This window comes from Dyadobacter alkalitolerans DSM 23607 (genome assembly GCF_000428845.1).
GTDB lineage: Bacteria > Bacteroidota > Bacteroidia > Cytophagales > Spirosomataceae > Dyadobacter > Dyadobacter alkalitolerans.
The window spans coordinates 115344-230686 of the sequence record NZ_AUAS01000003.1 but is presented as its reverse complement, the minus strand read 5'-3'; the positions used below and the strand labels follow the sequence as shown (position 1 = coordinate 230686).

The 115343-nt window shown below is 45.7% G+C and carries 93 protein-coding genes and 1 riboswitch (2 of these 94 cut by a window edge); of the genes, 49 read left to right on the top strand and 44 right to left on the bottom strand.

What is annotated here, in order from left to right; all coding sequences use genetic code 11:
* The 3 genes from G395_RS0106780 to G395_RS0106770 all read left to right on the top strand — a co-directional run.
* Window positions 1–2460, top strand: the 3' portion of a protein-coding gene (locus G395_RS0106780) for a valine--tRNA ligase (RefSeq protein WP_026629361.1). Its footprint begins 183 nt before the window's first position; the window shows 2460 of its 2643 coding nt (coding positions 184–2643); its start codon lies beyond the left edge, outside the window; the stop codon is at window positions 2458–2460.
* Between the two features lie 24 nt (window positions 2461–2484).
* Window positions 2485–3822 carry a DEAD/DEAH box helicase gene (locus tag G395_RS0106775; protein WP_026629360.1) on the top strand — a complete coding sequence of 446 codons (1338 nt, stop codon included), beginning with the start codon at window positions 2485–2487 and terminating at the stop codon, window positions 3820–3822.
* A gap of 69 nt (window positions 3823–3891) precedes the next feature.
* A complete protein-coding gene (locus G395_RS0106770; protein WP_051350046.1) occupies window positions 3892–4632 on the top strand; it encodes a tetratricopeptide repeat protein in 741 nt (246 codons plus the stop codon).
* 74 nt (window positions 4633–4706) lie between these two features.
* Here G395_RS0106770 and G395_RS0106765 read toward each other — a convergent pair whose 3' ends face one another.
* Together G395_RS0106765 and G395_RS0106760 are read right to left on the bottom strand one after the other, a co-directional pair.
* Window positions 4707–5789: a YncE family protein gene (locus G395_RS0106765; RefSeq protein WP_026629358.1), complete on the bottom strand. Its 1083-nt coding sequence runs from the start codon at window positions 5787–5789 to the stop codon at window positions 4707–4709.
* A gap of 50 nt (window positions 5790–5839) precedes the next feature.
* Complete coding sequence (locus tag G395_RS0106760) at window positions 5840–7732, bottom strand: TonB-dependent receptor plug domain-containing protein (protein ID WP_229204055.1); 1893 nt, start codon at window positions 7730–7732, stop codon at window positions 5840–5842.
* A gap of 77 nt (window positions 7733–7809) precedes the next feature.
* Window positions 7810–8010, bottom strand: a riboswitch (cobalamin riboswitch).
* A gap of 83 nt (window positions 8011–8093) precedes the next feature.
* Between G395_RS0106760 and G395_RS0106750 the strand changes: the two genes are divergently transcribed.
* Together G395_RS0106750 and G395_RS28820 are read left to right on the top strand one after the other, a co-directional pair.
* The gene (locus G395_RS0106750; RefSeq protein WP_229204054.1) at window positions 8094–9032 is read left to right on the top strand and encodes a DMT family transporter; all 939 of its coding nucleotides are present in this window, start codon (window positions 8094–8096) and stop codon (window positions 9030–9032) included.
* Window positions 9033–9097: 65 nt separating this feature from the next.
* Complete coding sequence (locus G395_RS28820) at window positions 9098–9655, top strand: thioredoxin family protein (RefSeq protein WP_035360705.1); 558 nt, start codon at window positions 9098–9100, stop codon at window positions 9653–9655.
* A gap of 205 nt (window positions 9656–9860) precedes the next feature.
* On the opposite strand, the gene prfA is transcribed toward G395_RS28820, so the two are convergent.
* Window positions 9861–10934, bottom strand: coding sequence for a peptide chain release factor 1 (gene prfA / locus G395_RS0106740; RefSeq protein ID WP_026629355.1), 1074 nt, complete (start codon window positions 10932–10934; stop codon window positions 9861–9863).
* Between the two features lie 138 nt (window positions 10935–11072).
* On the opposite strand from prfA, the gene G395_RS0106735 reads away from it, so the two are divergent.
* Both G395_RS0106735 and G395_RS28815 read left to right on the top strand, forming a co-directional pair.
* The gene (locus G395_RS0106735) at window positions 11073–11654 is read left to right on the top strand and encodes a hypothetical protein (RefSeq protein ID WP_026629354.1); all 582 of its coding nucleotides are present in this window, start codon (window positions 11073–11075) and stop codon (window positions 11652–11654) included.
* A gap of 57 nt (window positions 11655–11711) precedes the next feature.
* A complete protein-coding gene (locus G395_RS28815) occupies window positions 11712–12296 on the top strand; it encodes a hypothetical protein (RefSeq protein WP_035360588.1) in 585 nt (194 codons plus the stop codon).
* On the opposite strand, the gene G395_RS0106725 is transcribed toward G395_RS28815, so the two are convergent.
* The 3 genes from G395_RS0106725 to G395_RS0106715 are packed head-to-tail and all read right to left on the bottom strand — an operon-like array spanning window position 12287 to window position 15104.
* Window positions 12287–13807, bottom strand: a complete 1521-nt coding sequence (locus G395_RS0106725; RefSeq protein WP_026629353.1) for a GH3 family acyl-acid amido synthetase — start codon at window positions 13805–13807, stop codon at window positions 12287–12289. The two genes, G395_RS28815 and G395_RS0106725, sit on opposite strands and share 10 nt — an antisense overlap.
* A 31-nt stretch (window positions 13808–13838) precedes the next feature.
* On the bottom strand, window positions 13839–14714 hold the full coding sequence (locus tag G395_RS0106720; RefSeq protein WP_026629352.1) for an aldo/keto reductase: 876 nt from the start codon (window positions 14712–14714) through the stop codon (window positions 13839–13841).
* Between the two features lie 33 nt (window positions 14715–14747).
* Entirely contained in the window at window positions 14748–15104 is a 357-nt protein-coding gene (locus G395_RS0106715) for a DNA gyrase inhibitor YacG (RefSeq protein WP_026629351.1), read from the bottom strand.
* A 256-nt stretch (window positions 15105–15360) separates the two neighbouring features.
* Between G395_RS0106715 and G395_RS0106710 the strand changes: the two genes are divergently transcribed.
* A complete protein-coding gene (locus G395_RS0106710; protein ID WP_026629350.1) occupies window positions 15361–15702 on the top strand; it encodes a single-stranded DNA-binding protein in 342 nt (113 codons plus the stop codon).
* A gap of 90 nt (window positions 15703–15792) precedes the next feature.
* Here G395_RS0106710 and G395_RS0106705 read toward each other — a convergent pair whose 3' ends face one another.
* Window positions 15793–17277 carry a xylulokinase gene (locus G395_RS0106705; RefSeq protein WP_026629349.1) on the bottom strand — a complete coding sequence of 495 codons (1485 nt, stop codon included), beginning with the start codon at window positions 17275–17277 and terminating at the stop codon, window positions 15793–15795.
* A 318-nt stretch (window positions 17278–17595) separates the two neighbouring features.
* Here G395_RS0106705 and G395_RS0106700 point away from each other — a divergent pair, with 318 nt between their 5' ends.
* From G395_RS0106700 to G395_RS0106690, 3 genes are all read left to right on the top strand, one after another.
* On the top strand, window positions 17596–19059 hold the full coding sequence (locus tag G395_RS0106700; protein WP_026629348.1) for a M28 family peptidase: 1464 nt from the start codon (window positions 17596–17598) through the stop codon (window positions 19057–19059).
* Window positions 19060–19068: 9 nt separating this feature from the next.
* Entirely contained in the window at window positions 19069–19878 is an 810-nt protein-coding gene (ispE, locus tag G395_RS0106695) for a 4-(cytidine 5'-diphospho)-2-C-methyl-D-erythritol kinase (RefSeq protein ID WP_026629347.1), read from the top strand.
* Window positions 19879–19960: 82 nt separating this feature from the next.
* Window positions 19961–20572 carry a cytochrome c oxidase subunit 3 gene (locus G395_RS0106690; RefSeq protein WP_026629346.1) on the top strand — a complete coding sequence of 204 codons (612 nt, stop codon included), beginning with the start codon at window positions 19961–19963 and terminating at the stop codon, window positions 20570–20572.
* A gap of 68 nt (window positions 20573–20640) precedes the next feature.
* On the opposite strand, the gene G395_RS0106685 is transcribed toward G395_RS0106690, so the two are convergent.
* Genes G395_RS0106685 through ettA form a run of 4 tightly spaced genes read right to left on the bottom strand, consistent with a single transcriptional unit; the run spans window position 20641 to window position 25935 of the window.
* On the bottom strand, window positions 20641–22212 hold the full coding sequence (locus tag G395_RS0106685; RefSeq protein ID WP_026629345.1) for an OmpA family protein: 1572 nt from the start codon (window positions 22210–22212) through the stop codon (window positions 20641–20643).
* Window positions 22213–22231: 19 nt separating this feature from the next.
* Window positions 22232–22828 carry an LOG family protein gene (locus tag G395_RS0106680; RefSeq protein ID WP_026629344.1) on the bottom strand — a complete coding sequence of 199 codons (597 nt, stop codon included), beginning with the start codon at window positions 22826–22828 and terminating at the stop codon, window positions 22232–22234.
* A 33-nt stretch (window positions 22829–22861) separates the two neighbouring features.
* Window positions 22862–24244: a UDP-N-acetylmuramate--L-alanine ligase gene (locus G395_RS0106675; RefSeq protein WP_035360585.1), complete on the bottom strand. Its 1383-nt coding sequence runs from the start codon at window positions 24242–24244 to the stop codon at window positions 22862–22864.
* Window positions 24245–24267: 23 nt separating this feature from the next.
* The gene (ettA, locus tag G395_RS0106670; RefSeq protein WP_026629342.1) at window positions 24268–25935 is read right to left on the bottom strand and encodes an energy-dependent translational throttle protein EttA; all 1668 of its coding nucleotides are present in this window, start codon (window positions 25933–25935) and stop codon (window positions 24268–24270) included.
* A 70-nt stretch (window positions 25936–26005) separates the two neighbouring features.
* Between ettA and G395_RS0106665 the strand changes: the two genes are divergently transcribed.
* A complete protein-coding gene (locus G395_RS0106665) occupies window positions 26006–27286 on the top strand; it encodes a DUF349 domain-containing protein (RefSeq protein ID WP_026629341.1) in 1281 nt (426 codons plus the stop codon).
* A 3-nt stretch (window positions 27287–27289) separates the two neighbouring features.
* On the opposite strand, the gene G395_RS0106660 is transcribed toward G395_RS0106665, so the two are convergent.
* On the bottom strand, window positions 27290–28318 hold the full coding sequence (locus tag G395_RS0106660) for a LacI family DNA-binding transcriptional regulator (protein ID WP_026629340.1): 1029 nt from the start codon (window positions 28316–28318) through the stop codon (window positions 27290–27292).
* A gap of 276 nt (window positions 28319–28594) precedes the next feature.
* Here G395_RS0106660 and G395_RS0106655 point away from each other — a divergent pair, with 276 nt between their 5' ends.
* The 5 genes from G395_RS0106655 to G395_RS0106635 all read left to right on the top strand — a co-directional run bounded on the left by G395_RS0106655 (window position 28595) and on the right by G395_RS0106635 (window position 33659).
* A complete protein-coding gene (locus G395_RS0106655) occupies window positions 28595–29206 on the top strand; it encodes an RNA polymerase sigma-70 factor (RefSeq protein ID WP_026629339.1) in 612 nt (203 codons plus the stop codon).
* Between the two features lie 8 nt (window positions 29207–29214).
* Entirely contained in the window at window positions 29215–30405 is a 1191-nt protein-coding gene (uxuA, locus tag G395_RS0106650) for a mannonate dehydratase (RefSeq protein WP_026629338.1), read from the top strand.
* A 129-nt stretch (window positions 30406–30534) separates the two neighbouring features.
* On the top strand, window positions 30535–31959 hold the full coding sequence (gene uxaC, locus G395_RS0106645) for a glucuronate isomerase (RefSeq protein WP_026629337.1): 1425 nt from the start codon (window positions 30535–30537) through the stop codon (window positions 31957–31959).
* Between the two features lie 14 nt (window positions 31960–31973).
* A complete protein-coding gene (locus tag G395_RS0106640; protein ID WP_026629336.1) occupies window positions 31974–32969 on the top strand; it encodes a sugar kinase in 996 nt (331 codons plus the stop codon).
* 24 nt (window positions 32970–32993) lie between these two features.
* A complete protein-coding gene (locus G395_RS0106635) occupies window positions 32994–33659 on the top strand; it encodes a bifunctional 4-hydroxy-2-oxoglutarate aldolase/2-dehydro-3-deoxy-phosphogluconate aldolase (protein ID WP_051350044.1) in 666 nt (221 codons plus the stop codon).
* A gap of 33 nt (window positions 33660–33692) precedes the next feature.
* On the opposite strand, the gene G395_RS0106630 is transcribed toward G395_RS0106635, so the two are convergent.
* The 8 genes from G395_RS0106630 to G395_RS0106595 all read right to left on the bottom strand — a co-directional run bounded on the left by G395_RS0106630 (window position 33693) and on the right by G395_RS0106595 (window position 46141).
* Complete coding sequence (locus G395_RS0106630; RefSeq protein WP_026629334.1) at window positions 33693–34844, bottom strand: DUF748 domain-containing protein; 1152 nt, start codon at window positions 34842–34844, stop codon at window positions 33693–33695.
* 227 nt (window positions 34845–35071) lie between these two features.
* Window positions 35072–36598 (bottom strand): tagaturonate reductase, encoded by a 1527-nt coding sequence (locus G395_RS28810; RefSeq protein ID WP_084439470.1) that lies wholly within the window; start codon window positions 36596–36598, stop codon window positions 35072–35074.
* Window positions 36599–36718: 120 nt separating this feature from the next.
* Window positions 36719–39235, bottom strand: coding sequence for an endopeptidase La (gene lon, locus G395_RS0106620; RefSeq protein ID WP_035360583.1), 2517 nt, complete (start codon window positions 39233–39235; stop codon window positions 36719–36721).
* 132 nt (window positions 39236–39367) lie between these two features.
* On the bottom strand, window positions 39368–39901 hold the full coding sequence (locus tag G395_RS28805; protein WP_084439490.1) for a DUF6702 family protein: 534 nt from the start codon (window positions 39899–39901) through the stop codon (window positions 39368–39370).
* Window position 39902: 1 nt separating this feature from the next.
* Entirely contained in the window at window positions 39903–41219 is a 1317-nt protein-coding gene (gene rseP, locus G395_RS0106610) for an RIP metalloprotease RseP (protein ID WP_026629331.1), read from the bottom strand.
* 126 nt (window positions 41220–41345) lie between these two features.
* Complete coding sequence (locus G395_RS0106605; protein WP_026629330.1) at window positions 41346–43154, bottom strand: MutS-related protein; 1809 nt, start codon at window positions 43152–43154, stop codon at window positions 41346–41348.
* The gene (locus tag G395_RS0106600; protein ID WP_026629329.1) at window positions 43154–44965 is read right to left on the bottom strand and encodes an ABC transporter ATP-binding protein; all 1812 of its coding nucleotides are present in this window, start codon (window positions 44963–44965) and stop codon (window positions 43154–43156) included. The genes G395_RS0106605 and G395_RS0106600 overlap by 1 nt, the downstream gene beginning before the upstream one ends.
* Before the next feature lie 96 nt (window positions 44966–45061).
* Window positions 45062–46141 (bottom strand): acyltransferase family protein, encoded by a 1080-nt coding sequence (locus G395_RS0106595; protein ID WP_026629328.1) that lies wholly within the window; start codon window positions 46139–46141, stop codon window positions 45062–45064.
* Window positions 46142–46368: 227 nt separating this feature from the next.
* Here G395_RS0106595 and G395_RS0106590 point away from each other — a divergent pair, with 227 nt between their 5' ends.
* The 5 genes from G395_RS0106590 to G395_RS0106570 are packed head-to-tail and all read left to right on the top strand — an operon-like array spanning window position 46369 to window position 50339.
* The gene (locus tag G395_RS0106590) at window positions 46369–46938 is read left to right on the top strand and encodes an RNA polymerase sigma factor (RefSeq protein ID WP_026629327.1); all 570 of its coding nucleotides are present in this window, start codon (window positions 46369–46371) and stop codon (window positions 46936–46938) included.
* Window positions 46919–48319 carry a porin family protein gene (locus tag G395_RS32525; protein WP_026629326.1) on the top strand — a complete coding sequence of 467 codons (1401 nt, stop codon included), beginning with the start codon at window positions 46919–46921 and terminating at the stop codon, window positions 48317–48319. Before G395_RS0106590 ends, G395_RS32525 begins: the two co-directional genes overlap by 20 nt.
* A gap of 41 nt (window positions 48320–48360) precedes the next feature.
* Window positions 48361–48864 (top strand): QcrA and Rieske domain-containing protein, encoded by a 504-nt coding sequence (locus G395_RS0106580; protein ID WP_026629325.1) that lies wholly within the window; start codon window positions 48361–48363, stop codon window positions 48862–48864.
* Between the two features lie 13 nt (window positions 48865–48877).
* The gene (locus tag G395_RS0106575) at window positions 48878–49765 is read left to right on the top strand and encodes a DUF5777 family beta-barrel protein (RefSeq protein ID WP_026629324.1); all 888 of its coding nucleotides are present in this window, start codon (window positions 48878–48880) and stop codon (window positions 49763–49765) included.
* Between the two features lie 19 nt (window positions 49766–49784).
* On the top strand, window positions 49785–50339 hold the full coding sequence (locus tag G395_RS0106570) for a YceI family protein (RefSeq protein ID WP_229204051.1): 555 nt from the start codon (window positions 49785–49787) through the stop codon (window positions 50337–50339).
* Window positions 50340–50343: 4 nt separating this feature from the next.
* Here G395_RS0106570 and G395_RS28800 read toward each other — a convergent pair whose 3' ends face one another.
* A complete protein-coding gene (locus tag G395_RS28800; protein ID WP_084439468.1) occupies window positions 50344–53520 on the bottom strand; it encodes a glycoside hydrolase family 2 TIM barrel-domain containing protein in 3177 nt (1058 codons plus the stop codon).
* Window positions 53521–53606: 86 nt separating this feature from the next.
* Here G395_RS28800 and G395_RS0106560 point away from each other — a divergent pair, with 86 nt between their 5' ends.
* Entirely contained in the window at window positions 53607–54380 is a 774-nt protein-coding gene (locus G395_RS0106560) for a type III pantothenate kinase (protein WP_026629322.1), read from the top strand.
* Here G395_RS0106560 and G395_RS0106555 read toward each other — a convergent pair.
* Complete coding sequence (locus tag G395_RS0106555) at window positions 54364–54768, bottom strand: gamma-glutamylcyclotransferase family protein (protein ID WP_026629321.1); 405 nt, start codon at window positions 54766–54768, stop codon at window positions 54364–54366. The genes G395_RS0106560 and G395_RS0106555 overlap by 17 nt on opposite strands.
* A gap of 149 nt (window positions 54769–54917) precedes the next feature.
* On the opposite strand from G395_RS0106555, the gene G395_RS0106550 reads away from it, so the two are divergent.
* From G395_RS0106550 to G395_RS28795, 5 genes are all read left to right on the top strand, one after another.
* Entirely contained in the window at window positions 54918–56378 is a 1461-nt protein-coding gene (locus G395_RS0106550; protein WP_026629320.1) for a BCNT domain-containing protein, read from the top strand.
* 75 nt (window positions 56379–56453) lie between these two features.
* Window positions 56454–57776: an Nramp family divalent metal transporter gene (locus G395_RS0106545; RefSeq protein WP_026629319.1), complete on the top strand. Its 1323-nt coding sequence runs from the start codon at window positions 56454–56456 to the stop codon at window positions 57774–57776.
* 120 nt (window positions 57777–57896) lie between these two features.
* On the top strand, window positions 57897–59204 hold the full coding sequence (locus tag G395_RS0106540; protein ID WP_026629318.1) for a Gfo/Idh/MocA family protein: 1308 nt from the start codon (window positions 57897–57899) through the stop codon (window positions 59202–59204).
* A 97-nt stretch (window positions 59205–59301) separates the two neighbouring features.
* A complete protein-coding gene (locus G395_RS0106535; protein WP_026629317.1) occupies window positions 59302–59634 on the top strand; it encodes a type II toxin-antitoxin system HigB family toxin in 333 nt (110 codons plus the stop codon).
* A 1-nt stretch (window position 59635) separates the two neighbouring features.
* Window positions 59636–60085 (top strand): helix-turn-helix domain-containing protein, encoded by a 450-nt coding sequence (locus tag G395_RS28795; protein ID WP_211237753.1) that lies wholly within the window; start codon window positions 59636–59638, stop codon window positions 60083–60085.
* Between the two features lie 34 nt (window positions 60086–60119).
* Here the strand turns inward: G395_RS28795 and G395_RS0106525 are convergent, their stop codons facing one another.
* From G395_RS0106525 to G395_RS0106485, 10 genes are all read right to left on the bottom strand, one after another.
* Complete coding sequence (locus G395_RS0106525; protein ID WP_026629316.1) at window positions 60120–60719, bottom strand: Uma2 family endonuclease; 600 nt, start codon at window positions 60717–60719, stop codon at window positions 60120–60122.
* 124 nt (window positions 60720–60843) lie between these two features.
* Window positions 60844–62187 carry an acetyl-CoA carboxylase biotin carboxylase subunit gene (gene accC, locus G395_RS0106520; RefSeq protein WP_026629315.1) on the bottom strand — a complete coding sequence of 448 codons (1344 nt, stop codon included), beginning with the start codon at window positions 62185–62187 and terminating at the stop codon, window positions 60844–60846.
* A 35-nt stretch (window positions 62188–62222) separates the two neighbouring features.
* On the bottom strand, window positions 62223–62705 hold the full coding sequence (gene accB / locus G395_RS0106515) for an acetyl-CoA carboxylase biotin carboxyl carrier protein (RefSeq protein WP_026629314.1): 483 nt from the start codon (window positions 62703–62705) through the stop codon (window positions 62223–62225).
* Between the two features lie 37 nt (window positions 62706–62742).
* Window positions 62743–63309 carry an elongation factor P gene (gene efp, locus G395_RS0106510; protein WP_026629313.1) on the bottom strand — a complete coding sequence of 189 codons (567 nt, stop codon included), beginning with the start codon at window positions 63307–63309 and terminating at the stop codon, window positions 62743–62745.
* A gap of 27 nt (window positions 63310–63336) precedes the next feature.
* The gene (locus G395_RS0106505) at window positions 63337–64332 is read right to left on the bottom strand and encodes a beta-ketoacyl-ACP synthase III (RefSeq protein ID WP_026629312.1); all 996 of its coding nucleotides are present in this window, start codon (window positions 64330–64332) and stop codon (window positions 63337–63339) included.
* An 88-nt stretch (window positions 64333–64420) separates the two neighbouring features.
* The gene (plsX, locus tag G395_RS0106500) at window positions 64421–65359 is read right to left on the bottom strand and encodes a phosphate acyltransferase PlsX (RefSeq protein WP_026629311.1); all 939 of its coding nucleotides are present in this window, start codon (window positions 65357–65359) and stop codon (window positions 64421–64423) included.
* A 132-nt stretch (window positions 65360–65491) separates the two neighbouring features.
* Window positions 65492–65686 carry a 50S ribosomal protein L32 gene (gene rpmF, locus G395_RS31600; RefSeq protein ID WP_084439466.1) on the bottom strand — a complete coding sequence of 65 codons (195 nt, stop codon included), beginning with the start codon at window positions 65684–65686 and terminating at the stop codon, window positions 65492–65494.
* A 115-nt stretch (window positions 65687–65801) separates the two neighbouring features.
* Window positions 65802–66353 carry a YceD family protein gene (locus G395_RS0106495; protein WP_035360694.1) on the bottom strand — a complete coding sequence of 184 codons (552 nt, stop codon included), beginning with the start codon at window positions 66351–66353 and terminating at the stop codon, window positions 65802–65804.
* Window positions 66354–66426: 73 nt separating this feature from the next.
* Window positions 66427–67059, bottom strand: coding sequence for an acetyltransferase (locus tag G395_RS0106490; RefSeq protein ID WP_026629309.1), 633 nt, complete (start codon window positions 67057–67059; stop codon window positions 66427–66429).
* Window positions 67060–67171: 112 nt separating this feature from the next.
* The gene (locus G395_RS0106485) at window positions 67172–67819 is read right to left on the bottom strand and encodes a hypothetical protein (RefSeq protein ID WP_026629308.1); all 648 of its coding nucleotides are present in this window, start codon (window positions 67817–67819) and stop codon (window positions 67172–67174) included.
* 108 nt (window positions 67820–67927) lie between these two features.
* Here G395_RS0106485 and G395_RS0106480 point away from each other — a divergent pair, with 108 nt between their 5' ends.
* Window positions 67928–69409: a M61 family metallopeptidase gene (locus G395_RS0106480; RefSeq protein WP_026629307.1), complete on the top strand. Its 1482-nt coding sequence runs from the start codon at window positions 67928–67930 to the stop codon at window positions 69407–69409.
* Window positions 69410–69423: 14 nt separating this feature from the next.
* Here the strand turns inward: G395_RS0106480 and G395_RS0106475 are convergent, their stop codons facing one another.
* Both G395_RS0106475 and G395_RS0106470 read right to left on the bottom strand, forming a co-directional pair.
* A complete protein-coding gene (locus tag G395_RS0106475; protein ID WP_035360581.1) occupies window positions 69424–70338 on the bottom strand; it encodes a TIGR01777 family oxidoreductase in 915 nt (304 codons plus the stop codon).
* 54 nt (window positions 70339–70392) lie between these two features.
* The gene (locus tag G395_RS0106470; RefSeq protein ID WP_026629305.1) at window positions 70393–71211 is read right to left on the bottom strand and encodes a lysophospholipid acyltransferase family protein; all 819 of its coding nucleotides are present in this window, start codon (window positions 71209–71211) and stop codon (window positions 70393–70395) included.
* A 225-nt stretch (window positions 71212–71436) separates the two neighbouring features.
* Between G395_RS0106470 and G395_RS0106465 the strand changes: the two genes are divergently transcribed.
* Window positions 71437–72906: a M48 family metalloprotease gene (locus G395_RS0106465; RefSeq protein ID WP_026629304.1), complete on the top strand. Its 1470-nt coding sequence runs from the start codon at window positions 71437–71439 to the stop codon at window positions 72904–72906.
* Here G395_RS0106465 and G395_RS0106460 read toward each other — a convergent pair whose 3' ends face one another.
* Both G395_RS0106460 and G395_RS0106455 read right to left on the bottom strand, forming a co-directional pair.
* Entirely contained in the window at window positions 72907–74223 is a 1317-nt protein-coding gene (locus G395_RS0106460; RefSeq protein WP_035360579.1) for a hypothetical protein, read from the bottom strand.
* A 44-nt stretch (window positions 74224–74267) separates the two neighbouring features.
* On the bottom strand, window positions 74268–74486 hold the full coding sequence (locus G395_RS0106455) for a hypothetical protein (RefSeq protein WP_157486597.1): 219 nt from the start codon (window positions 74484–74486) through the stop codon (window positions 74268–74270).
* Between the two features lie 346 nt (window positions 74487–74832).
* On the opposite strand from G395_RS0106455, the gene G395_RS0106450 reads away from it, so the two are divergent.
* The 4 genes from G395_RS0106450 to G395_RS0106435 all read left to right on the top strand — a co-directional run bounded on the left by G395_RS0106450 (window position 74833) and on the right by G395_RS0106435 (window position 80888).
* Entirely contained in the window at window positions 74833–75258 is a 426-nt protein-coding gene (locus G395_RS0106450) for a MarR family winged helix-turn-helix transcriptional regulator (RefSeq protein WP_229204049.1), read from the top strand.
* An 87-nt stretch (window positions 75259–75345) separates the two neighbouring features.
* Window positions 75346–76677, top strand: coding sequence for a TolC family protein (locus tag G395_RS0106445; protein WP_026629300.1), 1332 nt, complete (start codon window positions 75346–75348; stop codon window positions 76675–76677).
* 7 nt (window positions 76678–76684) lie between these two features.
* Complete coding sequence (locus G395_RS0106440) at window positions 76685–77737, top strand: efflux RND transporter periplasmic adaptor subunit (RefSeq protein ID WP_026629299.1); 1053 nt, start codon at window positions 76685–76687, stop codon at window positions 77735–77737.
* A gap of 25 nt (window positions 77738–77762) precedes the next feature.
* Complete coding sequence (locus G395_RS0106435) at window positions 77763–80888, top strand: efflux RND transporter permease subunit (protein ID WP_026629298.1); 3126 nt, start codon at window positions 77763–77765, stop codon at window positions 80886–80888.
* Window positions 80889–81086: 198 nt separating this feature from the next.
* Here G395_RS0106435 and G395_RS0106430 read toward each other — a convergent pair whose 3' ends face one another.
* On the bottom strand, window positions 81087–81410 hold the full coding sequence (locus G395_RS0106430) for a GIY-YIG nuclease family protein (protein WP_026629297.1): 324 nt from the start codon (window positions 81408–81410) through the stop codon (window positions 81087–81089).
* Between the two features lie 110 nt (window positions 81411–81520).
* Window positions 81521–81763 (bottom strand): hypothetical protein, encoded by a 243-nt coding sequence (locus G395_RS0106425; protein ID WP_035360692.1) that lies wholly within the window; start codon window positions 81761–81763, stop codon window positions 81521–81523.
* A 680-nt stretch (window positions 81764–82443) separates the two neighbouring features.
* Here G395_RS0106425 and G395_RS0106420 point away from each other — a divergent pair.
* Together G395_RS0106420 and G395_RS0106415 are read left to right on the top strand one after the other, a co-directional pair.
* Window positions 82444–82920: a hypothetical protein gene (locus G395_RS0106420; protein WP_157486595.1), complete on the top strand. Its 477-nt coding sequence runs from the start codon at window positions 82444–82446 to the stop codon at window positions 82918–82920.
* Window positions 82921–83242: 322 nt separating this feature from the next.
* Complete coding sequence (locus G395_RS0106415; RefSeq protein ID WP_026629294.1) at window positions 83243–83992, top strand: hypothetical protein; 750 nt, start codon at window positions 83243–83245, stop codon at window positions 83990–83992.
* Between the two features lie 56 nt (window positions 83993–84048).
* Here the strand turns inward: G395_RS0106415 and G395_RS0106410 are convergent, their stop codons facing one another.
* Together G395_RS0106410 and G395_RS0106405 are read right to left on the bottom strand one after the other, a co-directional pair.
* On the bottom strand, window positions 84049–86532 hold the full coding sequence (locus tag G395_RS0106410; protein WP_374754376.1) for a glutaminase family protein: 2484 nt from the start codon (window positions 86530–86532) through the stop codon (window positions 84049–84051).
* A 179-nt stretch (window positions 86533–86711) separates the two neighbouring features.
* The gene (locus tag G395_RS0106405; RefSeq protein WP_026629292.1) at window positions 86712–88817 is read right to left on the bottom strand and encodes a protein-disulfide reductase DsbD family protein; all 2106 of its coding nucleotides are present in this window, start codon (window positions 88815–88817) and stop codon (window positions 86712–86714) included.
* Window positions 88818–88946: 129 nt separating this feature from the next.
* On the opposite strand from G395_RS0106405, the gene argB reads away from it, so the two are divergent.
* From argB to G395_RS0106375, 6 genes are all read left to right on the top strand, one after another.
* Complete coding sequence (gene argB, locus G395_RS0106400; RefSeq protein WP_026629291.1) at window positions 88947–89732, top strand: acetylglutamate kinase; 786 nt, start codon at window positions 88947–88949, stop codon at window positions 89730–89732.
* Between the two features lie 126 nt (window positions 89733–89858).
* On the top strand, window positions 89859–91187 hold the full coding sequence (locus tag G395_RS0106395) for a cytochrome c (RefSeq protein ID WP_026629290.1): 1329 nt from the start codon (window positions 89859–89861) through the stop codon (window positions 91185–91187).
* Window positions 91188–91229: 42 nt separating this feature from the next.
* Window positions 91230–94595 carry a VCBS repeat-containing protein gene (locus G395_RS0106390; protein WP_026629289.1) on the top strand — a complete coding sequence of 1122 codons (3366 nt, stop codon included), beginning with the start codon at window positions 91230–91232 and terminating at the stop codon, window positions 94593–94595.
* Window positions 94592–95902: a vanadium-dependent haloperoxidase gene (locus tag G395_RS0106385; RefSeq protein ID WP_026629288.1), complete on the top strand. Its 1311-nt coding sequence runs from the start codon at window positions 94592–94594 to the stop codon at window positions 95900–95902. Before G395_RS0106390 ends, G395_RS0106385 begins: the two co-directional genes overlap by 4 nt.
* A gap of 205 nt (window positions 95903–96107) precedes the next feature.
* Window positions 96108–99452 (top strand): SusC/RagA family TonB-linked outer membrane protein, encoded by a 3345-nt coding sequence (locus tag G395_RS0106380; protein ID WP_229204046.1) that lies wholly within the window; start codon window positions 96108–96110, stop codon window positions 99450–99452.
* A gap of 38 nt (window positions 99453–99490) precedes the next feature.
* Window positions 99491–101185 carry a SusD/RagB family nutrient-binding outer membrane lipoprotein gene (locus tag G395_RS0106375; RefSeq protein WP_026629286.1) on the top strand — a complete coding sequence of 565 codons (1695 nt, stop codon included), beginning with the start codon at window positions 99491–99493 and terminating at the stop codon, window positions 101183–101185.
* A 179-nt stretch (window positions 101186–101364) separates the two neighbouring features.
* On the opposite strand, the gene G395_RS31005 is transcribed toward G395_RS0106375, so the two are convergent.
* Window positions 101365–101904 (bottom strand): thioredoxin domain-containing protein, encoded by a 540-nt coding sequence (locus G395_RS31005; RefSeq protein WP_051350043.1) that lies wholly within the window; start codon window positions 101902–101904, stop codon window positions 101365–101367.
* 12 nt (window positions 101905–101916) lie between these two features.
* On the bottom strand, window positions 101917–103257 hold the full coding sequence (argH, locus tag G395_RS0106365) for an argininosuccinate lyase (RefSeq protein WP_026629284.1): 1341 nt from the start codon (window positions 103255–103257) through the stop codon (window positions 101917–101919).
* Between the two features lie 160 nt (window positions 103258–103417).
* On the opposite strand from argH, the gene tnpA reads away from it, so the two are divergent.
* The 4 genes from tnpA to G395_RS28780 all read left to right on the top strand — a co-directional run bounded on the left by tnpA (window position 103418) and on the right by G395_RS28780 (window position 111596).
* A complete protein-coding gene (gene tnpA / locus G395_RS28785; RefSeq protein ID WP_051350042.1) occupies window positions 103418–103879 on the top strand; it encodes an IS200/IS605 family transposase in 462 nt (153 codons plus the stop codon).
* Window positions 103880–104095: 216 nt separating this feature from the next.
* Complete coding sequence (locus tag G395_RS0106355; RefSeq protein ID WP_026629283.1) at window positions 104096–105268, top strand: AIR synthase related protein; 1173 nt, start codon at window positions 104096–104098, stop codon at window positions 105266–105268.
* Window positions 105269–105418: 150 nt separating this feature from the next.
* Window positions 105419–107131, top strand: coding sequence for a PQQ-dependent sugar dehydrogenase (locus tag G395_RS0106350; RefSeq protein ID WP_026629282.1), 1713 nt, complete (start codon window positions 105419–105421; stop codon window positions 107129–107131).
* A 151-nt stretch (window positions 107132–107282) separates the two neighbouring features.
* Window positions 107283–111596, top strand: coding sequence for an FG-GAP-like repeat-containing protein (locus G395_RS28780; RefSeq protein ID WP_169720014.1), 4314 nt, complete (start codon window positions 107283–107285; stop codon window positions 111594–111596).
* A 58-nt stretch (window positions 111597–111654) separates the two neighbouring features.
* Here G395_RS28780 and G395_RS0106340 read toward each other — a convergent pair whose 3' ends face one another.
* The gene (locus tag G395_RS0106340) at window positions 111655–112233 is read right to left on the bottom strand and encodes an O-methyltransferase (protein WP_026629281.1); all 579 of its coding nucleotides are present in this window, start codon (window positions 112231–112233) and stop codon (window positions 111655–111657) included.
* A gap of 104 nt (window positions 112234–112337) precedes the next feature.
* Here G395_RS0106340 and ypfJ point away from each other — a divergent pair, with 104 nt between their 5' ends.
* The 3 genes from ypfJ to G395_RS0106320 all read left to right on the top strand — a co-directional run bounded on the left by ypfJ (window position 112338) and on the right by G395_RS0106320 (window position 114835).
* Complete coding sequence (ypfJ, locus tag G395_RS0106335; RefSeq protein WP_026629280.1) at window positions 112338–113186, top strand: KPN_02809 family neutral zinc metallopeptidase; 849 nt, start codon at window positions 112338–112340, stop codon at window positions 113184–113186.
* A gap of 74 nt (window positions 113187–113260) precedes the next feature.
* Entirely contained in the window at window positions 113261–114184 is a 924-nt protein-coding gene (locus G395_RS0106330) for a DUF6268 family outer membrane beta-barrel protein (RefSeq protein ID WP_229204043.1), read from the top strand.
* 180 nt (window positions 114185–114364) lie between these two features.
* Window positions 114365–114835, top strand: a complete 471-nt coding sequence (locus G395_RS0106320) for a hypothetical protein (protein ID WP_026629278.1) — start codon at window positions 114365–114367, stop codon at window positions 114833–114835.
* A 115-nt stretch (window positions 114836–114950) separates the two neighbouring features.
* Here the strand turns inward: G395_RS0106320 and G395_RS0106315 are convergent, their stop codons facing one another.
* On the bottom strand, window positions 114951–115343 hold the 3' portion of the coding sequence (locus G395_RS0106315; protein ID WP_026629277.1) for a Crp/Fnr family transcriptional regulator. Its footprint extends 210 nt past the window's final position; the window shows 393 of its 603 coding nt (coding positions 211–603); its start codon lies off the right edge, out of view; it ends in the stop codon at window positions 114951–114953.

Below are 115343 nucleotides of genomic sequence, written 5' to 3'. Positions count from 1 at the left end.
ATCCTGATCCGGAAGGCCCGCATGGAAGGCAAGGAAGCTTGCTGGGTGCCGGGAACGGATCACGCATCCATTGCAACGGAGGCCAAAGTGGTTGCGATGCTCAAGGAACGCGGCATCAACAAACGTGACCTTACCCGCGACGAGTTTTTAGAATATTGCTGGGAATGGACGCACAAATATGGCGGCATCATCCTCCAACAATTGCGCAAGCTGGGCGCTTCCTGCGACTGGGACCGCACGCGCTTCACGATGGAGCCTGATTTGTACGATTCGGTTATCGACGTTTTTATCGACCTCTATAATAAAGGAGACATTTACCGCGGCCACCGCATGGTGAACTGGGACCCGCAGGCACGGACGACGGTCTCGGATGAAGAAGTGATCATGAAGGAGGTGAATCAAAAATTGGTTTACCTGAAATATCCCCTTGTAGATGAAATTGGCGAGGCACTTACGGACGAAGCGATGATCGTAGCGACAACGCGTCCCGAGACGATCATGGCCGACGTGGCGATTTGTGTGAACCCGCACGACGAGCGTTACAAACATTTAATAGGGAAACAAGTTGCTATCCCGCTGATCAATCGCTCCATCCCGATCATTGCCGACGAATATGTGGAAATGGAATTCGGAACTGGCTGTCTGAAAGTAACACCTGCGCACGATGCGAATGATTATGTGTTAGGCAAAAGACATGATCTGCCAGTTATCGATCTCCTGAATGAAGATGGCACATTGAATGAGAAAGCGGAGATTTTGGTGGGTGAAGACCGGTTTGCAGCGCGTAAAAAGATCATTAAGCTGCTGGAAGAATCGGGTAACCTGGTGAAGACAGAAGAATATAAATCCAATGTAGGCCATTCCGAGCGGACCAATTCGGTGATTGAGCCGCGGCTTTCGGAGCAGTGGTTTTTGAAAATGGATAAAATCAGCAAGCCGGCATTGGAAAATGTCATGAATGACACGGTGCAGTTGATTCCTGCCAAGTTCAAGAACACGTATCGGCACTGGATGGAGAATGTTCATGATTGGAATATCAGTCGTCAGCTGTGGTGGGGCCACCGCATTCCGGCTTATTATTTGAAAGACGGAACGATGATCATTGCCAAAAACAAAAGGGAAGCATTGCGGAAAGCACAAATGGATTACCAGCTTTTTGCATTGACCGAAGAGGACATTGAGCAGGACCCGGACGTTCTCGACACCTGGTTTTCAGCCTGGTTGTGGCCGATCACGGTTTTCAACGGTATTAAGGAGCCGGATAATGCGGACATTAACTATTATTATCCTACTAATGACCTCGTTACTGCACCCGAAATTCTTTTTTTCTGGGTGGCGCGGATGATTATTGCAGGTTATGAATACAAAGGACAGTATCCGTTTAAGAATGTTTATCTCACCGGAATTGTACGGGATAAGCAAGGACGGAAAATGTCCAAATCACTTGGTAACTCGCCCGATCCGATCGATCTGATCAACCAATATGGCGCTGATAGCATTCGTACAGGCATGCTTTTCAGCTCACAGGCTGGTAACGACCTTCCTTATGATGACAAATTGGTTGAGCAAGGAAGGAATTTCGGTAATAAAATATGGAATGCGTTCCGTTTGGTTGAAGGTTTCCAGGTTTCCGACAGCTTACCAGCGCCCGCGGGTTCGCAACTGGCGATCCAATGGTTTGAAAGCAAACTGAACCAGACGATTCTGGAAGTGCAGGATCATTTCTCCAAATTCCGCATTTCGGATGCCCTTAACTCGGTTTATAAACTAATCTGGGACGATTTCTGCGCGCAATATCTGGAAATGATCAAGCCTGGCTTCGAGCAGCCGATCGATAAGCAGACTTACGACGCAACATTGGAATTCTTCGACCGTTTAATGCGCCTTTTGCATCCGTTCATGCCATTTATTTCAGAAGAAATCTGGCAAAATATTATTGAAAGAAAAGAAAAGGATTCGATCTGCATTGCCCCATTCCCGCAAGCCGGCAACATTGATCAGTCGCTTTTGAATGATTTTGAAGTGCTTTTTGAAGTGATATCTTCAATCCGGAATTTGAGAAATGCAAAGAATATCAGTCCAAAAATCGCGCTTCCTCTTTCTATACGCACGGATAACCAGGCGCGTTACTCGGGATTAGAGCCATTAATACTAAAACTGGCGAATGTTGAGAACATTGGCTATGTGACCGACGAAGGTGAAGGAACTGCATTCCGGGTGAAATCGGATGAGTTTTTTGTAAACCTGGCGGATGAGCTTGATGTGGAAACAGAGCGTGAAAACCTGCAACGTGAATTGGAATACACGCAAGGTTTTCTGGATTCGGTGATCAAGAAGTTATCCAATGAGCGCTTTGTCCAAAATGCAAAAGGCGACATTGTGGAGAAGGAGCGCCAAAAGCAGGCGGATGCCGAAGCCAAGCTGGAAACATTGAAAGAAGCGCTTGTAAGGTTGGGTTAGTGGTAGTTTTCGTACCTTTGCGCGATGCAGACTACGCAAAACAAATTTGAGCAATTCAAGCTTAACCGTCAATTACTCAATGCCATTGAAGAAGCGGGATACACTGAGCCAACGCCCATTCAGGAACAGGCCATCCCGCTCGCTTTATCCGGACAGGACATTCTGGGCATAGCCCAAACAGGCACAGGCAAAACCGCCGCCTATACATTGCCGCTCTTAATGCGGATCAAATATGCCCAGGGCGAGCACGCCCGGGCATTAATTATGGCTCCTACGCGCGAGCTGGCCATGCAGATTTCAGAAGCCATCGCGCAGCTGAGCAAATACACCGACATCCGTACAGTTGTGCTTTTCGGTGGAGTAGGAGCCAAGGCACAGATCGAAGCGATCCGCAAAGGCGTTGACATCATTGTGGCTACGCCGGGCCGTTTTATGGATCTTTATTTTCAGGAAGAGGTCATTGTCAAGCATTTGAATGTGATGATCCTGGACGAAGCCGACAAGATGATGGACATGGGCTTCATGCCGCAGATCCGGAAATTGCTCGAAATCATTCCCACAAAAAGGCAGAACATGCTTTTTTCAGCCACATTCTCGGAGAAGGTGGAAAGGCTGTCTTTCGAATTTCTCGAATTCCCAACTCGCATTGAAGTAACACCTCAGGCCACGACGGCCGAAATGGTTTCCCAGTCCATTTACGAGTTGCCCAACTTCCGCACGAAAATTAATCTTCTGACCCATTTACTGCAAGACCGGGAAGCATTCAACCGCGTCCTGATTTTTACCAGAAGTCGGGAAGTTGCCGGATTGGTCCATCAAAATCTGCTCGATAGGGTGGTGCGTGAGGACGAATTGAAAGTAATCCATGCCAACAAAGGACAGAACACACGGACTAATGCTATGGAAGCATTCAAGGAAGGCTCCGTGCGCGTAATGGTGGCAACGGACGTGGTAGCGCGGGGCATCGACATCACGGAAGTAAGCCACGTCATCAATTTCGACGTTCCGCTGATTTACGAAGATTACGTGCACCGGATCGGCAGAACGGGCCGTGCAAACCGCATTGGACAGGCCATCACATTCATGACCTTGGCCGACGAATATCACATCCGGAAAATCGAAAAAATGATCCGCATGGAAATCCCACGGATGGAGTTGCCTGAGGATCTGGAAATCGCTTCAACGCCCGTTACAGAACGCCAGGACATGCTGAGGGAGATAGATAACCAAAAAAGAAAGGAAGATCCGACGTTTTTGGGAGCCTTTCACGAGAAGAAAAAAACGTATCGCCCGGCGCAAAAACAACCCAATAAAGGAGGGGCAAACCGTCGTAATTCATCCGGAAGAAGTAAACGGAAATAATGCAATACTATTTAGATAAAACCGTTTAACTTGGACAATAGAAAACCTGTTTCTCTATTAAAGTCACCTATGAAAGAGTCCGTTGTTATTTGGCTTGCTATTCTTATCCCAGTATTTGGCCTTGCACAAAACACCCATCTCGCGAGTGCCGGACCGAATACAGATACGAACCTTGCCCAAAAAAAGCCCTTAGATTTAAAAGAAAGACGCGTGCTTCCGCTTTTTGGGGAAGTCAGCAAAACCTCTGATCAAATTGACGAGGAAATCCGTTTTTTGAGTGAATGCGACAAGTCATTTACAAGTCGCGCTGAGGCGAGCAGCTTTTTCACCGCGCGTGCCTGGGAATATTTGCAGGAAGGAGCATTGGATACGGCTTGCTATCGCTTCAATCTCGCGCATTTACTCAATGATAAAAATGTAGAAGCATATTGGGGTCTGGGCGTTATTTCCTACCAGCGCGAGAACTGGGTGGAGGCCAAGAGAATGCTAAGCCGGGGAATTGGTTTGCAGGGTGAAAACGTGCCGCTGCTTGTCGATTTGTCAACCGTTGATCTGAAATTATACGCGATAACAAGCCGAAAGGAAGAACTGGATGAAGCAGCCGAACTGCTTAACAGGGCCACTGCAATAGATTCTACTTATGCATTAGGCCAATACAACCTGGCTTTGTTACATTATAATCTCAATGATCTTGATAAATCGTGGGAGCATTTGCATAAAGGAAGATCGCTCGATTTTAACCAGATGAACCTTGATTTTGTGGAGCTTCTAAAAGCCAGGAAGCCAGATCCGCAAGGTTTCTTTAAATAGGATTCCAACTTCATATACATAAAAAAGTCTCCCGCGAAGGAGACTTTTTTCGTTTGTGATGAATATGCCTTCTGTTATTTGAAGAAGAAGCCTGTGGGCGCAACATTCACTTTTACTGAATCAACAAGTGATCCGTCTGCGCGGTAACGGAGCGCATAACCTGCCTGCGCGAACGAAGGCGTTACACCTGCATACAAAAGCCCTTGCGTAGGATCAACTGCCAAACCTGTGAAAATTCTCTTGATTAATGGCGTCGTAACATTCACCTGTGCGTCGCTAATGCCGAATTTATAAGTGCCTCCATGTTCGCCGGCAGCATCAAAGTATGACAGGACAAAGAAAACCGTTCTCTTATCCGGGCTGAAAGCAAAGTTGGATGCAGATTTGGTTGCATCGCTTCCCAATGATAATGTAGCGTCTACATTGTAAGAATCGGGGTTCATTTTAATGACCTTAATGCCATCATTTACCCAAAGTTTTCCATCCGCATCAATCCCGATCGGATTTGGCGCATTTTCAAACGCAATTGATTTATCAATTGCGTTTGTGGTCGTATTGATCACTGTCAATGTTGTACCACCGCCATAAGAAACCGTTCCCACAAACAACTTGCCGTTATTCAAAACCAGATTTTCCGGTCCGCCCGATGTGATCTCGATTTGGTCAACCACTTTATTGGTAACTAAATCAACAACAGCTACATAACCGGTCGTAAATTTAAAATCGGCATTGGTTCCCCAGCAAGACACATATGCTTTGTTGTTGGACCCAAAAACCACTTCCCGCGGATTCTCAATTTCCGGGGCGCCGATGGTCGCAATTCTCTGGAAAGTGTTGCTGTTGACAATCTCAACCTTATCCTGGCCGGCAGACATATTGTCCACAAGAATGATCCCGGTTGCGTCCAGGGCCACATAATCCTGCACGCCGCCTTTCAATGTAGTTCCGTTTGCCGTGTTGAAAATGTCAATCTCCGCAGTGGTTTGTTCTCTGGTAAAGAACGAGATCGCTCCGTTATTTTGAGAGAAATTCCCTTCATTCACCACGAATACGCCCTGGATATAATCTCCCTTCGGAGCTGGGTCGCTTTGGTTACACGACCATGCGAAAAGAGACAAAGAGGTAAGAGATGCTAATCTGAATAACTGTTTTTTCATTTTTTGCTTTATTAGTTGTAAAGTTTTTGCCACATACCTATTGTAAGAGATTACTTTACAGAATGTGGCGGGTCATAAATTAAAGTTAAACTTAATGCAAAGCTTCTGCCAGGCATTGCATTGTTTCTTACATTTAGATAAAACGTGTTTGCAAGATTATTGATCTGTCCCTGCAACCGCATTTTTATTTTATCCCAGACAAAAGTATGTTCCGCCAGCAAATTTGAGAGCGTATATCCTTCTAAAAATTGTGTATTGTCAAACGTGCTGAAACGCTTGCTGATCATCTGCGCCTGACCTGTGAGCCTCGTATTTTTATATTGGATAAATGCATTCAAATTCCCTGAATGCATCGGCACAAATACAAGCTGCTTGCTGATAATATCCGAGGAATAGGCATCATAAGCCTTTTCCTGAGCGCTTTTATTCAGCGCATATCCAAGGTTAATTCCTGATTTCCAATCGTTTATCTGATATCGCCACCCGGCCAGCGCTTCAATTCCACGCGCCAGCACTTGCTGCAAGTTTTCTACACGGTAACTTTGCGTAGGATTCCAATAAGTCCAGTCCTTAATGCGGTTGTGATATGCCGTCAGGGAAGCTGAAAATGTTTGGTTAGCATCTATAACAATGTTTTGTTCGAGGCCAACTTCTTTGTTCCACCCGTTTTCCGGCCTGATATCCGGGTTTCCGAGTTCTTTCCAGAAGCGTTCATTCAATGTAGGCACGCGGTAACTTCTTCCTATTGAGCCTTTTAATTTCAGATTATAGGTTTCTTTTTGGACTAAAAAATATTCTGCTCCTAATGAAGGCGTGAATGGCGGATCAAATTTCGTTACAAATGCCTGCCTTAAATTCGCAGAAACTACGAGTCGGGCGGTTGCCTGCCAGCGCGTTAACAAAAAAATGTCACCTCTGTTTTCTGTCACCAATGCTTTGTCATAGCCAGCCACCTGCGCGCGGTAATGTGCCCATTCGCCTCCTGCTTTAATTTGAAATGCATTGAATTGAAAATCGCGTTCAACACGGTTGGAAAACTTGTCTGTTACTGCATGGTCCAGCTGACTATAATCGCCTTTAGCATAATCGATAATGTCTCTCACCCACGCAGTGCGGATTGTGAAGTCTTTAAATTGATAGCTTAACATGGTCCTGTAAGCCTCCGTTAAAGTCAGTTCGCGGCCAGCTTTGTCTTCCGGTGTTAACGTCAGCCGGTTGCGGGTTAGCCACACATGCGCCGAAATCTGATGATCGTTTTTTGAATTGAAAAACAAATCCTGCACCAGACCGCGCTGGAAAGAAGTGGACGGCAAAACAGTATATTGATTTCGCTCGGTGTATGGAAAATCGTTGTTCATACGACCGTCATACAAATTTGTCTTGCCTGAAAAGCTCCACTGAGCACTGATCACCGCCGCATAGCGGGCTGTAACCTGGGTCTGATGGTTATTAAAACTTTCCTGCTGCCGGCCGATTGAAAGCTGCAAAGGCTGGGTCGATGGAGCGCTTCCCAGCAAAATACTCCCACCCACGGCATCACTGCCGACAATACTGGCAGCAGAGCCATATTGGACAGAAAGCTGATCAAAACCGGTAACAGGGATGGTTGAATAATCTGTCTGGCCAAGGATAGGAGAATTAATGTTCAAGCCATTCCATAACACAGCGGTATGGTTAGCCGACGTTCCGCGGAAAGAAGCCGTATTAAGCTGACCGGGGCCGTAATTTTTGAATGCAATCGGCGTGTAAAGCGAAAGCAGCTCGCTGATATTCTGGAAGCGAAAAAGATTCAAAGACGCTGAATCGAACTTTTGGATTTTAAGCCCGCTCATGAATTTTTCAGGAACAAAACCCTTTACGATAACAGGTTCCAGGCGAATGCTATCCGACTGCGCAACGAGCATTTCCGGACGGAAAAGCCATGTGGCAATGGTCAAAGCCAAAAAAAACTTCCGGTCAATAATCACCTGGTGTCAAATATGTAGCGTTATCAGCTTTGTTTTTCCTCCGAAAACAAAATGTGATGGATCAATTTCTGGCAGGTCTCCTGGCTCGTCCTTTTGATCCGTGGCCTTCCCGTTCGAGGAACAGTGGCATAGGGGATTGGATCAATATAAACAGACTCACAGTTGCGGGGACAGCTTCCGGTTTAACGGAATTCCCTATTAAGCCTTCATGCCGCATTGAAGCGGTTTTCGGCGCCAAAGGTGCAAAGGTAGCGAATTGACCGGATTTCCGACGCGGTAACATATCCTTTATCTTCTGTACGATATGCTTTATCTTTGGCCAAAATCCTGATCATTGTTGGCTGCTCCTGCTCAAAATCTGACTCCAATTTCTTCGCAAAAAGGCATTTATCTGATGCTCGGCGCGGCATTTTTCTTTTCGCTCACGTCTGCAATTTCCAAGTGGCTCGGCCGTGATTTCCACATTGTACAGCTTGTATTTTTCCGGAACATTGTAGGTGTTGTGTTTGTGGTCACCAGCATTTGGCGACGTCCCGTGCGGCAGCAGGGAGGTAAACTGGGGCTGCTTATTTTTCGCGGCGTTGTTGGCACATTGTCGTTGTATATGCTTTTTTATGCGATACAAACATTGGGGCTGGGCCGCGCCTCCACATACCAATACACTTATCCCATTTTCCTCGCATTGCTATCCTGGCTGCTGATCGGCGAAACGCTCAATTCCCGTGAGTGGGCCGCTATTTTTGTTGGCTTTACCGGCATCCTGTTCGTTTTCCGACCAGACCTTTCCATTTCGCTGCGGGACAATGCCTTAGGACTCGGCAATGCATTGTTAACAGCAATTTCTTATTTGTCAATCAGGCAGTTAGGTGTTGTTTATGACTCACGCGCTATCATCCTTTCTTTTATGTTGAGCGGCATTGTGATGCCCATTATTTCCATGCTCGTCGGGACTTACTATCCTATGGAAAATCTGGATTTCCTCATTGGCACCTTCACCTGGCCAACTCACATTTCGCAATGGCTTGGCTTTCTGGCGCTCGGATTGACGGCGCTCATAGGTCAGAGAATGTTGACGCAATCTTTCACATTTGACAAAGCCGGTCGCGTTGCTGCCATTGGTTATTCCAATATTCTGTTCTCCGTTCTGATCGGTTTTTTCATGGGAGAGGCCATTCCTTCATTCTCTATGTTCGCAGGCATGTTGCTGATCGTGGCGGGAGGGATTATGGTTTCACTGGCAAAACGAAAGCCGGCTATGGCAGCTGATCCGGAATAAAGTCAGCCATTAAGCACAATTATTCCACGGTGAAATTTGTTAATTCATTGAAATCAAATGAAGTTATGAAAAGATCAGCTGCATCACTTTTTCTGTTTTTGGCCATCCTGACAGTGGCCTCGGGTTTCAGATCCGACAAGAACAGGCCTGCGGAAGGCATTCAATGGTTATCAATTGAAGAAGCCTACGCTAAAATTCAGCAAGAGCCCCGCAAGGTTTTGATCGATGTATATACTGATTGGTGCGGATGGTGCAAAGTGATGGACCGCGAAACATTCAAAAATAAAGCAGTTGTCGAATACGTCAACCGCAAATATTACGCCGTCAAGCTCGATGCAGAACAGAAAAAGGCCATCATACTAGGAGACAAAAAATTCGAATTCCTCTCCGAAGGCGGGCGCGGTGTACATCAACTTGCATTAGCTCTTACCAACAACCAACCGAGTTACCCCACCACCGTTTTCCTGGACGATAAATTCAACATGATCCAGCCCTTACCCGGCTACATGAAACCCAAAGAATTCCACCAGGTCATCACATTCATAGGAGAAGATTACCACAAAAAAGAAGCCTTCGATACTTATAAATCGAAGACTTACAATGAGTTGTTCGCGGGTAAGTAGGTTTCTATTTCCGCAGGACCAAAATCGCGGAGCGATGCCATATTGGTAGAAATTCATTATAACCGCAATTTAAAATCCCGGAGGGATGTAACTACATGTAAGTTGTTGCATCCCTCCGGGATTTTAAATGGGTGGCGATCCTATTTTCTACCCATATGTTATCCCTCTGGGATTTTAAATGGTGACTCTTGGGGGCCGCATTAAGCTAAACTGTCTCTCCCTCCTGCATGCGCTCTGCGTTTTCTGCGATGCGTAGTCTTTCGATGAATTCTCCGATGTCACCTTCCATAACTGCGGGAAGATTGTAAACTGTGTAGCCAATGCGGTGATCGGTAATGCGGCTTTGCGGGTAATTGTAAGTGCGGATCTTATCAGAGCGGTCGCCGCTTCCTACCATTGATTTTCTTTGCGAGCTGATGGCGTCGTTATGCTCTTTTAGTTTGATCTCGTAAAGCCTCGAACGCAAAACACTCAATGCGCGGTCCTTATTTTTCAACTGTGAACGCTCATCCTGGCAGCTTACCACCAATCCGGAAGGAATGTGTGTCAGACGAACCGCGGAATAAGTGGTGTTAACCGACTGTCCACCAGCACCTGAAGATTGAAATGTATCCACACGGACATCATTCATATTAATCTGAACATCCACTTCCTCAGCTTCTGGCAATACAGCCACAGAGGCGGCCGAAGTATGAATCCGTCCCTGCGATTCCGTTTGCGGAACGCGCTGAACACGGTGTACGCCAGATTCAAATTTCATTTTCCCGTAAACGTCCTCACCTTCAACTTTACAGATAATCTCTTTATATCCGCCGTTGGTGCCTTCGGTAAAATCCATGATTGAAGAACGCCAGCCCATTTTTTCAAAAAACCGCTGATACATTCTGAACATATCGCCAGCAAAAATCGCAGCTTCATCACCACCGGTTCCGCCACGGACTTCGAGGATAATGTTGCGGCTATCATTGGGGTCTTTGGGGATAAGGAGCTCTTTGATCGCTTGTTCGAGCTGTTCGAGTTTGGGTGCCAGGTCGTCTAACTCTTCTTTTGCCATTTCCCGCAGCTCCTCATCCTTTTCAGTTGCGATGAGTTCTTTGGTTCCGGCTATATCTTTTTGCAATTTCAAATAAAGTGCGTACTGCTCCACGATCTTTCCCAGATCCTTATATTCTTTGCTTATTTTGGAATAACGGGCAGAGTCCGAAACGATTTCCGGTTGTATAATTTGTTGCGAAACTTCTTCGAAACGTTCTTTTATGGCTTCTAATTTATCGATCATCTTTATTGAATATCTTTGGCACCACGCATTCGGGGCACAAAGATACGCATTTTAGATAAATGAAGGTTTTCTGAGATATCGGCGGGCTTGTGAATTAGATGCTTTGGAATACTGTTACCCATTTATAATGTGCATGAAATGAAAAAAATACTGGTTGTTGTGGCGCTGATGGTGTTTATGACGGGCTGCGATACGGGAAACCGCGTTGAGAATACGAAGGAGCTGTCTAACGAAATAAATGCGTCAAAAATAAAACGCGTAACCAACACGCAACTTATTTACTCGGCTGATGCCTGGGGTAAAAAAATCGCCAAAATCGCCGAAAAAGCACTGGCCAACGAATTGGAAAAACATCCGGAAAAAGCCGGAGAAATCTGCCAGAAGTTGACCGATATTCCGGTGGTTGCCGCATTGCAGAAGGAATATGGTGTTAAAGTTGAACTTCTGGATATGACGGATCTGAAAAATCCGGACCTCGCACCGAAAGAGCGAAAATTGCTGGACGCATATCTTTACAGCGCCAAAAGCAAATCCGTCGCCAGCGACAATCTGCAGCAACTCAGCGACACCTTGCTGGTCTACAATGTGCCCGTTCCCGTAGAAAGCATCATCTGCAAATCATGCCTCCCAAAAGACGAAACACCATTCGCAGTATGGCGACTGTTGTTCAACAAAAAAGACATTATCAGAAAGCTGGACGCGAAACAGTTGAAGGATTGATTCCGCGTTAGGAATGCTTTTTTAAAGAATTGAAGTAAAAATTGCTATTCCTTCCTCATGCAAGCTCCTATTAATAAGACAATTCCGAAAGTTATTGAGAATGAGGTTCTAAAGGCTTTGTCTTTTTACCCGGAGTTACGGGAAACGCGGATTGATTTTGTGTTCAAGCGCAACATTAAGCGATCCGTCATGCAGGCACAACCCAAAATTGGGACGATGTTCGGGACAAAACGGGGCTATAACATCAACATTAGCGCGCTTTTCCGGTTAACAACTTCCGCGATTCCGATTCACCAGATTCCGCCGGACATTATGGTTGGCTGGATAGGCCATGAACTAGGTCATGTGATGGATTATGAAAACAGGGATGTTATAGGAATGATGCGATTCGGGATTGGTTATTTATTTTCAACCAAATATATCCAGCAAGCGGAAAGAGTTGCCGACACTTATGCAGTGAATCATGGACTAGGAAGCTATATCGTTAAGACAAAGCATTTTATACTCAATCATGCGAGTTTGTCGGAGAAATATAAAAGCAAAATCGCCCGGCTATATCTTTCACCGGACGACATTATGGAGCAAGTCAGAAAGCTGGAAGCTGTTCAGCTCAATGCTCACAAAAAGGAAGATCACGAGTAATTCCTGACAAAGGATTCAAATTCAAGAAAATCTTCTTCCTTCATCACGCGTGGGATTTTTACCTGCCCACCGAGTTTTTTAGTCTCTTCGCTCCATTTATAGAAAATCTCTTCCGGGATCAGTTCCGTCTCGATCCCCTTCAAAGCTCGTCCACGCGCTACATTATAGTTCTTATTATTTTCCCGAAGCGTTTTATCCAGTGATTCAGCAACTTTAATCGGATCCGGCGATTTATCACAACTTAAAAACCATTTGTGAATATAATCCTCGCCCCTGTGTACAGCTGCAACGATAAATTCTTTGATCACCACATCATATTCCTTTTCAAGAACCCTCAATGCATCATTCATTTGATTTACTGAAAGTTGCGAACCTACTACATTCAGAAAATGCTTGGTGCGGCCGGTAATTTTGATTTCGGCTTTCGCCTTGTCTGTAATTTGTACCGTATCGCCGATCATATAGCGCCATGCGCCAGATACTGTGGATAATAACAATACATATTCAACATTTTCCTCCGCCTTTGCCAGAGACAAAACAGGCGCTCCGGGTTTCACCAAACCGTTTTCATCCACATGATCTCCATTGAAGGGCACAAATTCATAAAAGATGCCATTGTCTGGAAAAAGTGCCATAGAACTTGTATCCGGGCGTTTTTGAATAGCGATAAACCCTTCGGAAGCCAGATAGGTGTCAATGTAAACAAGCGGATGAGCAAATAGTTGTTCAAGGCTCTTTCGATAAGGCTCAAATGCCACTCCACCGGTTGTATAAACCATCAGATTCGGCCATATTTCGTGAATGTTGTTCAACTTATTATGGCTGATAATTTCTTTCAACATTAATTCAACCCAGGCCGGAATTCCAGAAATGCATCCGATATCCCATTTTGGGGCTTCTTCTGCAATTCTTTTCACGCGCTCGTCCCAATCGGTAATATCTGCAATTTCTCTCCCCGGCTTGTAAAATCCGCCAAACCAGGTCGGCAGGTTACTGGCACTGATCCCGCTGATCTCACCTTCCTGGTGGTCGTCTTTCTGGATTAGGGAAGTGCTGCTGCCCAGCATTAAAATTTGTTTGGTAAAAAAATCACCGGGCAAATTGAATGCATGAATGTTCGTAATTTCTGAAATGCCTGCTTTCCTGATCGCGGTTAACATATCGTCAGTAACAGGAATGTATTTGCTGGCACTTGTGGTCCCGCTGCTGAGCGCAAAATACTGCTGTCCGCCGGGCCAGGTCACATTCTGGTGGCCTTCAAGCAAATAGTGCCACCATTCACCGAACATTTTGTCATAATCGTGAACGGGCACTTTGTCCTGAAACGCAGCAACAATATCGTCAGCTTGCAGAAGCTCCGAAAAGTCATAAGCTTTACCAAAAGCGGTCAATCTCGCAGTTTCAAGCAAGTTTCGTAAAACTTTTTCCTGAGCTTTGACAGGATCAGGATCACTGGTAATCATTCCTGTAAAATCAATTGCCTTTTTTATCAGTTCTCCGATTACCGCCATGCTTCGTTGTGCTTTTAATTGACCAAAATCATTATTTGCTTACAACATGGTAAATTTCGTACCAGTCTTCGTGGCTCAGTTTTATATCCGATGCGCTTGCGCCGTTTCTGATCCGTGTTTCAGAAAGTGAGCCGATAATCGGCAGAGTTCCCAGTCTCATCAGCCAGGCAACGGCAGTTTGCTCGATATTTGCATCGTATTTTTTACCGATTTCATCAAGTTTGGCTCTAAGGCGCACAGCTTTTTCTTCTGTTCCGTTCAGAATTTTCCCACCCGCGAGCGGTGCCCATGCGAGCGGCTTACTGAAATTTTGTTTGATAAAATCGATACGACCATCTTCAATAGCCGTCGTGTTCATCAAATTCAACTCGATGTGATTGGTAACGATCGGGATTCTAAGATAGGAAGCCAGTAATTGGTGCTGGAAAACAGTAAAGTTGGCAACGCCGATATGTTTCGTTTTTCCTGACTTTACAATTTCTGCAAGCGCAGTTGCTGTTTCTTCCGGATCGGCCAGAAAATCACTTTGATGCAGTAAAAAAATGTCGAGATAATCCGTTTTGAGGCGTTTCAGTGATCCGTTAATGCTGTTGACTATGTGGTCGCAGGATGTGTCGTAATAAGTCAGGTTTTTATCAGCGGATTTTCTGATCCCGCATTTACCAAACAAGACGATATCGTCTCTTTTAAAGGATTTATTCTGAACAACTTTCCCGAAATGCTCTTCAATTGCAGTATCTCCATAAACATCGGCATGATCAAAAGTATTGATACCCAGTTCCAGACAGAGATTGACAGTTTTTTCAATTTGAGACGTGGTTTGGGCACCTTCGTCTGTCCACCTCCAGAAGCCGTAAATTGCTTCGGAAACTTTGGGGCCAGAGTCGCTTAAACTAACTTTTTTCATAAGGCGGATGTTTGAATGCTGGTGCAAAAATATCTATTTATCCAAACGTTTATCTTTTACGATCAGATAAATATCGTTTTCCAGTTCGAGATAACCATAATCATACACGAAATGGTAAATGTTCCCTTTGAGCGTAGGGCGAATGCTGGTGATGAGATTAAAGTCAAATCCTTTACCTATCAGCAAGCTTTTTGTTGTTTTGATTTTGTCTTCAGGGCAGATTTCTTCCAGTATCCGGCGATTTTTCCGGAGCTGGTTATTCATGGTTCTGACGATGTTATAAGAATCTGAATTTAACCGGTTATTGTAGCTGTTCCGGCACATATCCGAGCAGAATTTTTTATCTACCCTCCCCATCAGTGGTTTCCCGCATTCCAGGCAATTCTTCATTTTGTCAACGTTTATTCAGATCCGCTTTACGGAATCCGGTAAGTGTGCATATGTGATCTCTTAGTGCAATATAGCAAAATTACTTTTTCAGCGATAAACTAACGGATTTACCCGTTTGCAAACGGCTGCAAATGCTTGTATCTGACTGTAAATAGTTAATAACCGAATCGTATCCCACCGATCCAGCACATTTGCATGGTCGATTGATCACGATCGATTTGTAAGGTTAAGTATTCATTTTAAACAAACAGAAATCATGAATTCGGTAAAGCTAATCGGAAATGTAGGGCGGGAAATTAATGTGAAGGAATTTGAAGGCGGAAGAGCGGTAATTTTTTCGCTGGCAACAGATGAGAATTATATCAATAAGAACAAAGAGGAGGTCAAATCGACTTCGTGGCATTCGGTTATTGCCTGGGGACCGCTGGCGCAACGTTGCGAAGCTATGCTTGAAAAAGGGAAAATGGTGTCTGTGGAAGGGAAACTAAGTTATCGCCAATACGTTAATAAGGATAATCAACCGGTGCGGGCAGTGGAAATTGTGGCTTTTAAAGTGGAGGAGATCGTCAGGAAAGAGCCGCAAGAAGCAAATGCTTAAAATGAATGCTGGCTGCGAATGGTTATGCAGGAGCCGGGGCGAAAAAGCCTGGTCTTAACAACGATTAAGTTATTAAGACCAGGAATAATGTTACAGGCTGTTTTCCAAAGCTGCTTTCCAGTTGCCGTAAGCTTCTTTGGTGGCTTCTGTCAGCGCTTGGTCAGGTTCGATGGTGCTTAATGCAGACAGGCCTACAAATGCCTCAGACCGGTTTTTGTAATAACCGAGTCCGAATCCTGCTGCACGGGCAGCGCCCTGCGCGCCATCTGTGTTGTAGAGTTCCACCGTTGCCCCGGATACATTGGCAAATGTTTCGCGAAAAACAGGGCTTAGGAACATGTTTGCCTCACCTGCACGGATATTTTTCAGGGAAACGCCAACGGTTTCCATGATTTCCATGCCGTAATACAAGGCGAAAACAATGCCTTCCTGCGCAGCGCGGGTGTAATGGTTCAGACCGTGTCGACTGAATTGTAAGCCCTTGAATGTACTTCCGGGATCCTGGTTTTCGAGCATCCGTTCTGCACCATTTCCGAAAGGAAGACAGAACAGTCCATCAGCGCCGACAGGGGCCTGTGAAGCAAGTGCATTCATTTCGGGATAGGAAACATTGCCTTGAAACAACGAATTGCGCAGCCAGCCGTTCAGACTTCCGGTGCCGTTCACGCAAAGCAATACGCCATAACGGGATGCTTTTGATATTGGGTTTACATGCAAGAATGTGTTAACTCGTGATTTCGCGTCAAATTTCACCTGATCGCTCACGCCGTAAACCACGCCGGAAGTGCCTGCAGTTGCCGCAACTTCGCCCGGTTCGAGGACATTCAGCGAGAATGCATTGTTAGGCTGGTCGCCAGCGCGATAGGTGACAGGAATGCCAGCGCGAAGTCCCAATGCCTCGGCTGCGGATGCTGTAACTTTTCCTTGTTCCGAGAATGTGGGTAAAACCTCCGGCATAATCTCGTGATTGAAACCGAAGTAATCGAAAAGGAAGTCTGCCGGCCGGTCATTAACAAAATCCCAGAAAATGCCTTCGGATAAGCCCGATGGCGTGGTAACAATGTCGCCGGTCATACGCGCCGCCAGGTAATCGCCAGGAAGCATGAATTTATAAACCTTTGCATAAACATCAGGTTCGTTTTCCTTAACCCAACCCAATTTAGATGCCGTGAAATTACCAGGAGAATTAAGCAGGTGCGGAAGCACATATTCCTCGCCTAATGCTTCCATTGCCTTGTTTCCAACTTCAACGGCGCGGCTGTCGCACCAGATGATGGATGGACGCAACACATTCATGTCCTTATCTACAACCACCAAACCATGCATTTGATATGAGATCCCGATCGCGCCAACCTCGTCCGGCGAAATGCCGGCTTTCTGGATTACTGCCTTTGAGGCGAGACAGGCATTCTGCCACCACATTTCGGGCTGCTGCTCCGCAAAGCCCGGCTTGGGTGCGGCGATCGTCATTTCCCGTTCAGGATAAAATGCAGCGGCAGCCACTGCTCCCGAGTCTGCGTGGATCAAACATGCTTTTACGGACGAACTGCCTAAATCGAATCCCAGGAAATACATTGTGCTGTTATGATTAAAATTGCTGTAATATTGAAATATAAGCCGAAAAAAATACAAAAATGTTCCCTCGGTTTTGAAAAAACAAACTGTTAAGTGTAAATATTACACTTATTTATTTTCTTCTTGTTTAACCGCTTTTACCACCAAAAACGAAAAAGATATCCAGTGCCGGAAAAATTCACTATTTTAATGAAGATATTGAAACAATTTGAATCTATTTGTAGTCTTATTTGTGTTATCGAAGCAAAGCACCAAATAGCTGATTGTTAATTTCAAGGTGTAAATTTTAAGAAAACGGAGCATCCGTCAATGGGTATTATGAAAAAAATTGTACAAGTGGTTTTGATTGGTGGCTTTATTGTGATGTTCGCCGGATTCCGTCCCATCGAAAAAAAGTGGGAAAAACCCTTTTCCCGGCTGGATAGTGAGGTAAGAAAGAACAGCAAAGCGTACCAGACGCTTGGTGAAGCAACAAAGACGATCGGACATAGGCTTACCGGCAGTGTGAATGGAGAAAAAGCCGAAGAATATGCATTTCAGCTCCTGAAAAGTTATGGATTTACAGATGTTACCTTTCAGTCGTTTGAGGTTGAAGCCTGGATGCGCGACACGGTAACATTGTCTGTTGCACCCAGCAGCAGCGATAATTTTAGAGAAGTTCCGGTTGTTTCACTGGCCCACTCACCTGTAGAATCCAAACTTCAGGGTGAAATCGTGGATGTTGGCAATGGTCTTGAAGAAGACTTTGAGGCGATCAAGGAGCGTATAAAAGGCAAAGTAGCCCTTGCAAATATTAACTTAGTAGGATCTCCTGGTAAGAAAAACCTGCACCGTTCGGAGAAAACGGCTTTGGCTATCAAATATGGTGCAACTGGTGTGATCATGGTCAATGGAGCGCCGGGGAAGATCTTGCTAACCGGAACAGCATCTGTTACGGGTGCTATCATCTCAATTCCCGCGGTTTGCATTTCAAACGAGAGCGGCGGTGAGTTGCGGAAGTGGCTGAAAGAGGAAGGGCCGCTGGAAGCGCACATTGATATGCACAACATTTCGAAACCGATTAAGGCAAGAAATGTGATTGCAACATTAAGGGGAAAAACGGATGAGAAAGTGATCATCGGCGGGCACCTGGATTCCTGGGACCTGGCCACCGGCGCAATCGACAATGGCATAGGATCATTTGCAGTAATGGATATTGCGAGAACCTTCAAAGCGTTGAAAGTGAAACCCGAGCGCACGATTCAGTTTGTATTATTCATGGGCGAGGAGCAGGGGCTTTTGGGATCGAAGCACTTCGTGGGCGAATTGAAGAAATCGGGAGAGATCAATAAGGTGAGTTATATGATGAACCTGGATATGACAAACGATCCGAAAGGCGTTAATGCTTTTGGAAGGGACGAAATGAATGAGTTTTTTGCAGGTGTAGGCAGTGCCATTCAGCATGTAGACCAAAGCTTTAAGAACGAATCGTCGAACCGCGCTGGCTTACACAGCGATCACCAGCCATTTATGCTTGAAGGCGTTCCCATAGCAGGATTATCCGGTCATTTGGATCCGAATGTTTTGCAATGTTACCATGCGGATTGTGATGATTTTAGTCTTGTAAACAAAGATCAGTTTGAAAATACCGTGCGCATTGCGTCCATGTATTTATATGCGCTGGCAAACACCGAGACAATAGCCGTTTCTAAGCTTTCTGACACTAAAACGCGGGATTTTCTGATCTCACAGGGATTGAAGGAAGAATTGGTAATTGGGCAGGAGTGGCGGTGGGAACAATAAAACCTAGTAATGCTTGTATTTCCAAACGCAAAAATTAACATAGGCCTCAATATCGTTGAAAAACGTGCTGACGGTTACCATAATATCGAATCTTGTTTCTATCCCGTTGGCTGGTCCGACGCGCTGGAAATAACATTGGAAGACGAATTTTCCTTTCGGAGTGATGGAATAGCGATCCCGGGAAATTTATCTGACAACCTTTGTACAAAGGCTTATCAAATGATCGCAGCAGATTACGCTTTGCCGGCCGTGAAAATGCATTTATTAAAAAGCATTCCGATCGGAGCAGGGCTTGGTGGTGGTTCGGCGGATGCAGCATTTGCGATCAAGGCATTGAATGAGCAGTTTAACCTTAAAATATCTTTTGAAAAACAGCTTGATTACGCACGTAGATTAGGAAGTGATTGCGCTTTTTTCATTCCGAACAAGCCTGCTTATTGTTTTCACAAAGGGGATGAATTTGAGGATATCGACTTGAATTTGAAGGGAAAGTGGATTGTTCTGGTAAATCCGGGTCTGCATATTTCAACCGTTGAAGCATATTCAGGCATTGTCCCGAAACGGAGTGAGCATGATCTGCGTAATGTATTGAAAGAGCCGATTGAAAGTTGGAAGTTTAAAGTAAAAAATGATTTTGAAGCAACGCTTTTCCCTAAATATCCTCTCTTAGGAGAAATAAAAGAAGCATTGTATCAGCAAGGAGCGCTCTATGCTGCTATGAGCGGTTCGGGGTCAACCTTGTTTGGAATATTCGAGCTGGAAAAGGATTTGCGGAAGCATTTTGCCGATTACAAAGTCTGGCAGGGGCCATTGGATTAAAAAATATTAGCAGGCTAAAAAACGCGGGAAATAGTAGTTATATTCACCTCCCGCTTGCAAACCATTAGAGAAAGAGCTGTAAATGAGCGCCAAACCAACGACCAAATTAAAGGAAAACCCTTTTACCAAACGGCGGGAACCTCTCGGGTTTATGCTTTGGCTGGGTGTGGTCGGAAGCTCGCTGCTGTTTACTTCCATCTTCATTATTTTCCTGGTGAGGGTTCAAAGGGAAACCGGGCATATGATGGTTCTGCCAGATATGTTCTGGCTAAGCACATTGGTGATCTTGTTTAGCAGCATTACATTACACGAAGCAAACCTGGCTTTTGCGAGTGAGCGTTTTTTGCATTACCGTGTATTCCTCGGCGCGACGCTCGTTCTTGGCATCACTTTTATCTTACTACAAGCTGGCGGATGGGCTGAAATGCTCAATGCGGGCGTATTTGAAGGGGTGACAACTTCCAGCGGACTGGTTTATCTGCTCACCGGATTACACCTGGTGCATATCGTTGCCGGTGTGATTTATCTAAGCATTCTTTTCCAGAAAGCAATCAAAAACCGGACTTATATAGATTCGTTCATTTACAGTGTGAATGCACCTAATAAGCTAAAAATTAAGTTGTTGACCAGATACTGGCACTTTACCGGTGCACTCTGGCTCGTTGTATTTCTCTTCCTTATCGTTCTCTACTAGTTCGATCCTTCTTTATCAACGCTTCCTAATTATTTCGAGGAGAACGTTTGTCATTCATGTGAGAGATGTTATTTCTTCAAGATCTTGAATTCAACACGGCGGTTTTGCTGCTGGCCTTCGGGCGTATCATTTTTAGCAACCGGAACCGTTTCACCATAACCTTTGCTGCCTACCCGGTCCGGCTCGATTCCTTTTCCAATCAGATATTCCCGGACAGAATCGGCCCGGTCCTGGGATAGCTTAATGTTGAATTCCGCGCTGCCGGTGTTGTCTGTATGCCCACCCAATTCAATGGCCAGCGTCTTATTTTCAGTCATTGAAATGGCGATCCTGTTCAGTTCTGGAAAGGACTCGGGGCTTAATGTTGACTTGCCTGTGGCGAAGAAAATGTTGTTAAGCCGCACAATCTGACCTTCTTCGATCGGGATCAGCTTCAAAGATTTGTTGGTAATCTCTTTAAAACCTTTGGTAGCGGTTGAATCACTAAGGTCAATGTTCTCGCCTTCGGCAATAAAGTCCGGTGCTACGGCACGCATGCTGTATTTCTGACCATACGGAAGGACGATTTTGTATTCACCGGTGGTCGGATTAGTCGTCGCGGTTCCTACTTCTTCACCGTCGGCCAGGCTTTCATAAATGATCGTCGCCTCCACAGGTTTCCCTGTTTTTGAGTCAATTACCTTACCACTGATCATGACTACAGGGTCAGAGACAGGAACGCTGGCAATCGGGGCTTCGGCCGTGTCGCCGGGAACCTCTTTTGGTTTAAGGTTATAACGAACCACATCCCCTTTACCCTCCGTGTCTTTGAACGAGACCATATAGGAGTAATCGCCCACAGCCGAAATGGTGTAGTATGCGTCATAACCATCGGAATTAATGGCCGGGCCAAGGTTTACGGGCCTGCTCCACCGTTTCCAGGTTTTGTCAATGCGTTTGCTGTAATAAATGTCGTTGCTTCCCTGGCCGCCTTTGCGGTCGCTCGAAAAATACAATGTTACCCCGTCGGGAGCGAGAAAAGGTGTTGTTTCGGTAAATTCTTCTGAATTGATCTCATTGCCCAGGTTCATAGGTTTGGACCAGGAACCATCTTTGGCCTTGAAACTCACATAAATGTCATCCACCTTGCTGTTCTTTTTCTCGCTGAATGACATCACCAGTGTTTTACCATCAGTTGAAAGATAGCCGCAGTCAAACTGCCCTTTACTGATTTTGGCATAACCCGGAATATCAATCTTATTGGGAGCAGCCCACCCGCGTGCCGTTTTTTTGCTGGTCGAAAATCCCCGCGTTTCGTAAACGCCGTTTTTGTATGAGCCCTTGATCAGTAATGTGTTACCGTCGGGTGTAATGCTGTAAAGGCTGTTGTAATCTTCTTTGTTCAGCGGCTGGGGAAGGCGGCGGGCTTGCGTCCACTTGTCGTTTTTCAATTCCGAAAACCAGATATCCTGACTGCCCTTGGCGCCATGCGTATTTTGCGGATGGCTTACCCTTGAAAAGTAGATGGTCTTGCCATCAGGCGAAATAATGGGGTTAATTTCATTGTATTCGGTATTTACCGTTTTTCCGAGATTTTCCAGCTGCGCATGGGCGCAAAAGGAAATGGTGAGAAACAGCACGGCCAGTGTCGAAATGCGCATCGTTTTTTGGAAGGGTGACTTAGTTATTATCTACATATAACGACTTATCCAGAGGCTTATTTTCTATGTTTTGTACACGAAATGCCTCCATTTTTTCCAAAAGGTCAGCAGCATTGTCAGCTACCACCAAAAGCTTTTGATTATCAGGGTGTAAAAATCCTTCCTCCACCATTTTATCAAGTTGCAAAAGCAACAGATCGTAAAATCCGCTAACATTCAAGAGCCCGACTGGCCCTTTGAAAATTTTCAGCTGCGACCAGGTTAGTATCTCAAAAAGCTCATCAAATGTGCCATAACCGCCCGGAAGCGCAATAACACCGTCCGTAAGGGAAACCATTTTAGCCTTACGCTCATGCATGGTTTCGGTAAAGTGGATTTCAGTCAGCGTTTTGTGCGCTACTTCAAGTTTGGCAAGAAAGTTGGGAATGATGCCGGTCACAGAACCATTGTTTTCCATGGCTCCGTCCGCCACGCGACCCATTAAGCCCATGTTGCCGCCGCCGTAAATGAGTCTGATGTTTCGTTTTGCCAACTCCGCGCCTAACGTGTACGCAGTTTCCGCATAGATCGTTTTTTTACCGGGATTGGAACCGCAATAGACTACGATTGATTGCATAATTTTAAAATATAGTGTTAATGTATGGTTCTGTTAATCAAGCAATTCTGTTGCCAACGCTTTCAGGTCGAGTTCGCCGTAAGTGCCTGAGCTCATCAAAAGGAGATTGGCATTTTCCCACGTTAATGTTTTTAAAAACGCAACCATTTCCGCAGAATCAGTAAAAACTTTCAGATCGTCGCGTTTGAAAGCCGTGCGAATGTCTTCTTCCGAGATCGGTTCAAGACGCTTATGTTCAACTGTTTGCGGATTGTAGTAAACCACTGCAATGTCCGCCGCCTTCAATTTCCTGCGATACTGGCTCAAAAATGCCTTATTAAGGCTGCTGAAAGTGTGCAGCTCTGCGCAGGCAACCAATATACGCTCCGGATATTGCTCTTTCAATGCAGCTGTTGTAGCCTCTACTTTCGAAGGCGCGTGTGCGAAATCGCGGTAAATGTTAACGGTTTCACTTTTACCCAACAGTTCGAGACGTTTGGATGCACCTTTAAAACTCTGAATGGCGTCATAAAACTCATCGTCGGTAATGCCCAGACGTCCGCAGACTACATAAGCTCCGCTGATATTTTTCATGTTGTGGTTACCAAAAACCAGCACAGAAACTTCCTTATTATCAGGCGTGATCAGGATTGTTTTGCCATCTTCAATCTTATAAGGATGGGCATGATATGGTGTGCTCACAACATCTGCACGCTCTTTTTGACCGATAACATTCAGCATATCGTCGGTTTCATCGAAGATAATCCCGCCTGCTTTTGGCAACGAATCGGCCAGCAGTTCAAATTGCTTCACGTAGGATTCCCAGGTTGGGAACACATTGAAATGATCCCATGCAATGCCACTGATCAAGGCAATGTGCGGCTGGTAATGCATGAATTTCGGGGTAGGATCGAGGGGCGAAGTGAAATATTCGTCGCCTTCGATCACGATCAGCGGTGCTTCTTCCGAAAGCTTCACCATGTTATCAAACCCTTCGATCTGGGCACCTACCAAATAGTTGAAAACACGCTTATTATGATTCAAAACGTGTAAAATCATGGAAGTAATGGTCGTTTTACCATGACTTCCTGCGATCACCACGCGTTGTTTGTTTACGCTTTGTTCAAAAATATATTCAGGATAAGAATAGACCTTAATGCCCAGTTCCTTTGCTTTTGCCAGCTCCGGATTGTCCTGCCGTGCATGCATACCCAAAATAACAGCCGAAAGGTCGGCTGTTATTTTTTCAGGAAACCAGCCAGTAACCGCCGGAAGCAATTCATGTTTGGAAAGGCGGCTCGCCGAGGGTTCATATATTTCGTCATCGGACCCCGTTACTACAAATCCTTTTAAATGCAGGGCAATCGCAAGATTATGCATTACGCTGCCGCCAATCGATATAAAATGTATTTTATCTAGAGATGAAATCTGACTCATTGATAATGATTAACTGTTTCTAACTAAGCTAGTTTTTTATATTTAATCCGCTTCGGCGTCAGGTCGGAGCCCAATCGCTTCTTACGGTTTTCCTCATATTCAGAGAAATTACCTTCAAACCAATAAACCTGCGAATCACCTTCAAAAGCAAGAATATGCGTTGCTACGCGATCCAGGAACCACCGGTCGTGGGAAATGATCACGGCACAACCCGCAAAGTTTTCGAGACCTTCTTCCAGTGCTCTTAATGTATTGATATCCAAATCGTTGGTAGGCTCATCGAGTAAAAGTAAATTGCCGCCTTCCTTCAATGTCATGGCTAAGTGCACGCGGTTCCTTTCTCCACCGGACAGGTTTCCAACCTTCTTTTCCTGGTCACCACCACCAAAGTTAAAGCGGCTTACGTAGGCCCGGGCATTCGATTGCTTGCCTGCGATCATGATCCAGTCGTTGCCGTCTGCAATGCTTTGGTAAACCGTTTTGGCAGGATCCAGGTTGTCATGTTCCTGGTCCACATAGGCCAGTTCCACCGTGTCGCCCACATCAAAATGTCCGCTCAATGGTTTCAATTGCCCTGTTATGAGTTTGAAAAGTGTGGTTTTACCCGCACCATTCGGCCCGATAATGCCGACGATCCCGTTGGGAGGCAATGCGAAACTAAGGTTCTCATACAAAAGCCTGTCTCCAAAACCCATAGAGACATTATGCGCTTCAATAACCTTGTTCCCCAGACGGGGTCCAGCCGGAATAAAGATCTCTAATTTTTCTTCTTTTTCGCGCCCTTCCTCACCCAATAAGCGCTCGTAAGCACCCAAACGGGCTTTGGATTTGGCCTGACGTCCTTTCGCACCCATGCGCACCCATTCCAGCTCGCGTTGAAGTGTTTTCTGACGTTTCGACTCTGTTTTCTCTTCTTTTTTCAAACGTTCCTGCTTTTGTTCGAGCCAGGAAGTATAATTTCCTTTCCACGGAATGCCTTCGCCGCGGTCCAGTTCCAGGATCCAACCAGCCACATTATCCAGGAAGTAACGATCGTGGGTTACGGCGATTACTGTTCCTTTATATTGTCTCAAATGCTCTTCCAGCCACAAAACCGACTCCGCATCCAAGTGGTTGGTAGGCTCATCCAGCAGCAAGACATCGGGCTGGCGTAGCAGCAGGCGGCACAATGCAACCCGGCGTTTTTCACCACCCGAGAGCGTTGCAACCAATGTATCTGACGGCGGGCAGCGCAGGGCGTCCATCGCTATTTCCAGTCGGTTATCCAGGTTCCAGGCGTCTGTTGAATCCAGCTTTTCCTGGACTTCACCCTGGCGTTCCAGCAGCTTATCGAAGTCCGCATCTTCTTCTCCGAATGCCTCATTGATCTGCTCAAATTCCTTTAACAGGTCAACTATTTCCTGAACTCCTTCTTCTACAACTTCTCTTACAGTCTTTGTGGGGTCAAGTTTGGGTTCTTGTTCAAGCATTCCAACGGAGTAACCGGGAGAGAAAACCACGTCTCCCTGTATGTCCTTATCAATTCCTGCTATAACGCGCAAAAGCGTTGATTTACCTGATCCGTTTAAACCTAAAACCCCGATTTTAGCACCATAAAAAAAGGATAAATAGATGTTTTTAATGATATGCCGGTTTGGAGGAATGATTTTGTTAACCCCCGACATTGAGAAAATAATGGTTTCGTTACTCATTTTTTGTTTAATTTGTGCGATAACAAATATCGTTATTATCCCTACACTTAGCAGATAAAAAATTGAAAGAATGGAAAATGCCACATTGAATGATGAATACGGCTATGTTAAAGACAGCAAAGTATTTTTAAAGGGGTATTTGGAATTCCCCGACCGGCAAATTGGAGAAGTAAAGAGAACTGAGCAGGAAGCGATTGACTATTTTAAAAATCGTTTTAACATCGTTCTGAACAAAGTGGAGCAGTTGGAACAAGAAATAGATGAGGCACTTAACAAGGGTTCTTATCTTACCAAGCTGATCCAGCTTCAACGTAAGCTTAAAGGTTTTGATGCACTCGGGGACTTTGTTCCATTGTTGCAGAGACTGGAAGAGAAAGAGGAATATCTGAAAGGTTTGATCGAGGTTAACCAGCTTAAAAACCTGGAAATCAAACGTGCTTTGATCGAAGATGTGAAGGTTGCGGCGGCTATCGAAGATTATACGGCGGCTACGGATCAAATTCAGGAAATTAAAGCCAAGTGGATTCGCACCGGACCTGTGGAGAAGGAATATCAGGAAGAAGTGGAAACAACTTTCCAGCAAATCCTGGACGATTTTTTCCAACGCCGGAGGGATTATTTCGACGAACAGAATAAAATTAACCAGTTCCGTATAGAGGAATATGAAAAGCTGATCAAGATCACAAAAACGCTGAGTTACTCACGCGATCTGGACGACGCTTATCAGAAGGCCAGGGAAGTGCGGAATGCCTGGAACAACATTGGGGAAGTGCCGCCAAAGCGCTTTTTCAAAGTGAATAAGGCTTACAGGCACTTTTTGAAATTGTTCTATGATAAATATAATCTCGCCAAAGGCATTGAGCCCAAAGTCCGCGTTGACCCACGGATTGTAGAACAACAGAAATTGTTGCAACAAGCGGAAACATTGCTTCGTGCACCAGACATTATTGAGGCTTCGCAGGAAGCAAAAGTCCTTTTGAGCAAATGGAAGGAAATTAAAATCCCTTTCAAAATGGCAGATAAGGAACTTGCAGAGCGTTTCAGAATGGTTTGCGATAAGATATTTGAGCTAAGTTATCTGGCCCGTGTGATCAGCCGCAAATATCCTGCATTTGAACTGAAAAGCCCCGAAGAGCAGCTCAGAACAAAATACAGAGAACTTGAATGGCTTGCCAAACGCGAGAAAAGTGACCTGGAATTTGCCATGCTTGAATTTGACAGGACTGCCACCGGCGACCCAGAGCAAGACAAGCAGGCAGCCGGCCGCATCAACATTCAGAAGCGGAAGGTTCAGATGAAAGAAAAGATCCTTTCAGAGTTCGAAAGAAAATTGAAAACGATTACCGGGTAACACTCATTTAGTGATCCGCATCGACGACTGATTTATCACAAGATTGGAAGGCAATACCCTGGTCTCATATTCGGCCGGGGTATTTTTGCTTTCTATCAGGTCCAGGAGCAATGAGGTGGCTTGCTGGCCCATTTCAAATGATGGCTGCGTCACCGAGCTCACCGGCGGATCGAGCAATGACGACATCGCCAGATCACAAAAACCAACCACCGCCACGTCGTCCGGCATGCGGTAACCAAGCTGCCGCAGTGCCCAATGGATGCCCATGGTGATCCGGTCACTCGCTCCGAAAATCGCATCAGGACGTTCCCGAAGCGCCATCAACTGATACGTGCGCTCCGTCCCGCCTGCCTGGGTGATTTCACTATGCAACACCCATTCTTCCTTAAAATCAATGTTGTGTTTCCTTAATGCATCCTTATAACCTTCCAAACGGAAACGCGTAATGGAGACTGGTTTTGGCCCGGCAATGTGTGCAATGCGCTTGCAACCGCGTTTAATCAAATGTTCTGTTGCTTCAAATGCGCCTTTATAGTCGTCCACACGCACCTTATGTGTTTGCATGGCATCACTCACACGATCAAAAAATACCACCGGGATGCCTTGTTCCTGCAAAGAAACAAAATGATCAATGTTCTCCGACTGGCTTGAAATAGCCACAACAAGCCCATCGACACGCCGTGAAGCAATGTGCCGTGATGCGGAACGCTCGCGCTCGAGCTGTTCATGGCTTTGGTAAATCATGGTGTGATAGCCCCGGCTATATGCAATGTCCTCCACGCCGCCGATGGCCGACGAGTAAAATCGATTGGCAATGTCCGGAACAATGACACCGATGGTTTGCGTGCGGTTTTTGAGCAAACTGATGGCAATTGGATTGGGATAGTAATTGAGTTTCTCAGCCAGCTCAATGACCTTATTTTTTGTCTCCTCACTGATTTCACTGCTGTCCCGCAACGCCCGCGAAACGGTTGATTTGGAAATGTTAAGCTGCCTGGCAATTTCCTTAATGGTGATAGAGACCTTCTTCATGGAATGTATGGGAATAATACAATTGCAACAATTTGTATAAAAAATGCGCTAACCGGCATTTGTTGCACAACTTACAAAGAGTGCACCAAGTTCCGGGAAAAATTACGAAAACGGGAACGGTTCCGGGAACGGTTGCGTAGATTTATTGATTTTTTTCAAGATTAAATTTTGTGTATCAACGAACCAATCGTTAAACTAGGTTCACTGTTGACGGGGCAAGTATGCCTTTTACCACTACGAATCCAGGAAATTTTCTATAATTAACCTAGCTCATTAATGGAAGCAAAATCATTTACCAACACCCTATCACCCGCCCATTCCCAGAAAAGCGCGCTGGAAAGTTTATTTGGCAAGGTGGTGGCAACCGGAGATTATCATGCTTTCCGTGAATTGTTCACGCATCATTACCGGTCGCTTTGTAATTATGCAATGCGTGTGGTGGTTACGCGGGAAATCGCGGAGGAAGTGGTTTCAGATGTGTTTGTGAAACTTTGGAAAAATCGCGAGCAGATTGAAGTGCATACTTCGTTTCAGGCTTACATTTACAGAGCAGTAAGAAATCAGGCGCTGGATTATCTTAAACTGAGGATCCACCGACAGAATGAGCGTGAATCACTGGATTCCGTACAATGGAACCTGACACATGCGGATCATTTCTCGCCTGCCGAAGAACTGACATTCAATGAGTTTTTTGATCATGTAGAAGGTTGCATCAAGGCTTTGCCAAGGCAATGTCAGCTGATTTTCCGGCTCAGCCGCGAAGAGGGCCTTCGTTACCGTGACATTGCTGAAAAGCTTGAAATTTCGGTTAAAACAGTGGAAACGCAGATGAGCCGGGCGTTGAAAGTCTTACGCGAACGCGTTCCCGAACATAGGTTAGTAGCATAAATTCAGATATGGCATTAGAACAAACATGGCGTTGGTTTGGACCCAATGATCCTGTCACATTGCAGGACGTTCGTCAAGCCGGGGCAACAGGCATCGTAACCGCATTGCACCACATCCGTAACGGGGAAGTGTGGGAAGTCGCTGAAATACAAGCACGCAAAGAAATGATCGAGCAAGCCGGCCTTACCTGGTCGGTGGTGGAAAGTGTCCCGGTCCACGAAGCGATCAAGACCCGGACCGGAGATTTTGAACGATACATTATAAATTACCAGCAGACATTAGTGAACCTCGGCGCATGCGGCATAGACACCGTTTGCTACAACTTCATGCCTATTCTGGACTGGACAAGAACCGACCTGGATGCACCTATGAAGGATGGTTCAACGGGTTTACGGTTTGACGCAGCCCAGTTCGCCGCTTTTGATCTGTATCTTTTGAAAAGACCGGAGGCGGAAGACGACTATACCGACGAGCAAAAGCAAAAAGCAAAAAGCTGGCTCGATCATGCCGGGGAAGCAGACGTTAACAAGCTGGTAAGGAACATTATAGCAGGCTTACCGGGCTCCGAAGAAAGCTTTACCATTGAAGAATTCCGGACTGCATTGAGTGCATATGCGCATGTGGGTGACCTGGAATTGCGGACCCATTTGTACCAGTTTATCCAGGCCATTGCGCCGGTTGCAGCTGAGGCAGGTATAAGGCTTGCGATCCATCCAGATGATCCTCCGTATCCTATCTTAGGACTGCCACGCGTGGTAAGCACAGAAAACGATGCATTGTTATTATTGGAAGCATATGATAATGAGGCAAATGGCATTTGCTTTTGCACAGGTTCTTATGGCGTGAGACCAGATAATGATCTTAGCGGAATGGTCGACAGGCTGGGCAACCGGATCCATTTTATCCATTTGCGGGCCACAAAAAGAGAGCACGACGGCAGTTTCTACGAAGCAGACCACCTCGATGGCGATGTAGATATGTACAGCGTTATGAAAGCATTGCTATCAGAGCAAAAACGCCGGATCGAAGCCGGAAGGACAGATTTAAGAATGCCGTTCCGCCCGGACCACGGTCACAGAATGCTCGACGACCTTTCGGGGACTAAGCGGACAAATCCGGGTTACACTGCCATCGGAAGGTTGCGTGGTTTGGCAGAGTTACGGGGGTTGGAGTATGCTATTGAGCGGTTTAGCCCCTAAATCCCCTGAAGGGGACTTTGCGTTTCTGCTCGGGGTTAGCGCCTAAATCCCCTAAAGGGGACTTTGCGTTTTGCTTTGTATTGATCTTAAACAACTAAAAAAATAGCCCCCTTTTAGGGGGTTGGGGGTATGACAACATTCGCTACTGCACAAAAGACATTCATATCCGACGATTTTCTGCTTCGGTCGGAGACTGCTCGCATTCTCTATCATGATTATGCCAAAGAGATGCCCATCATTGATTACCACTGCCACCTTCCTCCCGATCAGATCTCGGCGGATAAGCAGTTTGAGAATATCACGCAGATTTGGTTATATGGAGACCATTATAAATGGCGGGCGATGCGTGCAAATGGGATTAATGAGCGCTATTGTACAGGTGATGCCAGCGACTGGGAAAAGTTTGAACAATGGGCTATCACGGTGCCTTATACCATGCGTAACCCGTTGTATCACTGGACACATTTGGAATTGCTCCGCTATTTTGACATTGACATTTTGTTAAATAAAGATTCTGCAAGAGAGATTTATGACGAATGTTCGGCTAAATTAAAGCAGCCGGATTTTTCGGTCAGGAATCTTTTGAAACGCATGAATGTGAAGGTCGTTTGTACAACAGATGATCCTACGGATTCCCTTTCTGACCATCAGGCGATCAAAGACAGTGGTTTTGACCTTAAAGTGCTGCCTACTTTCCGTCCTGATAAAGCAATGTTGCTGATCGATTCGCCGGAAGAATTCAATCAATATCTTACCAAGCTGGCAGCGGCTTCGGGTATGGGAGAAATTAACTCTTACGAAGAACTCCTGGCAGCGTTGCAGAACCGCCACGACTTTTTCGAGTCCATGGGCGGCAAGCTTTCGGATCATGGTTTGGAGCACATTTATGCCTCATTTGATGAAGAAGCTGCGAAAGCGGCGTTCGCGGCGGCGCGCAGCGGAGAACTTCCAGGCGATGCACAACGCGAAGCATTCAAATCCATGGTGCTTTTTGAAACTGCAAAAATGGATCATGCAAAATCCTGGACGCAACAATTCCACTTGGGTGCATTGCGTAACAACAATGCGCGTATGCTGCGGGAGCTCGGCCCGGATACAGGCTGGGATTCCATTGGCGATTACAGCCAGGCGTCTGCAATGTCCAAGTTTTTCAATAAGCTGGATTCCACAAATCAGCTGACCAAAACAATCCTTTATAACCTTAATCCTGCCGATAATGAAGTGTTGGCGACAATGACGGGTAATTATAATGATGGCACCATTGCGGGCAAAATGCAGTTTGGCTCAGGCTGGTGGTATCTGGATCAGAAGGACGGCATGGAACGCCAGATGAATGCACTTTCTAACATGGGGCTATTGAGCCGTTTCGTGGGAATGCTTACCGATTCCAGAAGTTTTCTCTCATATCCCCGCCACGAATATTTCCGCAGGATCCTTTGCAACATGATTGGCAGTGATGTAGAAAATGGCGAGCTTCCTAATGATATGCAATGGCTCGGAAAAGTGGTTCAGGACATTTCTTATCGCAATGCGAGTAATTATTTCGGATTTTAGGTAGGTTTGCAACTATGGCTCAAATAGTTTCTTTTGGAGAAGTCCTCATGCGACTTTCTACACCAGGTTTTTCCCGTTTCGAACAAGCACGTCAACTGAATGTCACCTATGCCGGCGGAGAAGCGAATGTTTCTACGGCATTGGCATATTGGGGGCATCATACGGCGCATGTAACGCGTTTTCCGGATTCGCCAATAGGCAGGGCAGCAGCGCAATATCTTCAATTTCACGGAGTTGATATCTCCCACATCATTTACGGAGGCCCCAGGATGGCCGTTTATTTTCTGGAAATGGGTGCGGCCCTGCGCGGCAGCCAGATCGTTTATGATCGTGCTAACTCATCATTGGCCGAGATAGACCCAAAGGAAATTGATTGGGACAGCATTTTGAAAGATGCTAAGTGGTTTCACTGGGCAGGCATTACGCCGGCACTTTCTCAGGGAGCAGCAGACGCGCTCCTGGATGGAATCAAAACAGCACGAAAATACGGACTAACGGTCTCAGGTGATATTTTTTACAGGGCAAATCTGTGGAAATATGGTAAAAAGCCATCCGACATTCTCCCCGAACTGACTGCCGGGACGGACATTGTGATCGCAAACAGCGAAAATATAAAGGAGATTTTTGGCATCGACGGAAACGATTTTGTAGAGTCCTGTGTCAATTTACAGAAGGCTTATCCGCAAGTGAAGACGGTTGTTGATACAAAACGGACTTCCATCAGCGCGTCACACAACCTTTTACGGGCTTATCTATGGAACGGAAAAGAATTGTTGGAAACGGCTGATATTGAAATTAATCCGATTATCGACAGAGTGGGCGGCGGTGATGCATTCATTGCCGGCTTGATACACGGATTGATTACATCTAATGATCAGCAAAAAGCACTTGAATTTGGCGTTGCGGCCTCGGCGTTAAAACATACGATCGAAGGAGACGCATTGATTTCCACAATTCAGGAAGTTGAAGCGATCCGGCAGGGCGAAACGTCAGGTAGGATCAAACGCTGATTACCGTTCCAAAAAACGAATGATATGGACAAAGAAACAACATTGACACTATTGAATCAGGTCGGCGTGCTGCCGCTGTTCTATCATGGTGATATAGAAATTGCAAAAGAGGTTATCAATGCCAGTTACAGGGGCGGTGCCCGTGCGTTTGAGTTTACAAACCGCGGCGAAAACGCATTTACTGTATTTACTGAGCTGGTTTCCTATACAAAAGAGAGCTTGCCAGGCTTATCCATGGGCATAGGGACGATTTATGATGCCGAAACTGCACAGAAGTTCATCGATGCAGGAGCCGATTTCATTGTAACACCTTGCCTTAACCCTGCCGTTGGATATGCTTGCGCGAAAGCCAACATTCCCTGGATTCCGGGCGTTTCTACATTAACGGAAATTTACAACGCACAGCAAGCAGGAGCCGAAGTGGTTAAACTTTTTCCGGGGGATGTTGTAGGATCCAAATTCATTAGAGCGATCCGCGGACCTATGCCGAATGTTAAAATCATGGTAACCGGCGGCGTACAGCCAACTGCTGAAAGTATTAACGAATGGTTTGGAGCAGGCGCCTATGCGGTTGGCCTGGGATCCAATTTATTCCCAAAAGACATTATCGAAGCCGGTAACTATTCCTGGATCGAGCAGAAAGTTGCGGAAAGCATAGCACTGGTTGCTCAATTCCGGGAAGCTAACTGATCATTCAATTTTCAATATTCCTGAAAGCGGAACCTAATCTTCTTTACGTTCCGCTTTTTTGCGTTCACGCTTCGCCTTTCTTTCCTCACGTCGCTCTTTACGCTTCTCTTTTCTCTCTTTCCGCACTTCCTTAATGGTATCTTTTACGCTCATAGAAGAGTCGTACTCAGCCTTAAAGGCTTCCACATAAGCATTCCGGAGCACATTGATAATGATGGGCCAGAAGTCAGTTGAAATTTCGCCCACAGTCCCTTTTAATGGAATGCGTGTGGCCACCTGATCCTTCTTTTTATTTTCCAAAACGAAAGCACCGCCTTCTGCCAGGAGTTCGCGAAAGAACTGGCTGACATTTCGGTTTTCTTCCTTCATCTTAAATATTTTCATGTCTTTTGTAAGCGGCTTCAAATATCCTTCAAGCTTCCCGTCGACCATTTTCATCTCGCTCAAAAGACTCATCGTGCCTTGTTCAAAGTCCAGGTTGCCATACTGCCGCGCCAGACTGTTGAGCTTCACCAATTGAAGGTCTTTCAAACTAAGATTGTAATCAAAGTCCGGAATTTTCTTTAACAGCATCATATTGGCCGTGAAGAGCATGGTCCCGCCAAAACCAGGCATATCACCAGTCGCTTTTACGGGGGAAGGAAAACTCTTACCTTTTTCTTCAACGTTCCGGATGTTCTCGATCTCGAGGTTAAAGTTTTTCAGCGTCAGGTCGGTTTTGGGCTGGCTCACAATGCTGGTAAGGTCCACTTTGCCATTAATGATCTGGAAACGGTTTATTTCAATCGGCAAAAGGTCTTTTATCACTTTGGTCCAATCGTTTTCCGCACCTGTCTGGCTTGCTTCCTCGCTGCTGCTGAACGCGAAGTTGATCTCCGGATTATGACATTCGACCTCGCTCACGAGCTTTCCTTTCAGCAAGGATTCCCATTGCACCGAGAGATCCATTTCAGGAATCAGAATAAACGGCTCCTTTATTTTGCCATTCACCTTGCGGATATTCATGCCATCTATCTGGTAAGCGCCGCGGATAAGATGAATGTCCACGTCGTCAATGTGCCCGGTATAGCCATCCATATCGGCCAGCACCCTGTTCACATATTTTACCACGAAATAAGGAAGGAGTAAGCGTGCGATTATAACAATAACCACTATTCCTATCAGTATTTTTATAGATCTTTTCACAGTTATATATCGAAAATTGTAATAATCATTTTTTGAGTTTCAGGGTGTCATAAAGTCAAAAATGATGCCAAAGGGATTTTTAGTATCCAAATAGGCAATGGTGGATCAAACTGATTGTAAATAAAAAGTCCGCTTCTGTCTGTTTCAACAAAAGCGGACTGTATGTGTGAAGGCTTCCAGCAAAGTCGCCTTACCTTATTTTTATTACAAATTTGCGCTATACAGCATTAATCAACATCAATTTTGGGCGCATCCGCGCCCGGAACAATGCGCAATGTATCCATCGCTGCTGCCTCAGCCATATGCGACTTCACAGCGTCCAGAAATCCGGGAAGCTGCGTCAGATCCGTATCCCAGAGCGATACATCGGCTAAAACTTTCTCTGCAAGATCAAGCGGTGAAGCGGCCGTTTTCCACATTTCATCAAAATACGGGGCGGCATCGCAGCGGATCGAATAAGGCTGGCCATCGCGATCGCCGTAGTAAGCGCCGTCTTTGTGGACAACCGGCTTCATAAATTTAAGGAATGCAGCGAATCCCTCGGCAAAAAGCGCTGGTGCCTCATCGGACTTTTTGTAATGGCTCAGCAGTGTGGGAACATTCCGCATTCTCATTTTGGCCGTGTATTGCACAGTAATGTCTATCAGCTGGTGGCGGATGAACGGGTTGCGGAAACGGTCCAGAACCTGGTTGCCAAACTCCTGCGCACGCGCCGCATCCACATCATAAGGAATGGCCGGAGCGAGCTCTGTCAACATTACATCTACAATAAAAGACGCAGTCTCAGGGTTTTCCATACTTTCCCGCACTGTATCCAGGCCATTCAGGAAACAAAGACCGCAAGCAAGCGTATGCGTGCCGTTAAGAAGGCGTAATTTCAGCTCTCTGTACAGATCAATGTTGGGTTCTATAACAACGCCTTTGTCCGCCTCAGCAAAGCTTAAAAGGGATTTTACATGTTCGCTCCCTTCAATAGCCCACAATCTGTAAACCTCTGAAACGATCAGCAAGTCATCCTTATAACCTTGTTGACTCGAAATAAGCGCCACGGTTTCAGCGTCCGGCTTGCCGGGAACAATACGGTCCACAAGCGAACTGCAAAAATGATTATGTTCTTCCAGCCATTGAGTAAATGTTTCGTCCAGATTGTGGCGTTTTGCTTGTTCGAGAACAATGTCGCGTAATTTTTGTCCGCTATTGACGATCAGCTCAGTAGGAACGATTACCATTCCGGACTCTGCGCTTCCGTTGAATGCTTTAAAGCGCTCATACAAGTAAGCCGTCAGTTTCCCCGGATAGGAAGCCGGGGGGCTGGCAAAAATATCATCGTCAGTCAGTTGTATCCCAACTTCTGTCGTATTTGAAATAACAATTTTTAATTCTGGGTTACGGGCACATTCCAGGATCTCAGCCCAGTTATTGTTTGCTGAAATGGTCCGGCTAATGGCGCTATTAATTACCAGCTTATCAACCTGATTCCCATCCTCAATGCCGCGGATGCTGTGTGAGAACACGTTTTTCTGCGTAGCAAATGCATCCGTTCCGCCGCTGTTAGTGGACTTCACAACCACGATCCTGCCATTGAAAATCCCTTGCTGATTGGCCTTGTTTACAAAATAATCTGGCAAGCCGCGCAACAGCACGCCTGTGCCAAACTGAATGATCTTTTCAGGCAGTGCAAGCAGGTTTTGATGGTTTGGCAACAAGTCTGGACGCTGGTCCAGCAATTCGGGGGAAAGCTGCGGTAAGGACATTTTAGTAATGAATAGTTGTTGATATCAGGACGTGTTTTCGAATTACAAACCCCTAAGCAAAAAAGACGCCCGAAAGCGTCTTTTTGAACCCAAAATATATTATTTTTTTGAAAACAGCTTTTAAACGTCCAGAGTCGCGTATCCGCTTTCTTCTTTTTCTTTCTTCTCTTCCGGGAAAATAAAATTGGTGGCATTTTTTACCTTCTCAGGCAGCAATGCATATTCCAGCACCTCATCAATCTGATCCACATAATGGAACGACAGATCTTTAATATAATTCGCTGGCACCTCCTCCACATCCTTCCGGTTTTTTACACAAAGAATAATTTCCTTTACACCGGCACGGCGCGCAGCAAGGATTTTCTCCTTCACACCGCCCACAGGCAACACTTTTCCCCTTAATGTGATCTCGCCCGTCATCGCGATGAACGGTTTCACCCGGCGTTGCGTAAAGATCGAAGCCATAGAAGTTACCATGGTCACGCCCGCAGAAGGCCCATCCTTGGGCACAGCGCCCGCAGGCACGTGTACGTGAAGGTCATAATGGTTAAAGATCCTGTAATCGATGCCTAACCGGTCTGCATTTGCTTTCAGATACGATAGAGCGGCCACTGCCGATTCTTTCATCACATCACCCAGCTGGCCAGACAATGTAAGGTTTCCTTTTCCGCGGCTCAGACTCGTTTCTATAAAAAGAATTTCACCACCTACCGAAGTCCAGGCCAGGCCTGTTACTACGCCTGCAAAATCATTGTCCTGATACAGATCTTTGTCAAAAATCTCTGCGCCAAGATATTTTTCAATCTGTTCAGCTTTAATGGTTTTAGGATATTCCTGCTCCATCGCAACCGATTTCGCGATTTTACGGACAACTGATCCTATTTTCTGTTCCAGGTTCCGGACACCGGATTCCCTTGTATAACCTTCTATAATTTTAGTCAATGCGACATCGTCGATCTTGATATCTGTCGATTTCAAGCCGTGATCTTTGCGTTGTTTGGGAACCAGATAACGTTTCGCAATCTGTAATTTCTCTTCGATCGTGTAACCCGTCATTTCGATGATCTCCATCCGGTCGCGCAGGGCAGGGTGAATGGTGTCCAGTGCATTGGCGGTTGCTACGAACAAAACCTTGGAAAGATCATACTCAACTTCCAGGTAATTGTCTGTAAATGAAGAGTTTTGCTCAGGGTCAAGCACTTCCAATAAAGCGGAAGAAGGATCGCCCCGGTAATCGGAGCTTACTTTATCAATCTCATCCAGGATGAACACAGGATTGGCATAACCTGCTTTTTTAATGTTCTGAATGATTTTTCCTGGCATAGCGCCGATATATGTCTTTCTGTGACCACGGATTTCAGCCTCATCGTGCACGCCGCCGAGCGCCATTCTGATGTATTCGCGGTTTAATGCTTTGGCAATGGATCTTCCCAGTGAAGTTTTACCAACTCCCGGAGGCCCGTATAAACAAAGAATAGGCGCTTTCAGATTGCCTTTCAGCTTCAAAACAGCCAGATATTCAATGATCCGCTCTTTTACTTTCTCCAAACCAAAATGGTCTGCGTCCAGCACTTTCTGCGCACGGACCAGGTCGAAATTGTCTTTGGTATATTGTCGCCACGGCAGGTCAACAAGCATTTCCAGGTAATTCATGGTCACCGGATATTCGGGCGCCATGGGGTTAATGCGTTGCAGCTTCGCCAGTTCTTTTTCAAAGTGCAGGCGCACCGCGTCCGACCATTTTTTCTGGCTTGCTTTCAAACGAATTTCGTCGAGATCACGCTCCGGGCTGTCCATGCCGAGCTCGTCGTGCAGGACTTTTATTTGTTGTCTGAGGAAATAATCGCGTTGCTGCTGGTCAATGTCTGAGCTGGCTTTGGTTTGGATTTCCCGCTTCAATTCCAGCATTTCAATTTCCCGCATCATATATTGAAGCAGCAATGTTGCCTGCTTATGTCCATTCCTTTCTTCGAGCAGCTTTTGCTTGTCTGCAACCTCTACATTAATGTTGGAGGAAAGAAAATGGATCAGGAAAATAGGGCTTTCAATGTTATCCAGCGCGATCCGCGCTTCCTGAGGAATTTCAGGGTTCAGGCGCATGATCTTATGCGCGCCATCACGAAGGGATTGCAAAAGTGCTTTGGATTCCTTCTTGGTCGGGCCAACAAACGAATCGTCAATCGCCTTAACCTGTGCAGTCAAATACGGTTCTTCGTGCAGAATGGTTTTAATCTCAAAACGTTGTCTTCCTTGCACAATAATGGTCACATTCCCATCTGGTAACGTGATCATTTTCAGGATCTGTGCAACTGTTCCGACATTGTAAAGGTCCTCAGCAGTAGGGTCTTCCTTATTAGGGATGGCTTGCGTTACTGCTCCGAGTATGCGTTGATTTATATCCGAATTCCTGTATATTTTTTTGACTAAACGAATGGCCTTCTGGCGCACTACGGTCACGGGAATAACCATTCCTGGGAAAAGTACTGTTTGCCTGATCGGCAGTATCGCAAGTTCTTCGGGGAGTTCAAAAGGCTCGTCGGAGCCATCAGGGCCACCAAGAGGAACAATTTCAAGGCTATCCATATCCGAATCGGACATTAGCAGCCGACTATATAAGTCAGAAGGTTCAAATTTCATAGGCATTCTGTCAAAATGACAGATAATCTTTTCCCAATATATAAATAATGACTTTCAAAAGAAAGGGAATAATAAAACAAAATAGCCATGCCACCAACGACTGTGTCAGGCTTTTTAGTAACCGGAATGCGGTTAAAGAATGTGTACAGATTGTCCCTTTTTAAACAAGAATGTGCGTTTTTCAGAAGCGCTTTTAATGTTCGTCATATTGACCTGATCATCAAAAACCTCCATCAGCGTGCTGTTTTGTAGCTTAAAGCCATTCAAAGGACCATGGAATGGAATTTCCAGATAAACCCATGTTGCATCCTCCTCCTGTTCCTTCCCTACGTACTTAATAGCAACCGGTTTCTTCTCACTGTCCGTCAGCATAAACGATTTTAAAATATATCGCTCGACCAACGGATCATTTTTGTCGTTATTCTTTATAACAACGCGCTGCTTATCATTTCCTTGGGCCAGCCCTCCTTGTGATAGCGCACGTTCAAGATCGTCCGTGAACATACGTATACTCACTTCGAATGTTTTGAGCGCAGGGTTATACTGCATCTGTGTGACGCTAACATGATAATCATGCACTGACGACGACAGGGTCAGAACGAAAAAAATAAGGAAAGGAAAGCGGATTAAGCGCTTTGTCCTTTCCTTATTTTCACGCAAAAACATTTTAAAATACTGCTTTCCAGACATCATTGAATATTGCAAAAGCCATCAGGCCAAGTAAAAGCACCATGCCGACTTTCTGTGCATTTTCCAAAAAGCGATCGGATGGCTTACGTCCCGAAATGATCTCGTAAGAAAGGATCACCGCGTGGCCGCCATCTAATGCCGGAATAGGTAATGCATTCATGAACGCAAGCACCATTGAAAGCAAACCGGTTAAATACCAGAAACGGCTCCAATCCCAAATGCCACCGAACATACGGGCAATCCCGATTGGTCCGCTTAGCGCTTTGGAGGCTGAAACTTCACCTCTGAATATTTTACCAAAACCTTTAATATTGTTATAAACAACGGCAAAAGCATCATTTGTGCCGACCGAAATGGCTTGTGCCAATGTATATTTTACAGCCGTGTAGTTCAACAGACTTTCGGGATAGAAACCCAGTGTTCCGTCTTCATCCACAGTAGCATTAAGCTTTTTGCTCTCCGCACCGCGTTGAACGAGTAATTCAGCTTTTTTACCTTTCAGATTTTGCAGCTGGCCTTGCAGCTCGTGAAAGAACTGGATAGGCTGGCCGTTGATAGAAATGACCTTATCACCCGTTAGGAGACCCGCTTTTTGTGCAGGAGACGCCGGTACAACTTCACCGATCTTGAAGGGTTCTAGAGGACGGATAAAGCTTCTCTTTTCTTCCGGATCAGATAACTTTTCAATGAAATCATTCGGAATATCAATCTCAACATCCTTACCGCCGCGGTTCACCGTATAAGAGCTGTTGCTTCCCAGCAGCACTTCGGAGCTTCCCAATTCATCGAAACTAGTGAACGGCTTGCCATTTACCTTCACAATTTTGTCGCCCGTTTGCAGGCCGATTTCTTTGGCCAGGTCGCCGGCTACAATGCCGTATTTATTGACCTCGGTGCTGGAAAGGTATTTATCTCCATTATTATACGCAATGACGATGAATATGAAAATCCCGACGATCACATTGACAATAATTCCGCCAAGCATTACGATCAAACGCTGCCAGGCTGGTTTCGAACGGAATTCATAGGGCTGCGGCTCCTTGTTCATCGTCTCAGTATCCATGGACTCGTCGATCATTCCCGATATTTTGACGAAACCTCCCAACGGGATTGCGCCAATTCCATATTCTGTTTCTCCTTTTTTAAAGCTGAATATCTTCGGAGGAAAACCAATGAAGTATTTTTCAACTCGCATTCCAAACATTTTCGCAGCAAACATATGCCCCCATTCATGCAGCCCTACCAAAATTGATAAGCCCAGAATGAGCTGCCCTGCCATTATTAATACTTCCATTCAGGTTTCGGTAATCGTTATTTGTTATTTTAATGTACTAAATCTAATGCTCAAAATCCTCAATCCACGCTCAGAATTAAGAAACGTAATTGTGCACTGTAAAGTTACGCAAATCCCGGCACAACACTATTTTTCTATCTGAATACCCATCATTCGCATCAATTCCGAAGCATTGAAGCTCTTACAAATTCCATTATGCAGCTTGTAATCAAACAGTAATTCACCGTTTTCGACATCGGACCTGAAATGGAAATTGTGAACGTAACTTTCCGTGGCGCCCCATTCTCCAAGTTCAAGATCGTGGGTCGAAACCAGCCCGGAAGCTTTTTTCATATGCAACTGTCTGATCAATGCTTCGGCTCCGCGGTGGCGGTCGGAAGAGTTGGTGCCTTTCAGGATTTCATCCAATAAATAAAATACCGGGGCAACATTGTTGTGGTCGGACAGTTCCAGCAGCTTTTTCAGTCTTTTTAATTCAGCATAAAAAGATGAAGTGCTTTCTTCGAGTGAATCCTGCGTGCGCATGCTGCTGAAAACGCGCACAGGTGCACATCTGAATGTTTTGGCACTTACTACTGCGCCCATTTGAGCCAATACGAAATTGAGCCCAATTGTCCGTAGAAATGTACTTTTTCCCGACATATTCGAGCCGGTTACCAAGATCGTATGCCCTGTCCCGGACACACTGAAATCATTGCTGATCCTTCGCTCCAGTGGAATCAGCGGATGGCCCATTTCCTTGGTATTAATCTGAAATTCAGGAGAATTGACGACTTCGGGGGTAATGTATGTGGGATTGGCAAATGCGTGACCAGCCAAGCTGTTCATTGCTTCGGCGTCGGCCAGGACTTCCAGCCAGTCGGCTAGCTTATCGTGATACTGGTGCTTCCATTTTTCGAGTCCGGCTACGCAAAATATGTCCCAAAGCGTCGGTATGCCCACAAAAAGCGAGAAAAAGATATTGTTACGGTAATCCAGTCTTTCAAAAAGCACCCCGACCTGTTTCAGTGCGTCCCCGGAACCCGCAATGCGCGCCTTGCGATCGAGCCACCACGGTGCCTGATAAGGAAACGACTGCGCCACTTCCAGGATTTCTCCGTAAGAGACCAATGTTTTTCCCAACTCGGCCGTACGATTTGTAACGGATTCAATGTATCCCTTAAATCGCGCCATCAACACCGAATTGACGGCAATGCATAACAACAAAGGCCATGCAGGCAGTATAGAGAACAGGAACAGGATGGCAACAATGACCGTAATGACACTGAACCAACGAAAATTAAGCAGGCGAGCCAGGTCTTTGTCCATAAATTCCGTAGACCAATCTCTGAAATCGCCCAATTGCTCTGCGGCGTGTTCGTGTAGTAAAGCGGTTGCTTCGAGCGCCTGGATCATTTCCGGATGCTTGCTGATTTCCGCCGCGGCTTCCTGCCGGAGCTTAATTTCTCTGACATCCGCATGATTTTTAAGCCAGCTTGCAAAACGCTGGCTGCCTTCCGCGGTGCGGGTCCGGTTAAGGAGCTTGTACAGGGAATATTCACCAAATATGTCCAGATCGCTGCCATATGCATGGTCTTTTTCCTGGAACTGCACGCCGGAATCTGCTCTGTTGAAGCGGAATAACAGCCTGCTTAGCTCATCGGTGTTAATATGGACGAGGTTATGCTGAAAATCGCGGAGTTTTCGCGCAGCTTGCTGGCGGCGCATGGAAATCAGAAAAATTACAAGCAAGCCGAATGCTACCAAACCCCAAATGGGCTGATTTTGATTACTCCACAGCCATAAGCAGAAGATCATGGCAAAAAATACGAGTAACCTGGCAATGGCCAGCTGATTGAATTTTTGCAATGCGGCTGCCTCGGCAATGGCTGCTTTGTTTTTTTCTGTTTCAAAAAATGCTTTGGAGGATTTCTGGGTTGGGCTGCTTGTTTCCATCAATTGCTATCTGCGGTTTCAAACTGCAATTTGATCAGATTTGCGTACAAACCATTGTCCATAAGTGTTAATTGCTGATGCGTTCCGGATTCCGCAATGCGGCCTTCCCGGATAACGTAAATCATATCCACCTTCCGGATAGTCGCCAAACGGTGCGCTATAACGATTGTAGTGCGGTTTTTCATCAATTCATCCAACGCAATCTGCACCAGCTTTTCCGATTCCGCATCAAGTGAACTTGTTGCTTCGTCGAGGATCAGAATTTTAGGATCTTTCAAAATCGCGCGTGCAATGGCGATGCGCTGACGTTGACCGCCGGAAAGCTTGATGCCGCGTTCGCCAACCACCGTGTCAAATTTTTCAGGGAATGTATCAATGAACTCCCTTGCATGCGCGCGACGGGCGGCATCATAAATTTCTTCCCGGGTAGCATTGGGTTTTCCGTAGGCAATGTTTTCATAAATAGTCCCGCCAAACAACATTACTTCCTGCGGCACAATAGCAATGTTTTTCCTTAGCTCGGTGAGTCCGTAAGATTCAACAGGTTGGCCGTCAATAAGAATGTTGCCCGTCTGGTGATCGTAAAAACGCATGAGCAGCTGAACGATCGTTGACTTTCCAGCGCCGCTGTATCCTACCAGCGCGATTTTTTCCCCAGCTTTTATATCAAAAGAAATCCCTTTTAAAACCGGCAGATCAGCCCGTGAAGGATAAGAGAAATGCACATCCTGATACGCAATGTGCCCTTCGATCGGGCTTGCAGGTGTATTTCTTGCGTTTTCCAGGTCCAGCTCAGGTTTTTCTTCCAGTATTTCAAATATCCTTTCCGAAGCACCGATAACTCGGTTGATCTGTGCGTATAAATCGCCCATTCCGCTGATCGAAGCGCCTATGAATGTGGTGTAAAGAATGAATGTAAACAAATCAGAAAGTCCGAACTCACCCGCCTGCACCAGTCCAGCACCATACCAGACCACCCCGACTATGCCGCCGAAAAGCGCAAAAATGATAAACGAAACAAACCCGCCCCGGAATGCTGCCGCATAAAGCGATAAGTCTACTACACGCTTCAAAATCAGCTGGTAACGGTTTACTTCAAGCGGTTCATTGGTAAATGCTTTGACCACATTTACAGACTGCAATGTTTCCTCCACAACCACATTGGCCGCAGCGAGCTCGTCCTGCACCTTCCTGGCCAACCGACGCTGATGCCGGCCAAAAAATACGGAAGCGACAACGAGGACAGGAAATGTGGCCAGCATGAAAAGCGTAAGTTTCCAGGAAGTGTAAAAGAGAATGGAAACACCCACGATTAATGTCGCAACCTGTCTGAAAATCTCGGCTAATGTGAAGGAAAGCAATCCTTGCAGCTGGGAAACATCGGAGGTGATGCGGCTCGTGAGTTCGCCAACGCGGCGCTGTTCCAGGAAAGAGATGGGTAATGTGATGATTTTGGTAAAAACATCTGACCGGATATTGGTCATCGCCATCTCACTGACTTTAGTAAACAAATACACCCGGAAAAAAGAGAATACCGCCTGGCATATCAGTATAAAAAACAGGAAAAGCGTGATCTGATTGATGGTATAAGGCGACTTGCCTTCAATAACCTCTATAATGCTTCCTACCAGCTTTGGGAAGGCCAACGACGTGGCGGTGGAGAGTACCAGAAAAACGAGTCCGATAGCAAATGTAACCCGGTAGGGTCTTAAATAGCGAAGCAGGTCAAGCGTCGTTTTGAGCCCTTGCCAGCTTATTTTTCGCACCGCGAATGGCGATGGTTGTTCAGGAGTGGTTTCACTTTTGGCCATTAAAAGTCAGTATAGTGCATATGATAACACATGATTTGAAAATAATATTCAAATATGCGTGGTTAGGCTGCAAAAGTAAGTAAGATCAGGAAACTATTATATGGCAATTTCCCGGGAGCGGGTATGTGAGCCTTTCTGATTCCGGTTTTTGTACCAGTTGCGTATTAAATGATTGGCCGGAATTTCAACAAATTTGTTAATCAGATAGGCGGCTAAGGTAACCACGGCCATGGTAATGATCAGGGCAGGGTAAATGTTCACCTGCCAGACATCGGTTAGCATTGCCAGCAAACGCAAACCCACATACTGATGGATCAGATACAGGCAATAGGATATTTTACCTAAGAAGAGCAGTGGCGCTTTGTTTAAAAATTTCAGCTTGCCAAATATCGCCAGTGCAAAAACAACGTGAAAAAAAGTCAGGATCGCATAATGTTCATAAGGAGTCACATGATACTGTGACCGGCCGCCCTGGTTGTGCAGATAACACGCTGCGAAGAGGCAAAACCCAATTAATAGCGAGTTTTTCCTTACATGATTCCCATTTCTGATGAGGTAGAAAAGAATGCCGGAAAAGAACAACGGGAAGTGATTCAGCAGTTCGATCTTCCGGGTCGCAAACTCATGAACACCCGCATACAGCGGCGAAAAAGCATGAAAAAGGATAATGAAAACGGTAAAAATAAAACCCGCACTCACAATGTTTTTAATATTTCCGGTAACCAGTAACATCAGGATCCAGAAATAGAATATAAGCTCAACCAATAATGTCCAGTAAGACTGGTCCATATTCTCCTGATTGAAAAAGATCGACATCATCGTCATATTTGCCAGGATCTTTTGCAGGGTGACTGCTTCGGGTTCAAAAAGCATCATGGCGATTGTCGTTATCAACAGGCAGCACCAGAATGCCGGATACAACCTGGCAAACCTGGAAACGACGAAATCAGGCCATTTTTTTACTCTTGAAATGGTAAGAAAGATCACAAATCCGCTGATGATGAAAAATATATCAACGCCTGTGACGCCATATCGGAATTCCCATCCCAGTAATAAGCTGTTGGAATTGATCGTGAAATGAAAAAGGACAACCAGCACCGCCGCCAGACCGCGTAATGCGTCCAGTTCAAGAAAGCGGGAATCGATAATGTTAAGATGAGGACGTTTTTCAGTCATTCAATGGCCCTGACCGGTCAGGAAAAATTAACGTTGAGTAATTGTACTATGCTGCCAAATTTGGAGAAAAATCCACAGTTTTCACATTTGACAAGGCAAAAATTCTGGTCAAACGGTGACTTAATGGCAACATTCTCAAATGGTTGTAAAAATTCACCAAAAAATTGCAAACTTGTACGCAACCCTGGCTTTCGGTTTGCCGTACTAGTGTTAAAAGAGCAAATAGCATGCCCGAGTATACCTCCGCCGTTCTTCTTGAACTACTCGACGGCTGTTTAAAGAAAAACCGCCGCAGTCAGGAGCTGTTGTATAAACAGTTTTACGGCTATGCTATGAGCATTTGTTTGCGCTATACACGCAGCAGGGAAGAAGCGAAGGAAATACTCAACGATGGATTTTTTAAGGTTTTTACCAAGCTGGATACATTCGATTCCAGCCGTTCATTTAAAACCTGGTTGAGCAGAATTATGATTAATACAGCCCTCGATCATTACAGACAAGAAATACGCCGGGATGTTTTCGATGATGTGGAAGTTGCGGACAATGTGGCCATTGATGAAACGGTCATCAGCAAACTTGCGCACGAAGAATTGATGGAGCTGATCCAGAAACTGACCCCTTCTTACAGACTTGTATTTAGTTTATCAGTTATAGACGGCTATACACACGAAGAGATTGCAGACCAGCTGAATATTTCAGTAGGGGCGTCGAAGTCAAATCTGTCGCGTGCAAGAGAAAAATTGAGAGAAATGTTATCTAAAATAAATATTGGCGATTATGACAGAGTTACCAGATGACGAACTGGATAAGCTCTTCAGAAAGTCATCAGAAGAGCTTGATCCACAATTTGATCCGGAGGATTGGAATAGTTTAAGAAAACGGCTGGACGCCAACGATGGCAAAGTTGCGGGCGGCTGGTTGAGGAAATGGTGGTCTTTGGGCTTACTTGCGCTGCTGATCCCGATTGGCTTCGCCTTGTATTTCACAAACAACACGCACGAATCAGTGACCCTGCCCAGTACTGACGGCCAGTCGAAAAGGGGAATTGTAGTTGATAATAAGGCAAGTGACGATGTAGCAACAAGCAATTTTGATAAAACTGATTTAACTAAAAACCAAATCCAGACTAGTAAAAAAAATCCGGAATCGCCTGAAAAGCAGCCGGAAAGTGACATTCAGCCGACCAAACCATTACGTAATAAGGAAGCAGACATTGCGAAATCTTCCTCTGTCGCAAATTTGAACATTACCGACTACCAACGCAGGAAAAAATTGCCCCGGAGCCAGTCTAAGACAGGCGGAGTGTACTTAGAGCCTAACCGCTCAAAGCAGGAGGGAGGCGACGGGGCTTTTTCTACTAAAAACATTGCCGAAAGCGAATCAGCAGAGCCGGTTTTGGCAAACAATGCTGTAAATGAGGATAGTATAAATCAAAAAATCAGCGAAGAGCAAGCCCGGTTACTTATTTCCGCCGCAATGTTGTCCAGCAGAACATTGAATTGGGAAAATCAGCCAGAAATCCCGACTATAACATTCACTGCTCCGGCAGTTACGGAAGTTCCTGAGCCGGAAAAAACAAAAATGGATGATAGCAAATGGGCCGTAAGGCTGGGTTATTCACCCGATTTATCCACAGTTGGTTTTAAAAATTATACAAAGCCTGGTGTTGCATTTTCACTGTTGCTGGAATACGCGCTTATGCCCAGGCTTTACCTGCAAAGCGGCCTCATTTGGAGCCGAAAAGACTATTATGCCAATGCCGAAGAATATGAATTGATGGAGTACGTCACAAAATATAATACACCGTATGGAGTCGATGGGGAATGTACAATGTTTGAAATTCCGCTTGGCCTGCGATACAATGTAATGCAGAAAGAGCAATCCAGATTGTTCGTGGGCGCCGGTGTTTCCTCTTACTATGCTCAGAAAGAGAAATACAAATATCATTATGCCAAATACGTTTACGATCAGAAGCCAGGTTGGACTGGTAAGACAGGGTTGTTTTTATTAAGCCATATCAATGCTTCCGTAGGCTATGAGCGCACAATTACAAAAAAGCTGTCATTAGTAGCAGAACCTTATATCCGCATTCCGGTCAAAGGGGTTGGCTACGGAAAGGTCAATCTGATGACCATAGGAACATGGATATCACTGCGCTATACACCCGCTTTCAAATAACCCGCATACCCAAATTGTATCTACTAATTTAATTCTTCACTATGGAAAATGTTAAAGCAGACAAAATGAAAAGGGGTGAATTCCTGAGAAGTCTCGGACTAAGCACTTCCACACTCATGGCTTTTTATTGCATTGGGACCACCATGACGGCCTGCGGATCCAGCGACGATGAGCCGGAACCAAATCCAGGCGGCGGCTCGGTAAATGGCGTAACCGGAACAACAACCGGCAATGCGATCAACTTTACACTGGATCTTACCCATAGCAATGCAAAAGACCTGAAAACGGCAGGAACAGGAAAGGTTTTTGGTGATGTCCTGGTTGCCTTTACCACTGCGAATCAGTATGTAGCCTTATCCAGGATCTGCACGCATGAGGGAAGCACAGTAGGCTACCGAAAAGAGCAGAACGACATCAGATGTCCTACGCACCAATCAGAATTCTCGCTTACAGGCGCAGTGGAACAAGGCCCGGCCACTACTCCGTTACAAGCTTACAAAACTTCTCTTTCCACCGACGGAAATACATTAACAGTTACAGCCTAACTGCCCCAAAACAATGAAATTACTCCGCCTAATGATGATGTTGACTTGTTCAACAACGGTTCTCTATGCCCAGGATGACCTGCTCAGTGAACTTTCGAAGCAGGATAGCATGGTTACCGTGCCTGTTTCTGCCACATTCAAATCCACGCGCGTCGTCAATGGACATTCCATTGAAACGATGAAAAAGAAGCATTTGGACTTTCGTATTTCGCACCGTTTCGGACGGCTCAATTCGGGTGCTTACCAGTTTTTCGGACTGGACCAGGCAACGATGCGGATGGGCTTTGAATACGGCGTGACGGACGATTTCATGATCGGGGTAGGGAGGAGCACTTCGCAGAAAGTCTATGATTTTTTTGGTAAACTAAAAGTGCTGAAACAAAGCGATGGTGCCCGCAATATTCCGGTTTCGTTAACGCTTTTTGGTGGAACCGGAGTTGTTACGGTTAACAAGGAACTCGAATTTCAGGACAAACTATATTATTCAGCCCAGGTGCTTATAGCGCGTAAATTTGGAGAAAGGCTTTCCCTGCAGCTTTCGCCCACATTCCTGCATCGAAACAGGCCAGAGGTTTTTGGCGATGAAAAAGTGCTGCTGGCGCTTGGCATCGGGGGAAGGTTCAAACTGTCCAAACGTGTTTCATTGAACGGGGAGTATTTTTATACAGCACGTGAAAAAAACACCGTTACTGCTCCTTACTACGATTCGATGTCGTTCGGGGTTGACATTGAGACCGGCGGGCACGTTTTTCAATTGCATTTTACCAATTCGCTGGGTATGATCGAGAAGCAGTTTATCGGGGAGACGACCGGCACCTGGGGCAAGGGTGACATTCACTACGGGTTTAACATTTCCCGCACATTCAGTTTTGACAAGAAGAACAAGAAGGTAGCCAACTGACCGGAAACAACTTATGAAAATGCATCTATTAGCCATGGTTTTCGTAACCATGCTCGCTTCCGCTTTGCCTTCCCGGCCGCTTCTGGCACAAGGGAAGTTTGGAACCTCGACCGGAAATACGAAATTCTCTTCGGTAACTCCGCTCGAAAATGTGAATGCGGAGAACAAGAAAAGCCAGGTTATCCTCAACACGGCTAACAGTGAAATTGCAATCCGGATGAACATGCGGGAATTTGTTTTTCCCAATAAACTCATGCAGGAGCATTTCAACGAGAACTACATCGAATCGGAAAAATATCCGACGGCAACATTCAGCGGAAAAGTGGATAATGCGCCTGACTACACCAAAGATGGCCAATATGACGTTTCAGCGACAGGCAAATTCACCGTGCATGGCGTCACCAAAGAACGCACGATCAAAGGAAAAATGAAGATCGAAAGCGGCAAGATTACGATCAATTCTGATTTTGAAGTGCCGCTAACCGATCACAAAATTGAAGTTCCACAGGTCGTTTTTGTAAAAATAGCCCAGGTAATCAGTGTGAAAGCGCAATATGTGCTGACTGCGAAATGAGGATTTACCTACGGCGCCTTCGCGAAGATTTACGTTTATAAGCAGCCTTTTTCCTGACCGGAGCTTTTCGTACAACGGGCTTGGCAACAGGCTCAATGGCTTCCTCCTCTGCAACTTCTTCTTCCACATCAGGGTCACTTACGGTGTTAGTGGCGAGATTTGAACCGGATTCCTGGCCTGTATAAGGCAATGTGTAAGAAGCGATCTGCTCAATGTTGGACGTGTTGTCAATGGGCTTTAACCGAAAAGCATAACTGTAACTTTTCGCAGGAAGTAGATACGGGGATTGCACTTGTGAGGAAATGTCGTCCCCGCCAAGGCCCATTTGTACAAGGTCAATGTTTACGACCGTTTCTGAACCCCGCGTAAGTGTGGCGCCCCGCTTTTTCGCCGCCAGCAACTGCTGGTCCGTATAGTCATGTACGTTAAAATTAAAAACAGAATCACTAACCGCCAGCAAACCAATTCCCTCCGCATTGGTAACCGCAGCCCAGCGAACATTGGTTTTGTTTCCATTCTCCTGAGGGGTTAAATGCGCGAAATGCTGATCCGCAACGCTTCCTGCATAAATCCCGATTTTGCCGCTCGTTTTCTGGTCTGAATATGTTGCGTGCGGACCATTGCCATACCATTGCGTTTTGTTGAATGAAACCGGCATCCGGAACTGCGTTCCTACTTTCGCCAGCGATGGCCACTGGCCGGTTGGGCTGAATATATTTTTGACATAAATATCACCCGTTGCATAAACGATAAACTCGTTGGTCACATCCACGTCGCCCGTTTTGCTTTTGAATGTTCTTGTTATGGTCACCCTGTAAACTGTTGAAGTCAGGCGCTGTGTTTTGATTTCAGAATCGGAAACTTCCAGCGTATCGAGCCCGGCTTCCCGCCATTGTGCAGCATAACTTTTTGCGCCACCCATTTCGTCTTGATGCGTAGGGACACGCCAGAAACTGGCATATGGGCCAGCTTGCAGCATCTCTTCCCTTTTATTTTTGAAAGAAGTAATTCCTTCTTTTTTATCAAAAGTCACAGCAAAATCCTGTCCCGTAATGGCAACGCGCGCCGAGCTGATCTGCGCTACGCGCAAAGGTTTTTCATTGTAAAGACTTAGGACAGGTGCAGCCTCCTGAGATTTGACGAGCGCGATCTGATGCCACGCAACTTCGTGTCCTTTTGGCGCCCAGGAAGTGCCATCTTTGAGGCGTATGCTAATGTTGAGGAAATACTCGGCGCCAGGTTTTTGCACTGTCGGCAACTCGTAAGGGATTGAAACCTGCTGGCGTTGTTTTGAAGCTGCATTAAGATTGCTGATCACGCCGGGCTTGCCGATAATCTTACCATTTTCCTGAACAGACCAGGCCAGTTCCAAGACATTTAATGGCAGAAAATCATAGTTATTAAGAATACTGACCGTTTTTTCACCCGCGCGCATGGTGTCGGGTGATTCGAATTTTACGTATTGATAAACCTTTTTGATCTCATTGAGCTCAGGCTGCGGCACACGGTCCGGGTTGACGAGGCCGTCACCTGCTTGGGTGCTGTCGATCGCATTGGGAAATTCCCAATAGGATGTTCCGTCAGGTTTTTTGAGGGCTAATGCCTTGCTGACCCAATTGGAAGCAAAGTGGATCTGCTTCACCGGATGCCTGTCGATGGGCCGGGTAGGGTCGGCAAGATGAATGTAATCTGCCATATCCTTGAAATTCTTGCCCTTTTCAGATTCATTTCCCAGCGACCATATGATTACCGAAGGATGGTTTTTATCCCGCTCGATCATTGCTTTTCCCCGCGCCAGAAATGCCGAATGCCATTGCGGCATATCGGCCAGGATCATGTTGGCACCCGAAATGCCGTGGCTATCCAAGTTGGCTTCGTCAATGACATACAGCCCATATTGGTCGCAGAGTTCGTACCATTGAGAAGCATTGGGACAATGTGAAGTCCTTACTGCATTGATGTTGTGTTGTTTCATCAATGTAATGTCCTTGATCATCGTTTCGCGCGTGATCGCCTGGCCGCTTTCTGCATCAAATTCCTTCCTGTTGACGCCCTTCAACGTAATAGCTTTCCCATTCACCACCAACTGCCCATTCTTAATCTTAACTTCTCTGAAACCCACAGGCTGGCTTGTGGCTTCAATCACTTTTCCGTCGGAATTCATCAGCTGAACCGACAATGTGTACAAATAAGGCGTTTCTGCAGTCCATTTTACAGGATTTGGAATAGGAATATCAACCCGCACCGCACCTTCCTTTGCCGGATCGAGTGTGCCCACCATTTGGCTGACGGGCGTTACGACTACTGATTTGTTCGCATCGTATAAAGTGAATAAAACCTGGTGCGCATGAACGGCCTGTTCCGTATAATTTTTTACAAAAGCGCTGAGTTTCAATGTCGCATGTTCCTGATTCGCATCCAATAGCGTTCTAACGGAGAAATCGGTCAGGATCACTTTCGGGCGCACGAGCAAATTCACGCCCCTGAAAATGCCCGCTAACCGCCATTGATCCTGTTTTTCGAGATAACTCCCGTCCGACCAATTGATTACCTGGACCGCCAAATGATTGAGTCCTGATTTCACATCTTCGGTGATATCGAATTCAAAAGGCGTCATGCCGTCCTCGTGGTAACCAATGGCAACACCATTCAGCCATACGTAGCATGCCGACTGCACGCCGGCGAATTGTAAAAATATTTCCTTGCTTTTAATGTCGTCCGAAACCGTAAATGTGGTCCTGTACATGCCTACAGCGTTCGTATCTGCATTGATCCGCGGCGGCGTGGATTTAAAAGTTTGTTTGTTATTCGAGACCGGGGCGTCGTATTTGCGGCCTTCACGCGCTCCCGTCACCTGCCAGTTGGACGGGACGGGAATGTTTTCCCAGCCCGCATCCTGCATATTGGGATCAAAAAAATTCGGAGTGGCTTTGGAAGGATGCGACGCCCATCTGAATTTCCAGGTGCCGTTCAGCGAGCGTGCCAATGACGCTTTTTTATCCATCAGCAGCGCACTCTTTTCGTCCGGGTAAGGAATGAAATCAGCGCGCGGTTTTTCCGTATTTACGCCGAAAACCTGCGGGTCCTGCCATTCTGGAACAGCTTGTGCGTGGGATTGGAATGTATTGAAAAGCAGAAAAGCAGTCAGTAAGCCAAGCCAGTAACGATAGAAGCGGTGCATATAATTTTGGTAGGGTGTGGTATATATTTTTTGCTAAAATTATAGATTAATGCCTTTAATTTGTCTGCAATTGTAAATTCTTTGCTATGCTTCTAGCCGTTGACGTTGGTAACACCGACACTGTTTTTGGGCTTTACCAATCGGATGACTGGGAATATATCTGGCGAATGCGTTCGCTGGTGAATGAAAATGAATCCCATTATGAATCCAGGCTAAGGCTGCATTTTCTCGAAGCGGGGCTATGGTTTGGTGATGTGGACACGGTGGTGCTCAGCAGCGTTGTGCCTGCTATGACGCCCATTATCCAGAAAATGCTGCGTTCCATGTTTGGTGATGACGTCATCGTTGTCGGCCCGGACATTTATCCAGACCTGTCCATTGCCATCAATCACCCGCACGAAATTGGTGCTGACCTGATCGCCAATTCAGTGGCTGTCATGACGCGTTATCAGGAAAATTGCGTGGTTGTGGACTTTGGAACCGCATTAACATTCACCACGGTTTCGAAGGACCGGAAAATACTGGGCGTGGCGATCCTGCCAGGGCTTATGACAGCGGTGAAAGCGCTTTTTGCCAACACCGCACAATTACCGGAAGTACCGCTGGTTTTGCCTAAAACGGCCATTGGAAAAAATACAACGGAAGCCATTCAGGCAGGCATATTATTGGGTTATGAAGGACTTGTAAAATCGCTTCTGCAAAGGATCAGGCAGGAAATGGGTGGTGAATGCATTGCCGTTGCCACAGGAGGACTTTCGTCCATCATCGAGACTTTGCGAGAGGAGTTCGTAGAAATTGACAGTAACTTAACATTGGACGGGCTCCGGATCATTGGCGAGCGCCTCAGATCAAATGCTTGAAGCGACCGTCTTCAATTAAAGGCAATCCGGCTACAGACTGGTTGTAAAGATATACCCAGCAATCGACGCTCGTTTCGTTTTCTGTGGTGATTGAAATGGTTTTTCGCAGATACAGGCTGCTTTTTTCGTCTTCAAAAACATCCTCATAATCGTCCAGTTCTACAAACAGTGCTTCCGGCTCAGTAACTCTGTATATTTCTCCGTGCACTTTTGAGGAAGCATTTTTATCAAAAACAGCTCCCGGATACCAGGAAATGAGATAGAGTAATCCTGAAAAATATCCCCTGCCTTCATACACCGCATTTTCACGAAGCCGACCGGCAACCGGATTGTCAAAACCCTGCATCAGGGTGCCATATGTGAACAGGTAAGTAGCGTACGGATCCATAGCGATGCATTAACATTAGCCACCGGCAAGTGCAATAAATTATAGAACTTTTCCTTTTTAGTAAGGCAAGTCAGTTAGCCATAATCGACTGTTAACTGTATTTTTCTTATATTTACACATATTGCTTTTCAACTTACTAATATACGGTTATGTACGAAAAGAACCTTGGTACAAAACAAAAAGCGTTAAGGATCAACCTGGATCGCAGGATTTACGGATCTTTTGCAGAAATAGGGGCAGGTCAGGAAACAGCTGCTTACTTTTTTAAGGCAGGCGGGGCGTCGGGAACAGTGGCGAAGACCATGTCTGCTTATGATATGACTTTCAGTGATGCAATATATGGAACAGAGGAAGGCGGCCGGTATGTGGTGGAATCCCGCCTGATGAAGATGCTGAACCGTGAATACAATCTTGTTGAGAAACGTCTTTCAGAAAAACGCGGCGAGGAAAGCCAGTTTTTTGCATTTGCCAACACCGTTGTTGCCCTTAATTTTCAGAAAACCAATGAGTCACACGGCTGGATCGGGTTGCAGTTCCAGCTTTCACCCATGGGCCCGACAAATTATGTCGTGATCCACGTGCGGATGCGCGATGACGAGAATGTCTTGCAGCAACAGGCATTAGGGATTATCGGCGTTAACCTCATGTATGGCTGTTTTTTCTATTATAAATCCCCAGAAACACTGTTGTTATCCTTGATGGACGATCTGACAACGGATCGCATTGAGATCGATATGGTGCGTTTCAGCGGGCCGGATTTTTCGAAAGTGGACAACCGGTTAATGAGTCTCAGGCTTGTTAAAAACGGTTTTACAGATGCAGCATTGTTTGGCAGCGACGGCGGTGTTTTGCAGCCTTCCGAAGCATTGTATAAAAAACACATTCTGATGATGCGCGGCCGGTTAAGGCCCATTACCAATGTGCACGTTGACCTGATCAGCAATGGTCAGAAGCAGTTTCTGGATGAGGAGGATGTGGATGAATCGAAAGTTGTCCTCATTTCTGAGCTAACATTGCATAACCTCAAAAGCGGCGACCGCGACATTGACGAAAAGGATTTTCTGGACCGTGTGGACATTCTTTGTTCGCTCGGGCACATGGTAATGATCTCCAATCACCACGAATATTATCGGTTGGTCGCCTATCTTTCCCGCCTTACCAAGCTCAAAGCCGGCCTGTTGCTGGGAAGCCCGAGCTTGCAGGATATTTTTGAAGAAAAACATTATCAATCGCTTCCCGGCGGCATTCTGGAATCCTTCGCGACGCTGTTCAGCAGGAAGGTGAAGCTTTTTATTTACCCCACATTACAGCCCGACGGCTCGGTTTACAGCTGCGCCAACTTTGTTGTTCCGGATCATTTAAGGCCATTATTTCAATATCTGGTCATTAATGACAAGATCGAGGACATTGTGAACTACAACAAGGAACATATGCACATTACGACCGATAGTGTGCTTGAAAAGATCAAAAGAGGCGAGCCAGGCTGGGAAAAGCTTGTGCCTGAGAATGTTGCCAAGATTATTAAAGAGAAATCCTTATTCGGACTGCCTAATGAAGATAATTATGAGGATACTGTCAAACAGATCCACCAGGCCGTCGGTAATCTTTGATTTGTCGTATTATTCATTAAAAACAAAATAAAGTAGTCCTGCGCATCGCGTTGCTTTTCAGAAGAAAGCTTCAAGATGAGCAGGATTCTTTCTCCTCCTTCCACATTTGCGGGAAGACTCAAATATCTCGGCCCCGGTTTCATCCTTTCCGCTGCGATAGTAGGCTCGGGCGAGCTCATTGCCACCACTGCGCTAGGTGCTAAGGCGGGTTTTATCACTTTCTGGGTCATTATTGTAAGCTGTTTGGTGAAAGTTGCGTTGCAGCTGGAATTTGGCAAAAATGCCATTTATACAGGCACGTTCATGATGCATAATTTCAATCAGCTGCCTGGGCGCAAATGGGGGAGAGCACATTGGACCATCTGGTTATGGCTTTCTTTGCAGGGATTGAAATTGTTGCAGGTTGGCGGGATCGTCGGCGGTGTTGCTATTGTTTTGAACATGGCGTGGCCGGGTATTCCTGTCAATGTATGGGCAATAGTTTCTGTATTAATCACTTCTTTTCTGGTTTATCGCGGCCAATACGGACTTGTTGAAAAGGGCTCATTGGTGATGATCATTCTTTTTACGGCCGTCATTCTGGTGTCGTTGATCCTGTTGCAGGGCACTAAGTATGCCATTCACTGGGAGCAGGTCAAATCCGGACTTCAATTTTCCTTACCAACCAGTTTGGTAGCGATCGCATTCGGTGCATTCGGCATCACGGGCGTAGGTGGCGATGAGATCATGTATTACAATTATTGGTGTATTGAAAAAGGTTACGCAGCTTACACCGGCCCCAATGACGGAACCCCGGAGTGGACCGAACGTGCAAAAGGCTGGTTCAATGTCATGTATCTGGATGCGGTTTTGTCTATGGTTGTTTTTACGGTCGTAACAGCAGCATTTTACTTACTCGGTGCAGCGGTTTTGCATCATGGCGGCGCCGTTCCGGAAGGTTATGAAATGATACAAGTTCTTTCGCGCATCTTTACTGAAACATTGGGCCCCTGGGCCAAGAATCTATTCCTGGTAGGCGCATTTTTCGTGCTATACTCGACACTTTTCACGGCTACCGCGAGCTGGGCGCGTGTTTGGGGCGATGCATTTGGGGAATTAGGTTGGATGAAATTCGATACGGCGGAGAATCAGCGCAAAAGCATTGGTATCCTGTCGTGGATCTTGCCGGCTGCATGGTGCATTCTCTTTTTGTTTTTCCAATCGCCGGTCGCCATGGTGATTTTGGGAGGCATTGCCACTTCCATTCTGCTGCTTCTGATCGTTTATGTCTCTCTTGTTTTTCGTTTTAAAGAGCTGCCCGATTCCCTGAGGCCGTCGCGCACCTATGATATTTTCTTCTGGATCAGTATCGCTTCAATTCTGACGGTCAGCGCTTACGGTGTAATTAAGTTGGTTTGAAATAGTACTAAACGTGAATCCAATAGTATTATTTAACACTGGTTACTAAGGGCATTAAATTGAAATAATCGTCTCATTCATAAGGCTTAGGCCACCATTCTTCATCCTAATCTTCCCGTTATGAAAAATCCGAACGAAGTTTCCCGCAGGGATTTTATCAAAAATTCAACCGGAGCCGCCGTTGTGCTTTCGATTCCGTCCATCATTCCGGCCAGTGCTTTTGGCGCCAACGACCGCGTGCGGGTAGCCGTCCTGGGTGTGAACGGGCGTGGGCAAAGCCATATCAGCGGTTTTAATAACCTCAGCAATGTAGAAGTAGCCACATTATGCGATCCGGATAACAACATTCTTCAGAAAAGGGCAAAGGAATTTGAGGAGAAGACAGGGAAGAAGGTGAAGATGGAAAATGATCTCCGGAAGGTTTTTGAGGACAAAACCATTGACGCCGTCAGCATTGCAACACCAAATCATTGGCATGCACTGGCAGCCATATGGGCTTGTCAGGCAGGCAAGGATGTGTATGTCGAAAAGCCCGGTTCTCACAACCTTGCCGAAGGGCGGAAGCTGGTTGAGGCTGCGCATAAATATAAAAGGGTCGTGCAGCACGGCGTTCAGTTACGCAGTTCCGAAGCATTGCAGGAAGCTGTGAAACATTTGCGCGACGGGCTGATCGGTAACGTTTATATGGCAAGAGGTTTGGTATACAAATGGCGTCCCGACATCGGTGACAAAGGCACCGAACCTATTCCTGCGGGATTGAATTACGACCTCTGGACCGGGCCAGCGGAAATGAAGCCATTCTCCAAAAATTACGTGCATTATGACTGGCACTGGCATTGGAACTATGGCAACGGGGACATTGGAAATCAAGGCATTCACGAAACGGACATGTGTATGTGGGGCCTGGGCGTGGACAGTTTCCCAGAGAAAATCACGTCATCGGGCGGCAAATTTCTTTGGAACGATGCCAAGGAAACGCCCGAAGTGCTGACCTCATCATTTGTATATCCCAAAGAGAAAAAGATCATTGAATTCGAAGTCCGCCCCTGGATGACCAACGACGAAGGCGGCACAGGGATTGGCAACATTTTTTATGGTTCCGAAGGTTATATGGTCGTAAAAGGTTACGATTTTTACGAAACATTCCTGGGCAAAGAAAAGAAACCCGGGCCAACGCGGAAAGCCGGCGGCGACCACTACAAAAACTTCATCGACGCCGTCGTAGCCAAAGACCCAAAACTCCTGAACGGCCCCGTAGAAACCGCCCACCTCTCCTCCGGCCTGGCCCACCTGGGCAACATCGCCTACCGAACCGGAAGAGCATTAACCTTTGATCCTAAGACGGAAAAGTTTGTAAATGACGACGATGCAAATAAGTATTTGACCAGGAAGTATCGGGCGCCTTATTCGCTGCCTGCGGGGGTTTGATGGGGTCTAAATATTTGAAGACCCGGGAAACTGGGTTTTTTATTCCGTAAAAAGTTCTCTTTTGCAGAACTTTATTTATCTTTATACACACTATATAGTGAAAGTACATTTGATCAAAAGGAGGAGTATAGAAGATTTTGTGAATATAAATGCGCCTGCCAGGCAGTCATTTGGCGATTGGCTTAACAAAATTAAGTATGCGGATTGGCAGCAGCCGGAAGATATGAAGTCTACTTTCAATTCGGTTGATCTGCTTGGTAAAGGTTCAAACAGGGTCGTGTTTAATGTCGGCGGAAATAACTATCGCATGATCTGCAAATATGTTTTTGGAGAGAAGCAAATCCATTTGTTCGTTTGCTGGATTGGAACGCATGCGGCTTACACGACTTTGTGTAAAGCGCAAAAACAGTATCATGTAAATGTCTATTAAGATGATAGAGACACTTAAATATAAAGTCATCAAAGACAAAAAGCAGTATGACGATTATTGTCAGGAGCTGGACAACCTGCTTAGCAATAATCCAAATGCCATTAATGAGGATGAAATTGAATTGCTGACTGTCTTAATACAGCAGTACGATTCGGAAACAAATACTTTTGAAGAATCGGACCCGGTTATGCTTTTGCAGTCATTAATGCAGGAACACCAAGTAAAAGCCAAAGATCTGGTCGTACTGCTAAACGTCAGCAAAGGCTATGTCTCTGACATTTTGCATTATAGAAAAGGCATGTCAAAGGAAATAATCAGAAAGCTCGCAGACCGATTTAAAGTAAATCAAAAAGCATTCAACCGGCCCTACGATCTGGTTTTGCCAACATCAAAATCAAACAATAACCAATTAAGCAATCAAATACACGCACATGGATTATCCAGAAATTGACAGGTATCTAAACAATGCAAAAGAGATCAAGTAATTATTTCCCAAACGCCTTATCCAAATCAATCACAAGATCCGGGAAGATGCTGGATTGCAGGAATTTTGTTGCTGGTTTTAGGCCGATAAATTCTTTGTTTTCGTTGCGTACGTATACAAAAACAGCGTATTCTGCGGGTTCGACGAGCCAGTATTCTCTGACGCCGGATTCTTGATATAACTCAAATTTCTCATCCATCTCTCTTCTTGAATTTCCTGGTGACAGAATTTCAATTACGAGGTCGGGAGCGCCCAGGCAGCCACGTTCATCCAATTTGTTTTTATCGCAGACAATGCAAAGGTCAGGTTGGACGACGGTGTAAATGTCGTTATTCGCAACCGTTGATTTACTTGAATTATATAACCTTACATCAAAAGGCGCGCTGAAAAGATCACAGGATTGGTCGGCCAGGAAATTAAAAATGGCACCTTGCAGCTGGGTCGATATGCGCTGGTGTGTCAGGTTCGGCGCGGGCGACATTTTAAAAATCTTGCCCTTAATCAGCTCGATTCGCTCTTCAATCCTCCATCGGATGTAATCCGCGTAGGTGAACGTTCCGTTAGGATCAAGCTGACTAATGTCTGTGATTAAAGCTGACATAGCATCTGGTTTTAGGTAAAACTACAAATTTTCACCATTACTGCGCGTAAAAACGGTGTGTGTAAAAGCATAAAAAAGGCTGACAAAATCCTTTGCCAGCCTTTCTCTAGAATTTATGTTCTCCCTACAAAGTCGAAAAATCAAACGTTTCCAAATATTTCGTTGTGAAATTGCCGGATTTGAAGCCTGGATCGTCCATGAGTTTGATATGGAAGGGGATCGTAGTTTTGATTCCTTCGATGACGAACTCTTGCAATGCGCGTTTCATACGGGTGATTACTTCTTCGCGTGACTGGCCGCTGACGATCAGCTTTGCGATCATGGAATCGTAATTTGGGGGAATGGTGTAGCCGCTGTAAACGTGGCTGTCGATCCGAACGCCGTGACCGCCCGGGAAATGCAGATTCGTGATTTTGCCTGGTGCAGGGCGGAAATTGTTCGCGGGATCTTCTGCATTAATGCGGCATTCCATAGCGAAAAGCTTTGGCGTGTAGTTGACGCCTGAAATCGGCTCACCTGCCGCAACTTTTATTTGCTCCTTAATAAGGTCAAAATCAGTAACTTCCTCAGTGATAGGGTGCTCAACCTGGATACGGGTGTTCATTTCCATAAAGAAGAACTCGCCGTGCTTGTCTACCAGGAATTCTATCGTTCCGGCTCCTTCGTAACCGATTGCTTGCGCGCCTTTGATAGCGGCTGCGCCCATTCTTTCACGAAGTTCATCCGTAATGATCGGAGACGGCGTTTCTTCAACAAGTTTCTGGTGACGACGCTGGATAGAGCAATCGCGTTCCGACAAGTGGCACACTTTACCAAACTGATCTCCGATGATCTGGATTTCAATGTGGCGCGGCTCTTCTACGAATTTTTCTAGATATAGTCCGTCATTACCAAAAGCTGCTGCGGACTCTGTACGCGCATCATTCCATGCTTTTTCGAATTCATCAGGCTTGTTAATGATCCGCATGCCGCGGCCACCGCCACCGGCAGTTGCCTTCACGATTACCGGATAACCAATGCCTTCTGCCAGCATTTTACCTTGTTCCACCGATTCCAAAAGTCCTTCCGAACCTGGAACAACCGGAACACCGGCAGCGATCATGGTCGCTTTCGCAGTGGCTTTATCGCCCATCCCGTTAATCTGGGCGGCAGTTGCACCAATGAATTTAATACCGTAATCGGCACATATTTGAGAGAATTCAGCATTTTCAGACAAAAATCCATAACCAGGATGGATGGCATCTGCGCCCGTAACTTCGGCGGCTGAAATAATATTTTGAATGCTCAGATAAGACTGACGGCTTGGCGGCGGACCGATACAAACGGCTTCATCTGCAAAGCGAACGTGAAGACTATCGCGGTCGGCTGTGGAATACACGGCAACCGTTTTGATGCCCATTTCACGACAGGTCCTGATAACACGCAAGGCGATCTCGCCCCGGTTGGCAATGAGTATCTTTTTAAACATGAAAATCAATTAAGTTTTACAGATCGTCCATTGCCTTATATAGGCTCAACAAGGAATAAAGGCTGGTCAAATTCAACCGGAGTGGCGTTTTCAACCAATACTTTTACAATTTTTCCTGAAATTTCCGATTCTATTTCGTTGAAAAGCTTCATGGCTTCGATCACACAAACCACTTTACCCGGCTTAATTTCATCGCCGATGTTAGCGAAAGCAGGTGTTTCAGGGCTTGAAGCACGATAGAATGTGCCAATCATTGGCGATTTTATAGTAATCAGATTGGAAGATGCTGATTCTGAGGAAACCGTTGGCTCAGCAGGAGCGGAATGCGTAACGGCCGTAGTAGGCGTAACCGGCGCATAAGAAGGCGCTGGTGCCGCTTGTGACGAAGATAATGATGCCGTTGGTGCAGAACCGTAGCGCTTCACCTTTATTTTCAAATCGGTCGTTTCAATGTTCACTTCATCAAGTCCCGACTGGGCAATGAAGTCAATCAATTTTTGGATTTCTTTGGTTTCCATTTAGTCAAAATTAAAACTGTGGGTGATGATCGTTGAGCTATGCTTTTACTCTTTCTACGTAATCGTACGTGCGGGTGTCAACTTTAATTTTCTGGCCTTCTTCAATGAATAAAGGAACCATGATCCTTGCACCGGTTTCCACCTCGATCGCTTTTTTGGGAGAGTTCGCCGTATCACCTTTTAAGCCTGGCTCAGAATAAGTTACCAAAAGCTCAACAAACGGAGGCAATTCGCAAAGCAGCGCAGCGTCAGTTTCTGTATTGATCAGGATCTCAACTTCCTGACCTTCTTTCATTAAATCAGCATTGGTGATCAGTTTTTCATCGATCGAAACCTGATCGAATGTTTCTGCATTCATGAAATTGAAACCCATCTCATCCTTGTACAAAAACTGAAATTTATGTCTCTCCACACGAACCGGAATAATGCCTGCGCCGGAGGAAAATGTATTGTCCAAAACTTTGCCCGAAGTAAGGCTTTTCAGCTTGGTGCGAACAAATGCATTGCCCTTTCCAGGTTTTACATGCTGAAATTCAATTACTTGAAAAAGATCGTGATTGAAGTTGATCACTAATCCGTTACGCAAATCTGCGGTAGTTGCCATTTTAATTCAAAAATTAGTATTAATATTTTATTCGCCGTAGGCCCACTTCAAATAAATGGAACCCCATGTAAATCCGCCTCCAAAGGCAGCCAGAACGAGATTATCACCCTTTTTCAATTGCGATTCATAATCCCAAAGACATAGTGGAATGGTTGCGGAGGTGGTATTTCCATATTTCTGGATGTTGACCATTACTTTATCCATTCCCACACCCATGCGGTGCGCCGTTGCTTCAATGATGCGCCTGTTTGCCTGATGCGGAACCAGCCAGGCTACATCATCCCCGCTAAGGCCATTTTTCTCCATGATCTCGGCCGAAATATCAGCCATATTTGTCACAGCAAATTTAAATACCTGAGCACCATCCTGATATACGTGATGCAAACGTGCATCTACGGTTTCATGCGTGGGCGGATAGCGGCTTCCTCCTGCTTTTTGGTTCAGGTAAGGATAACCTGCGCCGTCGGATTTGATAATAGAATCAATGATGCCGTTTCCTTTTGTATCCGGTTCAAGCAAAACAGCGCCTGCGCCGTCTCCGAAAAGAATGCAAGTTTTCCGGTCGGTATAATCTACGATCGCAGACATTTTATCTGCGCCTACGATAATGATCTTTTTATATTTTCCTGTCTCAATAAACTGTGAGCCAAGGGTAAGTGCATAAACAAAGCCTGAACAAGCCGCCTGAATGTCAAAGCTTCCGACATTTTTGATCCCAACCATATCACAAATAAGATTGGCCGTGCAGGGAAAAATAAAGTCGGGGGTTGTTGTGGCGCAGATCAGGAGGTCAATTTCGCTGGGAAGGGTGTTGGTTTTGGCAAGCAATCCTTTTACAGCTTCGGCACCCATATGAGAACTTCCTAAACCTTCGCCTTTGAGGATATGCCTTTCTTTGATGCCGGTGCGGCTGACGATCCACTCGTCATTTGTCGCCACCATGGTTTCAAGTTCGGCATTTGTCAAAATATAATCAGGCACATACCCTTGTATTCCTGTTATAGAGGCTTTTATATGGGTCATGATAAATTTAACTATTCAAAATCCGAATAGGTTTTTGTAAAAAAGAACAGAATCAATTTATTCATTTCGTGGTTGTCAGCAATGGAAATTAATTCAATGCCTGCGCAATATGCAAATATGCTTTTGACTTGACCTGTTTATAGGCCCAGCCGATCATATTTTTTATTGCTATCGGCGATGATATGCCATGGGCGATCATGACATTGCCATTCACACCAATGATCGAGCTTCCGCCAATGGATTCGTAATTTGTTTGATCTACGAATTCATCGCTGAAACCTCGTTGCTTGGAAATTTCGTAGAATGATTCGCCCAATTTAAATAAGACATTGCCTGTAAAGCCATCCGTTACGATTACATCGGCTTTATTGGTAAAGAGATCTTTACCCTCAATATTTCCTATAAAATTGATTCGCTTGTTTTGTTTGAGCAGGGGGTAAGTGGCCTGAGTTGTAAGAGAACCTTTTTGTTCTTCCTCCCCAATGTTCATCAGGGCTACTCTTGGCTTGTCTATCTGAAAAGTATATTGGGCAAAAATAGAGCCTATCTCTCCAAATTGCGCAAGCACTTCTGGCTTGCAGTCGGCATTAGCGCCAATATCCAGCATAATCGAATAGCTGCCGTCAACTTGTGGCACAAATCCTGCAATGGCTGGTCTTATTATTCCTTCGATCGCCTTAATGCTAAAAAGCGCTCCTACGTGCATAGCCCCCGTGTTACCGGCACTACAGAATATGTCGACTTCTTTTTCTTTCAGAAGCTTGAAACCGATCCCGATGCTTGAATTCGGTTTTTGAGAAAGGGCTTTTGTTGGATGTTCCCCCATCTCAATAACATCTTCTGCGTGAACGACGTCAACATTATCAGGAGTGAAATTGTGCTGGTTAAATATGTCCCAAATTACACTTTCACGGCCAATTAAAACGATTCTCGCCTCGGATGGTAGTTCAGAAGCGGCCTGAATAACCCCTTCAACAATTGCCTGTGGAGCTAAATCTCCCCCCATGGCATCTACCGCAATTTTCATTTACACGCTGTTATTTTAGACTAATAAGTTAGAAATCGAAGGTGTAAATTTAGCAGATGTGCCGTAGTAAAAAAGAATTTCGCAACAACTTTTATACGGCTGCTGCGAAATTGATATACTCATCGACTGAAACTAGACTGTTTTAGAATAGTTCTCAACTACAACTTTACCTCTATAAACCAAGTTGCCTTCGTGAACGTGTGCACGGTGGAATTGGTGAATTTCTCCTGTCGAAGAATCAGTGCCTAATTGTTTTCCTGTAAGGAAATCATGTGCTCTGCGCGAATCGCGACGGCTTGTGGAATGTCTCCGCTTAGGATGTGCCATGATGCTTTATTTTCTGTATGTTTTGTTTTTGGTTTATTATCCGTCGGTTGAAACCGTCGGTCATTTTAATTTTTCCGTTGGCTTAAGCCAACGGGTATTGGGTATTCGGATATCGTTATTCGCCTTTTAGCTTTTTTAATGCTTCCCAGCGGGGGTCTATTTTTTCTTCTTCTTCTGTTTCTTCACTTTCCGCATCTCCCGATGAATAGACCAGAATACCTTCGGCTTCATCTAACGGATCAATTTCCTCTTCCTCGCCGCGCAGGTCCGGATGGATCTTTTTGACCGGAAGCGCTAATGCGATGAAGTCAAAAATGTAGCGTGCTACATTGATCCTGGTCGTATTGCGGTTGATGATCTCGATCTCGTCCGTCAGTTCCTCGTTATGATCGCCAAACTTTAAAATAATGCGATCATCCTGGTCAATGGGCTCTTCAAACGGTTCCAGGCTTCTGTCACAAGTAAGCGTTACGCTTCCTACTGTATGAAAATTAAGTTGGATCATAGTGGCCGATTTGTTAAGCACAACATGCGTTTTGAAATGGCCAAACTCGATCAGATCCTGTTCTAGTTCCTGGAAAAATGCATCTCCCGACTCCATTTCATAGGCATACTGTTTGTCTTCCAAACCGTAAATGTCTATGTTGTATTTACTTAGCTCTTTCACTTTTTCTGTCAAAAGGACTGCAAAGGTAATGTATTCGATTTAATAAAAAAACTATGGCCGCATTTTATTGGCCTCAGATCTTGCGTGCAGGATTGCCGAAATAAGTGGCCTTAGCAGGGACATTTTCAACCACAACCGAGCCTGCACCGATCCGCGCATTCTTGCCTATCTCTATCCCCGCCACGATAATTGCTCCCGAACCGATAAAAACGCCGTCCCCGATTTTCACACGGTCATTAATGATAGCGCCTGCACCAATGGTTACGTAATCACCAACCTGCACCCAGGTGTCCACCACTGCAGCCGTCTGGATCAGGCAATGTTGCCCGATTTTTGACTTCGCACCAACCGTTACGCGGGCGCCTATGAGGTTGCCATGTCCGATTGTTGCCATTTCGGAGATCAACGCGCTGTCGTGGATTGCATTGATGGGCATTGTTTTGTATTCTTCTGTTAGCGTTTCCACGAGCCGTTCGCGCACGGAGCGCTCACCAATGGCTACAAATGCTTCGCATTTACTGCCGAGAATGCTCAGAAACCCGGAGTCGTCCGTATTCCCCAGCACACTCACATCGCCAAATTCCTTGCCGTGCAGCTCCTTATGATCGTCCAGTAGTCCGTAAACGAGCACATTATTCCTTTTAAATATATCCAAAGCCTGAACGCCCAAGTCGCCGGCACCAAAAATCAAAACGGGATTTTCCATCGTATAGGTTATTAAATGTGGCATGCTTAATAGCAAGCTGTCATATTAGTGGTAAAAAATCAAACCACTGCGGTCATACAGTGGTTCATATTATATAGTATTAAAATGATCCTTACAGGAAAGTTACTCTGAAAACGAACGGGCTTCCATAAGGTGAAAGGTTTTGCCCGCTATATTTATCTATCTGATTATTGTAGTTTAAATTAAATAAGGCTGTGAAATGGACAGCTTTAATAAATCTGCCGCCCGTTGGCTGAGAGTAAGCAGCCCCAACAAGCGGTGAGGTCAGCCATTGACGCTTTTGATAAGATCCTTCAACATTCAGCACTTCTGCTTCCGCAACGATATTGACAACAGGAACGACAGAATACATTAAGAAAGCCCTTCCGCCATAATAGAGTGTGTTTATATCATAATATTTGTATCTGAAATACATCCCCGTAATCCCGACGCCGCCAACCAGCTTTTCTGTAAGTTCATAACCGGCCATAGGAGAGAGGTTAATGTTGGTTACCGTTCCCAGGCTTAGGCCGAAACTTCCGCCTACTCTTAGCCTGTCTACAAACGGGCGGTCTTTGAATTCAACCAGCGGCTTTTTCTCAACCAGTTCCCTTCGTTCAACGGGAGGCTTTTCTGCTTCTTCAACATTGTCTTTCCGCAGCGAGTCTGGTCGGTAATATTCGTCATCTTGAGCCATTAATGCGGGACTGATTAAAATACCAATCAGGACCGCGCATAGGAGGAGGATTTTACTTTTCATCTTAAAATCGTTTATTTTATAACATTGTAACTGGTAACGTAGAAATCCTGGATTTTGGTTTACGCCTAAACTAGTGCTACCCACTCCTCAAATTACCTTTCTGTATCCATGCATTATAATATTTACGTATCTGACCCGCAGTCTCATTTAATCAACATTATTTACACAATTCCTGAAATAGATGCCGATACCATCGAAATTCAGTTGCCTTCGTGGAGACCCGGACGGTACGAAATACAGAATTTCGCCAAAAATATTCAATTTATTGAAGCGATCTCAGCCACCGATCAGAAACTCCCTATCCATAAAGTAACGAAAGACCGCTGGCAGGTTGCAACGACTGGTGAAAAAGAGGTCAGGATCCGCTATACATTCTTTGCAGCCATTCAAAATGCGGGCAGCAGTTATGTGGACGAGGAATTGTGGTATCTTAATTTCATCAATTTCTGCATGTATACCGAAGGCCGCATTGGTGAAGCTTACACAGTTCATCTGGATTTGCCGGAAGGTTACCAGATCGCGTGCGGATTACCGGCGGAGGGAAATGTTTTAAAGGCAAAGGATTTTTATCAATTGGTTGACAGCCCGTTGCTGGCTTCCGAAAGTTTGCAAAAACGGCATTACCAGGCCCGCGGCGTGGAATTCAATATCTGGATGCATGGGAATTTGCAGCCAAACTGGCGGAGAATTGTCCGCGACTTTCGTCGCTTCTCCCGAGAGCAGATCATTACAATGGGTGAGTTTCCCGAAAATGACTATCATTTCCTGAACCTAATCCTGCCTACGGCATTTTACCACGGCGTGGAGCATCATAACTCAACCATGATCGTGCTCGGGCCGGACGATGAGGGTGAAGGCCTTTATTCGGATCTGTTGGGCGTGAGCTCGCATGAGTTGTTTCACGCATGGAACATTATACGCATCCGACCCGCAGAGCTGTTACCATACGATTTTACCAAAGAAAACTATTTCAGGACTTGTTTTGTAGCAGAAGGCTGCACGACTTACTATGGCGATCTTTTTCTGAAACGCGCAGACGTGTTTACGGAAGAAACTTACATTAAGGAGTTGCAGGTTTACATGAAAAGGCATTTCGAAAGCAGCTCGCATGCCACGCAGTCACTGGCAGACTCGTCTTTTGACCTTTGGCTGGACGGCTATGAAAAAGGAATCCCGAACCGGAAAGTATCCGTTTACCACAAAGGGGCCCTGGCGGCGCTTATCCTGGATCTTTATTTAAGAAAAAAAACCAATCACGAACAGTCGCTGGATACCGTTATGCAGCTGCTATGGTCGCGTTTTGGTAAACCTTTTATCGGATATACCCTGCGAGATTATATTGATATAGTGGAAAAGGTTGCGGGCGAATCGCTTGAATGGTATTGGAATGACTGCATTTTCACCAGCACGCCGCTCGAAGCGAGGTTAAACGAAGCGCTTGCTTTTGTAGGTTTACAAATGTCCACATTCAGTAATGGCAACATTCAGTTAAATGTTATGGACAACTTTAAAGCCAAATTGCAGCGTGACAAATGGCTCGAAACCGTGGAGCCGCTAACGCAGGATGAGCTCGAAGAGGAGGAAGAATAATCGTCTGCCGAATGTTATTTTAAAATCTCCCTGAGCGCCTTACCGAGGTCGTCGAATTGATATTGGAAATCTGTTTCCTTTGTAATTCGTTCATTGACCAGGTAACTGCTCCCCAGCACAACACTTGCCATTTCGCCGAAAGCGAGCTTTAAACCAAATGCGGGCACATTAGGCAGCCACTGGGGTTTGCCTAAGGCCATGCAGATCTGTTTGGTAAGCTCCTCATTGGTGACTGGATGACTGGCTATCGCATTGTAAGCGCCTTCCCAGGATTCTTTTTCCATGGCGTCGATATACATTTGGCAAATGTCGTCGATATGGATCCACGAAACCCATTGTTTTCCGGAACCTAATGGGGCACCGAAGCCTAATTTTGCCGGAGCGGCCATTCTGGGGATCGCGCCGCCTTCGTTGCTTAGCACAATTCCCGTCCGGAGTTTTACGGTCCGGATGCCTAACGCCGCAATGTCGTCGGCTGCTTTTTCCCAAACAATGGTCACATGTGAGAGAAAATCATTGTTAGGTGGCGTGTTTTCGGTGTTTCGGACGTCGCCCGTATCTTCGCCATAATAGCTGCTTCCCGAAGCTGAAATGAATGCAGTAGGGCGAATGTTTTTTTCTTTTAATTTCTTATGGATCAATGCAATCGTTTCCGTACGGCTGGTAATGATCACTTTTTTTCGCTCTTCTGTCCAGCGCTCGTCCGCTACGCCTGCACCTGCGAGGTGGATGAGGTAATCCGTGTTTTCAAGCGCGTTTTCTTCGATATAACCTTTGTCGACATCCCATTCATAAACCTGCACCGAAGGAATATTAGTCTTCTTCCGGCTCAAATATGCTACTTCGTAACCCTTTGCAAGCAGAAGCTGGGTTAGCCTTTTGCCAATCAGGCCCGTTCCTCCGGTAATCAGTACTTTTTTGCCTTTCATTAAGCTAATATGAATGTGGAAACTTTACTTACGTGGTGAATTCGTTTTCGGATGTCAGGCTGCGGGAATTGCTGCCGGTCCCTCATTTGGCGCTTCCTGCTCGATGGCTTTCGTGACACGCTCAATCATGCTTTCAAGCGATTCGTCGGGCAAAAAGTGCATCGGTGCTTTGAAATGTACGGTTAGCTTCGTGTTTCTTTTCTTAAACCGTAAACCTTTTTTATCAAAAGCCCTTCTGAAACCATTGATAACCACGGGGATTACAATGGGTTGATGGTCTTTGATCAAATGTGCCGTTCCTTTTCGAACAGGTGCATAAGGCTTCGTGGTTCCCTGCGGAAAACTCACGACCCAGCCGTGCTTCAGTCCCATTCCAATCTTATCCTGAGCATCATTGTCCAGCTGCCGTTTTACATTCTCACCATTGGCACGCCAGGAACGTTCAATGGTGATTGCGCCGCCTATGCTGAATAATTTGGGTAAAATCCCTTCTTTCATGGTCTCTGATGCGGCTACATAATAGCATCTTGCACGAGGAGAAAACAAGTAGAACGGAGGTGAAATGGTGTCTTTGTAGCCCCACTTGGTTGCACAAAAAATATGGTAAAAAGCAATAACGTCTGCAAAGTAAGTTTGGTGGTTGGATAGGAAAAGCACCCCGTTATCCGGAAGTTCGATAAGCTGGTCGCTGCCGGTTATTTCTATTTTATTGACAGCCGTATATCTGTAATAGGTAAACCATCCGATGATGAAGATAATGATGCGTTTGAAAATCAGATAGTTGCCAAAAGGATCCTGCTCAAAAATACCCATAAAGTCAAATCGCACCAACCACGCAGGCAACAGGCTGAAAGTACTTTTTTTCGGATGCATAGTGTAAATGTAATTTCAGTTGTCCTTGCTGAACCGGCGTCTGCCTCAATGAAAATCTTGTACCAATTTGGCGTAATTTAGATAATTAGCACAGTTAATATAAAATATATTTAGTTTGCACTGCATCCGGTTTTTTTGCCGTAAAACATTGGCATGATTCTTTCGAATATTCCACAGACGTTAATTTTTGAATAACTCTCTCGTAAAGCTTTCTTTTTTAATTGTATGAAAATGAAATTTCAATTTCACATTCTTGTGTGCCTCATAGGTGCAGGTTTCCTGTCGGGCTGTTCCAAAAATCCGGTTACCGGCAAAAAGGAAATTATCTTTATGTCGAAGGAAAAGGAAATAGCGCTTGGCGCCGAATCCCACCCGTCGATCGTGGCTACAATGGGCATTTATGACGATAAGAACCTGCAATCCTTTATCAATGAGAAGGGAAAAGCAATGGCTAATATCTCGCACCGCCCCGATTTGCCGTACCAATTCTTCATCGTAGACTCGCCGGTTGTGAATGCATTTGCTGTGCCTGGCGGTTACGTATACTTTACTAGGGGTATCATGGCACATTTCAATAATGAGGCTGAGTTTGCAGGTGTTTTGGGTCACGAAATCGGGCACATTACCGCACGACATTCCGCTCGCCAGCAAACGTCACAGATCTTTGGTCAGGTAGGATTAATGGCTGGAATGGTGCTTTCAGAAACCGTTCGCGGGCTTGCAGATCAGACGCAGCAGGCTTTAGGCTTATTGCTCCTGAGTTACAGCCGGGAGCACGAGTCCGAATCGGACAAAATTGGCGTTGAATATTCCAGCAAGATTGGTTACGATGCACACCAGATGGCCGATTTTTTTGGCACATTGAAAAAAATCAGCGAGAAGAGCGGACAAACGATCCCAACCTTCCAATCGACCCACCCGGATCCGGGCGGCAGACAAACAAAAGTGGAAAAGCTGGCGACAGAATACCAGAAAGTACATCCGGCCAAGTATAATGTGAACCGCGACGCGTATCTGCGCAAAATCGAGGGCATCATTTACGGAACTGATCCAAAGCAGGGATTTGTAGAAAACAATATGTTTTACCATCCTGAATTGAAGTTCCAGTTACCGGTCCCAAGTGGCTGGCAATATGAAAATTCACCTGCACAGTTCCAGATGGCTGCCAAAGGTGGCAAATCAATGATGCTCTTTACGCTCGCTCCAGGAAAATCGCTGGAAGAAGCCAGTGCAGCGGTGATCAAAAATTATGGGTTGCAGGTCACTGAAAATGAAAAAACGACCATTAACGGCAATCCTGCGCTTGTCATGATCGCAACACAAGCTGCTCAAACGCAATCTGGCCAGCAGGCTGCGCCGACGGCAAATTCCATCCAGGTAGCAACATGGTTGATCCAGTATGGCGGTAACATTTATGCCATTCACGGCGTATCGCAGGCTGCGAACTTTGCGGGAAGCATGGGTCAGTTCAAGTCTGTTGCGGGTGGCTTTAAGTCTGTTACGGACGGAAGCATCCTCAACCGTCAGCCAGACCGGATCAGGATCAAAACCGTGCAACGTGATGGTTCTTTGAAGGATGCACTAAGAGATTTCAATCAGCAAGACAAGCAAATGGACGAGCTCGCGATCATTAACGGCATGTCGCTTTCGGATAAAGTGACGAAAGGAATGCTGATCAAAACGCTGAGTAAGTAATCATTTATTTGTTGTCAACTCGATTTGAATGTTGGTGGAATAATGCGTTATATCTTCATCTCTTTTTTCGAGGAGACTGATCGTGTAGGGCTTTTTTAAACCTCCAACATTCAAAAAGAAAGAATATAGCTGCGCTGTATTGCCGACGTCAAACAATTTTCCTTTCAGCCAAAAGGATCGAAGACCTTTATTCGCATTTCTCAATAAAGGAAATAGCAACTGATAGCGGGCATTTTTTAAAACTACAAAATTGAAGTCGCCAGGATGCAGGGAGTTAGCGCAGCTCATACAATGTATATAATCGAGATCTGAAATCTTTATCGCATTGCTGGTCCGTTGATCAACTGTTGCTTTTTTTAGCGCTTGGCCTATTTTCAAAAGCGTCTGATTGGTTTCAGAATCAGGCTGAAAAATTGTCCTATGCGGTGCCGGCGCAGTTTGAGAGAGTTGTTGTGTATTAAAATAGTAGGCCAGCGTCTGGTCGCTGAACAGATACATGCTGGACAGATTTTTCTGAAATATCAGCAGCCAGGCAAGAATGCTTGCAGCCAACATGATTGTGGAAAAGCGCTGAAATACTTTGGGAAACATGAGTTGAAATAAGCAGACGTTAGCTAAAATCAACATTGTTGGATACAGTTGGTAACGACTTGAAATCATTGCTGAATAGTGACCGGCATCCATTCGGTTACAGGCTAGCGCTAAGCCTGAGAGCATAATAAAAATGTTCACCTCAACCAACACTATCATCAGACAATCTTTTGCAGTTAGCAACTCGTTATAGCAAAAAACTGGCAGCAAATGGCGCAAGGCAAGTAGCGATAATAAGGCGGTTGCCACAACAGCAGCGAAACCAAGCATCATTACTATGCTTACATCTGAAAGTGACTCGTGAATCACAAGTCCTTGTCCCATGAAAGTCATCAGGCCAAGTGATATTTCAAGTAATCTACCAGTGCTGGCATTCGTGGCATGAGGCCCAGCAACAGACTGATATTGATAGAAATATGTTAAAATGGTGACGAGAAATAGCAGCATCCAGATTGAAAGGTCCTGCCATCTTCTTTGAAGCAACAACGAAATTCCTCCAATGCCAAGGGCGATAAAACCATTTCCTGAAGTATAGCACATCAGCCAGCCTACCGCAAGGGCAGCCCACCAAACCTTCCTGGACTTGCTGACAAGCATCGAAAATAGCAGCAGATACAAAAAGTGGATAGTTATATTCTGAAGCGCCGCCATCGCCCACAGCGAATTTTCATGATACTGAAATTGAAACAGGATCCAGCTCGCAAAGACGCTGATCCATATAGACATAGAAGCCTTGCGCTGCCAAGCCGCGACAATGAACCAAATCCCGATCAGAGGCAAATTCCCAGAAAAATCAAAAGGGTGTAAGAGAGCTTATCTTGAATCAGATAGTTGAGCAGGAATATAATCCTGGTATAAAACTGCCTGTGTTCATTAAGCTGGCTAAAAAGAATGTCGAGAAAGGCTGACAAGGAAGTTTTATCCAGCATTTGCTCGATTTCAAACTGGATAATGTAGTCATCATGAACCGGCAGATTCCAGTGTAGCATGCTTATTGCGATGGTATAGCATGTGACTGGAGCTAGTATCAGGAATAGCCAGACCATCCGTGTTATACTTCCGTGATTGGTTTTAAATAAAATCATGACACGATCACCCGTTTGTTTATGCCGCAATCGGAGAAAGGAATTTCATTTAAAAGGCTAGTAATATAAAATCCAGTGAGCGTCTGGGCAGTATCAATTATTTGCAGGTAAGTCGGGCTTACTTTAATCCATAAACTATTCGCACATCAGAAAACTTTTCTGTTGTTCATTTGGTTGATATGTCAACGTAATATACATTTGCACCATGAACACAACACATCCTAAGTTTTTTGCAAACATAAGAGAGGACATGAAGAACTCCCTGCAATTCAAGCTGGGCGTTGTGACGAAGATTGTTTTTAAGAAAATGAATGCACAACTGGTGCAGGAAGGCATCCCGGTCCTGGCCGAACAGTTGCCTATATTAATGGTTGTATATTTCCAGGAGCACGCTATGACGCAGCAGGAAATTGCGAATCTGCTGCAAAAGGATAAAGCAGGAATCCAGCGTTCTGTTCAAACATTGCATAAGGATGGTTTTTTGAAGATCGAAAGCGACATGGAGGACAAAAGAAAGAATCTGGTCACATTAACGCCCAGCGGAAAATTTGTTTGCGAGCGCATTCAGGCCATGGTTATCGCTTTTGATAATCGCGTGATGGAACATTTCACGGACGAGGAACGGAAAACATTCATGAGTTACCTGGATAGGGTAGCGGCCGTGGCAGGAGAATAAAATTTTTTAAATAAATAGTTGATATATCACCAGTAGACATGTCAACCAAATACAATATTAGCCACAAATAATCAATAACCAGAAAAGATGAAAAGTAAATGGATCATAGCAATGCTGGCATTCGTTGCCACGGCCGGGCCCACCTGGGCGCAAACACGCCTGAGCCTGAAAGACTGCATTGCTTACGGGATCAAGAACAACGGCAATGTGAAAATTGCGCAGTATAGAGAGAGCATTGCCGTGCAACAAGGGCGCGAGGCATTGGCTGGTCACCTGCCGCAAGTGGCGGGAAACGGCGCGCTGGACGACAACATTAAGCTGCAATCCACTGTGTTGCCGGGAGCGCTTTTTGGAGGCGAAGACCGCCGCGTTGCACTGGGAACGAAATACTCGACCAATGTTTCCGCACAGGCTGATCAGGTAATTTTTGACCAGGCATTACTGGTGGGAATCAAGGCGAACAAGCCTAACCTCGAAAATGCTGCCCTGAATGCGCAGAAGACCAAAGAGACCATCATTTTTAATGTTACCGATGCTTATTATCAGGTTTTTGTAACGCAGGCGCAGATCGACCTTTTGAAAGATAACCTCGAAAAAACGCAGCAGATCCTGGGCACATTGCAGTTGCAACTGGATAACGGCGTCATCAAAAAAGTGGATTTCGATCGCACGCAGGTGAGTTTGAATAACATTAAATCGCAGCTGACATTAGCAGAAAGCAATTTGATCCTTTCCCAAAACCAGCTGAAGTTTCAAATGGGCATGCCGCTGGCCGAGCAGCTGGAATTGACCGACAACCCGTTGAGCCAGCCTTTCAAATTGGTAGAGCCTGAAAAATTTGACGTGGCGAGTCTGACGGATTTCAAAATCCAGAATGTGAACATGCAGCTGCAATCTTTGGAAAAAGAACGGATTAAGGCAGGTTATCTTCCTAAACTGTCTGTTTACGGCCGTTATGGAATGCAATCGCTGGGCCAGAATCTGGGCGAATCCTGGGGTAACTGGTTCAGTTTCGGTGCCATAGGCGTAAAATTGTCCATTCCGATTTTTGATAGTTTCAGAAGGGATGCGCAATACAAGCAGGCTGATTTGAATCTTTTGACACAAAATGAACAGCTAAAATTGAATGTTCAGAACTACGAACTTCAAAACCATAATGCTACCACACAACTTCAAAAAGCCAAATTAAACCTCGGCAACGACGAAAGTAATGTGACGCTGGCCAAAGAAGTTTACGACGTTACCACATTGCAATACAGGGAAGGAACGGTGCCGTTGTCGGATCTGCTGAACGCGGAAACATCTTACAAAGAGGCCCAAAGCAATTATATCAATTCCATGCTGAGCTATTATCAAGCCAAATTAGGCATCGAACAGTCGCAAGGCACGCTTAACAACTTTTATTCAACACTGCCATAAGCTTACCATGAAAAGAAAACTCATCATCATCGGCTCCATTGCAATCATCGGGATCCTGATCGGCTTCCGCCTGGTAGCCAATAAATCCAAGATGGACGCCAAGAAAGTAATGCCGGACAACAAGAATGTAACCATTCCGGTAACCGCCGTTTCTGTAAAAGAAGGCAGCACAGATCAGCAATTGGTGCGCACGGGCAGTCTGATCCCTTTCAAGCAGGCAGAAATTATGGCCACTTCGGCGGGTAAGGTCCTGGCGGTGAAATACGATCTTGGAACATTCGTGTCACAAGGTGCAACGCTCGTAAAGGTGGATAGCAAACTGAAAGAGCTGTCATTGCAAGCCACTGAGCTCAATATCAACAAATTGAAAAAGGATACGGATCGCTATAACAAGCTTCTGGCAGGAAATGCAGCAACGGAAGTGCAGGTGAATGACACCAAATACAACTACGAAAATGCCTTGAACCAGGCCGAGCAAATCAAACAGCAGATCAATGACGCATCCATCGCAGCGCCGATCAGCGGCAGGGTGATCAAGAAGAACATTGAGCCGGGTGAATTTGTGAATGTTGGAACTTCATTGGGAACGATCCTGGACGTTTCGCGCCTCAAAGTACAGGTCATGATCTCCGAAAATGATGTTTATAAATTGAAAGAAGGTCAGCATGTTAAAGTTGGATCCAGCATTTTTCCCGATAAAAAAATCGATGGGGTGATCTCTTACATTGCGCCTCAGGGCGACGAATCGCACAATTATCCGGTGGAGATTGTGATCAAGAATTCAAGTCAGTTGCGTGCAGGAACATTTGTAAGTGTTGAATTTAGTCAAAAAAGCAGCCAGCAGGCATTGCTTATCCCGAGAAGTGCATTGGTAGAAAGCGTTCGCAATCCGTATGTGTACACGGTTGAAAATGGGGTTGCCAAACAACGTAAAATCCAGGTAGGACGCGAATTGGGCAATAATATTGAAGTTTTGTCGGGCTTGAAATCGGGCGAAACGGTGATCACAACCGGCCAGATCAACCTCAGCGAAGGTGCGGCGGTTAATGTTACCAAATAGTTTTCATCAGTAAACGAATCAAGAAATGTCAATCACCGAAGTAGCAGTAAAAAGACCGCTCTTCATCATAGTAGTATTCACGGTGTTGATACTATTTGGTGTGATCAGCTATAAACAATTATCTTACAACTTGTTGCCCAAATTCGAGGCAAATGTTGTAAGCGTTATGACGACTTACCGCGGAGCCGCTGCGGACGAAGTCGAAACCAATGTTACCAAACACATTGAAGATGCCGTTTCGGCAATCGAAGGTCTGGACCAGATCAATTCCACTTCTCAGGAAGGCGTTTCCTCTGTAATTATCCAATTGAAACAAGGCATCAGCGTCGATCTGGCACAACAGGAAGCGCAGCGCAAAGTAGAGCAGGTTATTTCCTTGCTTCCCGACGATGCCGACCGCCCAGTGATCAACAAATTTTCAACCGACGAAATCCCGGTTTTGAGAATGGGTGTAACGGCCAATATGTCGCCATCAGCACTTTACGATTTGATCGACGACAAACTGAAACCGCAGCTTTCAAACGTAAGCGGCGTAGGCCAGGTGACGATTATTGGTGGAACGGAGCGTCAGATTCAGGTCAATATCAGTCAGGATAAACTGAAAGCATATCGCTTGTCGATCGCGCAGGTTTCGGCTGCGATTAACAATGCAAACACTTCATACCCAGCTGGTCAGGTAAAAACGCAGGAAGATCAGCTTTCGATCCGTTTTGATGCGAAACTGACCACTGTTGAAAACCTCAGAAATGTGATCGTTGGCCGGAACAGCACTGGCGGGCAGGTCTTTTTGAAAGACATAGCCGAAGTGTACGACGGCACAGCCGATGCAACTGCGGTAAACCACATTAATGGAGCGCCCTCAGTTGCCTTGCAAATCCAAAAACAATCTGATGCCAATGCGGTGGATGTAAGTAAGCTGACCCGCGAGCGTTTGACGACTTTGGAAAAACAATATGCTTCGTCCGGTTTGAAATTCAACATTGCATCCGACCAATCTATCTACACATTGGCCTCTGCGGATGCCGTGGTTTTTGACCTTGGTCTGGCCGTTTTGATCGTGTCGATTGTGATGTTAATGTTCCTGCACAGCTTCCGGAGCTCCATGTTTATCTTGGTAGCATTGCCTTCGTCGATGATCCCGACCTTTATTTTGATGAGCCTATTAGGCTTTTCACTTAATTTGATGACATTAATGGCCCTTTCGCTGGTCGTTGGTATCCTGGTCGACGACTCGATTGTGGTTTTGGAAAACATCAACCGCCACATGGAAATGGGCAAAAGCAAATGGCAGGCAGCCTTGGACGGACGTGCAGAAATCGGTTTCACAGCCCTCGCGATCACATTAGTCGACGTTGTGGTATTCGTGCCGCTCGCATTGACCTCCGGTTTGATCGGTAACATTCTGAGAGAATTCTCGCTTGTGGTCGTATTCTCGACATTAATGAGCTTGTTCGTTTCCTTTACATTGACGCCGCTTTTGGCTTCGCGTTTTGGTAAAATAGAAATATTGGATAAAAATACGCTTTGGGGCCGCCTTAACCTTGGTTTTGAAAGGTTTTTGGATCGGATCAAGGACGAATATGGCCGCATGCTGACCTGGGCTCTGGGTCATAAAAGATATGTTTTCATTCTTGCCATGGTGTTGATCGTTGGCTCCATTGCTTTGGTTCCGGGCGGTTTCATCGGAGCAGCATTCATGCAGCAAAGTGATCGCGGCGAATTGAATGTCTCCATTGAGCTTGCGCCAACAGCATCGGTTTACCAAACCAATCAGGTTGCTCAGAAAGTCGAGAAGTTATTATTAGGCAGAAAAGAAGTGACCAAAGTGTTTACCAATGTTGGTTACAGCAGCACAGGTTTGGGAACGACTTCCAATAGCAACATTGCTGACTTAACCGTTCAATTGGTTGATAAAAAGGATCGTACATTATCCTCAGAAGATTTTGGTACACAAATTCAAAAAGAGATCCTGCGAATCCCGGGCGTGAAAGTTACGGTTGCACCTACTTCCATCACGGGTAACGCCAACCAGGCGCCGATCCAGGTGGCGGTAAAAGGAACCGATATGCCTACGATCCGTAAAGTTGCCGCGCAGGTAAAAGAAGTGGTCGCATCGATACCGGGGACCGCAAACGTGGATTACTCCGTCGATGACCCGAAACCGGAAGTCGGCGTGTCGTTGGACCGTGAGAGAATGTCGCAACTAGGCATCAACGCAGCCGAAGTAGGCGCAGCATTGCAAACCGCATTCCGCGGTGACGACCGTTCGAAATTCAAGGAAAATGGCAAGGAATACGACATTATGGTCACATTAGACCAGTTCAACCGTTCCAGCGCCGACGATATCCGTCACCTGAGTTTTGTAAACAGCGCAGGACAAGCATTTGAACTATCCCAATTCGCCACCATCAAAGAAGGAATGGGCGAAAGCGTCCTGCAACGGATTGACCGTCTGGGTTCTATCAGTATTAACTCTCAGGTAATCGGACGTCCATCCGGTTCTATCGGAGCCGACATTCAAGCCAAAATGGCCACCGTAAAACTCCCCGAAGGCGTTTTCATCGAATACCGCGGTGACCTTAAAAACCAGGCCGACGCATTCGGCAGTCTCGGCTTGGCACTCGTACTCGGCATCGTGCTCATTTACCTGATCATGGTCGCCCTTTACGAAAGTACAATCTACCCATTCGTGGTCTTGTTCTCGATCCCGGTAGCATTGGTAGGCGCATTGACCGCCCTGGCATTAACCATGGAAAGCCTAACCATCTTCTCCATCGTTGGTATGATCATGCTCCTAGGTCTGGTAGCCAAAAACGCCATTCTGATCGTCGATTTCACCAACCAGTTGAAAGAAGAAGGTCACGCCTTAAAAGACGCATTAATAGAAGCCGGCAAAGAACGCCTCCGCCCGATCCTGATGACCACCATCGCCATGATCGCCGGTATGCTCCCCATCGCCCTAGCCTCCGGCGACGGCGCCGAAGTAAAAAACGGCATGGCCTGGGTAATCATCGGAGGTCTGACCAGCTCATTGCTGCTAACCATATTCCTGGTTCCCAGTGTTTATTATGTTGTAGATAAGGTAAAGGAAAGGTTCGCGAATCGGAAGGCTAAGAAGCAGAGGAGGGAGGAGTTGGTTTTGGAGGGGTAGGGTAGTTAGTGCAGCCTACCAGCAAGCTTACCATCCCTGTCACCCTGAGCGGACCGGGCCGCCAGGTGGCCGAAGGGAGGAACACAACGTCCCTTCCCCTGTCACCCTGAGCGGAGCCGAAGGGCGCTACTACTTGGCAGTAACGCCCTTCGACTCCGCTCAGGGTGACAGACTAGTAACATCCTTTCATCCAGAGCCTTACTTTACATCAGTGTCCTTGTTTCTCGAATGCGTATTATTAGAGCATTCCGCCAAGGGCCTCAATCCATCCCAATCACCATTTATAATAGCCTCTTTCTTCTTCCTACTCCAACCCTTCACCTGCTTTTCAAAAGCAATTGCATCATTTACATATCCAAACTCCCGAAAAAACACCAGCTCAACCGGCCGCCTCGTGAACGTATAACAAGTCACATTACGGCCATCAACATGCTCCGCAAATCGCCGTTCCAGGCAATTCGTAACCCCGGTGTAATAACTCTCATCAGAGCATTTCAAAATGTAGACATAGTAAATTCTCATATTCCCAGCGTGTTTAGATTTACATCTTAGACGCTGGTTTTAATTTAAAGTCACAAAAAAAGGCCAAAAGCAAAATGCTTTGGCCATTTCAAATGAAAACACATTATTTACTAAGCCGCCTTCATCGCCTCGATCCTCTGACAAAAAAGCAGCAAATCTCGAAAAGTATAGAAGATGTTGAGTTTGCGGGGATTGAAACCGGTTTCTTGATCAAAACTTTGAAAACCGCTATAAATTTCCCAAAGATGCTCCGCCATCTCGGCGGGGGTGTTGAGCTGAAAAAGTTCTTCAACTTGCTGAGCATAAGCCAGCGACAATGAGTCTTTCGACTCATTAGAGTGTGTTTTGTTCATTTTGCTTAACATTATAGGATTGAAAATGGGGTGCCCTGTTTTAGGTGTCCTAATGTTGCTAAGCAGACATCCGGGGGCTTTCGCCAACCCGCACCATTACAGGGCATTTCTTCTAAATTCTTCATAAAACTTAACATTATAGGAATGCGAATATTCAGATTTTGCGAGGACAAATGCAAATTACGGATTGAGGGAGGGTGCGCGCTTCTGTATTGACATATAATTTTATTCATAACTTTTGCGAGCTGCATTCGCTGAAAAGTACTATTTTTTATTTAACGGAAGAGGTTTGCCGAAACCTAATTAGAAACATCCTTTTACTCAAATTTAGCACGTTAATTGGCATTGAAGCGGTTGTTTTGTAGTCAGTAACAAAAAACAATGTTTAACTACAAAAAGCTGAAAAATGAAATTAGTACAAAAAATGTCTGTTGGCCTTGGTTTAGGATGTTTAGTTCTGTTGAGCAGTTGCTCTAAGGAAGATGCCCAGGCGCCTGAGCCAAAAGTAGAGACCACGAGTGCCGACACGACGTCCAACATGAAGACAAACGGACCATGCGTGGATCTGTGGCACAAAGGGTTATCCGGGCATTAACAAACTACCAAATTTTTGGGAACCGCGCTGGCTCGAAACGGGTGACCCTGTCAAATATCCGTCGGGCACATCAACCTTCGACAGATTGTGGGGGAACAATGCATTGGAATGGAAAGGGCCCTTTCCCGCGCTTCCAAAAGTTCCCTGGAATTCGATTGTGACCGTTACCACTTCCACGACAAACAAATTAAAAACAAGCAAATTATCAAAAGTGGGAACAACGATACGTTTCCTGAAACCGGGAGCTTTTTACAACCTCACATTCTATGTAGCTTCCGCGCGTCCGGAAAAAGATCCGTCCGGTAAAAACCCATCGTTTATACACAAATGCAACATCGCAATCAAAAGCCCGAACACCGGTCAAGCCTGGCAGGCCAAGTATTTTGATGTAGATATGATGGGAATCGCACCTCATCAATGGATCAAAAAAACCGTTTTCTTCAAAGCAACGAACGAAGAAATGCGATTTGATTTCAGCGCAACATCCATCAACGAAGGAATGACGGCATACGCGCACCTCTTCATCGGTCAGGACGCGATAATTGAGAAAAAAATGTATTGAGTTTGCGTATTAAGTTAGTGATAAGGCCGCCTCAGGAAACTGGGCGGCCTTGCTTTTATACGACTATTGTAAATTTTGCGAAATTTAACAGCATCAGGATTAGTTAACATTTATCGGATTTTATCCACATTTAAGCTAGTTCGAATGATCAAAATAGTAATAGTTGCTGTCCAAAAATCACAAATCTCATGACCAGATCTATAGTTTACCGGCGAATAACCCGAACTGCCCACACATTCATTTGAAGCGAATAAGTCTTAATGTAACGGCTTGTTTTGTAGCCAATAACAAAAACAAATGTTTAACAACAACCAAAGTAAAAATGAATCTTGTACAAAAATTACCAGTTGGCTTGGGCCTGGCCTTTTTAATGATGATGAGCAGTTGCTCCAAGGAAGATGCGCTAACTCCAGAGCCTGTGAAAAGTGATAGGACGGATGCGAGTATGCGGGGAATTCCACCTATTTTAACAGCTGTACCAAATATTCCAGTTACTTACGGCGCAACGGGTTCTAATGTTCATGCAATTGGATGGGAAAGAAGCAGTGCAACTTCTAACGACGCTATCGGCTTACCTACTGGGACGTCAAGCTTAACACATCTTTTTGGGGACGGTGGCCTGCAATGGGTAACTCCATTAACAACAATACCGAATGCGCCGTACGAAAATTCCGTTCTCACGATAAGTACAAAGGCGAAATTTGACCCCTTTAAACTAGCCGCGTCTAAAAATCAACGCTCAGCTGTTGAAGCAAAAATCAAAAATTTAATTCCAGGCAAAAAGTACCAGATTACTTATCATCTAGCAAGTACAATTTGTTCTGTAAATCAAAATGGCCTTCAGCAAGCTTACACAGACGTCATTCAGGCAGACTGGATAGATGCAGATGGAACGTCAATCGCAGCTACGGTAGGCTTGGATGATAACTCAAATTGGATCTCGCAAACTGTTACATTTACAGCAACAAGTACAGAAAGAATCTTAAGGTTTACTGCATATAATACTGGTGATGATGTGTATAGCTACGCACACATTGCAATAGGTCAAAATTCGGTGAAGGCAGTTCATTAACATTTAAGTATAAAACGCAAAGGGGCGCTCGAATACTTCGTGCGGCCCTTCGTTTATCACTTCCACTTCTCTCCCAAAACCTTCATCCAATAACCCCCAACAACAGACCGCGCTCTAAAACCAACCGACTTCCCATCCACCGTCTCATACCAGTCTGAAAGTGGAATACGATCGGGGGTTTCCATTGCATATTTATAAACCGGCTTTACCAGCGCTTCGAAATCTTGCTGGTTGGTGGCTAATGTGGCGGTCCAGATGATCCAGTCGGATTTGGTGTAGGTTTTGCGGCTGTCAAGAGGGAGGCCGAAGGGCTTTTGTTTGGTGATGTAATATTTGATTTCTTTTTCGGCGACTGTTTTTGGGAATACATTGAGGTTCAGGAGGTCATCCCAGACGAGGTTATATTTTTGGCTCCACGAGTTTTTGTTGTCGAAGGTTAATGCATAATGATCGCCGCTGTCAGCTAGTTGCATCCATTTTTGGGCAAATTCTTTTACTAAGGCATTCACTTCGGTGGCTTCTTTGGTGTCGCCTAATTGCTCGGCCATTTTTGCGTAAGAGGCTAAGCCCATAATGGCCTTGATCGACAAGTTGGCATTGCGGGCGAGGTGGCCGGCAAAGTCGTCGGTGCAGAGTTGATTGGCAGGGTCAAAGCCTTCTTTTTTGAGATAATTGGCCCAGGTTGTGAGGACTTTCCAATGTTTTTTGGCGAAATCAATGTTGTTTTCGGCTTTGCAAATAGCGTAAGTCAGCGTTAACATGTTGCCGGATTCTTCTACGGGCATGTCTTCGCCGTAAGTCTGGCCGTTTGCAAGTGGGTAAGTGCCCACGTCATGCGCCGCGAACGGTTTGGTCCATTTGCCGCTTTCGGAATAATAGAAAATGGGTTCCATCATGCCTTTCAGCAATGTTGGATTATAAAGCAGGAACAATGGCGCGGATGGATAAGTGATATCAACCGTTCCGATGGATCCATTGCTGAAATTCTCTTTGGATAAAAACAACGGCGCGCCCGAAGGATCCGCGACCAGTTTATGTGCGGAAATCGCTTGGCGGTAAGCCAGCACGCAAAGATCGGCATATTGCTTTCCGCCTGCTTTCAGTGCATCCTGATAAATCATTTCGTCCGTTGCCTCACATTCTTTCATGATTTTGACAAAATCTGTTTCCGCGTTTTGCAGCTCATTTTCGATGGTTTTATTCCCTTCTTTGTTCCACCATGGCCGGAGATTTTGTCCAAAATACTGGACAGAATATTCATCGTCGTAACCGATAATAGCGTGTACGGATTGACTTTGCGAACCAATTTTACTATCAAAAGCAAGCACGTAAGCCATCGATCTCGTATCTGCATTCGACGCCTCCCACTGGTTTGCCGTGACAAAGCCGCTCTTTGCAAACATTTTAATCACTTCTTCTGAGGGACCGAAACCGGAGCTTTTAACAAATCGGTGCGGCGCAGATAAAAAGGCGCGGCCCCAGTCAATCCGGACGTCATCACCTTTGCGGCCAAGCAATTTGGGTTCCGTATTCGCGAGAGACAACATTAAGAATCCATCCGGGGCTCCCCGCTTTCCTGCAACCTGCTGACTTGCATCATTTACCGCCCATAGTCCCGAAACCGCATTCAGAATTTCCACTTCATGCGTTTTGCCGTCAGTAGACACAACATCATAAACCACATAATTGACAGGCCGGGAAATGAGGTTCAGGTCTTTCAGGATCAAGGGAGCTACAAAACGGGCTTTTAACTGAATCGGCCCAGCCACGAAATCATAAATCGTTTGGGTTGCCGTCATATTAAAACCGGTTTGCTTGGCAAGCTGTATCACATCTGCACCTTTTGGAGCGATTTCATCAGCCAGTCCAATGTCGATATAGCCGGGGCCGGCGCCGTTTTTGCAATAGGCAGCCAGGATGTTTTTTCCTTTTTTGAGGGACTTTCTTGCTGAGGCACTGATCGATTTGAACTCATAATCGCCTGTATAGCATGGGGCGCAGTCAAACGCGGGGACGCCGTTGATGAAAACCTGGACATCGTCATCGTGGAAAATGTTCAGGGCTGGTTTTTCGAAATCAGCGGCGGTTAATGTGAATTCGCGGCGATACCAGATCTCCTGCGGGAACTCGGTGCCGCCTCGCAGCATGGCATCGTTACGATCTTTCGTCCCGAATGGCGCAGGGCCTTGTTTCCAGGTGCTGATGTTATAACCTTCTTTATACCACCAGATTGGGTCTGGTTTTATGGTTGTAAACTTAGCTGTATAGGGTGCTTGTTTGGCTGTTGGCAATATCGTTTTCATCTCCGGCGTGGGTGCGCCCATGAAGCGGTAAGTCTTGCCGTCCACCCGGATCAGCCCGTCCATCGGATGCGGCTTACCCGTCCAATGCTTTGTTACAGAGCCATTCAGCTCATTCCCAAACGACCAAACGCTCGTATAAGGGTCAATGGTGATCAAGGGAACCGCAGGCGGCCGGAAGGATTGGGCGAAAAGGGGAAATGGCAAAAGGAATAATAACAAGAAGGAGCAATACTTCATCATAAAGCAATAAGGTTTCAGGAAAGGATAAAATTAAATTTAGAAGCGGAATAACGTGGTCAATGCAGGCAAATTCTTTCCGTCAACTTAAGTTGACGGGTATGGGGTATGGGGGTATGGGGTATGGTTTGGGAATGCAAATGGATTTTCCGTTGGTTTTAACCAACGGAAACATGGTCCTATTTCCCAAACGCCGCCTTCCCGCTGTCCAAAAATGCTGCAAAATTCGCAGCATTCAAATCGTAATTCTTTGGCTTAACAAGCAGATTTCCTTCGTGATCGACCAAACAGTAATGTGGCTGGGCGTTGTTGTTGTATTTTACGATTTGAAGGTCGGCGTTTTGGGCGCCGATGGTTTTTTTGACTTTGTTGTCGTACTTGGAAGTGTACCAGGCGGACTCGGGCAATTCTGTTTTGTCATCCACGTAAAGTGCTACGATTACGTAATCGTCTCTAAGTCGTTGCTGTACAGCTGGATCTACCCATACTCTCGCTTCCATTTCCCGGCAGTTTACGCAGCCATGGCCGGTGAAGTCGATGAAAACGGGTTTGTTGACTTTCTTGGCGTAGGCTAAGGCGTCTTTATAATCGAAGAAGCCTTCGAGTTCGTGCGGTAAGTGGAAAAGATCGGCGTATTTGCGGGTTTCACCAGGGGCAATGGTCGAGGCGACGCCTGCTGTTCTTTTGTTTAAATCAAAATCCAATGTCGATTGCGGCGGCAGGTAACCGGCCAATGCTTTCAGTGGCGCGCCCCACATGCCGGGGATCATGTATACGACGAATGTGAAGGTGATAATGGATAAAAGCAATCTGGGTACACTGACTTTTTCAAGCGGGGAATCGTGCGGAGTTCTGATTTTGCCTAATAAATAGAAACCAAGCAGACCAAAAATGACGATCCAGAATGCGAGATAGATCTCCCGATCTAACAAACGCCAGTGGTAAACCTGATCGGCGATGCTTAAAAATTTCAATGCTAATGCCAGTTCCAGGAAGCCCAAAATGACTTTTACAGTGTTCAGCCAGCCGCCGGATTTGGGCAACGATTTGAGCCATTGGGGGAAAAGGGCGAATAATGTAAACGGAATTGCAAATGCAGCGGAAAAAGACGCCATACCAATGATCGGTTTTACGACTTCGCCTCCCGCAGAAGCCACCAGCAAACTACCAACAATAGGACCGGTGCAGGAAAACGAAACCAGCACCAATGTAAATGCCATAAAGAAAACGCCCGCATAGCCGCCCTGATCGGCTTTCTGATCCATTTTATTTACAAAACCACTTGGCAAAACGATCTCGAAAAGCCCTAAAAATGATAATCCGAAAACGAAGAAAATGGCGAAAAACAACAGGTTAGGAATCCAGTGCGTGCTCAGGAAATTGGCAAATGCCGGACCATTCAAGCGCGAAACGACGGTTCCTATTAATGTATATATCAAAACGATGGAAATGCCGTACAAGAGTGCCTTAAACTTCCCTTTTTCCTGATTGGTGAAATAACTCACCGTCATCGGGATGATCGGAAATACGCAAGGAGTAAGCAATGCGACTAATCCGGATAAAAATGCGGCTAATGCGAAGCCCCAAAGCGAAGTGTCTTTTTCGGGATCTTCTGCGGTTAATGCTTGCTCCACAGCGGTGTTGGCTTCCGGCGCTTCGGCAGAGGTTACAGTGGGATTAGAAGCTGTTTCTGAGGCCGAATCAACATTTTCAGTGGCTGCTATGGCCTCGCTCGTGGAAGCAGCTGTCCCCGTTTCCGGTGCTGCGGCCCCAACGGTCGGCTGTGGGTCGCTCGTTGCGGCGCCTGCTACGACTTTCAGGCCTTTGAATTCAAAATCATCATTGCCCGGAATACAAAGTCCTGTAACGTGGCTGCAAGTCTGATATTCAGATGCCCCTTTGATGACAGGGTTATCTGCGAGTACTTTTATAGTTTGTTTAAAAACACCTTTTCCTTCAAAATAGCGAACTTTTCCGCCCCAGACTTCCTCAAATTTCTCCTTGGGATTCTGCGGTTTCAGCTTGCCAACAACCTCAAATGTATTGTTCTTTTCAAAATTAAAAGTCGTCAGCATCGGACCCAGATCAGGATCGAAATCACTGGAATAAATGTACCAGTCTTTGTCCACAACAGCCGTGAAAACCAGATCGACAGTCTCGCCCTTTTTAACCTCTGGCTTTGAAAATGAATAAGTCCAATGTGCTTTTGCCTTTTGAAGCTGGGAAAAAACGGATTGCGAAAAAAAGAGGCAAAGAACAAGGGAGATGAGAAGGCGGCGTTTCATAATGTTTTAATTCTGCTTTGCTTAGTCAACGTAATTTTGGCAAAAAAATTCATCAATTAAAATTACACTTCCAACGCTGTACGTTTCTGCTAACTTTGCGGCTCAAACACAGCATAAAAACCCACTACAATGTCCCAGACCCTTTATGTCGTAAAAATCGGCGGTAACGTAATCGACAACCCCGAAGCCTGCGCACGTTTCCTGAAAGACTTCGCCAAACTCGATGCTCCTAAAATCCTCGTCCACGGTGGCGGAAAAGTTGCGACGCAGATGGCGGCCAAATTGCAGATTGAAACGCAGATGGTGGAAGGTCGCAGGATTACGGATAAAGCCATGCTGGACGTTGTAACAATGGTTTACGGGGGATTGGTCAATAAAAATCTTGTTGCACAACTGCAAGCATTGAGCTGCAATGCCATCGGCCTCACCGGCGCTGACGGCGGCATCATACGTTCGGTTAAAAGGCCGGTTAAAAGTATTGATTACGGCTTCGTTGGAGACATTGAAGCGGTTAATGCCAAGCAAGTGAATGCATTACTGGCCAGCGGCCTCTTTCCTGTCATCGCCCCGCTCACTTACAGCTCGGAAGGACTGCTGCTCAACACCAACGCCGATACCATGGCTTCCGCAACAGCCATTGCTATGGCCGGAATCTTCGAGGTAAACCTCATTTTCTGCTTCGAGAAAAAAGGCGTTTTATCTGACCCTGATGATGATAATGCAGTCATTTCTTCCCTCAACCCAGCCTCCTATGCCGATTATAAATCAACAGGCGTCATCAACAAAGGCATGATCCCAAAGCTGGACAGCGCATTTGAAGCATTAAATGACGGCGTAAAGCAAGTCACAATCTGCCACGCAGATGATTTGTTGGCAGCAACGAAGTCGGCAGCCGGGACTGTGATCTCGCTATAAATCTTGTAAGATTAGGAATTCAATTTCTGGATGTACAAAATCGGAAATGCAATCGCCCCATTTCTTAAATTATTTTAAAATCAATTTACTATTATTAAATTGCATGAGATAAACCCACTCATTACCATGCCGTTCCGAAAAGGCCTTTTGTTTGTGCTTTTATTGTTGTGTGATTTGTGTGCAGGCCAGGTTCCGGAGTTTTATAAGGATGTCCAGCCCATCATTCATGCCAATTGTGTGCCTTGCCACCGGACGGGCGAGGCGGCGCCGTTTGCTCTCATCACTTTTGAAGATGTTACCAAGCGTTCCAAGTTTATCAAACAGGTCGTAAGCTCGCGCTATATGCCGCCCTGGAAAGCGGATAACCATTATAATTCCTTTGCCAACGACCGCACACTGAGCGATCAGGATATCAAGACAATTGTAGGCTGGATCGATGGCGGCACGCCGAAGGGAAAGCAGAACCTGAAAGCCGAGCAGGAGTTGCAGGCGCGGGTGAATGCAGGGACGGCTTATAAGCGTAAGCCCGACCTCGCTTTGAAAATGAAGGAGCCATTTATGGTAAAGGGCGATGCGGCAGAGCGTTTTGTCATGTTCAAAATTCCTTTTGAGCTTGGACAAGAGGCCAATGTCGAGGCCATTGAATTTACCTCCAATAACAAAAAACTCATTCACCACGCCAATTTCGCGATCCACCCGGTAAGCGATCCTGCCATTGATCTGAACAACACAGTCGATTTTGTGGATCTGAGCGGGCCCTCAGGTGACAAATATTATGAGTGGGTCAAATACAAAAAGGAAATGACTTACTATGGTGGCTGGATTCCCGGAACAACCGTTGAAACCTATCCCGAAGATATGGGTTGGATCATGCCAAAACGCGGCGTCGTGCTGGTAACTGTACATTTCGGACTGTCTTCTGTGGATGCCGAAAGCATCGATGGGGTGAATATTTTCTTCAAGAAAACGCCCATTAAGCGGAAGGTGAAAGTGATCAGCCTGGGTTCCGGCGGGATCGGGGAGAAGGACATTAGTCCGCCGTTCATGATTTTCGCAGATGAGGTCAAAAGTTTCCGTTTGCGGATTGCCAATAACCAGCCGGATGTTTCGTTGCTCTACGCCTGGCCGCATATGCATTATCTGGGTAAGGAGTTCAAAGCCTATGCGACCACGGCTGCGGGCGACACGGTGAAGTTGGTGCATGTGCCTGCGTGGGACTTTCGCTGGCAGGAAATTTACAAATATAAAAAGCCATTATTGTTACCAAAAGGAGCCGTTGTGCACGTAGAAGGCACTTATGACAACACTGCGGCCAATCCTGCCAACCCGCATAGTCCTCCTGAACTGGTAATGTCCACGGGAAATATGCGAAGCGACCAGGAAATGATGACCTTGATTTTAATGTATGTGGAGCGCGAGGCTGGAGATGAAAATCTGGTTTTTAAATGGAATTAGGAGTGTTCATGAGTTAGCATATATCCGGTAACAGCATTACGAATGGGTAAACTTTACTTTCGTCTCATTTCCTTGTTTACCATTCTCGGCATCTCCTGGCCGGGCCAGACACAAAGCCTCTTCACACTTTTGTCACCCAAAGACACAAAAGTCAATTTTATCAACAAGATCGAGGAGAATGATTCGCTGCACATTTTCCGCTATGAATATCTCTACAATGGCAACGGCATAGGAGTCGGAGATTTCAACAATGACGGCGCTCCCGACCTGTTTATTTCAGGCAATACAGTTCCTAATAAGTTGTATATCAATAGATCCGCCTCCGGGAAAATTACATTTGAAGACATTTCCAAAAAAGCAAAAATAGAAGGCAACGGAGTCTGGTCTACGGGCGTGAGCGTCGCGGATGTAAATGGCGATGGGCTGCTGGATATTTACGTTTGCCATTCCGGCTTCTTCCGCAAACTTTCCGACCGTAATAATGAGCTTTTTATCAATCAGGGCATCAAAAACGGCGTTCCGGTTTTCAGGGAAATGGCGGTTGAGGCTGGTTTGAATGCCATTGGTTCGCAATCGACGCAAGCTGCTTTTTTTGATTATGATAAGGATGGCGACCTGGATATGTTCCTGCTCAACCACTCCAATCACACGGTTAACCCGTTCCTGAACACGCGCCAGATGCGCGCAACGCCGAATCCTTATTACGGAAACAGGCTTTTTGAGAACATTAGTGAGCCAGGAAAGCTGAAATTCAAAGACGTTACAAAAAACGCAGGCATTATTAACAATGCATTGAATTTCGGTCTGAGCGTGATTGTGGCCGACATAAACCAGGACGGCTGGCCGGACCTTTACACGACGAGCGATTACACGGAAGTGGATTGCTATTATGTCAACAACAAAAACGGAACATTCACGGAATCACTGAAAAAATCATTTACCCACCTCTCCAAATTTTCCATGGGTGCAGATGTGAGCGATTTTAACAATGATGGAAAACCCGATGTGCTCACATTGGACATGCTTCCGGAAGACAATCATCGCCAGAAGCTGCTCAAAGGTCCCGATGTTTACGACCAATACCATTTGCTGCTCGACAGCGGTTATTACCACCAGAATATGCGTAATATGCTGCATTTAAACCGGGGCGCGGATGCAGAAGGCAATGTCAGATTTAGCGAAATAGGGCAAATGGCGGGCGTCTCCAACACAGATTGGAGCTGGGCAGGGTTAATGGCCGACCTGGATAATGATGGCTGGAAGGATCTGCTTATTACCAATGGCTATCTCCGCGATTTCACGAATATGGATTTCCTGAAATACACCGTCGCAGACGAGCAAATGAAGGAAGTAGGGAAGGGGAATTTGAATTTCAAGACATACAGTTTGGTCCAAAAGATGCCTTCCAACAAGCTGAAAAATTATCTTTTTCGCAACACAACGGACGGTTCCAATCAATTCGCCTTTGAAGATGTATCGAAAAAATGGGGTTTTAATGAGGATGCGGTTTCCAATGCAGCGGCTTATGTGGATTTTGATGGTGACGGCGACCTGGACATCGTGATCTCCAATGTGAACGAGCCCGTTTCGATCTATCAGAATAATAGTGATCAAAAAGGGCTGACGATCAAGCTTTCCGGGGCTGGGCAGAATACACGGGCTCTGGGAAGCAAGGTTTGGGTTTATGCCAGCGGGATTACGCAATATGCCGAGCTTTACCCGGTGCGGGGTTATCAGGCAACCATGACTTCGGATTTGCATTTTGGTTTGGGTAAAGTTTCAAAGATCGATTCCCTGAAAGTGGTTTGGCCTACCGGAAAAATAACAATGCTGAGGGATCTGCCCGCCAAAGTCCTGAACCTTAAAGAATCGGATGCAAATGCAGCACCGAAAGATCAGGAAAAGACTATTTTGAAGACAACATTGCAAAAAGTTAGTGCTCTAAGCATTGGTATTGACTTTATTCACAATGAAAATGAATTCGTGGATTTCAAAGTGGAGGTGCTTCTGCCTTATCAATTGTCAAAATTTGGTCCTGCGCTTGCGCAAGCGGATGTGAACGGCGACGGTCTGGAAGACCTTTTCTTTGGCGGTGCTTCCAATCAGTTTGGCGTGTTGTATCTGCAAAAGGCGGATGGGAAGTTCGAAGGAGCAGCGGCCCAGCCCTGGCGGCAGAATGCAGCTTGTGAGGAAGTGAATGCATTGTTTTTTGATGTAGATAAAGATTCGGATCTGGATTTATATGTCGTAAGCGGCGGCAATGAGTTCGAAGACCAGTCGCCGGAATATCGGGACCATTTGTATATCAATGATGGAAAGGGCAATTTCCACGAAGAAGTCCTGGCATTGCCGTCGATGAAAAATCCCAAGCAATGTGCTGCTCATTCAGACATTGACGGTGACGGTGATATGGACATTTTTGTGGGCGGACGCGCCATTCCGGGCTCGTTTCCAATGTCGGCAAGAAGTTATGTTTTAAGAAATGACAGTCAGGGAAGCAATGTAAAGTTTACAGATGTCACTGCCGATTGGTCCAAAGACCTGCTAAATCCGGGGATGGTTACCGCGGCAGTTTTCAGTGATTTTGACAATGATAAAAAGCCGGATCTGATGCTGGCAGGCGATTGGATGCCGATTAAAGTATATAAAAACACAGGAAATACATTTACCGAAAAATCCCCGTCGGAGCTGCAAAACAGCGACGGTATGTGGGCCGCTATAACGCCCGTTGACCTTGATAATGACGGCGATATGGATTTCGTACTAGGCAACGGCGGACTCAACAATCAATACAAAGCGTCCGCTGAGCAGCCTGTGACGATTTATTATGATGATTTTGACAAAAATGGCGTCGTAGATCCCGTGTGCACTTATTTTATCGGTGACAAAAGTTACCCCATGTTTTCCCGCGACGAAATGCTGGATCAAATGCCGGCTTTGAAACGAAAATACACCAGCTATGCACTCTATGCGGATGCAACATTAACGGATATATTCGGCGCAGAGGCCATTGAGAAAAGCAGCAAAGTCCACTGCAAACAATTGTCCAGCATTATCCTGGAAAACAAAGGCAACTTTCAATTCCAAAAACACGAACTGCCGCAGGAAGCACAGATCTCGCGGGTAAGCACAATCATTCCGATGGATATTAACAGCGACAAAAAGACTGATTTGCTGTTAGCAGGCAACTTTTCGCCCTATCGTGTCCAGCTGGGTCCTTGCGATGCGTCAGTAGGAGTGGCATTGCGACAAGTTGCGCCGTTTCAGTACGAAACCATCAACCCTGCGCAATCCGGTTTCTGGGCGAGCGGAGAAATCCGGAATGGAAGCGCACTTAAAAATGGGCGTATAGTGTTATCCGTTAACAATGGTGAGCCTGTGATCTTTGAACAAACCATTGAGAAATGAGGGGAAGATTCACTTTGCATTTGCTGCTGATATTGCTATTTGCGAATTACAGGGTTAGCATTGCTGCCGTTGCGGGGCCCACACCCAGGCTTTTGCACCGGGCTGAAAAAAACCTAACGCGCGTGATTGTGTATGATATATTTTCGCCTCCGGCCGCCAGCAGGATTTATTTGTATGCCAATGTTGCTGCTTATGAAACGCTGGTTATGCAGGATAAAAGTTATCGGACCATGCAGGGGCAAATCCCCGGATTTCCTGACATGAAGGGGCTAAAAAGTGAAAAGAAAGTCAATTATGAGCTTGCCGCCGTTTATGCGTTTTTTAAAACCGGCGGCAAACTGGTGTTTTCGGAGCATTTGCTAACCGACAGTATCCGTACAATTCTGAATGACTTCCGGGAAAAAGATACATTGGTCTACAACAATTCCCTGCGACTAGGACAGGCCGTGGCGGATAGCATATTAACCTGGTCTGCGAAAGACAATTATACGAAAACCAGGGCAAAGCGCCGGTACGCTTACAGTAAGCAAAAAGGAAAATGGACGCCAACACCGCCCGGGTTCATTGATGCTGTGGAGCCTTACTGGTCTCAGATACGGCCGGTTAGCCTGGATTCGGCCGGGCAATTCAAGCCTGTTCCGCCTCCGGGATACAGCACAGATACGACCAGCGTTTTTATGAAAGAGGTGCGGGAGGTTTACCATGTTACCCAAAAGTTAAACAAGGAACAGGTACTGATTGCCAGCTTTTGGGACTGTAATCCATTCTATCTCAACACACAGGGCCACCTTAATTTTGCAACCAAAAAGCTCTCACCCGGCGGGCATTGGATATCCATTGCAGGACAGGCTACGGAAAGTAAAGGCAAAAATTGGCAGGAAACAGCCGCCATTTATGTCCTGACTTCCATGGCGTTATTCGACGGGTTTATCAGTTGCTGGGATGAAAAATACAGAAGCCAGTTTATCCGGCCCGAAACTGTCATTAATGCTTATATAGACGAAAAATGGCGTCCTATGCTCCAAACACCGCCTTTTCCGGAATATACCAGCGGACATAGCGTCATTTCTGCCGCTGCAGCAGTCGTATTAACCGACCTTCTGGGAGAAGATTTTTCATTTGACGATCATACAGAAACTGACTATGGGCTGCCGGTCCGCACTTTCAGGTCTTTCAACGCTGCAGCAGCCGAGGCGGGGATCAGCCGATTGTATGGCGGGATACATTACCGGTCTTCCATCATCAATGGCCAGCAGCAGGGAGAGCTGGTAGGCCGTCATTTACTGTCGAAAATAAAGGTCAAATAGTCAATCGGCCAAACACTCTACTTACTTTGTATGCTTATTATTAATATTTTTTAATAAATGTTATGTTTTTGTTAATATTTATATTTATTTTGATCCATCAATACTTATGCTGTTAACGAATAGGCTATTCAACTTTGAAAATCTTTTTAGGGCAGGGCATACGTATGGGAATTAAGCCACCTTTATTTAACCACTAAAGTTTACTATGAGACAAAAGTTTACGACTTTAACCCGTCTGGTAACCTTGCTTCTCCTGCTTATAGGGAGCACATGGAGCATGGCCCAGGACAGAAAAACCGTTAATGGAACGGTGCTGGACAAGGATCAAAATCCGTTGCCTGGTGCTTCCTACCTAGTGAAAGGAACGAATACCGGAGGCGCAACAGATGCGAACGGAAAATTTACAGTCAGTGTGCCTTCAAGTTCATCCGTACTTGTAATTTCATCAATCGGCTTTGTAAGCAAGGAAGTTCCGGTTGGCAATGCAAGCCAACTGACAATAAACCTTGAAGAAGACAACAAAACGCTGGACGAATTTGTGGTTACAGGTTTCGGTATGTCTACGGAAGCGAGAAAGCTTGCTTACTCCGTGCAATCTGTGCAAGGAAACGACATTACCAGGACGGCTAATGCGAACATGGTAAACGCCCTTCAGGGCAAAGTGGCAGGGGTGATGATCAACCAGGGAACAGGTGGTCCAATGTCCTCTTCGCGTATCCGTATCCGTGGTAATGCTTCTTTAAGCCCTAATACACAGCCACTTTTCGTTGTGGACGGTGTGCTTATCCGCCCTGGAACGTCAGGAGCTGACTCTTGGGGAGCTAATCAGGATTTTGGTAACATTATGAAAAACATCAACCCGGACAACATTGAGTCTATGACAGTGTTGAAAGGTTCTGCTGCCAGTTCGCTTTATGGTTCTGAGGCTTTGAATGGTGTTGTTGTTGTGCAAACCAAAAAAGGTCGTCAGGACAAAGGTTTGGGTGTTACTTACAACCATACTTCTACATTTGAAAACGCATATCGTTTCCTTGACCTGCAAAATGAATATGGTGCAGGTTTAAGCCCAACATTTGCAACCGGCGCTGACGGAGTTCCCGAAGTGGACCGTGCCAACTTCCCATTCTCTTACGGTCCGAAATTCGAAGGACAGCAAGTGCGTGACCTGGACGGCCGTATGGTGGAATGGAAAGCCAATGATCCTTTGAGCTTCTTCCAGACTGGAAAATATATCAACCATAACCTGGCTATCGAAGGTGGTAACGAACGCAGTTCTTTCCGTGCATCGTTCTCAACTTTGAAAAACACGTCAATCATGGCTGCGGGAACGGAATTGAAGAGAAACAACTTCAACATCCGCGGAACACAGAAAATCGGAAAAGTGCTTAATCTGGACGTAAGTGCGGATTATACGGATAATGACATGGTCAACCCGATCCGTCAGGGAGGTAACTACAACCCGGTTTTCCGTTTTGTATACAACCGTCCGCGTAACATGGACATTGATTACTGGTCGAAAAATTATCTGGATCCTATCGCCGGCGGCCGCCGCAGAGGTTCTTCTGCTGACCCTTACAACATCACTGAATTCATGTTCCAGACATTTGAATACAGACAATTCCGTAATGAAAAGGTATTCAGAGGAAATGTCGATCTGACTGGTAACATTACAGACTGGTTAAGCTTCCTGGTTCGTGGTAACGTTCAGAACGAATTGTACACAGGTAACAACCAGAACAGGGGAGATAATGTAAACTTCTCGGGCGGTGAATACCGTGAGTATTCTGAGAACAAAACCCAGACCCGTTTTCAAGGATTGGTTACGGCAACACGCCAGATTGGTGACAACTTCAATTTCAGCCTTTCGGTGGGTGGAGAAACAAACCGTCTGATCGGTGGACGTAAGTTTGACATGAGAACAGATGGCGGTCTTCGCGTTCCTGATGTTTATTCTTTGTCAAACAGCATTAATCTTCTTAAAACAGAAAGCATTGCGCTTACGCCTTCGAAGAGAATCGACGCCCTTTATGCGTATGGTGACCTGACATTCAAAGACGCGTTAACATTGAGCGCCAGCTATCGTACAGACTGGTCTTCAACATTGACCTATGCGAACGGAAGCGGTGACTACATTTATTCTTATCCTTCTGTAGGACTTTCCTGGATCGCAACAGAATCGCTGAAAAATCTTCCTACATGGCTGTCATTTGGTAAAGTAAGAGCCAGCTTGGGTTACACGGGTGGTGACACAGAAGCGTGGTCTACGAACCAGACAGGTGTTTATGAGCCAAAACCTGCTTATTTACAAGCAGATGGAAGCCAGATCAACCTGGCAGGTTTCAGAGATCCCAACACACTTCCTAACTATGGCTTGAAAAACCGTTTGGCAAGAGAAGTTGAATTCGGTGCTGACATTCGTTTCTTCAACAACCGTTTGGGAATCGATGCAACTTACTATAACAAAATTACGAAGAACGAAATTCTTAGCTTGAACACCACAACTGAGTCTGGTGTAAGCAGCCGTATCGTTAATGCTGGTAGAATTCAGAACAAAGGGGTTGAGATTTTGCTTACGGCTACGCCCATCAAAAAGGCTGATTTCGAATGGAATACAAGCATTAACTTCTCCCGTAACCGTAACAAGGTTTTGGAATTGGTTCAGGGAACAGACACTTACGAGTTGAACCTTGGTTTTGGTGCTGACATTAAGTCGGTTGCAAGAGTTGGAAAAGACTACGGAACGATCATAACTCCTTACGGTTTCGCGATATACGAATCGAATGATGCGAATAATCCTGCAAATGGTCAGAAAGTGATCGGAGCCATTTCCGGAGAAGGTGGAATCGGTTATGTGCGCAATGGTTCATACGGGTCAAAAGCAGACAAGGAACTGGGAAGCGTAATGGAGAAATTCCTTGCGAGCAATGTGAACTCGATCCGTTACAAAAACTTCACAGCAACGGTTCAGGCCGACGCGAAGATCGGTGGTTTGATGTCATCTGCAACGCACCAGTATGGTTCTTCTTTGGGATCGTTTGCGTTCACACTTCCAGGTCGTAATACTGAACTGGGCGGCGTAACGTTTACAGATGCGGAAGGAAATGTGAGAAATGATGGTATCATTCCGGAAGGCGTTCTGGCCAACGGATTCCAGGTTGTGGTAGACGGCGCTCCGAAAGATTTGGGAGGAATGGCATATGCTGATGCAGTTGCGGCTGGTTATGTGAAGCCAATTCCTGCTTACGCTTACTACATGAACCTTACGCAATGGTCATCGGGTATCCGTGAATATTCTACGTTCGAAAACTCATGGGTTTCGCTTCGTGAAGTTTCGGTTGGATACAACGTTCCTGCTTCATTGTTAGGAAAAGCTAAGATTCAGTCATTGCGCGTAAGTCTGGTTGGCCGTAACCTGGGCTATCTGTATCGCACAGCGAAAGACGGTATCAACCCAGAAGGTTTATACAGCAACAAAGCGGGTGAATTTATGGAATATGGTGGTCTTCCTTTCTCACGTAACCTAGGCGTTTCGGTGAGTGTAGGATTGTGATCCTGAGTTATTACAGCCCATTCAAAATAAAATTTGTTATGAAATTTAGAAGTAGTAAAATATTCTTGTTAGCCGCCGTTGGATTTCTTTCCTCCTGCGAAAAGGAAGCATTTGTGGACATTAACAAAAACCCGGATGCACTTACTGAGATTCCGCCTCAGAACCAGTTTCTGAATGCAACCACTGGTATTCACGGACAGGATTTTGAAGCATTCTATGACCTATACCGTCGTATTATGCCCTGGATGCAGTACAACACACTGCTGAACGGAAACCAGGGATCGTTCACACTGAACTTCGACAACTTCGCCAACCGTTACGGAAGGCTTTACAATGGTGTTGGGGACAGATTGTACGATCTGGAACAACTTGTAGGTAAGCTGGAACCTGAGGAGCAGCCACGCTACGATCAGATGATCCAGATCGCACGCATCCTGAGAGCATACTATGCGTTTTATGTATCGGACATCTACGGAAGCATTCCGTATTCGGAAGCATTCCAGGGACGTTACGGCGGAACACTTCAACCTAAATATGACACGCAACCGGAATTGTTCGCTCGTCTGGACGGTGAGATCAAAGCTGCAGTTGCTGCATTGAAAGTTTCCCCTGCTGTTCCTCAATATTCTTTGGGAGCTTACGATCAGTATTACAAAGGCGACCCGCAAAAATGGATCAAAGCAGCGAATGCATTGCGTTTGAGAATGGCTATGCGTGTTCAAAAAGCGGATGCAGCAGCTGGAAACGCGATCATTACAGAAGTGTTGGCACAGCCTGCATCAGATATGATGGCTGGCAATGAAGATGCATGGATATTCATCGGAAATGCAACATTCACAGGTGACGCCGGCGGCGGGAACTGGAATACAGACGAGCTGAGAGCGCCTAAGCCGATGGTGGATTTTATGTGGGAAAAGCGCGATCCGCGTATTGACGCGTTCTTCACGCCAAACGAATATTCTCAGGCCAACATTAACCTATTGATTGCTGAGAAAAAACTTCCTGCCGGTACTAAAGAAGGAAGACGTTACGTGGGAAGCTTCACAAGCCCGGATGAAGCAAGGCAAACTGCGGTCGTTCAGCGTTATTACACGCCGAAGGTGATCAATTCCAACAAGGAAAATGTAGATACGTTGTCATTGATCCAGCCTCGCTTGTTCAGCACCGGAAAAGCGGACGCAGCCGGAAATGCAGGAACAGGACAATCTTATCTTCCTGTGATCACTTATGCGGAGTATTGCTTTATGCGTGCTGAAATTGCATTGAAAACAACAGGCGCAGCAGCGGCAAAAACATGGTACGAGGCAGGTGTAAAAAGCTCTTTGGAATGGTATAATCAAGTTGGTGTTAATGCAAAATTGACTGATTACACGCCAACAACACCAGCAGAAATCACTGCATATCTTGCACAGCCAGGCGTTGCGTTCGAAACAGCAAGAGCAATGGACCAGATTGCTAGCCAGAGCTATCTGAACTTCATGAAGCAGCCGCAGGAGGGATGGGCGCTTTACAAACGCACAGGTTTCCCTAACGAGAAATCCGTTGTGCCTTTGCCAAAACTGACTTATCTGAATGTTCCTTTGGTAGTGCCACGCCGTGCGCCAATTACATTGCCTTCACAGTCTGACCCTAACTACGCAAACAAAAAGGCAGCTTACGATGCAATGGCAGCCATGCCAGGCTTCGGTGACCTGACCAGCGCAGCTGGACGTGTTTGGTGGGATAAGCCTTGATTTTATATTTTTAGATTTAGTTATAATTGAAAAAGGAAGGCCGCCTGGCCTTCCTTTTTTTGTAAATGCTCATTTCAATTAATACTTAACAAAGTCGCAGCGCGACGCAACATTGGTAGCAAATAAAAAGGGTTGTGAAATGCAAATCCCGGAGGGATGGAACAACATCCCGTCCGTCATCAATCCAGCTTCATATTAATCAGGCAACCAATGGCCTGCGTCTTACTTTGCATGATCGGATTGTCATTCAATGTTGCTTCCAGTGCATTTCTGAGGTAAAACTCAGTCGCTTTCGGACGACTTTTCCCCAATGCATAAAACCAGTTATCAATCGCGCCCTGATAGACAACAAGGCCATTTGCATTGAGCAAAACCACTTCCGGCATCACGGTTGCTTTGTAACGCATTGCCTTCCGCATGCCAGGATCCGGAAAGCCAGAGAATGTTGCATTGTATTTTTTTAAAAATCCCTGAATGTCCCTTTCTGTAACGGTTTCCATCGGAAAGTAGGCTTCAAAGCTCACGCCTTTTGCACTATAATCAGCATAAATTTGCTTTATTTCCCTCATATACGCATTGGTAACCGGACATTCGGGATCCAGAAAGAGGATCACTTTTAATGGTCTTGCGGGTAATTTTTCACGAATGGGCCTTCCTTCGGTTTTATCAAAACAAACCAGCAGGCAAACCAGGATCAACACATTTATCTTTCGCCACATTCCTTCATTTTGTTAACCGTTCTGCAATAGCTTTTCCAATGCTGCGGTCACCTTATTGTAACCAAAAGCCGCGATCTCCTGCTTCATGCGCTGCTGGATTTCAGTCGTTTGCAGGTTGCCGATACTTCCTTCATGCGTGTGCTTCAGCTCGCGGGGCGGAATGTAACTTCCGTCACCGATCTCCGCCCCAACCTGTCGGTAAGCATCCCGGAAAGGCACACCATTGATCACGAGCTCATTCACACGTTCCACGCTGAAAAGCAAGTCATACTTAGCGTCATCCAACAGATTTTGCTTCACTTTCATATTTTCCAGCATGAATGCGGCAATGTCCAGGCAATCCAGGATTTCATCAAAAGCAGGCATTAAAATCTCTTTCAACAACTGCATATCCCGATGGTAACCCGACGGCAGATTGCTCAAAACCATCGTCACCTCCATCGGCAATGCTTTCATCCGGTTTGTTTTCGCACGAAGCAATTCCGCCACGTCCGGATTTTTTTTGTGCGGCATAATGCTGCTTCCGGTTGTAAGGTCGTCGGGCAACATGATAAAGCTGAAATTCTGGCTGTTATAAAGGCATACATCCATCGCTAACCTGGAAACTGTCGCGGCCAGTGAAGCGATCGCCGTTAATGCGGCCTGTTCCGTACGCCCCCGGCTCATTTGCGCATACACCACATTATGGTGCATGCCCTCGAAGCCGAGAAGTTCGGTCGTTAATGTTCGGTTCAAAGGAAATGAAGAGCCATATCCCGCCCCCGATCCCAGCGGATTGCGGTTAGCCAGGCGATAGGCAGCATTTAATTGAATAACATCATCTATCAACCCTTCCGCATAAGCGCCAAACCATAAGCCAAACGACGACGGCATGGCGATCTGCAAATGCGTATAGCCTGGCAAAAGGTCATTTTTATGCTCCTCCGAGCGGCTTACCAGCACATCAAAAAGCTTTTCCGTAGCCTGCACCACTTCAAACAAACGGGCACGCGTATACAACTTCATATCCACCAGCACCTGATCATTGCGCGAGCGTCCGCTATGGATTTTTTTGCCTGTGTCGCCCAGCTTGCGGGTTAATTGCAGTTCCACTTGTGAATGCACATCTTCCACGCCTTCTTCAATCAAAAATTCGCCTTGCTGAATCTGGGAATGGATTAATTTGAGTTCCTGCTCCAATGCTACAAGGTCATCGGAAGTCAAAAGCCCGATGGTTTCAAGCATTTTAGCATGCGCCAGATTGCCTAATACATCATATTCGGCCAGGTGCAGGTCCATTTCCCTGTCCCGACCAACGGTGAATTTTTCTATTTTTTCAGAAGTAACCGTATTTTCTTTTTGCCAGAGTTTCAAAATGTAAGGATGTATTTGAAATGAGAAAAGATCGGATTAAAGGGCAAATTTAAGATCAATTGAGGAGAAACCGTCATTTTAAAAATGACGGGTAAATTTTTTGGTGTGACCGAAATGTTAATGTTCCGTCTAATGGGTATTTATATTAACCAATATTTATATGAGTTGGACGAGAGTTTGGGTTCATATGGTTTTTGCAACCAAGTATAGACACCCGTTTTTAAATGATTCCATCAGATGGAAAGTTTTCGAGCATATGTACGAAAATGCCAGAGAGAAGGGGATTTTCCTTGATTCCGTGAATGGATGGACGGATCATGCTCATTGCTTAGTTGCGCTTGAAAGGGAGCAAACCATCAGCAAAGTGGCGCAATTGATTAAAGGAGAATCGTCTTTTTGGATCAATAAAAACAAATTGACCACCAGAAAATTCACATGGCAGGACGATTATTGGGCGGTTAGCGTAAGCGAAAGGCATGTTGAAATTGTAAGAAATTACATCAGAAAACAAGAATCGCATCATCGAACCAAATCATTCAAGCAAGAAAATGACCGATTTATGAAGAAATACGGATGGGAACCAACCAATCCCAAATCCCCCAACCGCCCCAATAGCCGTTAGCCGTTCACTTAAGTGAACGGAAAGCGTTTGAATTTTCGAAATCGTTTGAATTTTCGAAATCGTTTGAATTTTTCGAAATCGTTTGAATTTTTCGAAATTGTTTGGAATTGAATGGAAATCGTTTGAATTATTTGAAATCGTTTGGAAATAGAACGGAAAATGATTCGGGAGGGGCTTTTTTCCTATTTTTGTGCGAAATAAATAAATTACGCTCAAATGAAAAATACCGACCGTTATCTGCAACGCGGTGTCTCGGCTTCCAAAGAAGATGTACATAAGGCCATTGAAAAGATAGATAAGGGGCTTTTTCCAAAAGCTTTTTGCAAAATTGTACCGGACACATTGGCGGGCGATCCCGAATATTGCACCATTATGCATGCCGATGGCGCCGGTACGAAAACTTCGCTGGCTTACCTCTATTGGAAGGAAACGGGAGATATTTCGGTTTGGAAAGGTATTGCGCAGGATGCGATTGTGATGAATACGGACGATCTTTTGTGCGTAGGCGCAACGGGCCCAATGCTGTATTCTTCCACCATTGACCGCAATAAAAACCGCATCCCTGGCGAGGTGATCGCTGAGGTGATCAATGGTGCTGAGGAAGTTCTGGAAATGCTGCGCAGCTATGGCGTTGAGATTTACAGCACCGGCGGAGAAACCGCTGACGTAGGTGATCTGGTAAGAACTGTTACGGTTAACAGCACGGTTATTGCGCGAATGAAGCGTTCGGAAGTAGTTGACAATGCCAACATTGTCGCTGGTGATGTAATTGTTGGGCTGGCATCCTGCGGACAAGCAACTTATGAGGAAGTTTATAATGGTGGAATGGGCAGTAACGGACTTACTTCTGCACGCCATGATGTTTTAGGTAAATATCTCGCGGAAAAATATCCGGAAAGCTTTGACCCGGAAGTAAATGCAGACCTGATTTACAGCGGAACCAAAAAATTGACCGATCCTGTTGCAGGTACGCCATTGAATGTAGGGCAACTTGTGCTCTCACCTACAAGGACTTACGCGCCGGTCGCCAAAGCATTGCTAGACGAAATGCGTACGAAGATCCATGGCATGGTGCACTGCAGTGGCGGCGCTCAGACAAAAATTCTACATTTTGTTGATAACCTTCACATTATCAAGGATGACCTGCTTCCGGTCCCGCCGTTGTTTCATATGATCCAGAAAGAAAGCGGAACCGACTGGCAGGAAATGTATAAAGTGTTCAATATGGGCCATAGGCTTGAAATTTACCTGTCCCGGGAACACGCAGAACGGGTTATTGAAATCTCAAAATCATTCGGGATTGATGCGCAGATCGTAGGCAGGGTTGAAGCTTCGGATACCAAAAAACTGACAATTAAAAGCGAATTCGGTGAATTCTATTATAATTAGCATTTACCAAGCATTTAAATATGAAGGCCGCCTGATTTAAATGTCAGGCGGCTTTTTGTTTTCAGGGATTTTCAGGCAAAGACAGGCATGAATGTTGTAGTAAAATTGCGATCAATTTTGTAGAAATATTACTTAAATCCTGCGGATTATATGAAGAACTTCAACTTGAAATCCTTTCTGAAACTATGTCTTGTGGCTCCGGGGATACTCCTGAGCATGAATAGCACATTCGCACAAACTCCGGAGATCGGCATTGATACGGAAACGCCTGTTATCACCGGGCTTACCGCTGCAATGCAGCTGGTGCACGCTGATGACAACTCCAACCGCATTTTCATCGCCGAACGCGCCGGCACCATTAAAGTACTAGCACCCGTTGCCGGTGCGACGCCTGCTGTCTTTTTAAATATGAACCAGAATGGTCAGGTTGTGCGTACGGGCGGTGAGGATGGTTTGCTAAGCATTGCTTTTCATCCAAACTTTGAAACCAACGGATACTTTTATACTTATTATTCCGACACTCAGGGTGATCTGGTGGTGGCCCGGTACACGGCTGCCAGCCCGGCCAGCAATAATGCGGTTAACCCCAACACCAGGCTGGAAGTCCTGAAAATCCCGCATCCAACCAACGCAAACCACAATGGAGGAGAAATGCATTTTGGTCAGGACGGGTTTCTGTATTTATCAGTCGGCGATGGCGGCGGCGGCAACGATCCGAATCAGAATGCTAAAAATCCAAACGTTTTGCTGGGTAAAATTCTACGAATGGATGTAAATGTGCCCGATACTCATCCTGTAAAATACGCGGTCCCAACCAGTAATCCCTATGGCAATGCGGTTTATGCATTGGGTTTACGAAATCCATATCGATGGAGCTTCGACAGGCTCACCGGTGATGCGTGGATAGGCGATGTGGGACAAGGAGCCAGGGAAGAAATTAATCATAGAACGCCGGTTCAGCTTGCAAATGCAAATTTCGGGTGGCGTTGTTTTGAGGGCGACATTGCAACGCCCGGGGTCGACAGGACTGGTTGTGATACCGGCGGTCCTTATGTAGCACCTGCGTATGTCTATGTCAATGGTGAAAGAGGGCAATCTGTTATCGGGGGTGTGGTTTACAGAGGATCACTTTACCCGCAGATGTATGGCTGGTACATCGGAACCGATTATTTTTCCGGCGATATCCACAAAATTTCCGCGAACGAAAACACCAAAACATACCAGACTTCAACGGTAATCAACATCACAGATATCGGCGAAGATCAGCGCGGCGAAATTTATGCAGTAACCGGCAGCGCGGTTTACCGGATTTTCTCAGGAACAGCGTTGCCTGTTACATTAGTCGATTTCACAGGAATGCGTGGCAATGAAGGCGTAAAATTATCCTGGTCAACATCCAGCGAAACAAATTTCAGAGATTTTGAGATAGAGCAAAGCTATAATGCAGCGCATTTTGAAAAAGTGGGAACAGTAAGCGGAGAAAATGCTATTTCCGGCTCTCAATATGCATTCTCTCACAATGTCAATTTCAATGGAAATCTGTATTACCGGCTAAAAATGGTCGATAAGGATGATAGTTTTAAATATTCCAAAATCATTGTCGTAAACACGGAAGACGATTTGCCAGCCAGTTTCGTAAGGCCCTCGCTTATAAGCAACGCCACAATCGACATGATCCTGAGCGATTCCTTCGATAAAATGGAGCTGGTCAGCACCAATGGAAAGATCTTCATGTCTCAGGAAATCACCGGCAAAATCGGCCCGTTCAGCATTCCCATTCAAGCTACAAGCACCGGCATTTACATAGTGAGGCTTATAGGGAGGGATAAGGTCTTGCAGCAGAAGGTGTTGGTTTTGCGATAAATGCAATATTGTTTTACCACTAAAAAACCAGCCTCCGCCGGTTATTCAATGTAATGTTAAAAGCGCGAAGCGAATCCTAAAATTGTGACAAACTCAGGTCGTCGGGCCAGGGTGGAGAACAGATTTGCTAACACTTTTAATGTCAGGCGGAATGAAGAAAAATTACTTGGGCGGCACCTTGATGCTGTTACTGATTGCTTGCGGCGCTACACTGCAATATACATTTACAAAGGAAGATCTGATTGAAAAATCAACATTGCTGAAAAAGCATTTCAGTAATGTTGATTTACAAAATAGGAAACTTCCTGAAACCGGAACTGTTCCTGAAAGCACGCTGGCGACCATTTACAGCAGCATTGCAGCCAGGGAATATAATGTTACCAAAGACCCTGCAACGGGCATTCCGCAAAGTCCTAACAGGAAGCAAAACTTGCGGGCATATTTTAAACCGGGAACATTTACTGTTAAAAACCGTGTCGATTCAGCTGGTCTTAACTTCCATTTGACACTGAAAACCGAGGGCGTTTACGCAGATAATAAAAAGCTGCCCGTCTCGAAAAGCGACACCGCAACCATTATTTCCGAAAATAAGATCCAGTTAAAACAAGGCAGCTTGACCGAAGAATACATCAATAGCGAAGCTGGTATAAGGCAGAACTTCATCATTCAAAATGCTCCCGCAGGCACAAAGCAACTGGAAGTAAGAATGATGGCGGAAGGGTTGACAGTGAAGGATTTGCATAACAATAAACTGGCGTTTTATTCTGGAAAAGTGGACGCGGTCGATAAGCTCACGTATGACGGACTAAAATGCTGGGACGCCAACGGAAAGAACCTGCCCGCGAAACTATCCTACAAAGAAGGGTTTGTACAAATAGCCGTAAACACCTCATCCGCAGCATTCCCAATAACCATTGACCCGATCGTTAGCTATGGCAATCCGGGTAATGCGAATGTGCAATTGGCTGGAAAGCAGCAAGGGGCACAGGTGGGGGAATCCGTTGCCAGTGCAGGGGATGTAAATGGCGACGGATATAGTGATGTAATAGTTGGTGCACCGCTTTTTGACTCTGGTAAGAATGACCAGGGTGCGTTCTTTATTTATTTTGGTTCCTCAACAGGGCTTAATCCGAATGGTATCTTATGTACGGGTGATAATAAAGTTGGCGATGCTTACTTCGCACGATCGCTTTCAGGCGCAGGGGATGTGAACGGAGATGGATTTAGCGACGTAATTGCTGGTTCTTATGCTTATGCAAATGGCGAGACAGATGAGGGGGCTGCATATATTTTCTACGGTTCGGCAGCGGGCTTAAACCTTACAGGCGTCAAGATTGAATCAAATCTGCCAACTGCTGAATTCGGTAAATCGGTTGCTAGTGCCGGGGACATCAATGGGGATGGTTTTAGTGACGTGCTCGTAGGAGCGCCAGGGTATAGTAATGGTCAGGATGATGAGGGTGGAGTGTTCATATATATGGGATCACAAGCAGGGATTTCAACAACCCCGGCAACCACTCTCGAATCCAATCAGGGCATTTCGTATTATGGATCGTCGGTCGCCAGCGCAGGTGACGTGAATGGTGACGGGTTTAGTGATATTGCCATTGGAGCGTATATGTATGATAACCTGTTTGCAACAGACAACGGCGCTGTTTTTATTTATTCAGGTGCACCGTCCGGGGTTCAGACGACCCCGTCGATGACACTTTTGGGTACGCAAGATGGCTCACAATTCGGATACGCCGTCAGTAGCGCAGGTGATTTGAATGGTGATGGTTACAGCGATATAATTGTAGGGTCTCCGAACTACACGGATGGGCAAAATGGTGAAGGAGCGATAAGCATATATCTGGCTTCTGACGAAGGCCTGGGCATCCAGAATCAAGCAAAAGCGATCATTAAAGGAGTCTGGGCGGGTGCAGCATTCGGCAAGTCCGTTGCTTGTGCCGGGGATGTAAATGGCGATGGATTCAGCGATGTAATTGTCGGTGAGCCGTATAGAGACAATGGTGCCAGTTTGCAGGAAGGTGGAGCACACGTTTATTTTGGTTCCATCGATGGAAATTTACAAACAAAATCATTTATTACAAGTGGACAGGCCGCATCGGAGTTGGGAACCTCGGTAGCCAGCGCAGGCGACGTAAATGGAGATGGTTTCAGCGACATCATTGTGGGCGCGCCATATTATGATAAAACTGCTTCCGATGATGGAGTTGCTTTGGTGTTTCATGGCTCAGCTGCGAGTGTAGAAATGAATTTTAGTGTGCAAGTGATGACGAACCAAGCTGGTGCAGAGTTGGGATATTCAGTTTCAGGCGCGGGCGATGTGAATGGAGATGGTTACGACGACATCGTTATTGGGGCTCCATTTTACGACAATGGTGCAAATAATGAAGGTGTTGCTTTTGTGTATTTATCAGATGACAATGGTGTAAATTTGAGTGCAAGTCTATTAATATCAAGAGGGCAAGCGCTGGCAAATTTTGGCTATTCCGTGGGTAGTGCTGGTGACGTGAATGGCGATGGTTATGATGATGTGGTTATAGGGGCGCCAAAGTACGATTTGCAAGGTCACACCGACTCCGGTGCTGGCTTTATCTACTATGGATCTATTCAGGGAATTGCTGCTGCACCCACGCCTTATGTTTTTCTTGCCAAAGCCAACGCGCATGCAGGTATGGCAGTAAGTGGGGCCGGAGATCTGAATGCAGATGGTTATGATGATGTTATTGTTGGTGTCCCATCATATTCTGATGGTGTAATTGTGGATAGGGGTGCTGTAATCATTTCCTATGGCTCGCAATCAGGAATAAAAAGCGGAGACGGGCCACTGTTAAAAGGTTACCAGTCAAGTGGCGCGTTTGGCAGCGCTTTGGCCTCAGCTGGCGACATTAATGGAGATGGTTACGACGACGTTGTTATTGGGTCTCATAAATTTAACAACAATCCGAATACTCAAAATGAGGGAGCGGCATTTGTCTACTATGGTGGTTTATATGGTCTTGGAACAACGGGTGATATATTAGATTTGAACAAATCCAAAGCATTGACTGGATGGTCTGTTTCCAGTGCGGGTGATATAAATGGAGATGGTTTTGATGATGTGATTGTCGGAGCTAGAAATTACAGCAATGTTGAAATTGATGAAGGTGCTGTCGGGATCTTCTATGGATCACAAAGCGGAGTTGAAGTACTCACACCAACTATAATTGAGAGCAATGAAACTGATGCCTTAATGGGAACTTCTGTTTGTTCAGCAGATGTAAATGGGGACGGTTATTCGGATATTGTTGTTGGAGCAAGTTCATATACATTTAGTCAGGGTAATGAAGGCGTTGTACTCGTGTACCATGGATCTGAAAATGGGATTGTTGCAGATGCAGTAGCGATGATTAAAGGCAATCAGACTAATGCTCAAATGGGCCATGCTGTCTCATCTGCTGGCGATGTAAATGGTGATGGTTTCGAAGATGTCATTGCAGGTGCGAACAAGTTTTCGGGAACAACGGGCCGCGCATTTATCTATCACGGCAATGGTGACGGCTTAAGTGTAAATAATGATCGTGCAATTCGGGGGAGCCTTAACCTATACAACAGCGACCTGACCACTAATCTCAATAAGGACAATCTCGGGATAGACGATTTTGGAATAGGGGTGTATGCGAAATCATTTCTTGGACGAAATAAAGGGAAGTTGGTCTGGGAAATTATCGGGCAGGGAGAGAGTTTTTCACATGCCAGCCCGATCACGAACAGCACACAGTTCACTGGTCAGGGGAATTTAACGGATTTGCAAGCAACAGCAACAGAGCTTAAAAGTCTGGTGACCAAAACAGCCTTTTTGAATAAAGTAAGAGCACGTGTCAAATTCAGTCCGGTGCTGGCCATTACCGGTCAGGTGTATGGGCCATGGCGATATGGGAGTTCTTCCATTCTTGCAGACCCGAGCGTTTTGCCTGTTGAGTTAATCCGGTTTGATGCGAAAGTTGTTGAAAAGCAGGTTGATTTAACGTGGGAGACGGCAACTGAGGTGAATAGCGATTACTTTGAGCTGCAACGTAGCGAAGATGGTAAAAAATGGGAGCAAATAGGAATGGTCTATTCCGCTGGTGACAGCAAGAAACCGAATACATATAGCTTCGTGGATTTCAAGCCTCAGATTGGTTTAAACTACTATCGTTTGAAAATGGTGGACCGGGACAAAACCTTTGCGTACAGCTCGATCAAAGCAGTTACATTGGAAGGAAAAGAGACAAGTTTATTTCCTAATCCGGTGTCGAACACATTGAACATTGATTCAGAAGTGCCTAATACAGAAATTGTAATCTTCGATGTTTCAGGAAAACAGATTCTATCTCAGAAGAATGAGAAGGGCATCAAAAGCGTTGATGTGAGTCGCTTGATTCCGGGCGGCTATCTGATCAAGCTTGGGAATAAATCCTTTCACATGATTAAAAAATAAAAGCAGCGTTTACAATGTTGATCCCGGCTCCGAAACTTTTTGGAACCGGGATCTTTATTTAAATTTTTACCGCAATCACAATGCCCGTTGCCCAAACCTGTTTCGTCAAAACCAGGTCTGTTCTTTTTTCAAGATCTTCGATTAGCTTAATGGCTTTTAGATCGTGGCCTTCGGGCCAGTTGGGTTGGGGGAGCATATCGTCGATGATGTAATAGCCGCCTTTGTTTAGCATGGCCAGCACTTCATCTAGCATCAGGTATTTGCCGTGCCAGGTGTCGGCGAAAATGTAGTCGTATTTTTGGTTGAGGTTATTTTTAACCCAGTCTTCGCCGTCTGTTAATGTTAAAGTAAGCCTGGGGTCTGTACCCAAATGATCTTGGGCAATTGCCAGAAATCCGGCTTCATTATCAATCGAAACCAAAGTCGAGTCGACGTCCATGCCGTCGAGGATCCAGGCTGTAGATAGTCCGGTGCCTGTTCCTAGTTCCAGGAATTTGCCAGCTGGTTTTGAAGCGGCTAATGTTTTAAGCAAAGAACAGGTCTGAATGTCGGATGCCATGGTAAAGCCGGATGCTTTTGTGGCATTGTCGATCGCGACGTAAGCCTTGGGTAATGGATGATTGATTTCCTGGTTCATTTTCCGCGTATTTGTTTTTACATCCTAAACTTAGGCAATAATTATCACCGACGTATATTGGCATGGTTTTTATTGATTTCCATGCATCTCAAACATCAGAAAATATGCGTTGGCAAGATTTACGAAGAAGCGGAAATGTGGAAGACCGCCGGGGAATGTCCGGAGGCGGTAAAGTAGCAATTGGCGGGATCGGAATGATCATCGTGCTGGCAATTGGACTCTTAACCGGTCAGGATCCCAGCGAAATTTTAGGGAATCTGCAAGGGACAGAAACCCAGCAGTCTGCTCAGACGCGCGCGCCAGGACCGCTTCCCGATGATAAAACGGCCGATTTTGTTTCTGCTGTTTTGGGCAGCACAGAGGATGTCTGGGGCGAGATTTACAAGGCTAATGACGCACAATACGAGCAGCCGACCTTGCAAATGTTCGAAGACGCAACGCAAAGCGCCTGCGGCGGCGCATCTTCTGCAATGGGGCCATTTTACTGCCCGGCCGATCAGAAGGTATACATTGATCTCGATTTTTGTAATGAATTGCGCGACAGGTTCAAAGCACCGGGCGATTTCGCCGTGGCGTATGTTGTGGCACACGAAGTAGGACATCACGTGCAGAATTTGATGGGGATTTCCGGGCAGTTGCAGGAGCAGCGTGGGCGGATCAGTCAGGAAGAATACAACAAACTATCTGTAAAGCTCGAACTTCAGGCAGATTTCTTTGCAGGCGTTTGGGCCAACCATGCGCAGCAAATGGAAAATATCCTCGAACCGGGTGACCTGGAAGCAGCATTAACCGCAGCCAACGCTATCGGAGATGATAAGCTCCAAAAGGAATCGCAAGGCTACGTTGTCCCTGATGCGTTTACACATGGAAGTTCAAAACAAAGAATGTATTGGTTTAAAAAAGGGTTTGAAACCGGCGATTTAAATCAGGGGAAATACGAGGATATCAGATAGGGGAATTAACCACGATTTTGCAATCGGAACTAAATGGAAATCCATTTTCGTTACCAGCTCATAACTAGTAATTTATGCAGTTTCGCGGTCCCCGGCCATTTTTTATTATACTTACATTGCTGAGCGCGCACGCTATGTGCCAATCGCTTAAACCCGGACTGGAAGGAATGGCGCCATCGAAGTGGCTGACGTTCCGTAATACGCACGCGCCGGGCAAAACGTATCGTTTCAATGGGACGGATACCAAAAGATTTACGCAGGAAGAATATTTCATGCGTGCATGGGTCCCGCTTGTTCATAATAAAAAAATGGCTGTGCTGCTCGGTCCCAATTATCGCGCAGAACAGCTTGAATTTAAAAGCACGGGTGAAAATCCGGTAAGCCATATGGAAGGCTGGAATTTGCGGACATTTGGGCTGGACCTTAATTCGGTGGTCAAAATGGATAGCAGCTCGTGGCTTATATTTACTTCGCATATTAATAAAAGCGGAGATTTCGGGCGGTTGTTCTGGTCGGAGATTCCTATTAACTATACATTATCTGCTTCTTTCCTGCGCAGGAAAAGCGCTAATAAAGAAGTGGGTTTTGGTGTAATGATGAACAAGAGTTTCAGGGTTACGGTGCTTCCTGTTCTGATTTTTAACTACAATTTTTCTGAAAATTCCGGACTGGAAATGATGCTTCCCAAGAAGATCGCTTTCAGGAAAAACCTTTCGCCTTCCGATATCATTTACCTGAAATCGGAGGCGGTGAGCCGGACCTATTACCTTCGCCAAATCAGCAGCGATGCGCTCGGCGTTTGCCGTCGGGTGGACATTGATTTGGGCATGTCGTATAACCGTAAGATCGGCAATTATGCTGGTGTTGAGTTATTTGTGGGTTATCGTCAGAATGTCTCCAACCGTTTAATTGAAGGCGCAGTCCCCGTGCAGACTTCGGGATTTGCAGGCACCATTGAACTTTATGTTCAGCCTCCCAAATTCAAAAGAAGAAAGTAAATCCATAATGTAATTTTAGTTTACTTAATTGATATTTCCGGTTATTTATACCTCGGATTAATTACTTGGCGTTAATGTTGATTCTGGTGAATTCGGGATGTTTATTTAGCCTGAATTTTTTATAGAAATTATAATGATTAATTTCACCGGACATAACCGCTAATTTTTAATTCATATTTTATGAAAGCTAAATCAATTAAGTTTTTTTCACCTCAGGAAAACCTTCCAAAAAGTGAGGTAATCAAATCAAAGGCTAAACCTGCCGGCTACATTTCCGCGACAGGTAAAATTGTTCTTCCCGTTGCTGCTCTTGAAGAATTAGGAATTGAAGCGGATGCAACACGGTTCAAAATCGGAACGGATCAGGGGAAAAGAAAGATCAATACGGTTTATCTGATTCCTTCTTCTGATGATACAGATACATTTGAATTGGTAAAAAGTGGCCGAGGATATGTGATTCCGCTGGCTATTATTTTGAAACAAGGCGGCGTCGCTTTTGACACTACAAAATACACATTTACGGCAACACCATTCCATTACGAAAATGGCGTTGTAGGTTACGAATTAGCATTGGCAAGTTCTGAACCAAAGCCAGCTTACACCGGAAAGCCGCGTGGTCGTAAGCCAAAAGCTGTTGCGCAGGAAGGCTAATAGCCTTGCAGTTTTTCAAGTTATTACTGAAAAAAAGCCGTAATGAATCCTGCGATTTATTACGGCTTTTTTAATGTATTTCTGCTTTAAATGTCACTGGTAATTACAAAATAGATCAGCGATTTTTGTCAAATTGAATGCTCTTAAGACAGCGGCTGAATGTTGCCGGAGTTGTGCCGAGATAAGTGGCAATATAATGATCGGGAATGCGACGGAATAATGATGAAGGCTGATTTACATAATGTTCAATGCGCTGTTCAACAGATAGATATTTAAAAACTTTAACACGGTCTGTGAAATTAATCAGATGCTGTTCGAGCAGCTTGACAGCCAGTCCGGCCATGTACGCATCCTCTTCAACGAGCTTCCGGTAAGCATCGTACCCTATGGCATATACGATCGTATCTTCGAGCGTTTCCAGCACTTCATTTGATAATTGTTGCAACAGAAAACTTTCAGCAATACAGACAATGTCTCCGTCCGCAACCAGCAGTGAAGTAATGTCCTC

What these genes read in the sequence shown, in the direction of transcription:
- G395_RS0106775 (WP_026629360.1), top strand. Translation starts at nt 2,485, where the DNA reads ATGCAGACTACGCAAAACAAATTTGAGCAATTCAAGCTTAACCGTCAA.
- G395_RS0106770 (WP_051350046.1), top strand. Translation starts at nt 3,892, where the DNA reads ATGAAAGAGTCCGTTGTTATTTGGCTTGCTATTCTTATCCCAGTATTT.
- G395_RS0106765 (WP_026629358.1), bottom strand. Translation starts at nt 5,789, where the DNA reads ATGAAAAAACAGTTATTCAGATTAGCATCTCTTACCTCTTTGTCTCTT.
- G395_RS28820 (WP_035360705.1), top strand. Translation starts at nt 9,098, where the DNA reads ATGAAAAGATCAGCTGCATCACTTTTTCTGTTTTTGGCCATCCTGACA.
- prfA (WP_026629355.1), bottom strand. Translation starts at nt 10,934, where the DNA reads ATGATCGATAAATTAGAAGCCATAAAAGAACGTTTCGAAGAAGTTTCG.
- G395_RS0106735 (WP_026629354.1), top strand. Translation starts at nt 11,073, where the DNA reads ATGAAAAAAATACTGGTTGTTGTGGCGCTGATGGTGTTTATGACGGGC.
- G395_RS28815 (WP_035360588.1), top strand. Translation starts at nt 11,712, where the DNA reads ATGCAAGCTCCTATTAATAAGACAATTCCGAAAGTTATTGAGAATGAG.
- G395_RS0106725 (WP_026629353.1), bottom strand. Translation starts at nt 13,807, where the DNA reads ATGGCGGTAATCGGAGAACTGATAAAAAAGGCAATTGATTTTACAGGA.
- G395_RS0106720 (WP_026629352.1), bottom strand. Translation starts at nt 14,714, where the DNA reads ATGAAAAAAGTTAGTTTAAGCGACTCTGGCCCCAAAGTTTCCGAAGCA.
- G395_RS0106715 (WP_026629351.1), bottom strand. Translation starts at nt 15,104, where the DNA reads ATGAAGAATTGCCTGGAATGCGGGAAACCACTGATGGGGAGGGTAGAT.
- G395_RS0106710 (WP_026629350.1), top strand. Translation starts at nt 15,361, where the DNA reads ATGAATTCGGTAAAGCTAATCGGAAATGTAGGGCGGGAAATTAATGTG.
- G395_RS0106705 (WP_026629349.1), bottom strand. Translation starts at nt 17,277, where the DNA reads ATGTATTTCCTGGGATTCGATTTAGGCAGTTCGTCCGTAAAAGCATGT.
- G395_RS0106700 (WP_026629348.1), top strand. Translation starts at nt 17,596, where the DNA reads ATGAAAAAAATTGTACAAGTGGTTTTGATTGGTGGCTTTATTGTGATG.
- ispE (WP_026629347.1), top strand. Translation starts at nt 19,069, where the DNA reads ATGCTTGTATTTCCAAACGCAAAAATTAACATAGGCCTCAATATCGTT.
- G395_RS0106690 (WP_026629346.1), top strand. Translation starts at nt 19,961, where the DNA reads ATGAGCGCCAAACCAACGACCAAATTAAAGGAAAACCCTTTTACCAAA.
- G395_RS0106685 (WP_026629345.1), bottom strand. Translation starts at nt 22,212, where the DNA reads ATGCGCATTTCGACACTGGCCGTGCTGTTTCTCACCATTTCCTTTTGC.
- G395_RS0106680 (WP_026629344.1), bottom strand. Translation starts at nt 22,828, where the DNA reads ATGCAATCAATCGTAGTCTATTGCGGTTCCAATCCCGGTAAAAAAACG.
- G395_RS0106675 (WP_035360585.1), bottom strand. Translation starts at nt 24,244, where the DNA reads ATGAGTCAGATTTCATCTCTAGATAAAATACATTTTATATCGATTGGC.
- ettA (WP_026629342.1), bottom strand. Translation starts at nt 25,935, where the DNA reads ATGAGTAACGAAACCATTATTTTCTCAATGTCGGGGGTTAACAAAATC.
- G395_RS0106665 (WP_026629341.1), top strand. Translation starts at nt 26,006, where the DNA reads ATGGAAAATGCCACATTGAATGATGAATACGGCTATGTTAAAGACAGC.
- G395_RS0106660 (WP_026629340.1), bottom strand. Translation starts at nt 28,318, where the DNA reads ATGAAGAAGGTCTCTATCACCATTAAGGAAATTGCCAGGCAGCTTAAC.
- G395_RS0106655 (WP_026629339.1), top strand. Translation starts at nt 28,595, where the DNA reads ATGGAAGCAAAATCATTTACCAACACCCTATCACCCGCCCATTCCCAG.
- uxuA (WP_026629338.1), top strand. Translation starts at nt 29,215, where the DNA reads ATGGCATTAGAACAAACATGGCGTTGGTTTGGACCCAATGATCCTGTC.
- uxaC (WP_026629337.1), top strand. Translation starts at nt 30,535, where the DNA reads ATGACAACATTCGCTACTGCACAAAAGACATTCATATCCGACGATTTT.
- G395_RS0106640 (WP_026629336.1), top strand. Translation starts at nt 31,974, where the DNA reads ATGGCTCAAATAGTTTCTTTTGGAGAAGTCCTCATGCGACTTTCTACA.
- G395_RS0106635 (WP_051350044.1), top strand. Translation starts at nt 32,994, where the DNA reads ATGGACAAAGAAACAACATTGACACTATTGAATCAGGTCGGCGTGCTG.
- G395_RS28810 (WP_084439470.1), bottom strand. Translation starts at nt 36,598, where the DNA reads ATGTCCTTACCGCAGCTTTCCCCCGAATTGCTGGACCAGCGTCCAGAC.
- lon (WP_035360583.1), bottom strand. Translation starts at nt 39,235, where the DNA reads ATGAAATTTGAACCTTCTGACTTATATAGTCGGCTGCTAATGTCCGAT.
- G395_RS28805 (WP_084439490.1), bottom strand. Translation starts at nt 39,901, where the DNA reads ATGTTTTTGCGTGAAAATAAGGAAAGGACAAAGCGCTTAATCCGCTTT.
- rseP (WP_026629331.1), bottom strand. Translation starts at nt 41,219, where the DNA reads ATGGAAGTATTAATAATGGCAGGGCAGCTCATTCTGGGCTTATCAATT.
- G395_RS0106605 (WP_026629330.1), bottom strand. Translation starts at nt 43,154, where the DNA reads ATGGAAACAAGCAGCCCAACCCAGAAATCCTCCAAAGCATTTTTTGAA.
- G395_RS0106600 (WP_026629329.1), bottom strand. Translation starts at nt 44,965, where the DNA reads ATGGCCAAAAGTGAAACCACTCCTGAACAACCATCGCCATTCGCGGTG.
- G395_RS0106595 (WP_026629328.1), bottom strand. Translation starts at nt 46,141, where the DNA reads ATGACTGAAAAACGTCCTCATCTTAACATTATCGATTCCCGCTTTCTT.
- G395_RS0106590 (WP_026629327.1), top strand. Translation starts at nt 46,369, where the DNA reads ATGCCCGAGTATACCTCCGCCGTTCTTCTTGAACTACTCGACGGCTGT.
- G395_RS32525 (WP_026629326.1), top strand. Translation starts at nt 46,919, where the DNA reads ATGACAGAGTTACCAGATGACGAACTGGATAAGCTCTTCAGAAAGTCA.
- G395_RS0106580 (WP_026629325.1), top strand. Translation starts at nt 48,361, where the DNA reads ATGGAAAATGTTAAAGCAGACAAAATGAAAAGGGGTGAATTCCTGAGA.
- G395_RS0106575 (WP_026629324.1), top strand. Translation starts at nt 48,878, where the DNA reads ATGAAATTACTCCGCCTAATGATGATGTTGACTTGTTCAACAACGGTT.
- G395_RS0106570 (WP_229204051.1), top strand. Translation starts at nt 49,785, where the DNA reads ATGCATCTATTAGCCATGGTTTTCGTAACCATGCTCGCTTCCGCTTTG.
- G395_RS28800 (WP_084439468.1), bottom strand. Translation starts at nt 53,520, where the DNA reads ATGCACCGCTTCTATCGTTACTGGCTTGGCTTACTGACTGCTTTTCTG.
- G395_RS0106560 (WP_026629322.1), top strand. Translation starts at nt 53,607, where the DNA reads ATGCTTCTAGCCGTTGACGTTGGTAACACCGACACTGTTTTTGGGCTT.
- G395_RS0106555 (WP_026629321.1), bottom strand. Translation starts at nt 54,768, where the DNA reads ATGGATCCGTACGCTACTTACCTGTTCACATATGGCACCCTGATGCAG.
- G395_RS0106550 (WP_026629320.1), top strand. Translation starts at nt 54,918, where the DNA reads ATGTACGAAAAGAACCTTGGTACAAAACAAAAAGCGTTAAGGATCAAC.
- G395_RS0106545 (WP_026629319.1), top strand. Translation starts at nt 56,454, where the DNA reads ATGAGCAGGATTCTTTCTCCTCCTTCCACATTTGCGGGAAGACTCAAA.
- G395_RS0106540 (WP_026629318.1), top strand. Translation starts at nt 57,897, where the DNA reads ATGAAAAATCCGAACGAAGTTTCCCGCAGGGATTTTATCAAAAATTCA.
- G395_RS28795 (WP_211237753.1), top strand. Translation starts at nt 59,636, where the DNA reads ATGATAGAGACACTTAAATATAAAGTCATCAAAGACAAAAAGCAGTAT.
- G395_RS0106525 (WP_026629316.1), bottom strand. Translation starts at nt 60,719, where the DNA reads ATGTCAGCTTTAATCACAGACATTAGTCAGCTTGATCCTAACGGAACG.
- accC (WP_026629315.1), bottom strand. Translation starts at nt 62,187, where the DNA reads ATGTTTAAAAAGATACTCATTGCCAACCGGGGCGAGATCGCCTTGCGT.
- accB (WP_026629314.1), bottom strand. Translation starts at nt 62,705, where the DNA reads ATGGAAACCAAAGAAATCCAAAAATTGATTGACTTCATTGCCCAGTCG.
- efp (WP_026629313.1), bottom strand. Translation starts at nt 63,309, where the DNA reads ATGGCAACTACCGCAGATTTGCGTAACGGATTAGTGATCAACTTCAAT.
- G395_RS0106505 (WP_026629312.1), bottom strand. Translation starts at nt 64,332, where the DNA reads ATGACCCATATAAAAGCCTCTATAACAGGAATACAAGGGTATGTGCCT.
- plsX (WP_026629311.1), bottom strand. Translation starts at nt 65,359, where the DNA reads ATGAAAATTGCGGTAGATGCCATGGGGGGAGATTTAGCTCCACAGGCA.
- rpmF (WP_084439466.1), bottom strand. Translation starts at nt 65,686, where the DNA reads ATGGCACATCCTAAGCGGAGACATTCCACAAGCCGTCGCGATTCGCGC.
- G395_RS0106490 (WP_026629309.1), bottom strand. Translation starts at nt 67,059, where the DNA reads ATGGAAAATCCCGTTTTGATTTTTGGTGCCGGCGACTTGGGCGTTCAG.
- G395_RS0106485 (WP_026629308.1), bottom strand. Translation starts at nt 67,819, where the DNA reads ATGAAAAGTAAAATCCTCCTCCTATGCGCGGTCCTGATTGGTATTTTA.
- G395_RS0106480 (WP_026629307.1), top strand. Translation starts at nt 67,928, where the DNA reads ATGCATTATAATATTTACGTATCTGACCCGCAGTCTCATTTAATCAAC.
- G395_RS0106475 (WP_035360581.1), bottom strand. Translation starts at nt 70,338, where the DNA reads ATGAAAGGCAAAAAAGTACTGATTACCGGAGGAACGGGCCTGATTGGC.
- G395_RS0106470 (WP_026629305.1), bottom strand. Translation starts at nt 71,211, where the DNA reads ATGCATCCGAAAAAAAGTACTTTCAGCCTGTTGCCTGCGTGGTTGGTG.
- G395_RS0106465 (WP_026629304.1), top strand. Translation starts at nt 71,437, where the DNA reads ATGAAAATGAAATTTCAATTTCACATTCTTGTGTGCCTCATAGGTGCA.
- G395_RS0106460 (WP_035360579.1), bottom strand. Translation starts at nt 74,223, where the DNA reads ATGTCTATATGGATCAGCGTCTTTGCGAGCTGGATCCTGTTTCAATTT.
- G395_RS0106455 (WP_157486597.1), bottom strand. Translation starts at nt 74,486, where the DNA reads ATGCTACACTGGAATCTGCCGGTTCATGATGACTACATTATCCAGTTT.
- G395_RS0106450 (WP_229204049.1), top strand. Translation starts at nt 74,833, where the DNA reads ATGAAGAACTCCCTGCAATTCAAGCTGGGCGTTGTGACGAAGATTGTT.
- G395_RS0106445 (WP_026629300.1), top strand. Translation starts at nt 75,346, where the DNA reads ATGAAAAGTAAATGGATCATAGCAATGCTGGCATTCGTTGCCACGGCC.
- G395_RS0106440 (WP_026629299.1), top strand. Translation starts at nt 76,685, where the DNA reads ATGAAAAGAAAACTCATCATCATCGGCTCCATTGCAATCATCGGGATC.
- G395_RS0106435 (WP_026629298.1), top strand. Translation starts at nt 77,763, where the DNA reads ATGTCAATCACCGAAGTAGCAGTAAAAAGACCGCTCTTCATCATAGTA.
- G395_RS0106430 (WP_026629297.1), bottom strand. Translation starts at nt 81,410, where the DNA reads ATGAGAATTTACTATGTCTACATTTTGAAATGCTCTGATGAGAGTTAT.
- G395_RS0106425 (WP_035360692.1), bottom strand. Translation starts at nt 81,763, where the DNA reads ATGAACAAAACACACTCTAATGAGTCGAAAGACTCATTGTCGCTGGCT.
- G395_RS0106415 (WP_026629294.1), top strand. Translation starts at nt 83,243, where the DNA reads ATGAATCTTGTACAAAAATTACCAGTTGGCTTGGGCCTGGCCTTTTTA.
- G395_RS0106410 (WP_374754376.1), bottom strand. Translation starts at nt 86,532, where the DNA reads ATGAAGTATTGCTCCTTCTTGTTATTATTCCTTTTGCCATTTCCCCTT.
- G395_RS0106405 (WP_026629292.1), bottom strand. Translation starts at nt 88,817, where the DNA reads ATGAAACGCCGCCTTCTCATCTCCCTTGTTCTTTGCCTCTTTTTTTCG.
- argB (WP_026629291.1), top strand. Translation starts at nt 88,947, where the DNA reads ATGTCCCAGACCCTTTATGTCGTAAAAATCGGCGGTAACGTAATCGAC.
- G395_RS0106395 (WP_026629290.1), top strand. Translation starts at nt 89,859, where the DNA reads ATGCCGTTCCGAAAAGGCCTTTTGTTTGTGCTTTTATTGTTGTGTGAT.
- G395_RS0106390 (WP_026629289.1), top strand. Translation starts at nt 91,230, where the DNA reads ATGGGTAAACTTTACTTTCGTCTCATTTCCTTGTTTACCATTCTCGGC.
- G395_RS0106385 (WP_026629288.1), top strand. Translation starts at nt 94,592, where the DNA reads ATGAGGGGAAGATTCACTTTGCATTTGCTGCTGATATTGCTATTTGCG.
- G395_RS0106380 (WP_229204046.1), top strand. Translation starts at nt 96,108, where the DNA reads ATGAGACAAAAGTTTACGACTTTAACCCGTCTGGTAACCTTGCTTCTC.
- G395_RS0106375 (WP_026629286.1), top strand. Translation starts at nt 99,491, where the DNA reads ATGAAATTTAGAAGTAGTAAAATATTCTTGTTAGCCGCCGTTGGATTT.
- G395_RS31005 (WP_051350043.1), bottom strand. Translation starts at nt 101,904, where the DNA reads ATGTGGCGAAAGATAAATGTGTTGATCCTGGTTTGCCTGCTGGTTTGT.
- tnpA (WP_051350042.1), top strand. Translation starts at nt 103,418, where the DNA reads ATGAGTTGGACGAGAGTTTGGGTTCATATGGTTTTTGCAACCAAGTAT.
- G395_RS0106355 (WP_026629283.1), top strand. Translation starts at nt 104,096, where the DNA reads ATGAAAAATACCGACCGTTATCTGCAACGCGGTGTCTCGGCTTCCAAA.
- G395_RS0106350 (WP_026629282.1), top strand. Translation starts at nt 105,419, where the DNA reads ATGAAGAACTTCAACTTGAAATCCTTTCTGAAACTATGTCTTGTGGCT.
- G395_RS28780 (WP_169720014.1), top strand. Translation starts at nt 107,283, where the DNA reads ATGAAGAAAAATTACTTGGGCGGCACCTTGATGCTGTTACTGATTGCT.
- G395_RS0106340 (WP_026629281.1), bottom strand. Translation starts at nt 112,233, where the DNA reads ATGAACCAGGAAATCAATCATCCATTACCCAAGGCTTACGTCGCGATC.
- ypfJ (WP_026629280.1), top strand. Translation starts at nt 112,338, where the DNA reads ATGCGTTGGCAAGATTTACGAAGAAGCGGAAATGTGGAAGACCGCCGG.
- G395_RS0106330 (WP_229204043.1), top strand. Translation starts at nt 113,261, where the DNA reads ATGCAGTTTCGCGGTCCCCGGCCATTTTTTATTATACTTACATTGCTG.
- G395_RS0106320 (WP_026629278.1), top strand. Translation starts at nt 114,365, where the DNA reads ATGAAAGCTAAATCAATTAAGTTTTTTTCACCTCAGGAAAACCTTCCA.